The organism is Bradyrhizobium sp. USDA 327, from assembly GCF_041262065.1.
In the GTDB taxonomy this organism is placed as follows: Bacteria; Pseudomonadota; Alphaproteobacteria; order Rhizobiales; family Xanthobacteraceae; genus Bradyrhizobium; species Bradyrhizobium liaoningense.
In genome coordinates this window covers 6,020,001-6,132,095 of the sequence record NZ_JBGCCW010000001.1, presented here as the reverse complement: position 1 = coordinate 6,132,095, position 112,095 = coordinate 6,020,001, and the positions used below count along the sequence as shown (strand labels likewise).

Sequence of the window (112,095 nt, the reverse complement as noted above, 5' to 3'; positions counted from 1 at the left end):
TCCCGCCATTTTCGTCGGTGCGGACGTTTCGGTAGGCGACGCCCTGGCGCGAATGACGAGCGATAGAATATCGGCTGTGTACGTCGGCGCGCCGGATGCGGCCGCAGACGACGTCAAGGCCGTCGAGGCCGGGATCGTTACCGAGCGCGACGTGCTGCGGGCGATCGCCCGGCTCGGTGCCCCGGCGCTGGAGCTGCCGGTGCACCGGATCATGAGCAGGCCGCTGGCGTCGATTCCCGAGGACGCGCTCGTCTATCGCGCGATTGGCCGGATGAATCGCCTCAAGACCCGTCATCTCGGCGTTATCGATGAGGCCGGCCGGGTGGTTGGTGCGTTGTCTGCGCGGGACCTGCTGCGTCTGCGGGCAGGGGAGGCCATATCGCTCGGGGACGAGATCGAGGATGCCGCGGATACGCAGGCATTGGCGCTGGCCTGGGCGAAGCTGCCGCGGGTTGCTGAGGTGCTCCTGGCGGAAGGATTGTCCGGCCGCCAGGTTGCGGACGTGATTTCCAGCGAGCTCTGCGCCCTCACCCGTCAGGCCGCTGTGATTGCCGAGCGGCTCATGCGGGAACGCGGCGAGGGCGACCCCCCAACGCCATACACGCTGATCGTGCTCGGGTCTGCCGGACGCGGCGAAAGCCTGCTGGCGATGGATCAGGACAATGCCGTGATCTTCGAGCAAGGCGAGCCGGGAGGCGACGAGGATCGCTGGTTTGAGGCGTTCGGAGCGCACGTTGCAGATATTCTGCACGAGGCCGGTGTGCCCTATTGCAGGGGAGGCGTCATGGCGAAAAACCCGCCCTGGCGCGGCTCTGTTGCAACGTGGCGGGACCGCATCGAGCACTGGGTCTGGCGCTCCAGTCCAAAGGATCTGCTGTCGGTGGATATCTTCTTCGATCTCCGGGCCGTTCATGGCGACGGCAGCCTCGCCGTCTCCGTCAGGCAGGCGGCCTTCGCGGCAGCCGAGGGGCAGGTCGCATTCGCCAAGCTTCTGGTCGAAGGGATCAGCGTCCCCGCGAGCCTGAAATTCTTCGGCGGCATCCGCACTGAAGGCGGTCGCATTGACCTCAAGGCGGCAGGGCTGTTCGGCCTGGTCGCTGCAGCGCGTGCGATGGCGATTCGCTACCATGTGATGGGCCGGTCGACATCGCAGCGACTCGCGGGTGTGAAGGCCGTGGTTGGCCGTGGCGAGACCGATCTCGATGCGCTCGACGAGGCCCATGGTGTCTTTCTGGAGCTGATCGTGTCGCAACAGATCGCGGATGTGGCGCAGGGAACGCCGCCCTCCAATGCGGTGTTGGTCAAGCGATTGTCGGCCCGTGACCACGAGCGATTGAGGGCAGCGCTTCAAGCGGTCACCGTGATCGATGATTTGACCCGAGACCTGCTGTTCAGGGATTGATGAGACCCGTCAGCGGCTTTTTGCGCTGCAGCATCAACTGGTTCGCGCCTGTGATTAACTGCCTTGCGACTGCGGGCGGAAGGTTGCCTTGCAAGACGGCTCCAGTCAGTGAACAATCGTCAATTGCTGCTTGATCAGCAACGAGTTGATATTCTTTCCCGATCTTTCGTCGGCCTGCGGAACAGATGACTGCAACAGCCAATGCAAACACCCATCTCGTCATCGCCGATGACCATCCCTTGTTCCGCGATGCGCTGCGACAGGCGGTGGCAGGTGTTCTCCCGTCGGCCAGGATCGACGAGGCCGGATCCTTCGAGGACCTGACGGGGCTGCTGGAACAGACCTCCGAGGTCGACCTAATCCTGCTCGACCTCTCGATGCCAGGGATCTCCGGCTTTTCCGGTCTGATCTATCTGCGCGCGCAATATCCGGCGATTCCGGTCGTGATCGTCTCGGCGTCTGACGACAGCGCCACGATCCGCCGCTCGCTCGATTTCGGTGCGTCCGGCTTCATTCCAAAGCGTTTCGGCGTCGACACGTTGCGTGACGCCATCCTCAAGGTGATGGAAGGCGACGTCTGGGTTCCCGCCGACACCGATCTGTCCGCCGCGGCCGACCCCGACATGACGCGCCTGCGCGACCGCCTGGTGACGCTGACGCCGCAGCAGGTCCGGGTCCTCATGATGCTGTCGGAGGGCCTTCTCAACAAGCAGATCGCCTACGAGCTCGGTGTCTCCGAGGCCACGATCAAGGCGCATGTCTCGGCCATCCTGCAAAAGCTCGGCGTCGAGAGCCGCACCCAGGCCGTGATTGCCGCCGCAAAGATCGCCGGCGGCCAGTGGACGCAGGGCACGCCGACGGGGTGAGGCCCCTACAGTGTGGTCAGAAGCACGTTGGCCGCTCTGATATCCGCCGTTTCGGAGCCCTCGGCAAAGTCCTCGAGGGACGATTGGAGCAATCGCCTCGCATCCTCGCGCTGCCCGCGTTCGGCAAATAGTCCGCCGAGATCGATCGCGGCGTGCAGCTCCCAGGCTGTGGCGCCTTGGCGGCGGCTCAAACCCAGGGATTGCATCAGGTAGACCTCTGCTTGCTCAGCCCCGGGCTGCGGCGACGACAGGAGGACCTTGCCCTTCATCCGCAACAGCTCTCCGCGCGATGATCGCGGCATTGGCATCGTCGAGCGCGATCTGCGCGCCGCCGGCCGTGGCGCGTTCGAGGAAGAGTTGAAGTGCGGGGTAGGCCTCGTAACAGGTTCTCCGCCAGCCTCACAACTTCTCACAAGTCTAAACGCGTCTCCCGGGCGCACCGCTGATAGTCAGTTGTGCGACGGCAAGGAGACCTTCATGACGCAAGCGGCAAAACTGCTCTACACGGCCAGGACGCACACCAGCGGCGGGCGGCACGACGGCATGTCGCGCAGTTCCGACGGTCGCCTCGACGTCAAGCTCTCGCCGCCAGGTGGCGCAGGCATCGGCACCAATCCCGAGCAATTGTGCGCAGCCGGCTGGTCGGCCTGCTTCGAAGGCGCGATGGAAACGGCAGCCCGCAAGCGGAAAATCGTGCTTCCTGGGAAAAGTGCGATCGATGCGGAAATCGATCTTCTTCTCGATGAAGGCACTTATGCCCTCCGGGCGCGCCTCAATGTCAGCCTGCCGGGTCTCGATCGCGAGACCGCACAGGGCATCGTCGATGAAGCGCATCAATCCTGCCCCTACTCCAAGGCCGTCCGCGGCAACATCGACGTCAAGGTCGCGCTGGTCTGACGCAGCATCATCAACCACCACGAGGTAGCAACACCATGAAGCAGATCATCGATGAGCACCGCCGCCAGTTTCTCGGCATCGCCACAGGAGCCGTCGCCGTCGGTCTCGGCGTGATCGATCTCGCACGTGCCGAGACGGAACCGCTGCGATCCTCCGCATCGAATGCGTCCTTCGGCGCGATCAAGCAGATCGACGCCGGCGTTCTCAACGTCGGTTATGCGGAGGTGGGGCCCTCGAACGGTCCCGTCGCGATCCTGCTGCACGGCTGGCCCTACGACATTCACGCCTTTGTCGATGTCGCGCCGATCCTGGCGAAGGCTGGCTATCGCGTGATCGTTCCTTATTTGCGCGGCTACGGCACGACGCACTTCCTCTCGAGTGAGACGCCGCGCAACGGCGAGCCTGCGGCGATGGCCGTCGACATCATCGCGCTGATGGACAAGCTCGATATCAAGAAAGCCGTCGTCGCCGGGTTCGACTGGGGCGCGCGCACCGCGGACGTCATCGCCGCGCTGTGGCCCGACCGCTGCCGCGCGCTGGTGTCGGTCAGCGGCTATCTGATTTCCAGCCAGGCTGCCGGCAGTGCGCCGTTACCGCCGCAGGCGGAGCTGCAATGGTGGTACCAGTTCTACTTCGCCACCGAGCGCGGCCGCGCCGGATACGAGAAGTACACGCACGATTTCGCCAAGCTGATCTGGAAGCTCGCCTCGCCGCAGTGGAAGTTCGACGATGCCACCTTCAATCGCAGCGCGGCGGCGCTCGACAACAAGGATCATGTCGCGATCACGATCCACAATTACCGCTGGCGGCTCGGGCTCGCCCAGGGCGAGGCAAAGTACGAGCATCTCGAAAAGAAGCTGGCCTCAGCTCCGCAGATTGAGGTGCCGACGATCACGATGGAAGGCGACGCCAACGGCGCGCCGCATCCCGATCCGAGCGCCTACGCCAAGAGGTTCTCAGGCCGATACGAGTTTCGCCTGATCACGGGCGGCATTGGCCACAATCTGCCGCAGGAAGCACCGCAAGCCTTTGCCAAGGCCGTCGTCGACGCCGACGGCGCCTGAGCATTTGTCAGCACCTCGGTCCAGCCCGGCTGGACCGAGGATCGCCCCATTGATCCCAGCTTGAAGAAACGTCATGTCGCCAACCGCACCTGAAAAGAAGAAGTCCTTTTACGCGACGATGATCGTGCTGACGGTGGTGCTGCTTGTCGTGCTCCTGACCTGCGTGCCGTATCTGGTCACGATCGCCTCCGCAGAGGGGCCGGTGGAACGCAGCGCGGCGGATGCTTCGCCGATCTTCGGCGTCACGATTCCGTCGGGCTACAAGCAGTGGGAGCTGGTCGCGCCGGCCGAAGAGGCGGCGCCGCTCGACGAGCTTCGCGCTGGGGTCGGCAACCAGACCGCAATCGACGCCTATCAGGCCGGGAAACTCCCGTTCCCGGACGGCACCATTCTGGTCAAGCGCGCCTGGAAGCGGAAGCAATCGCCGGAGTTCGCATCCGCAACCATTCCGGGTGCCGCCACCACGGTCCAGGTGATGGTCAAGGATTCCAAGAAATACGCTGCCACCGGCGGCTGGGGTTTCGGCCGCTTCATCAACGGCAGGCCGGTTGACGAGGCCCAGCATCGCACCTGCTTCGCCTGCCACGAGGCTCGAGCCAGGAGCCACGATTACGTCTTCACGCGCCTGGCACCCTGAGCCATCCCGAGACCGTCATGTCGAAGACGTGGTTCATCAGCGGCAGCTCGCGCGGGCTTGGCCGGGCCATCGTGGAAGCCGCGCTCACGGCGGGAGATCGCGTACTTGCGTCGGCCCGGGACCGTCGATGTGGTCGTGAACAACGCCGGTTACGGCGATCTCGGATCGGTCGAGGACACCAGCCTCGAGACGTTCCGTCATCAGATCGAGGTCAACCTGATCGGCACCATCATCGTCACCAAGGCGGCGATTGACCCGCGCGTCTTACTCCGCTGCCACCATCTGCTGTGTGCGCCACTGACCCAGCAGGGCACGGAGCGAAGCCGGCTTCACGGGCTTGTTGAGCACCGCGATCTTCTCGTCCCGCGCGGCGACCTGCACGGCGGGGCTGCGATCAGCGGTGATCAGGATGGCAGGGATGGCGTCGCCGAAGCGGCGGCGGATCTCGCGGATGGCGGCGATGCCGTTGCCGCGATCGAGGTGATAGTCGACGAGCAGGCCGGTCACGCGCCGTCCGGCTGTTTCGATTGCGGCGATCGCGCCTTCAGGGTCGGCGACCGCGATCACCTCGGCGTCCCAGGCCTTCAAGAGCGTGCGCATGCCGTCGAGGATCGCCGCATCGTTCTCGATGCAGACGATCAGCGCGCCCGAGATCGGCGTGCGCGCCAACGGCGTCGCGCTGGTCACGGCTGCGGTATGGGTGATCGCTTTCGCCGTCGGCACCGTCACGGAGAAGACCGAGCCGCCGCCGGCATTGGCGTCGATGGCGATGCCGTGCTTGAGCACGCGCGCCAGCCGCTCGACGATCGATAGTCCCAGCCCCAGGCCGCGCGCGATCCGCGCCCCCTGCTCCAGGCGATGGAATTCCTTGAAGATCTCGCCGCGCTTGACCGGGGGGATGCCGACGCCGGTGTCGTAGACGCAGATCTTGAGCGAGCTGCCGCGGCGGCGGCAGCCGACCAGCACGCGGCCGCGCGGGGTGTACTTGATCGCGTTCGAGATCAGGTTCTGGAGCAGGCGCCGCAGCAAGAGCCGGTCCGACTCGACCGGCAGCGAGCAGGGCACGAAGGCGAGCTCCAGGCCCTTGGCGCGCGCGATCGGCGCGAACTCGATCTCCAGCGAGCGCATCAGATCGGCCATCTTGAAGCTCGATATCGAGGTCGTCATCGCGCCGGCATCGAGCCTGGAGATGTCGAGCAGCGCGCCGAGGATCTCCTCGATGGCCTGCAGCGATTCGTCGATGTTCTCGACCAGCCGCGTCTCTTCGCCTTCGTGCTGGCGCTCGACCAGGCTCGTGACATAGAGCCGCGCCGCGTTCAGCGGCTGGAGGATGTCGTGGCTGGCGGCGGCGAGGAAACGCGTCTTGGAGATGCTGGCGTCTTCCGCCGCGCTCTTGGCCAGTGCCAGCTCGGAGTTCAGCCGCGTCAGCTCCTCGGTGCGGTCGCGCACGCGCTTTTCCAGCGTCGCATTGGCGCGCTCCAGCGCTTCCGCGGCTTCGAAAGTGGGCGTGACGTCAGTGAAAGTGATGACGAAGCCGCCGCCGGGCATGTGGTTGGTGAGCACTTCGATCACCATGTGGCGTTCCGGCAGGCGTTCGAGATAAGGCTCGCTGTCGGTGGTGTAGGCGGCGAGGCGCCGCTCCAGCAGGGCCTCGCTCTCGAGCGGATGGTCCGGATCGCCGACGCCGATGAATTCCAGGATTTCGCGCAGGGGCGTGCCGAACTGGATCAGATGCGGGGGAACGTTGAGGAGATCGCCGAACTGCCGGTTGGAGCAGATCAGTTGCAGATCGGCATCGAACACGGCGATGCCCTGGCGCACGTGGTTGAGCGCGGTCTGGAGGATCTCGCGGTTGAAATGCAGCGCCGCGTGCGAGTCGTCGAGCAGCTTCAGCGCGGCCTTGGCGGAGACCGTCCGCTTGCGCAGCAGCAGCGACATCACGAGGCGGGAGGAGGCCGCGCCGATCGAGGACGCGATCAGGTGCTCGGCGTGCTGCAGCAGCTCGAAATCGGCAGGTGCTCCGGGCTCCAGCCGCACGTTTCGCCGCGCCGAGAATGCCTCGAAGGAATGCCGCGCGCGGTCGGGTCCGAGATATTGCGCCACCGTGGTCTGGATGTCCTGCACGGTGATGCTGGTGCGCCAGCGCCGGAAGCTCGGGGAGATCGGTGCGAGCGTATTGGGCACGAACAGATCGGCCTGCAACAGCTCGATGGACGACGGTTGGCGCGCCAGCGACAGCAGCACATAGGTCAGGATGTTGAGCGACAGCGACCAGATGACGCCGTGCATCAGCGGCGGCAGGTCGGCGCCGAACAGTGCCTGCGGCCGCAGCGCCTCGATGCCGAACGGGCCGTGCTGGAGCAGCATGATGCCTGATGTCGAGGAATCCATGAAGCTCGGCATGAACAGCGTGTAGAGCCACACCACAAAGCCCACCAGCATGCCGCCGATGGCGCCGCGCGCGGTCGCGCGCCGCCAAAGCAACCCGCCGAAGAAGCTCGGCGCAAGCTGGGCGATGGCGGCAAAGGAGAGCAGACCAATGGCCGCGAGCTGGGTATTGCCGAGCGCGCGATAGTAGAAATAGGCCATCACCATGATGGCGAAGATCGCGAGCCGCCGCGAGCGCAGCAGGAAGTCGCTGAAATCGGCACCGCCGGCGCGCCCCTCCGGCCGACGCTGCAGCACCAGCGGCACCACGAGGTCGTTCGAGACCATGATCGAGAGCGCGACGCATTCGACGATCACCATCGCGGTCGCCGCCGACAGGCCGCCGACGAAGATGACGACGCTGAGCAGATCGGCGCCGCCTTCCATCGGCAGCGCCAGCACGTACATGTCGGGGTCGGCGGCGCCGAATGGGAAGGTCACGAGGCCGGCGATCGCGATCGGGATCACGAAGAGATTGATGGCGACGAGGTAGAGCGGGAACAGCCATCGCGCGCGGCCGACCTCGGCATCGGAGGAATTCTCCACCACGCTGACGTGGAACTGGCGCGGCAGCAGCATGATCGCGCACAGCGACAGCAGCGTCATGGTCAGGAAGTTGCCGATCGACGGCGAGTAGTTGATCGCGCGCACCGCCTCCGGCGTCTTCATCGCGCGCTCGATCAGCTCATGTGGCGAGAACATCCAGAAGGTGACGAAGATGCCGGCGGCGAGAAAGGCGATCAGCTTGATGATGGATTCGGTCGCGACCGCCAGCATCAGGCCGTGCTGGTGCTCGGTGGCGTCGGTCTGCCGCGTGCCGAACAGCACCGCGAAGGCCGCCATCGACAGCGTCACCATCAGCGCCACGTCGCCGACGATCGGGATGTGGGAGAAGGCCTGGTCCTCGCTCAGGATCGTTTCGAGCGACGAGGCAACCGCCTTGAGCTGGAGCGCGATGTAGGGCACCGAGCCGATGATCGCCATCAGCGCGACGGTCGCCGCCACCGCCTGGCTCTTGCCGTAGCGCGCCCCGATGAAGTCGGCGATCGAGGTGATGTTGTGGGTTTTGGCGAGCTGGATCACGCGGCGCAACACGCCGGCGCCGAGCCCGATCATCAGGATCGGGCCGAGATAGATCGCGAGGAAGTCGGTCGAGGTGCGGGTGGCGAAGCCGACCGAGCCGAAGAAGGTCCAGGAGGTGCAGTAGATCGCCAGCGACAGCGGATAGATCAGCCCGGAGGCGCGACCGCGCCCGGCCGGCGAGCGGCGGTCGCCATGGCTCGCCACCAGGAACAGAAAGCCGATATAACCGAACGCGGCGGCGATCACGCCCCAGTCGTGCAGCATGGTGAGCGTGCTTCTCCCTGGGCGCTGGCGGCGCCCGAGCTCATTTTCCCTGCAAACCTAGCGCGTTGGGCGGTCGCAAGCGACAGCGAAATGCCGCGCCGGGGGAGGAACCGGGATTGTCGTTAAGGTGCGGCCGGGAGGTGGCCCTTACTTACTGGAGGACAGGGGGACGCTACATGCGGGCTTGTGGAGCACCGACGGTCTCCACAGCGTCATGGCCGGGACAAGCCGGGGCATGACGACCTCTGCAAAATCTCAAATGCGGTCCGCCCCGCCATCCAGAGGAGGGTGGCAGGGGGCCTACTCCGCTGCCAGCGACTTCTCGCGCAGCGGCAGGCCGAGGCGGTCCCACACCTGGAGCAGCGCTTCGGCGAGCTGATCGATCAGGCCGTCGTCGTGATAGGGCGAGGGCGTGATGCGCAGGCGCTCGCTGCCCTTGGCGACGGTCGGATAGTTGATCGGCTGGATGTAGATACCGTGCTCTTCGAGCAGGAGGTCGGAGGCCTGCTTGCACTTCTCGGGATCGCCCACGAACAGCGGTACGATATGGGTGTCGCTCGACATGACAGGCAGGCCGGCGGCATTGAGGATCGCCTTGACGCGGGCGGCGCGGTCCTGGTGGCGCTCGCGCTCCCAGTTCGAGCTCTTCAGGTGCCTGATCGCGGCAGTTGCAGCCGAGCAGACCGCCGGCGGCAGCGCGGTGGTGAAGATGAAGCCCGGCGCGTAGGAGCGCACGGCGTCGATGATCTGGCCGCTAGCGGCGATATAGCCGCCGAGACAGCCGAACGCCTTTGCCAGCGTGCCCTCGAGAACGTCGATGCGATGCATGACGCCGTCACGCTCGGCGATGCCGCCGCCGCGCGGGCCGTACATGCCGACGGCGTGGACTTCGTCGACATAGGTCATCGCGCCATACTTTTCGGCGAGATCGCAGATCCTGGCGAGCGGCGCGACATCGCCGTCCATGGAATAGAGGCTCTCGCAGACGATCAGCTTCGGCCGATTCGGGCCGGCCGCTTTCAACAGCTCTTCGAGATGCGCAACGTCGTTGTGGCGGAACACGACCCGCTCGCAGCCGGACTGCCGGATGCCCTCGATCATCGAATTGTGGTTGAGCTCGTCCGACAGGATCAGGCAATTCGGAATCAGCTTTGCGATGGTCGGGATGCCGGTCTGATTCGAGACATAGCCCGAGGTGAACAGCAGCGCGGCTTCCTTGCCGTGGAGATCGGCGAGCTCGGCTTCGAGCTGGATGAGCGGATGGTGCGTGCCGGCAATGTTGCGGGTACCGCCGGCACCGGTGCCGACGCGCGTCGCGGTCTCGACCATGGCGCCGACCACCTTCGGGTGCTGGCCCATGCCGAGATAGTCGTTGGAGCACCAGATCACGACGTCGCGCTTGCCCTTGGGCGAGTGCCACACCGCGTGCGGGAACCGGCCGGCCGTGCGTTCGAGGTCGGCGAACACGCGATAGCGCCGCTCAGTGTGGAGACGATCGAGAGCGGAATTGAAGAACTGGTTGTAATCCATCGGCAAAACCCGCAACGGAACCCGGCCATGACGGCCGCTCATTTTTTAGAGCTTTTCGAGCTCCAATGTCTATGCGCCAGCACACATTTGAGGCAAGGCGAGCGTGGCAATTGATAACCGCCGGTCCGGCGGCGATTGTTGATTTGGATCAAGCGCCTAACACGGGACTGCCGGCCGCGACCGGAGTGACCGGGGGAGGCAGGGGCTGCCGTGGACATTTTGTCCATGGCGTTCGCTCCATCCATCATGGCCAAACTGGCGGCACCGATGCCGTAGCCTTGCCCGGCCGGGGCGGCGCGCCGGTCAGCCCATGCGAAAGGAAGCCCCGATGAAGCGTGTCATGATCCTCAACGGTCCCAACCTCAACATGCTAGGCATCCGCGAGCCGCACATCTACGGCACGACGACGCTCGCTGAGGTCAACGCGAGCTGCGAGGACGCCGCCGCCAAGCTCGGGCTCAAGCTCGCCTTCCACCAGTCCAACCATGAGGGCGTGCTCGTCGATCTGATCCAGTCGGCGCGGCAGGATGCCGATGCCATCGTCATCAACCCGGCCGGTCTCTCCTTCACCTCGGTTTCGATCATGGACGCGATCAAGACATTCGAGGGCCCGGTGCTGGAGGTCCACATCTCCAACATCCACGCCCGCGACGAATATCACCGGCACTCCAGGATCTCGTTCGTGGCGACCGGCGTGATCTGCGGGCTGGGACCGTTCGGCTACGTCGCGGCGCTGCACGCGATCGCGAACATGAAGTGAGCTGGCGCCCTCACGTCGTCCGAAATTGCAGCACGCCGTCTTGCATCTCGGCCGTCAGCCGGCCCTCGACGATCATGTAGTTGACGTGGGCGACGAGTTCGCCGGCGGCAAAGCCCATCTGGTGCTCGTCCAGCACGTGCTTGTTGAACACGACAGGCACCAAGGCGCGCGAGGTTTGCGGCATCTCGCGGCAGGCTTCCGCGATCAGGCGGCAGCGCTCCTCGTGATGGTCGGCGAGCTGCTTGATGCGGGTCTTCAGTCCATAGAACGGCACGCCATGGCCGGGCAGTACCAGCAGATCATAGGGCAGGGTGGTGGTGAGGCTCGCGAGCGAGGCCAGGTATTCGCCGAGCGAGTTCTGGTCGGGCTCGACCGCCCAGACGCTGACATTCGGCGAGATCTTGCTCAGCACCTGGTCGGCGGAGAGGAACAGCTTGTCGTCGGCGCAATACAGCATGACCTGGTCGAGCGCGTGGCCGCCGCCGGTGATCACCTTGAAGCGGCGCGTGCCGATCACGACCTCGTCGCCATGCGAGATGCGGCGGTAGGACGGCGGCAGCACCGAGACGCGCTTGAGGTAATCCTGGCCGCGCCCGAGCAGCTTCTCGGTCAGCGACTCGTCCATGCCGTGACGGCGGAAGAACAGCCGCTGCGCCTCGCGCCGTTCTTCGGTGCCGCGGTTCTGGTGATAGACCGATTGCAGATATTCGACCTGCGACATCACCAGCGGACAGTTGAAGCGCTCGACGATCCACCCGGCGAGGCCGACATGGTCGGGGTGGGAGTGGGTGACGATCAGGCGCGTGATGTTGACGCCCTTCAGCGGTCCGTCGAACAGCCTGGTCCAGGCCTCGATCGTCTCCTCGTTGCCGAATCCGGTATCGACCATGGCATAACCGTCGCCGTCGGCGAGCAGGTAGATGTTCACGTGGTTGAGGCGGAACGGCAGTTTCAGCCGCGCCCACAACACGCCGGGCCGCACCTCCACGACCTCTTCGGGGCCGGGGTGCTGTTCCCAAGGGTAGCGCAGGGCCTCGGCCGAGGACTGTGCGATGTCGGTTTTTGAGCTCATGCTACCCGCTTAAACCCAGCGCGCGCAGGGCGCCAGCCGAAAAAGGACGCCTGGCGGCCGCCGCATGGCCGTCATACCGGCCGTGATTTTCCGCCTCTCGGTTTGAAGTCGCCAAAAAACGCCGTCATTCCGGGCGCGCGTGAGCGCGAGCTCTGGTGCGCGGTTGCGCACCTGAGAATCCGGAGATCGTGGGGCGGGATTCCGGGGTCGCCTCTTCGAGGGCCCCGGATTGACGATCAGGCCGCCCGCATGTCGTTGAGGAACGCGTCGATTTCCCCGCGCAGCATATCGGCCTCGCGCCGGAGCGCGTCCGAGGCGCTCAGCACGTCGCTCGCCGCAGCGCCCGCTTCGGCGGACGCGGTGGAGACGCCGACGATGTTGCTGGAGACTTCGCTGGTGCCACCGGCCGCATGCTGGATGTTGCGGGCGATTTCGCGGGTGGCGGCGCCCTGTTCCTCGACCGCGGCTGCGATCGTCGTGGTGACGTCGTTGATCTCGCCGATGATCCGGCCGATGCCCTGGATGGCGCCGACCGCGGAGGTCGTGACCTCTTGCATGCTGGCGATCTGGGTGCGGATCTCGTCTGTCGCCTTGGCAGTCTGGCTCGCCAGGCTCTTCACTTCGGAGGCAACCACCGCGAAGCCGCGGCCGGCCTCGCCCGCGCGCGCGGCCTCGATGGTCGCGTTGAGCGCTAGCAGGTTGGTCTGCGAGGCGATGGTCTGGATCAGGTCGACGACGACGCTGATGCGGCTCGCGCTGTCGGCGAGGCTTTGCACGGTGGCGTCGGTCGCCCCCGCTTCGTCGACCGCCTTCTTGGCGATCTCGGCGGAGGTCACGACCTGACGGCTGATCTCCTGGATCGAGGAGGACAGCTGCTCGGTGCCGGCCGACACGGTCTGCACGTTGACCGACGTTTCCTCCGCGGCGGAGGCGACCGCGTTCACCAGCGCGTTGGACTGGTCGGCGGTGTTCGACATGCTCTGCGCGGTCGATTGCATCGAATTGGCCGACTGCGCGAGATTGTCGAGCGCGGAGCGCACCGTGCTTTCGAATTCGGCGATCTTCGCTTCCATGCGCGCGGCACGCTCGGCCTTGGCGATACGGTCCCTGTCCTGCTCGCTCGTCAGCGCGCGGGCCTCGATCATGCTCTCCCGGAACACTTGCAGCGTGTTCGCCATCACCGAGATCTCGTCGTCGTGGTTCTTCGAGCGGTAGATGTCGGTTTCGAGGTCGCCGTTCGCGAGCAGCTGCATCGATTGATGCAAGGCGCCGATCCGGCGCAGGATGCTGCGTCCGACATAGAGCCAGACGAACAGCGCCGAGCCGACCAGCATCAACGCGCCCATCGCCAGCATGACCGACGTAGCGAGCGAAATCTCCTGCCGTGCCTGGAAGGTCGAGGCGTTGGTCTCCTTCTGCACACCGTCGACGAGCTGCTGCACGCTGATGCCGAGACCGACATTGAGCTTGCGGGTCTCGTCCAGGATGGTCTGGCCGTAGTCGATGGAGTCGAGCTCCTTCTCGCGCAGATTGAACACGCCGGTCTTGCCGGTGCCGAGCGCGAGCAGCTTTTCCGCCGTCTCGCGCAGCATCTTGTTGCCCTGGTTGTCCGGCAACAGGTCGAGGTTGGAACGCAGGCGTCCCTGCGCCGTCTTGAATTCCTTCTGGATGTCGTCGAGCTTGTCGCTCGTGCTCGCCGATAGTGCCGCGCTCATGTTGGCGGCGGCGAGGTTGCCGCTGGCGACGACGTTGCCGAGCTGACCGACGGTCTGCGCGGCCTCGGTTGCATCTGCGGCGGACAGGTCGGCTGAGCCGAGAATGGCGTTGACCCGGGTCTGCGCCTCCAGCATCGCCGGGCTCGCCGCGCCGACGAACGCGCCCTGCGCGTTGCGAAGCGCATCATATTGCTTCTCGTGGAGGGCCGCGATGTCGAGCCGTTCGCGGGCGGCCTTCGCCAGGCTCTGAGCCGCCTCGTTGATGCTCTTCATCGTGTCGCTGAGCCCGGAGACGACGCTCTTGTCGCCGCCGAGATCGATGATCTCCGTGAGCTTCTGCTGCGTCTGCTCCTGCAATTCCAAGAGCTTCTTGGTGCGCTCGTTCAGGGCGTCGTCGCTTTGCGCCGCAAGCAGCGCCGGTCCCTGCGCCGCAAGGCTGGCGCTCAGCGCCGACAATTGCAGGCTGGCGGAAAGGCGCGGAATGTCCCGGCCGCTCAGTTCGGTCATGCGTCCGCCGAGATTCTGCAGCGCCAGGCCGGCGCCGGCCGCGATCACGAGGCCCATGCCCGCGATCACCGCGAAGGCCGCGAACAGGCTGCCGCGCACGCCCCATTTCGGCATTCTGAAACGAGGACGGAAGCGGCCAAGGAAACGGCCAAGGCCCAGACGGATCGCCATCGAAAATTCCCCCAATGTTCTTGCTTCTGTTTGTGAGCGCAGTATCGGCAGCACCGGTTAAAAAATCGCACTTCGCACAATTGGTTGCGCATGTTCCGCAGAGCGAAAAAAGAAGGGCCGGCAACGAGGCCGGCCCTTCATCGTGATAAGGTTTTGATAACCGATCAGTAGGGCGCGGCCGCCGGGCCTGCCCAGTTGAAGCGGTAGTTGACGCCTGCCTTGAAGGTATGGTCGTCGGTGGTGAAGTTGCCGGTGCCCACCAGCGGGCCCGCCGTAAAGTGCGCGTCGCCGAAATTGTAGTACTGGTACTCGGCCTTGGCCGACCAGTTCGGGGCGAACATGTATTCCAGGCCGGCGCCGACGGTGTAGCCATTGCGGTGATCGCCATCGATGATGAAGCCGGTCGGCACGCCGCCCACAGTCACCTTCTCGTTGTTGTCCGAATAGGCGTAGCCGCCCTTCACGTAGAGCAGGCCGGGGCCCCAGGTATAGCCGACGCGGCCGGTGATCGAGCCGAGGCCGCGCTGGTCATTGGTATAGGCGATGCTGCCCGGAAACACTGCGCCGACGCTGCCCGTGAGCCAGGAATACTGGCCTTCGACGCCGACCACGAAGTTCGGGTTGAACTGCCAGTCCGCGCCGACCTGCACGCCGCCGAGGAAGCGGCCGTTGCCGTTGTTGCCGGTGGAGAGGCCGTTGAAATTGTTGTCGCTGGAGAACGCGCCGCCGATATGGGCGCCGAGATAGAAGCCCGTCCAATTGTAGATCGGCGCGGCGTAGGCCGGCGCCGGCGACTTGTAGTAGTTGCGGTTGCCGAGATCGGCGCCGACGGCCGGCGCAGCCGCGCCCACCACGAGCAGCGCCACGGTCGCAAACAGAATCTTCTTCATTGTCTTGAACTCCAACACGTAAGGTCCCCGGCAGGCGCGCTTTCCCGCGCCGTCGTTGGCTCTGCAGATAGCTCGCTTTTGATGAAAATGCTGTCACATGCGTGGCACAGCGACAGCCAACCTAACTTGTTGGGCTGTAAATGATTTTCGTGCTTAATGGCGGCTTAAGAAGTGGTGAAGGAAGGCTTAACTTCGCGCATCCCAGGTAACTTGTGCGCGCCTCTTGTTAACCAAGACGCCGCCGCACCTCATCGCGCATCTGTTGGCGAAAAGCCGCGCGCTTTGCCGGCCGGTCTTCCTCGCGCACGTCATGACGATCGAAGATGTCGAACTTCTCCAGGATCGGATAGCGCTCGCTCGCCATCGCGAGCACGCGCAGAACCCTGGTCGCCGCTGGCGTCGGGCCACTGACCTCCCAGCGCCGGATGGTGTCGGCGCCGCCTGTCTCCGGCAATCCGCAAAGCTTGGCCATGTCGGCCGCGGTGAGCTTCCGCTCGAGGGCATCGGAGAGGTCGGCGCGGAGCTGCTTCAGTTCGGGGCCGGTCATGCTGCTTGCGTCCAGGGAAGTCGCCGAACGCAAAGCGCTACCGCATGATCCGAAAAAGTGTGCAGCGGTTTTCCGAGAGAGATCATGCCCAAACAATAACCTGAAGCGCGATGACGATTCATCCTCATCGCATCGCTCTTTAGCGCTGATTCGGGTCCATCCGAAGGCGGTGGGCAGATGCGCTGCCGCCTTCGGCCTCAGATGCCCCTGCCACCCTGGTTGCCAATCACGCAGCGCCATGCGGCCAGTCGCTCGGCCGGATGCTGGTTCATCCATTCGGCGAGTTGCGGGGCACCCATCAGGCAGGACTGCACCGAGACTTGCGCAAAGTCCGAAGTGGTGACGATCTGCTCGTGACAGTTGGCGGGAGAGGCGAGACTGCAAAGCACGGCGATGATCTTGATCACGATACGTTACTCCCCGTCGCGGCGGATGAACGTGCGACCGATCGCCGGTTCGTCCTGCTCCTCGTCGGCCGGGTTCGCCGGAGGGAAGATGCTGTCGTAGATGGCGCGCGCCTCCTGGATGAGACGCGCTCGCTCACGCTCGGATTTCGAGACAAATCGAATAACTTCGCCCATGGTGGCTCCAAATTTCAACTCATGAGTCTGTCATGAGATGACGCAAAACATTCAATCGTCATCTATGGTGCCGCCGTCGACCTTGAAGCGGCGCGGCAGTCACGACCGAATAAAAAGCGCGTGACCGCACATCCCAGCGCCCGGGTTCTTTTCTCACGCGTTGGGTTGCAAGGCCGTCCACCACCTCATGTCAGTTGCGCGGCTTCAGCAGCCGAGCGGGGGAATGCTTGTGTCGGCCTGTCCTTGCGCTCGTCGGCAAGAAAAGTCTCACGAAGAAATGCTGCCGGAGCGAATATGTTTCGCCTCTTGCGGCGTGCAAGTTTTTGGAACGATCTCGAAAATGCGGTGAAACCGCCCGACCAATCCCTCAAGCCGCCGGGGCTTGCTCCTTTCGTCCCGGCACCGCCGCGAGCAGCTCGCGCGTATAGGCATGCTCAGGCGCGGCAAACAGCTGCGCGGTCGGCTTCAGCTCGACGATGGCGCCACGTTGCATCACCGCGATGCGGTCGCAGATCTGGGCTGCGACGCGCAGGTCGTGGGTGATGAACAGCATCGAGAGGCCGAGGCGCGCCTTGAGGTCTTCGAGCAGCTTCAACACCTGCGCCTGCACCGAGACGTCGAGCGCGGAGACGGCCTCGTCGGCGACGATGATCTCCGGCTCGAGCGCAAGCGCGCGCGCAATGCCGATGCGCTGACGCTGGCCGCCGGAGAATTCGTGCGGATAGCGTTCGAGCGCGCCGGCGTCCAGGCCGACCATCTTGAGGAGATCGCGGGCGCGGTCGAACGCGACCTTCGGATCGATGCCGGCCGCGATCGGGCCGTCGGCGATGATGTGACCGATCTTGCGGCGCGGATTGAGCGAGGCGAATGGATCCTGAAAGATCATCTGGATGCGATGACGCTCGGCGCGCAGCGCCTTGCCGGAAAGCGAGGTCAGGTCGGTCTCACCGATCCGCACCGTGCCGCGGTCGGCCTCGATCAGCCGCATCACCAGCCGCGCCACGGACGATTTTCCGGAGCCGGATTCGCCGACGAGGCCGAGCGTCTCGCCCTTGAGGATGTTGAAATTGACCGCGCGCGCCGCATCGACGCGGCGGTCCTCGCGAAACCAGCCGCCCGAGGTGACGTAGGTCTTGTCCAGCCCGATCACCTCGACGGCCCTGGCCCGATCGTCGAGAGGAGCGCGCGCCGGCGGATCCATCGACGGCACGGCGGCGAGCAGCGCCTTGGTGTAGTCGTGCTGCGGTGCGCTGAAGACGGCCGCGGCGGGACCTTCTTCCACGACCTTGCCGTGCCGGAGCACCACGACCTGGTCGGCAATGTCGGCGACGACGCCGAAATCATGGGTGATGAACATCACCGCCATGTTGCGGTTGCGCTGGAGGTTGCGGATCAGCTTCAGGATCTGCGCCTGCGTGGTGACGTCGAGTGCGGTCGTCGGCTCGTCCGCAACCAGAACCGCGGGCTCGAGCGCGAGCGCCATCGCGATCATGGCGCGCTGGCGCTGGCCGCCGGAGAGCTGGTGCGGGTAGGCGCGCACGATTCGTTCAGGATCGGGCAGGCCGACCTCGCGTGCCAATGCGAGCGCCCTCGCTCGCCGTTCCCTCGGCGTCAGCAGGCCGTGCGCCTCGAACATCTCCGCCATCTGGTCGCCGATCCGCATCAACGGATTCAGCGCCGTCATCGGCTCCTGGAAGATCATCGCCAGCCGGCGGCCGCGCAGATCGCGCCAGCCGTCGTCGTCGAGCTTGAGCAGGTCGCGGCCCTCGAACATGATCTCGCCGGCCGTGACGTCGACCGTATCGGGCAAGAGGCCCATCAGCGCGTGCGCGCACATCGATTTGCCGGAACCGGATTCGCCGACCACGCAGACGATCTTGCCGGCCCGCAGGTCCAGCGAGATGCCGTCGACGGCGTACGGCCGCTCGGCGCTCTTGGGCAGCGCGATCCGCAGGTTCTTGATGGAGACGGTGGCGGGGGCGGTCATGTCAGCGTCCCTCGCGCGACAGGCGCGGATTGAGCGCGTCGTTGAGGCCTTCGCCGATCAGATTGAGGCCGAGCACCGAAATCAGGATGGCGATGCCGGGAAACACCGTGATCCACCACGCCTGGCGGATCACGGTACGGCCGGCGCCGACCATGTAGCCCCAGGAAATCAGATTGGGATCGCCGAGGCCGAGGAAGGACAGCGAGGATTCCAGGAGGATCGCGGTCGCCACCATCAGCGAGGCGAGCACGATCACGGGCGACAACGCGTTCGGCAGGATCTCGCGCAGGATGATCCAGCTGTTGCTCTGGCCGGTGACCACGGCGGCCTGGACATATTCGCGCGTGCGCAACGACAGCACCTCGCCGCGGACGAGGCGGGCCACCGGCGGCCAGCTCACCACCGCGATCGAGGCCACGATCGAATAGATCGAGGGCTGCAGGATCGCGACCAGCACGATCGCGAGCGCGAAGCTCGGAATGGTCTGGAAGAACTCGGTGAAGCGCATCAAGGCGTCATCGACCCTGCCGCCGAAATAGCCGGCCATGGCGCCGATCGGCACGCCGACGATCAGTGCGACCAGCGTGGAGACGAGGCCGACCAGTAGCGATACCCGTGCGCCGAAGATCATGCCGGCGAACACGTCGCGACCGAGCGCGTCGGTGCCGAGCGGCACGGTCGAGAGCGTGAAGGGCGGCAGGAACGGCCGCTGCACCATGCGCCACGGCGAGTTCGGGAACAGCATCGGTCCGAACACCGCGACGGAGATCGCAAGCAGGAGGATGATGAGCCCGATGACGCCGCTCGGGCTTTTCAGCATCGATTTCCAGAACTGTTTCATGAGGCGAATTCGATGCGTGGGTCGACCAGTCGGTAGACCAGGTCGGTGATGAGGTTGAAGATCAGGACCATGGCGGAGCAGATCACGAAGACGCCGAGCAGCAGATTGTAGTCCCGCTGCAGCAGCGCGTCGTACATCAGGCGCCCGATGCCCGGCCAGGCGAACACGGTCTCGGTGATGACGGCGCCGCCGATCAGCGTGCCCGAATGGACGCCGGCGAGCGTCACGACGGGAAGCAGCGCATTGCGCAGCACGTGGCGGCGCTGGATCACGGCGTCGGAGAGACCTTTCGCGCGCGCCGTCTTGACGAAGTCGAGGCGTTTCACCTCCAGCATCGAGGCGCGCGTCATGCGGGTATAGGTCGCCATGAAGAACAGGCCGAGGGTCATCGCCGGCATGACCAGGTGCTTGGCGACGTCGATCACATGGGCAAGGCCCGTATAGTTGCCGCCGACCGTGTCGTAGCCGAAGCTCGGCAGCCAGTCGAAGGTGACCGAGAACAACAGGATGCCCATCAGCGCCACCCAGAAGATCGGCATGGCGTAGAAGATCAGCGCGAACACGGTGATGCCGGTATCGAGGAAGGTGCCGGCAAAGCGCGCCGCGAAGGTGCCGAACAGGATGCCGAGCGCGAGCGAGATCGCGAAGGCGGTCAGTGTCAGCAGCAGCGTCGCCGGCAGCCGCTCGCCGATCAGCTTTGTGACCGGGGCCTGCTGGCGGAAGGAGAAGCCGAGGTCGAGCGTCACGACGCCCTTGACGTAGATGAAGAGCTGCTCGGGCAATGGCTTGTCGAGCCCGAACTTCTCCCTGAGCTGCTTGACGAAGACCTGATCGCTGGCCCCGGCCTCGCCCGCCATCACCACCGCGGGGTCGCCGGGCGCAAGGCGAATCAGGAAGAAATTGAGGACGACGATCGCGAGCAGGACGATCACGCCCTTCACGACACGCTGGGCAACAAAGGAGAGCATCTAGACTCGTATGTCAGTTGATCGAGGCGGTCTCGCCGCGAGGAACACCTCTCCCCGACGGGGAGAGGTCGCGCCGAAGGCGCGGGTGAGGGGGATCTGGTCCCACGAGGGAGTGCAACCCCTCACCCGGATCGCATCTGACGATGCGATCCCATCTCTCCCTATGGGAAAGGTGGGCACCGCCGATGCCTCAGCGTCTCGATATGATTTCATCGTGAATCAGTTCGTACCCTAGAGCGCGACGCCGCGACTGAGATTTATCGCGGTGTCGCATGCAACCTCGTCACTTGTCGAGCCATGCGTCCTTGAAGCCGTCATTGACCCCGATCCCCGTGGTGATCAGGTTCTTGACCTTGCAGCGCATGATGGTCGGGAACTGCAGCTCGAGCATCCAGGCCACCGGCACGTCCTCGACCAGGATCTTCTGCGCCTTCTCGTAGATCTCCTTGCGCTTGGAATCCGGCGTCGCGACCGCGCCGTCGGCGAACAGCTTGTCGATCTCCGGGTTGGAATAGCCCTCGACATTGTTGAACATCTGGCCCTTGGCGATGGCACTGGAGACGTAGTTACGCCCCACCCCGAGCGCGGGATCGCCGTACTGGTACAGATAGGTGAAGGCGATGTCGTAGTCCCACTCCGCGATCTTCTGGTTGCCGCCGGCAACGTCGGTGGCGATCGTCTCGATGGTCATGCCGACGTCCTGGAGATTCTGCTTCACCGCTTCGCCCCAGCGCTGCCAGGTCTCGCCATAAGCGAGCGGCAGGAGGCGGATCTTCTCGCCCTTGTAGCCGGCTTCCTTCAGCAGCGCCTTGGCCTTGGCCGGATCGTACGGATATTTCTTCACGTCGTCGGTGTAGTACTTGATGGTCGAGGCTGACGGGCCGGTCGCGACCTTGCCGAGCCCGTTCCAGATCACGTCCTTGGCGAAGTCGCGGTCGATCGCGTACATGATCGCCTGCCGCACCCGCTTGTCCGCGAGCGGCCCCTGGCGGTTGTTCAGCCACAGCCAGGCCAGCGGCGAGAAGAACTCCCAGCCGGCGCCGGTGACGCAGGTGTCCTTGAGCTTGGACAGCCGCGGCACGTCGAAATTCTCGACCGAGCCGCCGGGCAGCACGTCGACCTTGCCGGTCTCGTACGCGACCGACCGGGCGGCGGCGTCCGGAATGATCTGCCAGTAGATCTCGTCGAGATAGGGCTTGCCCTTCTCGTGGTAGTTCGGGTTCTTGACCAGGCGGATGAACGAGCCCTTCTGCCATTCCTTGAACATGAAGGGGCCGGTGCCCACCGGCGCGTTGTTGTAGGGATTGGTCTTCCAGTCGGTGCCTTCGTAGAGATGCTTCGGCACCATCGGCATCGAGCCGACCTCGAAGATGCCGAGGAAAGGGCCGAACGGCTGCTTCAGCGTGAACACCACCGTGTGATCATCGGGCGCCTCGACCTTCTCGACCTGCACGAGATTGTTGCGGGCGCGCGCGTGGGTCTGCTTCAGCATCTCGATCGAAAACAGAACGTCGGCGGCGGTGAAGGGCTTGCCGTCATGCCAGGTCACGCCCTTCTTGAGCTTGAAGGTGTAGATCTTGGCGTCCTCGCTGACGCTCCAGCTCTCGGCAAGCTCCGGCTGCGGCTCGAGCTTGGGGCTGTAGCGCAGCAGGCCTTCGAAGATGTTGCCCGACACCATCTGGGTCGGGCCGTTCTGGATCTGCGCAAGCATCAGGCCGGGTGGCTCGGGCTGGATCACGGCATTGATCGTGCCCCCTGTTTTCGGCTCTTGCGCCAGCGCCGAGGCCGTGAGGCCGCAAGCCAGGAGAAGACCAAGCAACACTCGTTTTGACATGTCGTATCTTTCTCAAGCGAGGCCAGCCACAAACGCTTCGCAACGTCCTGGCGCGCAAAGCGACGGTCGGCCCATCCCAGTCCCCATCCGATATCGAGGCTCACACAGTCTCGTTCGGCGCCGCAAGATGAAAGTCTCGACAGTGTTCGCACAAAAAATGTACAGCGCGTCCTGTTTTTGCCGCGGGTCCTTCTGCGACGTCAGGCTGGCTCGCGCCGGGCGACCAGGCGGCCTCGCGGCCATGCCGGTCGCGATTGCACAAGCCTGCGCCTGCGACCAAAAGCATCAGGCCTTCATTCCACGCCGAGCGCCCGCTGCAGCTCCGCAAGCACCTCTGCCAACTTGTCCGCAGTGCGAAATATCGTCCTTGGAAAGGACCGCGACGTTGCCGGTGAGCTCATGACCGCCCTCGCGATCGGTCAGTGGCGGATCCGCTGTGAATTTGATCCGGATCAAAGCCGAGCCGCCGCTTTTGCGATCGAATGGCAACTGGCGGGATGCGGCACTGCGCGTCCCGTTTCCTTGAGCCGTGAGACGATCCATGGACATTCAGGCCACGACGAACCCTGCGGATGACGATAGCGGACCTGATGTCGCCGGCCTCGATCCCTCGTCGGAGGCGGGCGTGCAGCACTGCCTGCGATTGCTGAGCAATGCCGGCCTGCGTCCGACGCGCCAGCGTCTGGCGCTCGGCCAGTTGCTGTTCCTGGGTGGCCACCGTCACGTCACCGCGGAGAGCCTCTACGAAGAGGCGATGGCGGCGAACGCCTATCTGTCGCTCGCGACCGTCTACAACACGCTGAACCAGTTCACCGAAGCCGGCCTGCTGCGCCGGATCGCGGCCGACGGCATCAAGTCGTTCTTCGACACCGACACATCCTTGCATCCGCACTTCTATCTCGAAGGCGAGGATATGCTGATCGACGTTGCCGACGGCCTGGCCTTCTCAAAAGTCCCCGAGGCGCTTCCCGGCCATGAGATCGCGCGGCTCGACGTCATCGTCCACCTGCGCCGCAAGCGCATGGCGTAACCCGGGCCTGGCGAATCTCCTACCGCAACCCCGCGCGCCGAAATCCCTCCAGATAGTGTTCGCGATCCCCGTCATTGGCCCACGGCAGTTGCGTCGCGATCCAGTGCAGCGAGATGTTGGGTTGGGTGCGACGGAGCTCGCCGAGCGCCATCTCCGCAAGCACTCCGTCGCCTGTCATGCCGGCGGAGACCGCCAGCACGCGGTAGGCACCGGTGAGGTCGCCGCGGTGGCGGATCGCCTCGCGCGCCAGCGCGATGGCCTCGTCATAATGCCGCTCGGTGAAGCGGGCATAGGCTGCGATGCCGTGATAGATCGCCAGTGACGGATCGCGCGGTGACAGCCGGATCGCCCTTTGCGCGGCCCCGAACGAATCCTGGGAGCGTCCGGCATAGGACAGCGCCAGCGCGTAATAGCCCTGCGCCAGCGAAAAGTTCGGATTGAGCGCGAGCGCCTGCTCGAATTCGGACAGCGCGTCCGCAAGCCTGCGTGTCGAGAAGCAGACGCTGCCGAGCGCGGCATGCGCCCAGGCGTCCTCGTGGTCGCAGCGCACCGCGGCGAGCGCGGCGGCTTCCGCGACCGGAGCAACCGCGGCCAGCTCGGCCCAGCCGAGATGCACGCCGAACATGTCGTTCACGGCCAGCACCGACAGCGCCTGGCCGTAGTTCGGATCGATTGCAATCGCGCGCTCGAGCAGCGCTCGTGCGGCGTCGTGATCCTGCCGGGTCACGCGCCAATAATGCGACAGCGCGCGCATCAGCAGATCCCAGGCGTCCAAGCTCGCAGGCGGCTTGCGATGGGCACGAAAATTCTCCGCCGCGTGGATCTGCGGCTCGATCGCCGCGGCGATCGCGTTGGTGATCTCGTCCTGCACGGCGAAGACGTCGACGAGCTCGCGGTCATAGCGCTCGGCCCAGAGATGATTTCCCGACACGGCGTCGTTGAGCTGCGCGGTGATGCGCACCCGGTTGTCCGCCTTGCGCACGCTGCCTTCGACGACGTAGCGGACGCCGAGCTCCTCGGCGATCTGCCTGATGTGGACCGCGCGTCCCTTGTAGGTGAAGGACGAGTTGCGGGCGATCACCATGAACCAGCGCTGCTTCGACAGCGCGGTGAGGATGTCTTCGCTGATCCCGTCGCCGAAATAGTCCTGCGCGGGATCGCCACTCATGTTCTCGAAGGCGAGCACCGCGATCGCGGGGCGGTCCGCCACGCGCGGGGGAGTGAGCCTGGTTCCCGCCCGCGCGGGGGACGCTGCCGCTTCTTCCCGGACCTCGCCGACGAAACGAAAGCCCTTGCGCGGAATGGTCTTGATCAGCCGCTGGGTCGCGCCGTCGTCGCCAATCGCCTTGCGCGCGGCGTTGATCCGGCTGTTCAGGGCGGAATCCGAGATGATGCGGTCGCCCCAGATCTGGCTGATCAGGTCATCCTTGCTGACCATACGCGCGCGTTGCGCGACCAGATAAAGCAACAGATCGAACACTTGCGGCTGCAATGGAACGGCCGCCCCGTCGCAAGTGAGCTCCCGCAGGTCACTGTCGAGCACGTTGTTTTCAAAGCGAAATCGCACGTTTTCGTCGTCTCAAGCAAAAATCAAAGTCGTCTCAGGCGAAAATCAACCGTCCGCGAAAGTCCCGGGACGTCCGATCCGGCATGGTGCGACGACCAAACCGTGTCGATGTCTCGGCACAACGGAGCATTTCATGACCCAACTTGATCAAAACGTTCATTCCATCGGCCCGGAGGTGACGGGCTCTCGCATTTTCAAGTTCATCGCCTTTCTGTACGGAATTGCGGCATATCTCGTGTTTTTCGTCACCATTCTCTACGCCATCGGCTTCGTCATGGGAGTGATGGTGCCCAAGACCATCGACACCGGAAGCGACTCGTCGACGGTCGAGGCCCTCATCGTCAATCTCCTCCTGATGACGCTGTTCGCCCTTCAGCACAGCGTGATGGCACGCAAGCAGTTCAAGTCCTGGTGGACGCAATTCGTGCCCAAGGCGGTTGAGCGCTCGACCTATGTGCTGTTCGCGAGCCTGTCACTGCTCCTCCTGTTCTGGCAGTGGCGCCCGCTGCCGTCGGTCATATGGAACGTCGAGAATCCGGATCTTGCCGTGACACTGGTCACGCTGTCCTTCGCCGGCTGGGTGCTGGTGTTCACCTCGACTTTCATGATCAACCATTTCGAATTGTTCGGACTGCATCAGGTGACCGACCATCTCGCCGGCAAGGAGACGGCGCCGCCGCGCTTCAAGACGCCGCTGCTCTACAAGTTCGTCCGCCATCCGATCTATCTCGGCTTCATCATCGCGTTCTGGGCGGCGCCGACCATGACCGCGGGCCATCTGCTGTTCGCGGCCGTGACCACGCTCTACATCTTCGTCGGCATCGCGCTTGAGGAGAACGATCTCGTCGATCTCTTCGGCGAGGAGTATCGGCAGTACAGGCAACGCGTCTCCATGCTTATCCCCTGGCGCCGGTCGGTATAGTCTCGGCCTCGTCCCGCGCGTCCACCGAAAGGAGGACGCGCGGGGCGCCGACGCGCAATGATGATCCCAAAAAAAGAACGGAGACGCCCAAATGAAACATGTCGGAAACTGCTTCTGTGGCGCGGTCACGGTCGAGGTCACGGGTGCACCGGAGGCGATGGGCTATTGCCATTGCCGCTCCTGCCGCTCCTGGTCGGGCGGTCCGGTCAACGCCTTCAGCCTTTGGAAGCCGGAAGCGGTGCGCATCACCGAAGGTGCCCAGAATGTCGAGACCTTCGTCAAGACGCCGGCCAGCCAGCGCAAATATTGCAGGAAGTGCGGCGGCCATCTCATGACCAACCATCCGCCGCTCGGTCTGGTCGACGTCTTCGCCGCCACCATCCCGACGCTCGCGTTCACGCCCGGCGTCCACGTCAACTATGCCGAAACCGTGCTGCCGATGCGCGACGGCCTGCCCAAGCTGAAGGATTTTCCCGCCGAGTTCGGCGGCAGCGGCGAGATGATGCAGGAGTAGCGGCGCCTTCAGTTGAAGGCTCCTCCCTGCGGCCATCCTTCGAGACGCCCGCTTCAGGCGGGCTCCTCAGGATGAGGACGGAGTGTACGGCAGCAGCTTCAACGGGCGCCCGCGCCGATGAGCCTCATCCTGAGGAGGCGCGTAAGCGCCGTCTCGAAGGACGAGGCGTGCGTTGAGGCCTCTCCCAATGCCGAAGCTGTCTCTCGAGAGGGCGGCAGAGCGCCGCCCTCGCTGTCTTCTCCAATGGGAAGAGGGACGAAAGACTAGCCTCCGCGCGATTCAACGACCTTGCGGCAGGAATCCGAGAGCTTCGACTTGTTCTCGCGCAGACAGGCGTTCATCTGCGGCGGCTTGCCGACATGTTCGGCGCAGAATTTGCTGGCGTCGCCGCGGCAGGCCATTTGCTCCTGAATCGATGGGCCGGACTGTGCAACAGCGGGCAGGGCGGCAGCAGTGAGCAGCAGCGCGGCAAGAACCGAAATCTTCATAAAGCACCTCTTTGGAATCGTCGTTGGTCCCGACCGGGATCACGCGGGCCGGACCATCTCGCGAAGCCCAGGCGTGGGTCCATGCCATGTTCATGGCACCGGCTCGGTGTCCCGAGCGCCGTACCCCCATCTTCATGGCATGTATCCCAGCGCCGACTTTTGCCATTCAGGCTGCACCTCGGCTGCGAAACCCGGTGATTGCACCGGGACGCCGAACGGGGAAGCAGGAGAGCAAGATGTCGAAGAGAGCTGGAGCGCTGAGCGCCGGGCTGACGATCATGGCCCTGGCGGGCGCGGCGATGGTCTCACTGGGCACGAGCCCGGCGCAGGCGGTGGTCTATTGCAAGACCGTCGGGGTGCCCAAGGGCTGCGTGGTGCGGCCGACTGCGGCGGTAGTGGTCGCACCGGGAGCTCCGGTTGCGCGGGCTGCGGTCGCGACCCCCGGTGTCGGCGCGCCCGGCGTCGGCGTGCGCGCGGGTACGCCGATGAATCGCGGCGGCCCGGTCAATCGCGTCGGCGTGCGCTGATATTTCATTCGATTGATTTTGATTGCATTGCTTCGGGCCAACGGAGCCTGCGGACGAACACCCCCCGTCCTCCGCAGGCAATCACCCGGCCCGTCCCCTCTCTCCGTGCGCCCCACACGTCCGGAGAGGGGGCCTTTCAGCCTGCAGCCATGTCGCTGTCGGGAAATCGCTGCGGCAATTGCAGCCGCACGCGCGTGCCGGAGGCATCCGAGCTCAGGTCAAGCACCGCGCCGCAGCGCGCGGCACGGCTTCTCATGTTGCGCAGGCCGCGCGCGGTCTGGCCCGCGCCCGCGGCCTCGCAATTGCCGGCCAGCGCAAACCCCCGGCCGTCGTCCGTGACGCTGATCACGCCGTAAGGCCCCTGGCTTCCGTTATGCGTCTCGATGGTGACCGCGACATGCCGGGCCTGTGCGTGCTTGGCCGCGTTGGTCACGGCCTCGTCGAGGATGCGCACGATCTGGATGACGTGCCATGGCCTGAGCTCGGGATGCAGCGGCAGGCCCTGCGGCGTCGCCACGCGCCAGTCGAGCGCGATGTCGTGCGGCCGCAGCTGCGCCGTGGCGCGCTCGCGCCAGGAGCCGAGCGCGAGCATCAGGTCGCCGCCGATGTCGTCCATGGAATCGATGACGAGGCGCAGATCCTTCAGCGCCGCGCGGGCGGCGTCCGTGATGGTCGTGCCCTCACTGCCGCGCTCGGACAGTGCGACGATGCTTACGAGTTGCCCGCCGAGGCCGTCATGCAGGTCCCGCATCAGGCGCGTGCGCTCGTTGGCGAGCGCAGCGGCGCGGGCGCGCTCCTCCTCGCGGGCGAAGCTCGCTTTCAGCCGTTCCTCGGCCTCGCGCACGCGCGTCACGAGCTGGCCGGCAAAGCTGTCGACCTGATTCAACGCGCGGGCAAAGCGCCAGGTCAGCCCGGCGCCGATCGCGACCAGCATCGCCGAATAGGACAAGCGCGAGACGAAGATGCGATCGTTGGTCTCGATCTCGAGCACTGTGAGCATGTCCTGGATCCAGCAGACCAGCACGATGGTCACCGCGCAGCCGATCATGAAGCTCGCCGCGTCCTGCCGCCGTACCACCGCGGCTGCCGTGACGCAGGCCATCAGGAACAGGCAGAGCCCGACGGTGGGGATGCCGAGCACCAGGAATAGGATGCGTGGCAGCGGCGGGCCTCCGATCAGCCCGACCACGAACACGACGACGCCGGGCGCGAACAGCAGCGTGCCGTAGCGCGGCCAGCGCCAGCCGAAGAACAGCACGCCGAACACGACGACCAGCGCGCTCTCGATCGGCGCGGACGCCAGCAGCACCGCTGCGAGCCGGGATGCGGTGGCCGGCGGCACCGGCGCCTGCGCGAATGCCTGCACCACGCCGAGCACCATCGCCACCGCCAGCACGCCATAGACCGGCTCGCGCCGCCGCATCAGCCACATGATCGCGAGGATGACGGCCAGGATCGCCTGCCAGGCGGAGAACACCACCGGCAGCGTGACGAACAGCAGCGTGCGTGTCTCATAGGCCGGGCGCAAGGCGGCATCCGGTCCGACATAGACGGTGTCGAGGAAGCCCTTGAGCGGTCCCCACACGAACAGCCGCACCGTGATCTCGTTGCCGCCCTCGCGCAGCAGCGAAGCGGGGATGAGCGCGATCTGCGGCGTGTTGCGGTCGGGCCGGTTGGCGTTGGCATCGCGCCGGGAGTCGAGCACGACGACGCCGTTGACGGCGACCTCCACCGCGTTGCTGAAGCGCGGCAGGAACACCGACCAGCCCGAGGCCGCATCACCGCTCCGGAAGGTGAAGGTGCCGGTGTAGAACGGCGGGTCGGCCAGGGAGTAGCGCGACGACGTGAAATGCGGCAGCGTCACGGAGCGCGTCACGCCGTCCTCCCGCAGCGCGAATCCGCTGAGCGCAAAATCCTCGGGGTCGCTCGGCTGGAGCAGCCGCAAGCCGAGAATGGTGGCGATCACGATCAGCGCCTGGAATAGCAGATAGGGCACGAGGCGCGAGGCCAGCAGCCGGCGCCGCGCGGGTGTGGCCGGTGCCTCCGTAGGTGCTTTGGCCGCGATTTCGCTCACAGCTTGATCAGGCCCTGCTGCACCGCCTCGAACACCGCCTCGCTGCGCGTGTGCACTTCGAGCTTGCGGTAGATGTTCTTGATGTGGCCGGGCACGGTCTGCCTGGACAGGCCGAGATGGCTCGCGATCTCGGCATAGCTGAAGCCCTTCGCGATGCCCCACAGGATGTCGATCTCGCGCGGGGTCAGCCTGGCCGTGTTGAGCGCGGGACCGGGCGGTGGCTCCGCCGAATTCTGTGCGGCCCCCTGTGTTCTGCGCACGATGAAGCGGGCGATCGAGGCCGAGATCGGCGAATGGCCGGCGACCAGGTCGCGCACGGTGGTGGCGATGTCGGTGGGGAAGGCGTCCTTCAGAAGATAGCCGGTGGCGCCGACCGTGATCGCGGAGATCACGCTCTCCTCGTCGCCGAGAGCGGAGATCACCATGATCTCGGTGTCGGGAAAGCGCCGCCGGGTCTCGCGGATCAGCTCGACGCCGTGGCCGTCGGGCAGCCGCAGGTCGGTCAGCAGCACGCGGGGCGCGCCGACGCTCAGGGCCTGCCGCGCCTCCGCGAGCGTAGCGGCGCTTCGCACCTCGTAACCAGCCTTGACCAGCGCGTCCTGGAGCCGCCAGCAGGTCGGCGCGTCGTCCTCGACGAGGAGGATGGTGATGGCTTCACCCATCTCGCCCTGTTCGGTCATGATCATCGTCCCGCGACCCGCGTGTCCCCCGCGGCGCGAAGCAAGTTTAACCGCAGCGCTGATGCCGTGACACCCATAATCATGGGGGCGGCGATAAGTTGGTCCCGCGCCAGGCGCGGATGGGCCATCGCAGGATTGCATCTAAGCTAGAGCGCGTGCTCATAATCCGCGCTGTACTCGGGGCGCGTATGCGGTCTGCTCTGCCTCTGGCACCGGCCCATTAAGGCATCTCACCAGATGTCCGTTAGGCCAGAAGCGGTGATGCGCCTACCTTGCCGCGACGAGAACTTCGACCGTCAGCGATAACGCCAGCCAATTAAGCAGGCTAGAATAGAGATGACGGCCAGACCTTCACCACAAGCCGAAAGTGACAACGCGATGGCTGGAAGAAAGGATCATCATGTCACTTCGCGTAGCCCTGTGATCGGAGCCAAGCGATCCGGCGCTCCCCGTTCATCCAATCATCGATTTCGGCTTTGCTCGTGAAGCCCGTGATTTCTCGGGGTTCTGCGCCGGGGTACTCGGCAACAATAGTCCAGTCGCCCTCTGAGTTACGGAGTGGTTTGAAGCTCACTTTTACTTTTGCCATGCCGAACTATGCAGGAAAGCGCGCGAAAAGGGAACCTGAGGGAAGCATTTCGAGCAACTAGTCGCCAGCCCCGGCCGGCGGTTAGTTCTGTCGGGCAGAGGAAGAGCCTTTTATAATTCCGAGCGCACGAGGTCGCTTCCGCATCAGTTACCACGGGCTTCAGCTACGGACAAATACACCAACCATGATGAGAAGAGCTATTGGCTTCTTCTTGTGGTCTCGCAACTACTGATGTATGGTCTCAAGCATCGATACTGGCCGAACAACTGTTCCGCTTTCGCCTCACGTCCTGACGGCGCGCACGTTTCAGACATTCTCCAACATCGACAAACTGGAACACTGGCCGCAAGTCCGCGCGCCAGCTCCCGCGCGTATGCGAAAGGAAGACCCGATGAACACAGGTACAGTGAAATGGTTTAACACCCAAAAGGGCTTCGGCTTTATCCAGCCGGCAAACGGCAGCAACGACGTTTTCGTTCATATCAGCGCGGTCGAACGCGCCGGAATGGGCACCCTGAACGAAGGTCAGACGCTGTCTTACGACGTCGTCGCAGACCGCCGTACGGGCAAGTCCGCTGCCGAAAATCTTCGTGCTGCTTAGTTGAGGCACGACGGACCTGTCGCTCTAGCCACGGATGTACTGGCAGAGCTTGTGGTCCCCCGCGCCTGAGTCATCAGGGGCGGGGTTTTTGCTTCAATCCGTGAAGGCGATCGTCAAGTGAGCTTGCCGTGGCTTGTCTTCGACATTCGGCCCGGCGGTTGCTCAGCTAAAAACTTGAACGGACCGAAAAGGTAAAACGACGGCGTGTCTCGGTCTCGGAGCTAAATAGCCAAATCGAATTTCGAAGTGGCTTATTTTGTCTCTCGTGCGCATAGACCGGCATGCTCGAATCTAATCACCGATCCTGTCGGAGCGGCGCCGTCTTTGGTCGAACCGAGGAAATAGCCCCAGTCGGCAGATCGCCGGCTTCGAGTGCTCGGTTTGCAGCACGACCCTGGTATCGTGGAACTCTGCTTCGGTGCCCACCTACAGGTTGATTGTCGGTCCCGTACGGAATTCCCCGTCCGAAGGATGATGCAACTGGCAGATTGGACCAGTAGCCGGCAATCGGACGTTCATGGCGCATTCGTCCGCCAACTCCCTCGGCTGACCCATGTTTGTCTCGTGCTAGGCGCGTCACTCCTTAAGTGATGTCGCTCACTTCTGCAGCGACTTGTTGCAGCTCTCTATGAAGTCATTCGCGTATGCATTGGGCGGCGGTGCATCCGAAGAACGTGGATCCGCGCAAAGCAGGAGATTCAATGAGCATTGTCAAGCGGCATCTCGCCGAGCAAGAAGAGCGACTGGTTCTGATCGAAGAAATTTGCATCGATAAAGGAGCGCTTGTCTTGGATACCGCCACAGATGAGGTCTACTTCTCTGCAGACGAAGAGGCTTACAAGAACGCCTACGTGACCGTGTTTCAGGCCTGGGCCAAGGGCACGATCAAAGGCACAGCGGAGCAGATATTCGAGGGTACAAAGTCCATTCTCGAGGACTAGAGCATCTCGGATTCGATTTTACGAGCCAGAGCCGAAGGCGACAGTACGCGTTACGTCACTCCAAGCTAGAGCAGCAGCAAACATTGAGGTCACACATGTCGTATGCTTATAAGTTGAATGAAGACGTTCGCCACCAACCCCAAGGTCCACAAGGACGTGCCACCGCTGAACCGCCGATGATCTATACCATCATTCAACATATGCCCATCGAGTCCGATGGACGAGTTCGATACCGCATCAGGGGCAAGTCCGAGAAGATCGAGCGAGTCGTTACGGAAGATCAACTTTCGCATTTTCAATAAACTTCCGACCAAAACAACACCTGACAAGAGATTCTGACGGGGGGCGGATGTGGTCTCGGGGTCATTCGGGCCGACTTTGGACGGCATCTGCGAGATCCGGTTTACCCTTTGGTTCGGACGTGGCGGCACGCTGGCACGTCAATCAGCCGGCCCACCAGATGCTCAATTTTGAATGAACACCGATCGTCTGCAATGGGTCAACGGCAGGGCTCGGCGGCTCTATGACGATGTTCCGCTCAGCTCAGGATTGTGTTGCAAAACTGGTTTCTGACTTGGGGCGAGCTTGGCTTTTGAGTTTCGGCGGTTTTTTTGGGTACGGGGTGTCGGCGGTTTCCGTTTTGCTGGTGGATTTCAGCACGCGACTGCCAGTTGTGGCGGAGGACGGCAGATTAGCTTGGCCAGCCGCCTCAGGTTCTGCGCGGTGGCTGTGAGCAGCACTTCGTCCCTGACGCCATTCAGGCCCCGCAGCCGAAGCCGGTCGAGCCTGAGAATGCGCTTCATATGAGCAAACCGCATCTCGACCTTTTTGCGCTCGCGGCGCGATTGCTCGAAGGCTTCCGTATTGGCCAGCGCACGGACATGATCGCGCACATCTTCGTTGACGTCGCGGGTAATTTTGCGCACGACCGCCGTCGTGCATTTGGGCTTCAAGGCGCAGCCAGAGCAATCGCTCTTGCTGGCCCTGTAGTAAACGATGTGACCTTGATCGATATTGCCGGTGCTGGTCAGTTCCGCGCCACCCGGGCAAACATAGACATTGCGCTTCTGGTCGAAGACGAAGTCCGCTCGGTTAAAGGTGCCATCGGGGCGTGCCGACTTGTCCCACACCGGAACGTGCGGCGTGATCTTGCGATCCACCAGCCATTTGAGCAGTCTGACCGCGCCGTAAGCCGTGTCGCCTGCCAACCTTTTGGGGCGCAGATCGAAGCGACGCTCAACGCGGTCCACCATGATCTGGGTGACAGCAATCTCAACCGCACGGTTCGCGCGCGTGCCTACCGCATCGAGGATGATCCCGGCCTTGTTGTCGATCAGATAGTTCGCATCATAAGCAAAGAATGGATCCACGCCCGGCCTCGTAACCCATGTTGCTTGCGGATCGGTGAGCGAGACTTCCTTGGGAGGCTTGCGGCGACGGCTGCCTTCACTTGAACCGCCGCCGTCTTCATCGCTGTCCTTATCGCTATTGGCGGCATCAAGCGCTGCGATGTACTCCCGAACCGCATGGGATGCTTCCTCCGCCTTTGGCCAGGTAATAGGCTGGTCGCCGGGAAGTCGCCTAGTCTTGTTCACATCTGCCTTGATCAGGCTCGCATCGACTGAGAACGCTTCGCCTCCGACCAGCCCCGCCGAAATACACAGCGTCACTACACGCTCAAAAACCCGGCGTAAGGCATCGCTCTCACGGAAGCGTTCGCGCCGCGCCCGGCAAAACACCGAGTGATCAGGGATATGATCCTCGATGCCGAGCTTGCAAAACCATCTGTAAGCCAGATTGACCTGGACCTCGGCGCAGAGCCGACGCTCGGAACGAAGTGCAAATACGTAGCCCAAGACCAGCATCCGGATCATGAGCACCGGATCAATCGAAGGCCGGCCAGTGTGCGAGTAGAACGGAGCGAGCTCGTTGTGCACCCAACTCAGGTCCAGCAAACCGTCGATTTGTCGTACCAAGTGATCAGCCGGCACCACCCTGTCGAGATCAAAGGAGTAAAAGAACTGGCCCTGACCGCTCTCCTGCCGCCCTAACATCCGCTGCTCCCGCAAATGCCGCCTCAAACCAACGGAATCACGGTTCGCGAGTCGCCTCAACTGGAGTTTTGCAACACAATCCTCAGGGTAGCGGACAGCGCTAGACCAAGAACGGAAGTCAGCCCCGGGCCACGAGCGGAAACCCCAAACCGCTCCATGACGCGCCCGGCCGATGTCGGTCATCGGGGCAATCTCCTGAAGTCGTCATAGCTGAGATGTCTAACCGCTCGTGCATCTGGCGGCGGTTGATGGGTCGGATTGGGAAACAAATACTCAGCAACTTTGCTCGACCTCAGCCAAGGCAATCGATCTTCGATGCCATGGGTGATCGGATCGTCGGTGATCTCAACAGTAGCGCCTTTGAACCTCACACCGGATCCGAAGCTCGTGGCAAGGTCGAGCGGGTCCACCAGCGCGACGCTGGTCGGATCGTTCAGATTTTCGAATCGAACCAATGCGGGAACATCTTTGAGCTGCAACGCGGACTTGGGTTTAGACCGATTGAGCTCATCGAGATAAGCAGCATATTGCTTATTGATTGACGCGTTTGCGGCGTGTTCGCCACGAAAGTCCCCCTGTGGGAACGGTGTCAAGCCCGCGTTGTAAGCGTCACCTCCCATGCGCGAGAGGATCGATTGTCTTTCAAATGTCGAAAACAATATGCCGTGTTGCCCAAGGTCAACGACGACAGCCTCGCCAACCAATTGTTCTGTGAGCCCCCACCCTTGAGCCCTGCTCAGACCGCCGGGGAAGCTTATCGTCTCCTGCGTGACGCTAGAACCTGATCGCTCACCTTCAGGAGTTTCGATCACTATTGTGAGCCGTGAACGAACGACGCGGGGCCGGGTCGTGCTGCCATCAAGGACAAACCAGCCGAGAGCCAAAATCGCCGCTAGGAGGAACAGGAAGACCCAGAACACCTTCAAGAAGACCGAAAATGCTTCCTTCGCTCGCGGGGTCATCGATCCACTCAGACCTAACGTGTCACTGGTCTCCAATCTGGAATTAGGTTGTAGTTGTAGTCGTCGTCAACTAAGAGCAGATAGCGTGCTCAATTTTGAATTAAGCCATCTCGACGTCCGCAGTGGGTCCAAAATCCGCCGATCACGCTCAAGCGAGGTGACTTCCGCTTTGCCTTGCGCAGCCGACGTTTGTGAGCACACACCTTAGCCCCGCTCACGAAAGATCCACCCGCGGCGGCGGATAGCGCCGGGCCAACACCGACAGGGATAGACGCCGCTCGTCTTCCGGCAGCTCCAGATAAGCCAGCACCAGCGGCCGCTTCCAGTCGCCGATGCCGAAATCCATCGCCGTCCATTTCTGCGGCTCGGGCCCTTCGAGCCCTCGAACCCAGACGAAATAGCGGGGAAGGTCTTCAGCGTCCCTGTCCGTCGTGCGTCGCCTGGCCATCAAAGCTGTCCGCTGCATCCATCGTTTGCGAGAGGATATAGGGAGCGGCCGTGAGAAGTCGAATGCCTCGCGGCGGTACGGCATCTAATCCCTATCGATAGTTCGACGCTCGAGCAGCAGGTGCTCACTTCGCTCCTGGGGGGTCTCCGCGCCGACACGGCAGTCGGACGCGTAATCTCTCCTCCTCGTCATTGCGAGGAGCTCTGCGACGAAGCAATCCAGACTATCTCCGCGGATGCATTCCTGGATTGCGTGGCTGCGCTCGCAATGACGGTGCGGAGACACGCGGGGGCAAGAATGAAGCTATCGGGCTGCAGAAGATGATTCTCAGCCGGAACAAGGTCTGTCCGAACGCTCGCCGCTTCGTGACTCGAAAATTCCGATTGACCGAAATTCGGAAATATCATATGTGTCGCGTACCCCGGCCCAAGGATGGGGCGTTTCGCGATCGTCACGATACGCGGGCCGGGTGGCGGTGGGTGTGGAGCGCATCGGCGCGCATGCAATCGCAGGGCGGGTTTGGCCCGTGAGCGGTTGAGCGGCGCGCACGCGACCGGTGCGATTCCAGCGTACGGCAAAAGCGTGTGGTCCTGACGCCCGGGGTCTGTGCGTCAAGGCTTGCGGTGATGTGGCGGCCCGACCGGGCCCGCGCATCAGTCATCCGCAAGGCGACGGGGGCAATAGTGCATCGCTCCCCGGGGAGAGCGCGCCATAAGCCGTCAAACCACTGCGCAGGGAAGGCCGGGATGTCCAGGCTGCCCTGTATGCCGCTGTGCATCTGTCTTCGCGCAATTTGCGCACAGCGGACCGCGGGTGCCAGCCGGCGCCCGGTCTTCCCTGCGCCCTTTCCAACGAAGGGGCGTCGAGAGAAGCACAAGGCTCGGGCGTCATGCGTCGCGAGGCTGTACTGGCGTGTCTTGTTGCTTGAAAATAGAGCTGTGCCAGCTCGTCCTGCCGATCACCGCCACAACTCGCAGGTCGCCACGCGGTTGATGTCGGCGAGGCGGCGGTCGGCGTTTCCGTGCGGATCGAGGCTGTCGAGCAGCGTCAGCAGGCGTCGGTAAGCGCGATCGGCGACGTCGACCGGCAGCGGGGCCTCGTCAAAGGCCTCGACATAGGTGCCGACAAGGCCGCTCAACAGACGGCATAGTCCGCGCTGGGCGGGATCGTCCCGGCCGAGCGTCTCGAGCTTTTGCTGAAAGGTCTGGAAGGTCCGCAAGCCGTGGTGTTGCTGCGAAAGCCACGCGTGCAGGTCGTTCATGTGAGCTCCTTCGAGTGACGGAAGAAGCTGACGGTTTATACAGGGGGGATGGGGAGATGGCTAGGGAGGGATTGTCGCCAGTCCGTCTTCGCCAAGTGGCTTCGCCGGACGGACACGCTTCGCCCTTCGGTCTAGCATGGCCGCGCCACGCGAAGCCCGAAGGGCGAAGCGTGGTGCCCCTGGCCGGAATCGAACCAGCACTCCTTGCGGAACTCGATTTTGAGTCGAGCGCGTCTACCAGTTCCGCCACAGGGGCCCCCGGTCGGCCCTGAAGGGGGCGTCGCGAAGCCGGCGGACTATAGCCATGGACAAGACGGGGTCAACCCGCGCCAAAGTGATCCCGGCCGTTCTCGACAGCCGCATGGGCCGGGGCTAGAGGCTTGAGGGCGCGACCACCGGAAAGAGGCTGCCGTGACGACCCAGAGTGCCGCCATACCAGCGTTCAAGCAGGCCAGTGCGGGCCCCGCGCTGACCGCCTCGCTGCTGGTCACGCTGATCGCCGCAGTCACGATCGCCGGCGCCTGGTTCTTCCAGCTCGTGCTGGAGATCCTGCCCTGTCCGCTCTGCCTGGAGCAGCGCTACGCCTATTACCTCGCGATCCCGCTCGGTGCGCTGACGGCGCTAGCGGCGAGGAACGGCGCGCCGCGACCGCTGCTGCTGGCGGGGCTCGCGATCCTCGCGCTGGCGACGCTCGCCAATGCCGGCCTAGGCACCTATCACGCCGGCGTCGAATGGGGTTTCTGGAAAGGGCCGACCGATTGCTCCGGGCCCGTCGTCAATCTCGGCAGCGCCGCTGATCTGCTGTCGAAGCTCGACACCGTCAAGGTGGTGCGCTGCGACGAGGTGCAGTGGCGCTTCCTCGGCCTTTCGCTCGCCGGCTACAACGTGCTGATCTCGCTGCTGATGGCCGCGATCGCCGCGTGGGGATTTGTGCGGACGACGAAGCGCTAAGGCCTAGTCATCCACATCGTCCTGCGTGCGCCCGAACAGGTGCACGATGCCCGGCGTTGCGATCGTCACGAACACGAAGCGCGAGAGGTGGTGGGCGCCGACGAAGATCGGGTCGATGTGCAATGTCAGCGCCAGCGCCAGCATCGCATCCATCGCGCCCGGCGCGAAGGCGACGACGACGTCGGAGAATTTCACCTGCGTGGTCAGCGCCACGATGCCGACGAAGATGGCGGAGACGGCGATGGCCACGGCAAACGAGCCCAGTGCCGCGCTGAGGTGGCCGGCGAGCGTCTTGATTCGCATCCGCGCGAAACGGCTGCCGATCAGTGCGCCGATACCGACCAGCGCCACGCCGCGGACCCAGTCCGGCAGGCCGCCCTCGACCCATCCTGCGCCGTGCAGCACGCTTGAGGCGATCATCGCGCCGAACATCCAGCTCGCCGGAAATCTGATCAGCCGCAAGACGAGCGCTGCGGCCAGCGAGGCAGCGGCCAGCTCGAGGAGGTCGAGCGGCGAGGCGATCGTCGTCGTCAGCGACGGCGCAGCAGAGGACGCCACGCCCGCAATCGCCAGCACCATCGGCAGCGCGGCGGTCAGGATGATGACGCGCATGGTCTGCACCACCGCGATGCCCGGCAGGTCGGCGCCGCGCTCGACCGCCAGAATGGTGATCTGCGACAGCGCGCCGGGGCTGCCGGCCAGGAAAGCCGAGGTGCGGTCCCAGCCATGGATGCGCTGGAGATAGTAGCTCGAGCCGAACGTCGAGCAGAAGGTGGCGAGCGCAAGCAGCCCGATGGTGAGGGGATAGGCGCCGACCTGCTGAAGCAAATGGCGCGAGACCACCGAGCCCAGCGAGATGCCGAGCAGCACCAGCACGGTCTGGGTCAGGATCGGCGGCAGCGTCAGCTGGCGGCCGGCGATCGCGGCGCTCCCGACCGCGATCATCGAACCCGAGATCAGCCCGCCGGGAAGGTTCGCGACGAGAAACACCAGGCCGCCGGCGGTGCCGATGACGAGCGTCTCCACCGTGCTCAATATGCTGGCACGGCTCGGCCATTCGAACGTCAGGGAGGCGGTGATCTGCTTCACACCACCTTATCGCAAATCGGCGGGAGGCGCACAATTGCAGGCTCGTCATGCCGCAATGCGCGCGCCTCTCGCGGATGCTCGCGGAGGATCGTGACGGACTTACTTCTTGTCTGAGGCAGGAGCGGCGGGGGCGGCGGGAGCGACGCTGCCGGCCTTCGCCTCCTTCTTGCACTCACGGCGAAACTTCCTGCGCTCCTTGCCCTTCAATCCCTTGGCGTCCGCCTGCCTGGAGCATTCGAGCGACTCGGCCGAACGCTCCTTCGGCGCCTTCTTGTCGGCGGTGGCAGCGGCATCGGTCTTTGTTTCGGTCTTGGCTGCCGGCGCTGCGGTCTGTGCGAAGGCGGTGCCGGTGACGAGCAGGGAGGCGAGGGCGACGGCGGCGAGGCGAGACGTGAAGGTCATGTGTTGCACTCTGCTTGGGAGAATGGCGAAGGGCTGGAACGTCGGCCTGCATTGCTGAACGCGACATGAATGAGCTGAGCGATGGGATCACTATATTTTGCCGGCGATCGCCATCGCATCCTTGTCGCAAGCGGCCGACACGCTAGGATAGCAATCCTCGTTTCACTTCCGTCGGGGAAGACCAAGCAGGAGACCCAGGGATGATCATTCAGACAAGATTGTTGTGCGCGATTGCAGCGTCCGGTGTTGCGGCATTGCTGGCGAGCGCGCCGGCGCAGGCACTGACCGCGCAGGAGTGCAGCGCGAAATATCAGGCCGCCAAGAAGGACGGCTCGCTCGGGACCATGAAGTGGAATGACTTCCGCAAGGCCCAGTGCGGTGCCGATGCGAAGCCCGCCGCTGCACCGGCGGCAGCTGCTCCGGCTGCGCCCGCGGCTCCTGCCGAGCCGAAGCAGGCGGCGAAGGAGGCGGCACCCCCCGCCGCGCCGGCCCTGCCGGCCGGACCGGCGGTCTATCCGAACGCTGTCGATCCGAAATATGCCAAGGAGACCCCCGGCAAGGCGCGGCTGCACACCTGCGTCGACCAGTACAATGCCAACAAGGCCACCAACGGCAATGGCGGCTTGAAGTGGATCCAGAAGGGCGGCGGCTATTACAGCGAATGCACCAAGAAGCTGAAGGGCGCCGCCTGAGCTTCGAATCGAGACGATGGCCGGAGCAGCGCTCCGGCCATTTGCTTGAATTGTTCGAGCACAATCTTCCGGAAAACCGCTGCACACTTTTCCGGATTATGCTCAGTCGAGCAGCTTCTCGGCCGACCTCGCCACGAGCTGCGACCGCTTCCGCGGACCGCTCTCGACGAACAACAAGCTCTGGCCGAAGATGAAGCAGTAGAACAGGAAAGCCTGCGCCTCGGCCTCCTCGGCCGCAAGGCCGGTCGCGCGATAGAGTTCGCTGACGTGCTTGAGCCGCGCCGCGTCGACGCTCGCCACCGCCGCCGCGGCGTTCGCGTCCGAGCGGGCCCATTGCCGGATCGCGAGCTCGATCGCCATGCCCTCCGGATTGAGGCGCTCGGAATAGAGCTGGATCACCGCTCTCAATCGTTCGCGGGGCTCTTGCCCGTCGAGACTCGTCTGCTGCGCGATTGCGGCGACGCGTCCCTCGCGCCAGCCTTCCAGCATGGCATCGAGCAGCGCGGCGCGGTCGGCAAAGCGGCGGTAGAAGCCGCCCTTGGTGACGCCAAGATTCTTGGCGAGCACCTCGACCCGCACGCCCTCGACCCCCGCGCGGGCGAGCTCGGCAAACCCTGCCTCGACCCAGACATCGCCCTTGCCGTCAGTCATGAAGAAAACCCCACCGGCTCTTGATACGGTACCGTATTGCTAACGCGACACGGGTTTGATACGCTACCGTATCAACGATCAAAGACCAAATTGCGGGAGGAAACCGATGGAGCAGGAGGCGACCTATCGCGGCACGGTCTATCCGTGGCAATGCGATCACGTCGGCCACATGAACATCATGTGGTATGTCGGCAAGTTCGACGAGGCCAACTGGAATCTGTTCGCCCGCCTGGGCCTGACGCCGAGCTATCTGCGCAGCTCCGGCCGCGGAATGGCCGCCGTGCAGCAGAATATCGCCTACCGGCGCGAGCTGCTGGCCGGCGACATCGTCGAGATCCGTAGCCATCTGCTCGAGCTTCGCGACAAGTCGATCCGCTTCCGGCACGACATGACGAATGCCGAGACCGGCGAACTCGCAGCGACGTGCGAGATCACCGGCGTGCACATGGACCGTCAACTGCGCACGTCCGCACCATTCGCCGATGCGATCCGGGAGATCGCCGTGAAGCACCTTTCCGAGCCGGCTGAGGCATGAGCGATGGCCACCTTCGAGCCGAGAAACCCCGAGTACCGCACGGCCGCGACCGCGATGTTCGCCGCCCAGCCGGCGATGCGCACGCTGGGCATATCGATCGTCTCCTTGGCGCCGGGCCGGGTCGAACTGGCGATGCCGTATGCGTCCGCCTTTACGCAGCAGAACGGCTTTGTCCACGCCGGTATCATCACCGCAGGCCTGGACCATGCCTGCGGCGTCGCCGCCTTCACCCTGATGCCGCGTGAGGCCGACATCCTCACCGTCGAGTTCAAGACCACGCTGCTTGCGCCGGCCCGGGGTGAGCGCTTCGTCTTCAGGGCCGAAGTCGTCAAGCCCGGCCGCACGCTGACCTTCTGCGAGGCCAAGGCGTTTGCCGAGCATGACGGCAAGACCACGCTGATCGCGACCATGACCGGGACCTTGATGGCGATGCTGCCGCGCATTGCGGCCTCGGACGGGCCGCGCACGTCTGCGCATGGCGGCGATTGACAAGCGTGCCAGCGCATCCCTTGATGCGATGGCCATGCTTGCAAGTCTCGGCCTCATCCTGCTCTGCCAATTGATCGGCGAAGCCGTCGTGCGCGGTCTCGGCCTGCCGTTGCCGGGACCCGTGCTCGGTCTGCTGCTGCTTCTGGTCCTGCTGCTCGCCCGCGACCGCTTTGCCCTGCTAGTGCACGGGCCGCTGCGCAATGAGGGTGTCGAGACGGCGAGCAAGGGCCTGCTGGCCCATCTCTCATTGTTATTCGTGCCGGCCGGCGTTGGCGTCGTGCAGAAGCTCGATCTGCTCGCGTCTCACGGCATCGCCATCATCCTCGTGCTCGCGCTGTCCGTGGTCGTCACGCTGCTCGCGACCGTGCTGACCTTTCGCCTCGTCAGCCGCCTGTTGAAGCAGCAGGACGCGCGATGAAGGACAATCCGTTCTCGCTGTGGGTCTATCTCTCGCAATCGCCGCTGCTCTGGCTGACCGTGACGCTGCTGGTCTATGCAACGACGGACGCGGTCTCGTTGGCGACCCGGCGTCATCCGCTGGCCAATCCCGTGCTGCACGCGATGTGGATCATCGCCGCGTTCCTGCTGTTGACCGGCACCTCCTACACGACTTATTTCGCCGGCGCGCAGTTCGTGCACTTCCTGCTGGGGCCGGCGACCGTCGCGCTCGCGGTGCCGCTCTACGAGAACCGCAAGCGCGTCGTCTCATCGATCGTTCCGATGCTGGTGGCGCTGGTCGCGGGCTCGGTCACCGCGGTGGTGTCGGTCGTGCTGCTGGCCGAACTTTCCGGCCTGCCGCGTGACGTGGTGTTGTCGCTGGCGCCGAAATCAGTCACCGCCGGCGTCGCCATGGGTATCGCCGAATCCCTGCATGCCGATCCTTCGCTGGCGGCCGTCGCGGTCATCCTCACCGGCATCATGGGCGCCATCATCGTGACGCCGCTGATGAACCGCACCGGCGTCACCGATTACCGGGCTCGCGGGTTTGCCGCCGGCCTTGCCGCGCACGGCATCGGCACCGCGCGCGCGTTCCAGGTCGACGAGATTGCCGGCGTCTTTTCCGGCATCGCCATGAGCCTGAACGCCCTGGTGACCTCGTTCCTGGTCCCTCTCGCGATCACACTACTGGTGCGATGACATGACCGTCGCAACACTCTATATGATCCGTAACAACCGCCGATCCCCCGGCGTATGTACGTAGATGGGGCCGGAACGGGACGAGATATGACTGGATTTGTGAACAATGGCCTTGCGACGCGGCGCGCGGCGTTGGCGCTGATCGGGGCAGGTGCGCTCGCGATGGGTGGGGTCGCTTCGGCGCGCGCGGCGACCGGCGGGGACGAAGTGCTGACCGAAGCCAAGGTGCTGCGCGATCCCGACACGCCCGTCGCAGGCAATCCCGACGGCAACATCACGATCGTCGAATGGTCCGACTACAATTGTCCCTATTGCCGCAAGCTCGAGCCCGAGCTGCGCCAGGTCGTCCAGGACGATGGGAAGGTGCGGCTGGTGATGAAGGACTGGCCGATCCTCGGGCCGGTTTCGGTCACGGCGGCGCGGACCGCCCTAGCGGCGAAATTCCAGGACAAGTACCATCAGGCCCACGACGCCATGATGGGCGTCAACTCGCGGCTGACCGAGCCGCGCATCAACGAGCTGCTTGCGGCCGCCGGCGTCGACATGGACCGGTTGAAGCGCGATCTCACCGGCCACGCCAAGGACATCGACGCCATCCTCAAGCGCAACAACGAGCAGGCTGAAGCTTTCGGGTTCAGTGGTACGCCGTCATTCATCGTCGGCAAGTACCGCGTGCCCGGCGTGCTCAGCATGGCCGAGTTCGAGCAGGTCATCGCCGACGCCCGCAAGGCCAAGATGAACTGACGCGTTTCGTCGATCGCAGTCAACACAAAGGCGCCGCCGCGGAGTTCGCGACGGCGCCTCATTCATATGGTCGGGGCGATATTACTTCGACGAGATCCGGACCCAGTCCTTGTGCGCGCGGTCGCGCAGTGCGTCCCAATCGGCCTTGGCGACATCCCAGTTCACGATGGTGCGATTGGTGGTCGCGACCTCGCCATTGGCGACCGACGACGTCTGCATGGAATCATAGACGTAAACGCCGCCCGCAAGCAGCAGTGCGCCCAGGATCATTCCGAAAAAAGTCTGCATGGCGAACCTCCGGTGACGGGCGATAACGTACGCCCGGAGCGATGGTTCCCCGGCCATGCGGCGCATCTAAGGAGAGGTCGTTCATTCTCCATTCAGCCACTGCAGCAATTCCGCATTGATCTCGCGCGGATAGGTGTGGCTGAGGTCGTCGATCTCGCGATAGGTGACATTGGCGCCGGCGGCGGAGAGCGCCGCCTGCGTCTGCCGTGCGGTCTGCACCGGAAACATCCAGTCGAGCTTGCCGTGAGTGATGAAGACCGGCAGACCTTGCAGGCGCCTTGCATCCGCCATTTCCGCCATCAGCGGATGAAAGGTCGCCGCAACAGGCGCAAGGTGGGTGAAGGGCGAGGCGCCGTCGAGCCCGGTGACGTAGCAGAAGGTGCCGCCGTCGCTCATGCCGGTCAGAAGCATGCGCGAGGGGTCGATGCTCCAGCGTCCGCGCACCGTCTCGAGGATGCGCATGAGGTTCGGCGTGTCGGTGTCGTCGCCCATCAGCGCCCAGGTCGGGCCGGTCGCGGTCGGTGCCACAAGGACCGCGCCAAGACTGCGCGCGTCGCGCAGCCAGCTCCACAGAAAACCGCGCCCGTTGCCGCTGCCGCCATGCAGCGCCATCACCAGCGGCATGGTGCGATCGGGCGTGTAGTATTCCGGGACATAGACCGAGAAGCCGCCGCGGCTACCGGGTTCGTTGTGATCGTGGAAGACGCCGGTGTGTTCGCCTGCGCCGGCTTCCAGTCGCGACAGCAGATCGTGATTCTCGCGATTGGCGGCGTTGAGAAAGAAGCCGCTCACGGGCGGGAACTGCACCGCCAGCGGATAGAGCGCTTCCTGCACGCGCGGGACATGGCGCAGGGCCCGGAACACCGCGACGAGGTCGCCATTGCCACGCTCGACCTCGCGGATGCCGGCAAAGGCGGCGAGGGCCTCGTCGCAGGCGCGATCGAGCCGCTCGCGCAAGCCGGCGAACTGTTCAGGCCAGTCGCCGATCGCCGCTCGTGCTGCTTGCAGCGCCTCGTCCGGTGTGCCGATTGCGTTCATCACCGAGGCGAAGGCCGGCGGGTGCAAATGCCGCTGGAAGAAGCCGAGCGCTTCCAGCGCATTGAGCAGTGTTGGCAGCACGGCAACGATGTCGTCCACCACGGCCTCGGTCATCGCCCGCTTCTTCCTCAAGCCTTGGGTCAGTGCAGCTTCGGCGCCTTCAGGAGCTTGAAGCGATCGGTCGACGTCACCGTAACGTCGAAGGTGACGCCTTCATGATGCACGGTGAGCGGCACGTCGACGCCGGCGGCGCCGAGCGTCCACATCTTTCTGTAGAGCGCGGTCTGGCTCGTGACCTTCTCGCCGTCCACGGCGAGGATGACATCGCCGGTCTTGAGCTCGGCGCGGGCGGCCGGGCCGTTGGTGGAGATCCCGATCACCACCACGCGGTTGTCGATCTCGGTCGAGAAGAGCCCGAGCCAAGGCCGCGCCGGCCTGTTGACGCGGCCGAATTTGCGCAAGTCCTCGAGGATCGGCTTCAAGAGGTCGATCGGCACGATCATATTGACGTGCTCGGCCTTGCCGTCACGTTCCCGCTCGAGCTGGAGCGAGCCGATGCCGATCAACTCGCCACGTTCGTTGAGAAGGGCCGTGCCGCCCCAGTTCGGATGTGCGGGACAGGTGAAGATGGCCTCATCCAGCAGATATTCCCAGTAGCCGGCGAATTCCTGCTTGGCCACGATTTGGCTTGCGACCGAGCGCGTGCGCCCGCCGGCGCCGCCGACCACGACGCGATCGCCGATCCGGGTTGCCGCCGACGAGCCGAGCGATAGCGGCGCGACGTCGAGCTGGCCGAGCGCCTGCACCAGCCCGAACCCGGTCTCGGAATCGAAGCCGAGCGCATGACCCTCCACCACGCGTCCATCGGCGCGGTGCAGCCAGACCGTCTCTGCCTCAGTGATGAGATAACCTATCGTGAGCACCAGCCCGTCGTCGATCACGACGCCGTTGCCGGCGCGCTCGGTGCCCAGCGTCTCCGCGCTGAAAGCGTCCGGCGGGACGATGGCGTGCAGGCCGACGATGGATGCGAGGGCGCGATCGAGATCGAAGCTGTAGTCGCTCGCCCGCGGCTGGTTCGCCGGCGGCACTCTCCATTCGGTCAGAGCGGGCATGGAGTTCTCCTGGCTGAGAGCATCGCTCCGGCATTGGCTAGCGGAACGACGAGCAAGCATAATTTAGGCCGGAGCAGGCCGTCTTGAAAGCCTCGTTGCCAACTATTCCGGAGAACGCCGCGTGAAATCTTCGAAAGGCGCGAGAGATACCTCGCGGGTTGGGCGTCCGTGCGATCCGGCATGGCCGCATGGCTGCTGTCCGGCGGAATGCTAGGCGCCGCATAGCGAAGCTGCTAACCATTGCCGCTTCGTTTGACCTTGGGATCACGGACGACAAGCATGGACAACCGCAGCGACATCTGGCGTGGCATCGATACGATCAAGGCACGTTTCATCGACCTCAGCGACAGGGTCTGGGGCATGCCTGAGGTCTGCTACACCGAGGCGCGGTCCGCCGCCGAGCACCTCGCCGAACTGCGCCATCAGGGATTCCGGATCACCGAGAACGTCGCCGGCATCCCGACTGCGGTGATGGGCGAGTGGGGCGAGGGCGGTCCTGTCATCGCCTTCATGGGTGAATACGACGCGCTGCCGGGCCTCAGCCAGGAGGCGGGTGTCGCCGAGCATCGTCCGATCGAGACCGGCGGCCATGGCCATGGTTGCGGTCACAATCTGCTCGGTTCCGCCGCACTGCTCGCCGCGACCGCGGTGAAGGACTGGCTGGCCGAGAACAAGGTGCCGGGCCGCGTGCGCTATTACGGCTGCCCCGCCGAAGAAGGTGGCGCGGCAAAGGCCTTCATGGTGCGCTCCGGCGCGTTCGAGGACGCCGACATCGCCATCACCTGGCATCCGCACAGCTTCTGGGAAGTCGCGGTGACGCCGTCGCTCGCCAACACGCGCGCGGATTTCATTTTCACCGGCCGTACCTCGCATGCGGCCGCCTCGCCGCATCTCGGCCGCTCGGCGCTCGACGCGGTGGAATTGATGAATGTCGGCGTGAACTACATGCGCGAGCACATGCCGAGCGATGCCCGCGTGCACTACGCTTTGCTCGATACCGGCGGCATCGCGCCGAACGTGGTGCAGGCGCATGCGCGCGTGCGTTATTCGATTCGCGCCCGTGACCTTCCCGGCATGAACGAGCTGGTCGAGCGCGTGTCCAAGATCGCGCAGGGCGCCGCGTTGATGACCGAGACCAAAGTCGAGATGAAGATCATCTCCGCGGTCTCCAACATCCTGCCGAATGCGCCGCTGGAACAGGCGCTGCACCAGGTGATGGAAGAACTCGGACCGCCGCACTTCGACGACGCGGACAAGAGCTTTGCCAGCCAGATCCGTGCGACGCTCACCGACAAGGACGTCGCGTCCGTCTATTACGCGATCGGCATGGAGCCGACCGATCGGCCGCTGGCCGACTTCCTGGTGCCGCTCGATGCCAAGCGCAACCCGCTGGTCGGCTCGACCGATGTCGGCGACGTGAGCTGGGTGGTGCCGACCGCGCAGGTGCACGCACCCACGGTTGCGATCGGCACGCCCTTCCACACCTGGCAGGTGGTAGCGCAGGGCAAGAGCCCGCATGCCCACAAGGCCATGGTGCAGGCGGCCAAGGCGATGGCCGGCCTCGGCATCAAGGCGCTGATGGAACCGGAGCTGATCAAGGCTGCCAAGGCGGACCTTCAAAAGCGGACGGCCAAGACACCTTACGTCTGTCCGCTGCCGGATCACGTCGCGCCGCCGCTCGACATGTCCGTCGGGTAATTTCACCTCGATACTTCGTCGGATGCAGCGAACAAATTTTCCGCAGTGCAGCGCGCAATCCAGCACGTTTTGACGCTGGATTGCCGAACGGATGGGCTGCGGAACGCAATTTTGCCCAACGGACAGCCAGAAGACCGTTTGCATACACACGGTCCCAGTTGACGTGCACCCCATTCGGTGTGCCATCTACCGCCAGCCAAACCCGGCGGTCGCCTCCTGCGGCCGCCTGCATCCATGTCGGAACCAGACGGGGGGACAACCATGCTGGATAAAGAACTGCGTTCGATGATCGGTCAGGTGAAGGACGGGCGGATGAACCGCCGCGCCTTCATCCAGCGCATGGCCGCCGTTGGCCTGACCGCACCGCTGGCCAACCAGATCCTCGCGCTCGGCGGTGTCGCCATGGCCCAGGGCGCGTCCACCTACAAGCCGACCAAACGCGGCGGCGGCGGTGCGCTGAAGCTGTTGTGGTGGCAGGGCCCGACCTTGCTCAATCCGCATTTCGCCACCGGCACCAAGGACCAGGACGGCTCGCGCCTGTTCTATGAACCGCTCGCCTGCTGGGATCCGGACGGCAACATGAAGCTGGTGCTGGCGTCCGAAATTCCCTCGACCCAGAACGGCCTGCTAGCCGCCGACGGCAAGTCGGTGACGTGGAAGCTGAAGCCCGGCGTGAAGTGGCATGACGGCAAGCCGTTCTCGGCCGACGACGTCGTCTTCACCTGGCAGTACATCAGCGATCCGGCGACGGCCGCGATCACCGTAGCGACCTACCGCGACATCACGGTCGAGAAGGTAGATGACCTGACGGTCCGCATCACCTTCAAGAAGCCGACGCCGTTCTGGGCGGACGCCTTCGTCGGTGCAACCGGACAAATTCTGCCCAAGCACCTGTTCGCCGAGTACAAGGGATCCAAGTCCCGCGAAGCACCGAACAACCTCGCGCCGGTCGGCACCGGCCCTTACAAGTTCCTCGAGTTCAAGCCCGGCGATCTGATCCGTGGCGAGATCAACAAAGACTATCACATGCCGAACCGGCCCTATTTCGACACGCTCGAGATGAAGGGCGGCGGCGACGCGGTCTCGGCCGCACGTGCGGTGATCCAGACCGGCGAATACGATTTCGGCTGGAACATCCAGGTCGAGGACGACGTGCTGTTGCGCCTGGAGAAGGGCGGCAAGGGCAAGACCATCTACGCCGTCGGCGGCGACACCGAGTTCATCGCGCTCAACTTCACCGATCCCAACACCGAGGTCGATGGCGAGCGCTCCTCGATGAAGACCAAGCATCCGCTGTTCTCCGACCCCGCCGTGCGCAAGGCGCTGTCGCTGCTGGTCGATCGTGATTCGATCAAGAAGGCGATCTACGGCCGCGCCGGCCGCACCACCGCGAACTTCCTCAACGGACCCGAAAAGTTCGTCTCCAAGAACACCTCGTGGGAGTTCAGCGTCGAGAAGGCCTCGAAGATTCTGGACGATGCCGGCTGGAAGCCGGGTGCGGACGGCATCCGCGAGAAGGACGGCAAGAAGCTGAAGCTGCTCTATCAGACCTCGATCAACGGTCCGCGCCAGAAGACGCAGGCGATCGTCAAGCAGGCCTGCCAGAAGGCCGGCATCGATGTCGAACTGAAGTCGGTCGTGGCCTCGGTGTTCTTCTCGTCCGACGTCGCCAATCCCGACACTTATGCGAAGTTCTACGCCGACATCGAGATGTTCCAGATCCCGATGAGCCAGCCGGATCCGGCCCAGCACATGCGCCGTTACCATTCGAGCAACGTCGCGACGAAGGAAAACAAGTGGCAGGGCACGAACTTCCCGCGCTTTGTCAACAAGGACTATGACGCGGCGATCGATGCCGCGGACGGCGAGATGGATCCGGTGAAGCGTGTGGCGCTCTACATCAAGGCCAACGACATCCTGTTCCAGGAGACCGTGTTCATTCCGGCGCAGCACCGGCTCAAGGTGGAAGCGGCGTCGAACTCGCTGCGTCCGGTGATCTCGGGGTGGGCCAACGAGACCGACAACCTGTTCGACTGGTACCGCGAGGAATGATCCCCCAGCTCTAGACGGGGCCTTCCCTCATGAGTCAATACGTCCTGCGTCGCCTCCTGATCGCGATTCCGAGCCTGCTCGGAATCTCGGTCGTGCTGTTCGTCGTGCTTGCACTCGCCCCCGGCGATCCGTTCTCTGAACTGGCGACAAACCCGAACGTGCCGCCCGAGGTGCAGGCCGCGCTTCGGGCCAAGTTCGGTCTCGATGATCCGATCTATCTCCGCTACCTGCACTGGCTCAACGCCATGCTGCACGGCGACTGGGGCTTCTCCTTCGTGAGCCGGATGGACGTCGACCAGTTGATCCTCCAGCGCCTGCCGGCCACGCTCTACGTGATCGGCTCGGCGCAGATCCTGGCGCTCTTGATCGCGATCCCCGTCGGGGTCTATGCCGCGACCAAGCCGTATTCGCTGTTCGACCAGATCGCGAATACGCTCGCCTTCGTCGGCTTCTCGCTGCCGACCTTCTTCACCGGCATTCTGTTCATCCTGATCTTTTCGGTCACGCTGGACTGGCTGCCTTTCGTCTATACGACCGACATCAAGGCAACCGGCATCCGCTGGGTGCTGGAGATGATCAGGCAGGCGATCATGCCGGTGGCGGTGCTCGGTCTGTTCCAGGCGGCGTCAATGACGCGCTTCGTCCGTTCGGCGATGCTCGACGTGATCCGGCTCGACTACGTGACCACGGCGCGTGCCAAGGGGCTTGGCCAGGCCACGGTCATCGTCAAGCACGTGATGCGCAACGCCATGATCCCGGTCGTGACGCTGATTGCGTTGCAGATGCCCGCGGTGTTCGGCGGCGCCATCGTCACCGAGCAGATATTCCGCATTCCCGGCATCGGCTCGCTGCTGATCTCCTCCATCCTTTCCAACGACACGCCGGTGGTGATGGCCGTCACCTTCGTCTTCGCGTGCCTGGTCGTGCTGTTCAATCTCATCGCGGACGTCCTCTATGGCTGGCTTGACCCTCGCATCTCCCTCCGCTGAGCGGCGGGTCTACTCGCCCTGGCGCGAGACGTGGCGGCGCTACAGCCGCCACAAGCTTGCCGTTGTCAGCGCGTTCCTGCTCCTGGTTCTTGTCCTGGCGGTGGTGCTCGGTCCGTTCGTCTGGCGGGTCAAGATCGACGAGATCGACATTGTGGCGGGTATGCAGGGGCCGTCGCTGGCCCATCCGTTCGGCACCGACGATCTCGGGCAGGACATCCTCGCCCGCATGATCTATGGCGGGCGCATCTCGCTCGCCGTCGGCCTTGCCGCGATGCTGGTCTCGGTCTTTATCGGCGTGCTGATCGGCGCGCTGGCCGGCATGTCGCGCGGCGCGCTCGGCCATGGCCTGATGTGGCTCACGGATCTGTTCCTGTCGCTGCCGCAACTGCCGCTGCTCTTGCTGCTGATCTATCTCTTCCGCGATGGGCTGAAGCAGGTGTTCGGCCCCGAGGGCGGCATCTTCATCCTGATCGTGCTGGTGATCGGGGGGCTCCGCTGGATGCCGGTCGCGCGCCTGGTGCGCGCGCAATTCCTGTCGATCCGCGAAAAGGAATTCGTGGAGGCTGCACGTGCGCTCGGTGCAAGTCCGCTGCGGCAGGTGGTCAAGCACATCCTGCCAAATGCGCTCGGTCCGGTGATCATCGCCGGCACCATCGACGTTGCGGCCGCCATCATCGCGGAATCGACGCTGTCCTTCCTCGGCCTGGGCTTCCCGCCTGACACCCCGACCTGGGGCCGACTGCTGTACGATGCCAAGGATTTCCTCGATATCGGCCCGCACTGGGCGCTGTTTCCGGGCGGCGCGATCTTCATCGCGGTGGTCGCCATCAACTTCATCGGCGACGGCCTGCGTGACGCGCTCGATGCGCGACGGGTGATCTGATGGCACCGCTGCTCGAGATCAAGGGCCTGAAAACCCACTTTTCAACCGACGACGGCATCCTCCAGGCCGTCGACGGCGTCGACATCTCCATCAACAGGGGGGAGACGCTCTGCGTCGTCGGCGAGTCCGGCTGCGGCAAGACCGTCACCGCAATGTCGATCCTGAAGCTGATCGCGATGCCGCCGGGCCGGATCGCGGCGGGCCAGATCATTTTCGAGGGTCGCGATCTCGTGCCGCTGACCAGCAATCAGCTCGACGAGATCCGCGCCAAGGAGATCGGCTTCATCTTCCAGGAGCCGATGACCTCGCTCAATCCGGTGCTCACCATCGGCGAGCAGATCGCCGAGAGCCTGCGCCGCCACGAGGCGGTGACGAGAAAACAGGCCCTGGAACGCACCATCGAGATGCTGAAGCTGGTGCAGATTCCCAACGCCGAAGGCCGCGTGCACAATTATCCGCACCAGTTCTCCGGCGGCATGCGGCAGCGCGTGATGATCGCGATGGCGCTCGCCTGCAAGCCGAAGCTGATCATCGCCGACGAGCCGACCACCGCGCTCGACGTCACCATCCAGGCGCAGATCCTCGACCTCTTGCAGGACATGAAGGAACGCTTCGGCATGGCGGTGATGTTGATCACCCATGCCATGGGCGTCGTCGCCGAGACGGCGCAGCGCGTCGTCGTGATGTATGCCGGCAAGGTGGTGGAGGAGGCGGCCGTCGACGAGCTCTTCGGCGATCCCCGCCATCCCTATACGCAAGGGTTGATCCGCTCGATCCCGCGCATCGACCTCGACAGCGAGCACAAGACGCGGCTGGAGGCGATCGGCGGCTCGGTACCGATCCTGATCAATCCGCCGGTCGGCTGCCGTTTTGCCCCGCGCTGCAAGTTCGCAATGAATGTCTGCAGCGAGAAGGAACCGCTGCTGCGCGAGGTCGCGCCCGGCCATCGCATGGCCTGTCACTTGGGAGATACCAGCCTGGGGGGCGCGGCATGAGCGAACCGTTGCTGCGCGTCAGCGGCCTGAAGAAACACTTCCCGGTGCTCGGAGGCCTGCTGTCGCGCCAGGTCGGCACCGTCTATGCTGTCGACGGCGTGTCGTTCTCGGTCAATCGCGGCGAGACGCTCGGTCTCGTCGGCGAATCCGGTTGCGGCAAGTCGACGACGGGGCGTTGCGTGCTGCGCCTGATCGAGCCGACCGACGGCGAGGTCACCTTCGACGGCCAGGACGTGCGCAAGCTCGGCGGCAACGATCTGCGCGCGATGCGGCGGAACATGCAGCTGGTGTTCCAGGACCCCTTCGCTTCGCTCAATCCGCGCATGACGGTTGGCGCCATCCTCGGCGAGGCCTTCACCATCCACAATCTCGCGACCTCCGCCAAGGAGCGCGAGGAGCGCGTCGCGAGCCTGCTGGTCAAGGTCGGGCTCAAGGCCGAGCACATGCGGCGCTATCCGCACGAATTCTCCGGCGGTCAGCGCCAGCGCATCGTGATCGCGCGCGCGCTGGCGGTCGAGCCGAAGTTGATCGTCTGCGACGAGCCGGTCTCCGCGCTCGACGTGTCGATCCAGGCCCAGGTGATCAACCTCCTGGAAGACCTCCAGGCCGAGTTGAACCTGACCTATCTGTTCGTCGCGCACGATCTCTCGGTGGTCGAGCACATCTCAGATCGCGTCGCGGTGATGTATCTCGGCCGCATCGTCGAACTGGCGAAGGCGAGCGACCTCTACCGCAACCCGCAGCATCCCTACACCAGGGCGCTGTTGTCGGCGGTGCCGGTGCCCGACCCCAAGCTCAAGCGCGAGCGCATCCGCCTCAAGGGCGACGTGCCAAGCCCGATGAAGCCGCCGTCGGGCTGTCACTTCCACACCCGCTGCCCGATCGCCCAGCCGCGCTGCGCAGAAAGCGCTCCGGCGCTGAAGGAGGGGGCGAACGGCCACTTCGTGGCGTGCCACCTGGTGTGATGGTGCGGCGCGACATGCCATGCGAGGACGATTTTGCGCTGGCGCTCAGCGATGCGTGCCGTTTGGCGTCCGCAGTGAATGGACGAAATCGACCACCGCCAGGATCACCACGCCAACCACAATGACGATGAGCGGGATGGCCTTGATCCAGACCACCAGGATTCCAAGGAATGTCATCATCAGCGCGAGGCCGATGAGCCCGGTGATCAGATTGGTCATCGCACTTTCCTTTTCTCCGCGCCGGGAGCCGAGTTCGACCCAGCGCTCGGGACGTTGCGCCGAGCGCTGCCACGAGTGCGCCCGATATTCCTGACGAGCCAATGCGCCGTGCGCAAGAGGCGGGCATCGTTGCCGCGGCGGCCGACGAGCTGGACGCCCAGCGGAAGGCCGGCTTCGGAACGCATCAATGGCAGGCTGATGGCGGGCACGCCGAGATAGGTCCAGAGCGTGCAGAAAACCGGGTTGCCGGTCGTTTCAATGCCGGGCGCGGCACCCGGCGCCGCAGGCGTCAGGACGGCGTCGTATTCGTCGAAAATATGGTCCAGAGCCTGGTTGAGCGGCGCAATCCCGGCCAGAGCGCCGCAGTAATCCACCGCAAGATGCGCGCGGCCGCGCTCGATCGCCTGGCGTAGACGCGTGCTCAGCTTGTCGCCGCCTCGCTGGTAGTCGCGCCGCAGATTGTGCGCCATATCAACTTCCATGATGATACGGTGCATATCGACGGCTCGATCGAAGCTCGGCCCAAGCTCGACTTCGCTGCACGCCTCGCCCAAAGCCTCGACAAGCTCAGCAAAGGCCTCACGCGTCACTGGCTCGGCCTGATCCCAGACCGGAGAGCGCACGAAGGCAAATCGCGGCGGCAACGGCGGCTCGCTCGCCGCTACCGCAGAGAATGGCGGGCGCGCAACAGGCCGCGTGTCCAGATCCTCCCGGTCGAAGTCGACCATGACCTCGGCCAGCAGGGCCGCGTCCTCCACGCTGCGCCCGAACACGCCGACATGATCGAGTGTGCGCGACAGTTCGAGCGCGCCGCTGCGCGGAATGAGGCCGTGCGAAGGCTTGAAACCGACTACGCCGCAGAAGGCGGCAGGACGGATCACCGAGCCGTTGGTCTGCGAGCCGACGGCACCAGGCACCATCAGCGCCGCGACGGCCGCGGCGGAGCCCGAGGACGATCCGCCGGGCGTGTGATCTGGGTTGTGCGGATTTCGGGTCTTGCCCGGATTGTAGTACGCGTACTCGGTGGTCACCGTCTTGCCGAGGATCACGGCGCCGGACGCCCGCAGACGCGCCACGGCCGCCGCATCGCGCCGCGGCGTGCGTCCGGCCCACAGGTCTGATCCGAATTCCGTCGGCATGTCGCCGGTGTCGAATATATCCTTGATGCCGACGGGCACGCCATGCAGCGGGCCGACAGCCTTGCCCTGCTTACGACGATCGTCAGCAGCCTCGGCCTGCCGCATCGCGTGGTCGCGATCGAGAAACGCCCACGCATGGATATCGCGATCGACCTCATCGACGCGCTTGAGGCAGTCGCCGACGAGCTCCGCCGAACTGAGCCGGCCGTCGCGGATGCCGGCCGCAGCTTCCATGAGGCCGAGCGCGTTGAGACTCATGCGCAGCCTTTCGGCGGTTTGCCGGGCGCGCTCATCGCGATCCATAGAGATAGGTGGGCAACCACAATGCGATCCCCGGGAAGATGTAGACCAGTGCCATGGTGAGGAAGACCAGACCGACAAAGGGAAGCGCGCCGGAGAAGATGTCGGTCAGCTTCACTTGAGGCGGCGCCACGCCCTTCAGATAGAAGGCCGCCATCGCGACCGGCGGCGTGTTGAACGCCGTCTGCGTGTTCAGTGCCACCAGGATGCCGAAGAAGATCGGATCGATGCCGTATTGGGGCAGCAGCGGCAGGAAGATCGGCACGAAGATGATGATGATCTCGGTCCATTCCAGCGGCCAGCCGAGCAGGAAGATGATCACCTGGGTCAACAGCAGGAACCCGATCGGCGACAGGTTCATCGCGGCGAAGAACTGCTCGACCACCGTCTGTCCGCCGAGGACGGCAAACACCGCGGAGAACGTCCACGACCCGATGAACAGGTAACAGACCATCGCGGTGGCACGCACGGTCAGATAGACCGATTCGCGCATCATCGTGAAGTTGAGCGAACGATAGGCGGCGGCCAGAACGATGCTCATGAGGGCACCCACCGCGGCCGCCTCGGATGGCGTCGCCAGGCCGAACAGGATCGCGCCGAGCACCGAAACGATCAGCAACGCCAGCGGCAGGAACGATGTGGCGAGCGCCCAGATTACCGTGCTGAGCGGCACGTTGGTCTGCTCGGGCGGCAGCTTCGGCGCCAGCGCGGGATTGATGATCGCGCGCGCCATCGCATAGAGGACGTAGAGGCCGGCCAACAGGAACCCCGGAAAGAAAGCGGCCGCATAAAGCTTGACCGCCGAAACGCCGGCGGTTGCCGCATAGACGATCAGCAGAATGCTCGGCGGAATCAGGATGCCGAGGCAGCCGCCGGCGCAGACGACGCCTGCCGACAGCTTGACGTCGTAACCGGCGCGCAGCATCGCCGGCAAGGCCAGCAGGCCCATCAGCGTGACAACCGCGCCGACGATGCCGGTCGCGGTCGCGAACATCGCGCAGGTGATCAGCGTTGCCACCGCCAGCGCGCCCGGCACGTTCTTCATCGACAATTGCAGCGAGTAGAACAGGCGGTCGAGAATGTTTGCGCGCTCGATCAGATAGCCCATGAACAGGAACAGCGGAACCGCAACCAGCACATCGCTGGATGTGACCTCGAACGTCTTCTGCACCAGCAGCGTGAAGACGCGGTTCTGGAAGAAGTCCTGACCGGGGGTGTAGTAGGCATAGTAGCCGAACGAGACGCCCATCGCCATCAGCGTGAACGCGATCGGGAAGCCGAGCATGATGATGAAGATGAAGAGGCCCAGCATCAGCATGCCGAGTTGAGGATCGGTCATGCGCCTGGTCCCTTCTCGCTCTGCGGCTCAGCCGCGTGCTGCTGATGTTCGCGGATGATGAGGCTCTCGGTCTCTTCCACGTCGTGCAGTCGTTGCGGCCATCGGCCGGTGCGGATGCACAGCACACAGCGAATGATTTCAGCGAACCCTTGCAGAAACAGAAGGAAACCGGTGAGCGGGATCAGCGCCTTCAGCGGAAACACCGGCACGCCGGCCGGACTGAAGATACTGACTTCGCGGAAGCGCACCGACATCTGGGCGTAGTTCCAGCCCGAATACATCAGCGCGGCGATCGCCGGCAGGAAGAACAGGATATACAGGACGAGGTCCATCGTCGCCTGGGTGCGCGGCGACCAGAGGCGGTAGACCACGTCGGCGCGCACATGGCCGTTGCGCGAGAGCGTATACGCGCCGGCCATCAGGAACATCGCGCCATAGGTGATGTAGCTGATGTCGAAAGCCCAGGTGGTCGGCGCACGCAGCACGTAGCGCACGAACACCTCGTAGCTGACACCCAGGGTCAGGACGAGAATCAGCCAGGCGAACGCCTTGCCGACCCACGTGCTGAGCTCATCGATGAAGAACAGGAATTTCGTCATGCGAGCTGAACTCGCTGCGAGCAGTACATCCGGATGTCCCCCTCCCAACTCGCGGGCGGCGCTTCAATTGCGCCGCCCCCTCACGATTCGGCTTCACGCGATGCGCCGCGAAAGCCGTCACACCTTGAGCACGCCTGGGAAGTGATGCTCGAAGGCGCCGCGGTAATCCGTCGCGTTGTTCATGTTGTAGTAAACCACGCGGCGCACCCAGGCCTTCTGCGAGTCCATCACCTTCTTCATGAACGGATCCGTGCCGAGCTGGGCGATCAGACCGTCCCACGCCTTGATCTGCGCGTCGAACACCGACTTCGGCGTCCGCAGGACGTTGACCTTGTCCTTGTTGATCAGCTCCTGCAGGTCCTTGGAATAGTAGTCCATGCCTTTCCATTCGTTGGCGGAGGAAGCAGCTTCGGCGGCGTATTGCAGGATCGCCTGCTGTTCCTTCGGCAGCGCGTTGAATTTGGTCCGGTTGAACATGATCTCGAAATATTCCGTCGCCTGATGGTGGCTGCCCATCATGTAGTTCTTGGCGACATCCTGTGCGCCGAAGCGCCGGTCCGAGGTCGGATTGTTGAACTCGAACCCGTCGATCACGCCGCGCTCCATCGCGGGCACGATCTCGCCGCCGGGTAGCTGCGCGACGGATGCACCCATCGCCTGGAAGAGATCGGCGGCAAGGCCGACCGTGCGATACTTCAAGCCCTTGAGATCAGCGTCGCTGGTGATGGGCTTCTTGAACCAGCCGAGCGGCTGGGTCGGCATCGGCATGGCGAAGAAGCTCTTGATGTTGACGTTCATGATCTGGGTCTGGAGCTCCTCAAACAGCTCCTTGCCGCCGCCGTTGTGGATCCAGCCGAGGCCTTCGTTGGCGTTGAAGCCGAACACGGGACCTGTCCCGAACAGCGATGCTGCCTTGTGTTTGCCGTACCAGTAGACCGTCACCGTATGTGCCGCGTCGATCTGGCCGCCATGAACGCCGTCGAACACCTGGAACGGATGCACGACCGAGCCGCCGACCAGATAATCTATGCGGAGCCGGCCCCCGGCCATTTCATTGACGCGCTTCACATAGTCTTCGGCCATCTCGTTGAAGACATCGGCTTTGCCCCACGAGCCCTGCATCTTCATGGTCACCGTCTGCGCCCGGCTGACTTGCGGCATGGCGATGGCAGCAGCGCCGGTCGCCCCGGCGGCCAGCAGGAATTTGCGACGAGTTGTTCTGGTCTTTTCAGACTTAGCAGTCATGGACGTCCTCCCTGGCGGCCTGGTTGTTCGAACGCGTTTCGGTGCGCTTCGTTTTTAACCGCTGGGGGTATGCCGCAATCCAGCGACTTTGATCACAGTTTGGACGCATTGTCGGCATCCGACAAGCTGCGCGATGTCGCATTTTGGATGTCGGCGAGCTTTTGGTTTGCAGGAGCCGCACAGTCGTCGCGTGTCGCAGCGCAGCAAATATGCAGACGTTCTCTCAACCTTCGGACTCTCAGCTTCGGAAAGCTGCGTGCACCGCCGGAGAGAAGCTGGCAGCGGGGCAGGCGGGACGGAAGGGTTGACTGACTAATTCTCCCCGCCGGCTCGTGCAGCTTCATGGAATAGCCGCACGCGCGCCAGATCCTTGGCGTGCGTGCCTTCCTTGTCTGTCCTTGTCTTCGAATCCACGCCGGCCGGCCCGACCACGCGGATGGCCTGTGCGACGTTGTCAGGACCCAGGCCTCCGGCCAGGATGATGGGGATGCCGATCAGCTCGACGATCCGGCGGCTGATGCTCCAGTCGTGCGGCACGCCGATCGCACCGATCTGCCTGTCGGAGGGGCGATGACTGTCCAGCAGAAGATAGTCCGCAATGTGCTCATAGCTCCGGGCTATCTCGACGCTCTCCTCGCCATAAACCGGCACGCTCCGCATGATCTGATGATCGGGCAGCGCGGCCTTGACCATGGCGACCTCTGCGGGCCCGAGCAGTTCAGGTGCCGCTCCGAGATGAACGATCGCAGGCTTCAACATCCTTGCCCATTCGATGATCGACGCCGCTCGCGCCGTGAGAAACAGCGCCGAAAATCTTGCCGGCGTCACGATCGCAGCGGCGATCTCCGCCGCCAGAGCGAGCGGCTGCTCGCGCGGAAATTCGCCGTCGCCGACCAGGATACCGACGTGATCAATTCCGATCTCCGAGACGGCGCGTGCTTCGTCCGGGCTGGAAATTTCGTAGATCTGGGTCAGCATGGTGAAGTTCGGCCGCAACAGCGAAGATGAAATCACTCTTCCAGCGTGAATCCGACACGCAAGGTCACCTGATAGTGCCGAACCGCGCCATTCTCGATGTGGCCGCGCGTCTGCACCACCTCGAACCATTTCATCTCGCGAATGGTCTTCGACGCGCGGCTGATCGCGTTCTTGATCGCGTCCTCGATCGAGGTCTCGGACGATCCGACCAGGTCCAGGATCTTGTAGACATGGTCTTTCTCGGCTGCAGGCATGATGGCCTCCCTGGTTGCGCTGCGGCACACGTCGTCGCGTGGGCTCCCATTTGAACGAGCGCCAGGCGGTCCGGTTCCGTCCCGCGCGATGGCCCGCATGCACCAGCCGAGGTGGAGCGGCCGGCGTCCGCCTGCTAAGCGCTATCCATGGATTCGGCGCGGCGCGACAGGACGATCGGCTCTCTCTGCCTCTGCGTGACGGCGTTCGGCTGGGCGTTGAACTGGCCGCTCATGAAGCTGTTGCTCCAGCAATGGCCGCCCCTGTTCGCACGTGGCCTTGCCGGGATCTGCGCCTCCCTCATTCTCGGCGCCCTGGTGCTGAGCCGGAAGGAATCGTTCGCCGTGCCGCGTGAGGCGGTCCCGCGGCTGCTGTTCGCGACCTTCACCAACGTCTTTGCCTGGATGGGTCTCGGCACGGTCGCCATGAAGTATGTGACCGTGAGCGAGGGCGCTTTGCTCGCCTATACAATGCCGATCTGGGCGATGCTGTTTGCCTGGCCGGTGCTGCATACGCGGCCGGCCGCACGGGATATTTTCGGGCTGATCCTTGGCGTCGCCGGCGTCACGCTGCTCCTGAGCGGCAACGGCTTTGCGTTCGGCGCCGACAAGCTGCTGGGCATCGTGCTGGCGCTGCTCTGCGCCATCCTGTTCGCGCTCGGCAACGTGCTCAACCGCAAGCCGCTGCCGATGCCGCCGCTGGTCGTCGTCGCCTGGCAGGTCGGTCTCGGCTGCGCCGCGATGCTGATCCTCGGCGTCCTGTTCGAGCGTCCTGATATCACCGCGATTACCCCGCTGGGGCTCGGTTGCTTCGTCTATATGACGCTGGTGCCGATGGGCATCTGCTACGTCACCTGGTTCGAGACGCTGCGCCGTCTGCCACCGACCTCGGCCTCGACCGGCATGCTGATTGTTCCCGTGATCGGCGTGGTCTCCGCCGCCATCATCCTGGGCGAGCCGCTGGGCCTGCGCGAATGGACGGCGATGGCGCTCACGCTCGGCGGCGTGACGCTGGCGTTGCAGCGGGGATAACGCGCGGAGGTTCGCGCCTACGGATCCAGTTCCGTATCCCAGTACAGATAGTCGAGCCAGCTATCGTGCAGGTAATTCGGCGGGAAGAGACGGCCGTTGCGGTGCAACTGGTGCACGGTGGGTGCGAACGCGTTCTGGCGCGGAAACATTTTTGCCTGCGCCGGGGTGAGATTGCCCTTGCGCAGGTTACACGGCGAGCACGCCGCCACCACGTTCTCCCAGGTAGTCTGGCCGCCTTTGCTGCGCGGGATGATGTGATCGAAGGTGAGGTCTTCGGGCGAGCCGCAATATTGGCAGGCGAATCGATCGCGCAGGAAGACGTTGAACCGGGTGAAGGCGGGGTGGGTGGTCGGCTTGACGAAGGATTTGAGCGAGACGACGCTCGGCAACTGCATCTGCAGGGTGGGACTGTGGACCGCCTGATCGTAGTGAGCGACGATATTGACGCGGTCGAGGAACACCGCCTTGATCGCGTCCTGCCACGACCACAACGACAGTGGGTAGTAACTCAGCGGCCGGAAGTCCGCATTCAGCACCAACACCGGCCAACTGCCTTGCGAGACATGTGCGTTCAAGTAACGCTCCCGGCCTCCAATATACGCTGCGAAGCAGCATGTACTGACATACTACATGCAGCGTGACGGGATTGTGAAGCCCGTTGAGCGACTTATTCAGGCGCAAGCAATGCGGCGGCGGGGTGGCAAAAGCGCTCAAAATGCCGCGATCCCGGGGGCGCGCGGAACCGCCAGCCCCGCGTCGTGACCGCCTCCCGGGGCAGCTACTCCCGTACCCGCTCCAGCTTCTGCAGGCACCGCGTCCTGCGCACCTCGGCCGGCATCTCCTCGTCTGGAAAGCTGGTCTCCCAGTTGGTGACGCCGACCTCGCCGACATAGATATCGCCCTTCGAGTCCAGCGCGATGCCATGCGGGGCGAGGAATTTGCCGCTGGCAACGCCCGGGCCCTCCTCGCCGCCAAGTCGCGCGATGCGATTTCCCTTGGCGTCGACGATCGACAGTCGCGGGCCGAGATTGGGCACCTTGCGGTTGATGGCGAGGCCGGGGCCGAGCTCGCCGATGACGAAGGTCGGGCTCTTTGCGCTGCCGCAGCAGCACAGCGCGCAGGGCCGGTGCAGATTGTTCCACTGCGCCTCATACTTGCCCTCGCCGTCGAACACCTGCACGCGGTGGTTCTCGCGGTCGGCGACATAGACCCAGCCGTCGGCATCGGTGGCGATATTGTGCACGATGTTGAACTGGCCGGGGTCGGTGCCGGGCTCGCCCCAGCTTTTGATCAGCTTGCCGTCAGGGCTGAACTTGTGCACGCGCGCATTGCCGTAGCCGTCGGAGACGTAGATTTCGCCCTTCGGCGACAGCGCGGTGTGGGTGCAGCGGTGGAACGGCTCGCCGCTCATGAACGGCGCCGGCTTTGCGGGGATGCCGATCGTGAGCAGCACCTTGCCGTCGGTGGTGCATTTGCGCACCGTGTGGTCGCCGTCGTCGGTGCAATAGAGGTTGTCGTCGGCATCCATGTGCAGGCCATGCGCGCGGGAGAACAGTCCTTCGCCCCAGCTGCGCAGGAAATTGCCGTCGCGGTCCAGCACCACCATCGGATGGGCGCCGCGGTTGAAGACGTAGACGCGATCCTTGCTGTCGACCGCGACCGAGGCGACGTCGGTGAGCTGCCAGCCGCCGGGAAGTTTCGCGAAGTTTTCGACGACGCGGTAGCGGTGTTCGCCGCTGCCGAGAATGGCTGGCATTGATCTCTCCTCTTGTCATTCCGGGGCACGCGAAGCGTGAACCCGGAATCCATCTTACGGCATTTCGCGGATGAATGGATTCCGGGCTCGCGCTGACGCGCGCCCCGGAATGACGGCTGTGGCTAGGTCCGGCCCAAAATCCCTTCCTCGACCGCCTTGATCTGGAGCGCAAGATATTTCGAGTTGATCCGGCATTGTGCGAGGCTGCCGGCGATGAACCAGAGGCCGGGCTGCTTCGTACGTGCATACATGTTGCGGAGCTCAAAGCCGTCCCCGAAGCCCCAGATCGGACCGACCCGGTCGGCGATGGCATCGCCGAACAGCTGACGCACCAGATATTCCTGCGGCTTGTAGCCGGTCGAGAGCACGATGAGGTCGGCTGCAATGGTCGAGCCGTCCTTCATCCGCGCGCCGTTCGTGACGAAGCTTTCGATGTCGGAAAACTGTCTGAGCTTGATCTTGCCCTCGACGATCAGGTTGGAGCAACCGACATTGAAATAATAACCGCCGCCGCGGGTGAGGTACTTGAACTGCCAGCCGGTGCCGGCCTCGCCGAAGTCGAGCTTGAAGCCGACGCGACGGAGGCCGTCGAGCAGCTCCTTGTCGAGCTGCCTGGATTGCTCGGTCAGCATCACATGCGTCTTCTTCGCCAGCGGCGTCGGCATCGAGGCCGCGATCAGATCATTGTCCTCGAGCGTGCCTTCATTGTAGGTCGCGTAGGCGAGCTGCGCCGACGGCTCGATATTGGTGACCAGTGTCGACGAGCGCTGCACCAGCGTCACTTCGGCGCCGCTGGAATAGAGATCCTGCGCGATGTCGTGGCCGCTGTTGCCGGTGCCGATGACGATGGCGCGCTTGCCTGTCCAGTTCTCGCCGTCCTCGTAGCGGCTGGAATGCACCAGCGCGCCCTTGAAATTGTCGAGGGTCGGAATGTCGGGCACATTGGCGATACCGCTGACGCCGGTCGCCATCACCACGTGGCGCGGATGCATGGTGCGCCGGCTGCCGTCGGCCCGCCGCAGCGTCACTGTCCAGTGGCCGCTGGCCTCGTCATAGGCGCCGCCTTCGAGCTCGGTGCCGGTCCAGAAGTTCAGCTCCATGGCATCGACATAGGCTTCGAACCAGTTGGCGAGCTTGTCCTTTGGAATATAGGTCGGCCAGCTCGGCGGGAACGGCATGTAGGGCAGGTGATTGACCTGCACCTGATTGTGCAGCGTCAGCGCGTGGTAACGCCTGCGCCAGTTGTCGCCGATCCGCGCCTCGCGATCGACGATCAGCGTGTCGACCTTCAACTGCTTCAGCCGCGCCGCAATCGCGAGCCCGGCCTGGCCGCCGCCGACCACCAGCACGGCTGGATTACGGTCGGCATAGTCGCGCGAGGCGTTGCGCAGGTCGAGCCAGTTCGGCCCGCGAAAGTCGCGCGAATAGGCCTGGCCGCGGGGCCGCGAGGTGCCGAGCTGCTCCTCGAAGCCCTTGAGCTCATCGAGCGCTGTCAGCAGCGTCCATGCTTTCAACCGGTCGCCGTCGGTGCTGTCAGGTACGAGCCGCAGGATACCGCTGCCGCGGCCGAGCGCGGTTTCGAAATCGAAGATGGCTTCGATGGTGTTGGTACCGGCGCGCGTCACCCAGCGCGGCGGCGCGCGGTTGGGCGCGATCGTGAAATGAGACGGCGCAGCTCTGGGCGCGAGCGCCGTCAGCTGCTGCACGACCGTGTCGCTGCCAGCGATTGTTTGCAGGTTCCAGCTCAGCGCCAGCACATCGCGCCAAAATCCGTCGACGAGGAAAAGGCGGTTCAGGGGGGCGCTATCCGGCTTGCCCAGGGCGCGCTCGAATTCATCGAGCCAGGCCTGTGCGGAGACGGAAATATCCTTGGTCTTGTCCAGCATGCGCGACCTCATGGCCGTCTTCGCGGCGTTTCCTCTGGGGCCGACGCTATACGGTTTCGCGGACCGCCAAAAGCGGGCGACCCGAGCGAGGCAGGCATGCGGCCCTGCTCGGACGGAATATGCCGGGCGATGCTTCAAGCGCGGATTCGGTGGCGGCCGGCTAAGGCCCGCCCGGCCTCCGGTCCGCCCAATAGGGATCGCGCAGCTTGCGCTTGAAGATCTTTCCGGTTGCCTCGCGGGGCAGCGCATCCAGGAACTGGATCTCCTTCGGCACCTTGAAATTGGCCAATCGCTCGCGCAGAAAAGCCTGCACTGCAGCGGCGGAGAGCTCTTCGGCCGAATCGGGCTCGATGCAGGCGCACAGCCGCTCGCCATATTCCGCGTCCGGGATCCCGAACACGGCGCAATCGCGCACGCCGGGCATGGTGATCAGCACGTTCTCGATCTCGGCAGGATAGATGTTGACGCCGCCCGAGATCACCATGTCGCGCTTGCGGTCGCACAGGAACAGATAGCCGTCCTCGTCGAGATAGCCGACGTCGCCGACGCTGACGAGACCGTCGCGCCCCGCCTCGGCGCGCGCCTGCGCCTTGCCGTGATAGTCGAAATCCGGCACGGCGCTCTGGCGCATGTAGATCTCGCCGATCTCATTGGCGCCGCAGAGGCTGCCGTCCTCGCGGAAGATCTTGACGATGCCGCCTTCGATGGCGCGGCCGACCGTGCCGGGCTTCTTCAGGGCCTCCTCGGCCGAGTGCCACACCGGGATGCCGGTCTCGGTCGAGCCGAAATATTCGTTGATGACCGGTCCCCACCACTCGATCATGGCCCGCTTCACCTCGGGCGGGCAGGGCGCCGCGCCGTGCACGACGAAGCGCAGCGACGACAGGTCGTAACGCTGCCTGACGGCCTCGGGCAAACGCAACAGGCGCACGAACATGGTCGGCACCATGTGGATATGCGTCACACGGTGGCGTTCGATCAGCGCCAAGAGCTCCTCGGCGTCGAACCGGGCCTGGAGAACGATGGTGCAGCCGTTGCGAAAGGCCATCATGCCGTAGGAATGCGGCGCCGAATGATACATCGGCCCGTTGATCAGCACGACCTGGTCCTCGCGCGGCTTGATGCCATAGGCGATTGCGCCGACGCGCTCGGAAGCGGCCGCCTGCTCGGGCTGCATCGGCATGCGCCGCACGCCTTTCGGCATGCCGGTGGTCCCCGAAGTGTAGATCATCGCCGCGGCCCGGCGCGGCGGCTCCTGCGATTCCGGATGGCCGTTGCGCCAGCGGTCCCAATCCATCGATCCCGCCGCGACCTCGGTCACATCAGGGGGAATTGCGAAGGTCGCGGCGAGCTCGGGCGGCGTCGCGACGACGAGCAGGCGGACATCGTCCGGAATGCCGCCGCGAATCTGCGGCAGCAGATCGGCGTGGCAGACCAGAATCGTCGCGCCGCTGTCGGTCAGGATGTAACGGACCTCCTCGGCCTTTAGGTGCCAGTTGATCGGCACCACCGGGCTGCCCAGTGCGGCCGAGGCCGCAACCACCTCGAACAGGGCGAAGTCGTTGCGCAGCATCATCGCGACCGGCGCGCCTTCGGCAACGCCGAGGGCGCGCAGCCCGCTCGCGGCGCGTTTTATGCGCGCCTGGATCTCGTCATAGCCGATCCGGCGTTCGCCGCTGATGATCATGGTCTGTCCTTATTCTGCTGGAGTCAGCGATCGTCCAGTACGTCGCCGAATCCTACCCAGCTCTTGCCGTTGAAGCGCCGGAGCTGAAGCTGCTGGAACGGCAGATAGTCGTCTGGCCCGGTCGAAACGGTGATGCCCGGCAGCAGCAGCGGCAGCTTCACGTCCTTCAACGAGGCCGCCTGGCGCATGATGTTCTCGCGGCTGAAATCATCCTTGCACGCCTTCAGCACGGTCATCAGCAGCGTCGCGTAGTGGTAGCCGGCCCCGTAGTTGGAGTTGGAGAGGTCCGCATTCGGCATGTATTGCTTCATGAAGGCGAAGTACTCCTTCACGTCGGGATCGCTGGCCCATTGCGGGTCCATAGTGTCCTTCTGATTGCTCGACGAGATCAGGCCGACCGCGTTGTCGAGCCCTGCCGGCTCCAGGAACGAGATCGACGAGGCCGAGGTCGGCACGAAGAACAGCTCGGGCTTCCAGCCGATCTCGGCGACGCCCTTGATCATCTGCGAGGTGAACTTTCCGAGCACGACGCCGAACAGCACGTCGGCACCCGATGCCTTCAGGGTCGAGAGCTGCGAGCTGATCGTCGGTGCGCTGGTCTCGTAGGTCTGCTCGGCGATGATCATGCTCGCGGCCTTGTCGCCGAGCGCGCGCTTGAAGCCGGCGACATAGTCGCGGCCGAAATCGTCGTTCTGGGACAGGATGGCGATCTTGGCGCCGGGCTTGGTCCGCAGCACGTGCTTGGCATAGACCACGCCCTCGGACTCGTAGGCGGCCATGCCGGGCATGGTCCATGGATATTTCTGCGGATCCGCCCATTTCGTCGCGCCGGAGAGCACGAAGAGCTGGGGCACCTTCTTGCCGTTGAGGTAGCGCTGCACGGCGCTGTTGGTGGCGGTGCCGAGCGAGCCGAACATCATCAGCACCTCGTCCTGCTCCACCAGCTTGCGGGTCTGCTCGACCGTCTTCGGCGGCGAATAGGCGTCGTCCAGCGTGATGAACTTGACCTTGCGGCCGTTGATGCCGCCGTCGGCATTGATCTTCTCGAAGAAGGCTTCCTGCGTCCGCCCGATCGCGCCGAAGCCGGAAGCCGGCCCGCTATAGGGCAGGGTCTGCCCGATGCGGATCTCGTCGCGGCCTTCGGCGTGGGCGCTCCCGCCGGCGAGCGCCAGCAGGGACAGGCCGATCAGTGCGGCTGCCAGCTTCATTGCATCCTCCCTTTCTTGCCAGTCCGAGACGTCAGGCGCTCACGCGCATCAGGAAATCCTGCCGGGCCTGATCGAATTCACTCTTCATCCGGTCGACGAGCTCCGCGACGGGAGGGACATCGGTGATCTGGCCGATGCCCTGGCCCGATCCCCAGATGTCGCGCCACGCTTTCGATTTCATGTTGCCGCCGGAGCCGAAGTTCATCTTCGATTTGTCGGCGGCCGGGAGATTGTCCGGGTCCAATCCGGCGGCGGCGATGGAGGGGCCGAGATAGTTGCCGTGCACGCCGGTGAACAGGTTGGTGTAGACGATGTCGTGCGCGGCGTGCTGCGTCAGCGCCGACTTGTAGGCTGCGTCGGCATTGGCTTCCTGCGTCGCGATGAAGCGCGTGCCCATATAGGCGAGGTCGGCGCCCAGCGTCAGCGCGGAGGCGATGCCGAAGCCGTCGCTGATCGCGCCCGACAGCAGGATCGCGCCGCCGAACCATTGCTTGACCTCGCGCACCAGCGCGAAGGGCGACAGCGTGCCGGCATGCCCGCCCGCACCGGCGCAGACCAGGATCAGGCCGTCGACCCCCTGCTCGGCGGCTTTGCGCGCATGCTTGACGTTGATGACGTCGTGGAACACCAGCCCGCCATAGGAGTGCGCGGCCTCGACGATCTCCGCCGGCGGCCGCAGCGAGGTGATGATGATGGGCGCCTTGTGCTTTACGCAGGTCTCCATGTCCTTCATCAGCCGGTCATTGGAGGCATGGCAGATCTGGTTGACGGCGTAGGGGGCAACCTTCTTGCCGGGATTGCGCGATTTGTATTCGCCGAGCTCGTCCTCGATGCGGCTCAGCCACTCGTCCAGCTTCTCGACCGGACGGGCATTGAGCGCGGGAAACGAGCCGACAACGCCCGCCTTGCACTGGGCGATCACCAGCTCCGGCCCGGAAACGATGAAGAGGGGCGAGCCGACCACGGGCAGCTCGAGCGAATCCTTCAAGCGAGTGGGCAGCGCCATCATGTCCTCCTGAAACGCGGCCCCGCCGGCGGGCGGATGACGAGGCGTTTCCCTGTTGATTGTCGCGCGGGCGGATTGCCGGCCGCGTTGGCGGATTTGATCCCACTATAAGGTTGGACGGCGCGCTCCGGCCGTTCAATAATGAACTGATCGTCATTCAGATATGAACGGGGCTGCCGGTGGACTGGGACCTTTGCAAGACCTTCGTCGCGGTCGCCGATACCGGCAGCTTCACGGCCGCCGCCCGCCGCCTGCACACCAGCCATCCCACCGTCAGCCGCAAGATCGCGGCGCTGGAAGCCCAGCTCGGCACCCGATTGGTGGCGCGCGCCGCCGACGGCCTGGCGCTGACTGCGGATGGACGGACGTTGCGCGAACACGCCGAGGCAATGGCGGCCGCGGCGCTACGGGCTGAGACCGCGGTCGCGGCGGGAGGACACAAGGCGCGCGGCATCGTCAAGCTGTCGATCGGCGCGACGCTGGCCTCGCATTGGCTGATGCCGCGCCTGCCTGCCTTCCTGCGTGCACACGATCATATCCAGCTGGAGATCATCACCCATCCGTTTCCGGCGAGCGTGCGCCGTCGCGAGGCGGACGTGGTCCTGCGGCCCTTCGACAGCGGCGAGGAGAACCTGGTCGGCCGCAAGATCGGCCGTCTCGGCACGGGATTCTATGCCTCGCGCGATTATGCCGCCGGGCGGTCCCTGCCCGAACGGCGTGGCGAGTGGAGGGAGCATAGCGTCATCGGCTTCGCCGACCAGTCATCCAATGCGCAGCTTGCGCGCTGGAGCGACGTCGTCACGCGGCAGGCGAGGGTGGTGATGCGCTGCTCGTCCCAGGGGGACATGCTGGCGGCGGTCCGCACCGGGATCGGAATCTCCGCGCTCTCGTGCTTCGTCGCCGAAGCCTATTCCGATCTCGTGCGCGTCGCCCCGCAGAAGCTCGCCAGCGTCGCGGATCTATGGCTGCTCGCCCATCCCGATCTCGTCGAACTTCCGGCGGTGCGCGCCGTGGTAGACTTCGTCGCCGAATGCGCCCGGGCCGACCGCGCGAGGCTGCGGGGTTAGTCCGATCCCGCGAGCACGCCCTCGCGCTTCTTCACTGCGCGATAGTAGCTCCACCACAGATGCGCCGCCGCACCGCGCAGCGGGCGCCAGGGTTCGGCGAGCGGTGCCATCTGCTTCTCCGTCGGTCGCGCGTTGAGGCCTAGCCCGATACGGATGCCCTCCTGCACGGCGAGGTCGCCGGCCGGCCAGGCATCGCCGTGGCCGAGGCAGAACAGCAGGTAGACGTCGGCGGTCCAGGGGCCGACACCGGGCAGCGCGATCAGCGTGTGATGGGCGGCATCGGCATCTTCCTCCGCGAGCACGTCGAGGTTCAGCCGCTCGGCGGCGATTTCGCGCGCCAGATGCTTCAGCGTCTTGATCTTCGCGGCAGAGAGGCCGAGCCGCCCCAGCCGGTCGGTGCGGGCGCGGCGCACGGCGTCATGGTCGAACGGATCGAACGCGGCCGACAGCCGCCCCCAGATCGCCGCCGCGCTCGCGGTCGAGAGCTGCTGCCCGCAGACGATGTGCGCAAGGCCGGTAAAGCCCGGCTCGCGCCGCCGCAGCGCCGGCATGCCCGCGATCTCGAGCACGGGCCTGAGACGCGGATCGCGCCTGATGAGCGCGTGGACAGCCTCTTCGAGATCGGACTGGGTTTCGAGGTGGATGGTCATGATGGTCCGACAAGCTCTCCGACGTCATGGCCGGGCTTGTCCCGGCCATCCACGTCTTTCTAACCGCGACGTATTGTCTAGCACGAGCGGTGGTCGTGGTGTTTGTCCGGCACCTTGACATGATCGGCAGGCGGCACCGAAGAACGTGGATGACCGGGGCAAGCCCGGCCATGACGAGATATGTCGCATGATGCCACCCGTTTTCCGATTTGCCCCCAGCCCTAACGGCCTCCTGCATCTCGGCCACGCCTATTCCGCGCTGCTCAACTTCGATCGCGCGCGGCAGACTGGCGGGCGGCTGTTGCTGCGGATCGAGGACATCGACGCGACGCGCTGCCGGCCGGAATATGAGACGGCAATCTACGAGGATCTCGCCTGGCTCGGAATTGCCTGGGAAACGCCGGTGCGCCGGCAGTCCGAGCATCTCGGTGATTATCGTGCCGCGCTGGAAAGGCTCTCCGCGCTCGGTCTCGTCTATCCCACTTTCGAAAGCCGCGCCGAGATCGCAAGGCTCATCGCCGCGCGCGAGGTGGACGGGCCGTGGCCGCGCGATCCCGACGGTGCGCCGCTTTATCCCGGCGACGCGAAATCATTGTCGGCTGACGAACGGTCGCAGCTGATCGCATCAGGCGCGCCTTATGCGCTGCGGCTCGACATGCAGGCCGCCTGCCGCCGTGCCGCCCGCCTGAGCTGGAATGAGCACGGCGAGGGACCGGACGGCGAGCGCGGCATCGTCCCAGTGCGGCCGGAGGCGTGGGGCGACGTGATCCTGGCCCGCAAGGAGACGCCGACCAGCTACCATCTGTCGGTGGTCGTCGACGACGCGCTCCAGGGCGTCAGCGAGATCGTGCGGGGCCAGGACCTGTTTTACGCCACCTCGGTGCACCGCCTGCTCCAGGTCCTGCTCGGCCTGCCCGAGCCCGCCTATCGCCATCACCCGCTGATTTGCGACGAGGCGGGCCGGAAGCTGTCGAAATCGAGCCAGTCGACCGGTCTGCGCGCCTTGCGCGCGGCCGGCATCACGCCCTCCCGCATCCGCCAGCTGGTGGGATTAGGTTAAGTTTCTCTGGGGGTTAGCAAAACGTCGCCGTGACTCCGGGTGTTCCTCCGTGCCATGCTCGGTCCGCGCGGGGTTCGAAGAGAGTACTTCGAAGGGGATTCATGGCGGCGAAAACGCGTCCAGTGCGCACCACGCGGACGTCCAGGCGGCTGCCTCGGAAGCGGTCCGGCACGGCCGGAAAGGTGCGCAAGCGCAGCACCAGGGCGGTCGCGCCGGACGTGGTCCAGGCGGCGCTGGCCGCCTTTGCCCATGAGGTCCGCACCCCTCTGACCGGCATTCTGGCGATCAGCGATTTGCTCGCGACGTCCGATCTCGGCGAGCGGGAGCGGCGGTGGGCCGATACCATCAAGGCCGGTGCCGAGCATCTGGCGAGCCTTGCCACGCTGTTCGTGGATGCCGCCAGAACCGGCAAGGGGACGGGGAAGGGCGGCAACGCGCTGCGGCAGGACCTGTTCGATCTACGGACGCTCGCCCGCAGCGCCGGCGATTCGCTGGCCGGCCGCGCCGCGGCCAAAGGTCTCCAGGCCGAGGTCGATATCTCCGAAAAGCTCCCCGGACTCGTGGTCGGTGATCCCGTCCGCCTGCGCGCCGCGCTCGAGAACCTGATCGACAATGCCGTGAAGTTCACAGACCAGGGCGGCGTGGCGCTCGCAGTCGAGCCGTGGCGTCCCGCCAAAGCAAAAGGCAAGGGCAGGGTCGGTGTCTCCTTTGCGGTGTCCGACAGCGGCATCGGCCTGACCATGGCCGAGATCAAGCGGCTGTTCCGCCCGTTCACCCAGGCCAATGTCACTATCGCCTCACGCTTCGGCGGCGCCGGCTTGGGGCTCTCGTCAGTCAAGCAATTGGCGCGTGCGATGGGCGGCGATATCACGGTCGCTCCGCGCCACGGTGGTGGCGCCACCTTCACGTTGACGGTGTCGCTGGACGCCACGGGATCGGACAAGAGCAGCGAGGCGAAGGGTAGCGGGCCCGAGGCGGTCGCGGGCCTTCGCGTGCTCAGCGTCGAGGACAATCCGTTCGGCCGCGTCGTGCTCAACACGATCCTGACCGAGCTCGGCCATCAAGCCGAGTTCATCGGACGCGGCGAGGACGCGGTCGGACGGCTGGAGCAGGGCGCGTTCGACGCGGTGCTGATGGACATGGTGCTGCCGGGCATCGACGGTATCGAGGCCATCAGGCGGATCCGCGCGCTGTCGACGCCGCTGGCTCGGATCCCGATCATCGGCGTGTCCGGCCGCGGCGAGGACGAGGCAGCTTCGCGCGCGGCCGGCGCCGACGCCTTCCTGGTCAAGCCTGTGTCTCCGCGGGCTTTAGCGACTGCGCTGCTTGAAGCGACACGCCATGAGGAAGCCGCGACTTGATGATCGCGGCGTTGAGCTCACCGCCATAAACGAAGATCGCGGCGATGAAATACAGGAACACCAGCGCGATGATCACCGAGGCGAGCCCCGCATACATGGTCACGTAGTTGTTGGCGAAGCGCGCCAGATACTGTCCGAAGACGACGCCGGAGACCAGGGACGCCACCACCGTGAAGATGATGCCCGGCATGATCTGGAGGAAGCTGCGCCGTCCCGCCGGCAGCCAGGCGTGCAGGATGAACAGCGCAACCACGAGCGCGCCGATGGTGATGCCGTAGCGCAGCCAAGTGAGGATGCTTTCGTTCGATTCGACGAACAGCGGAATGTGGCGCCGCGCGGCCTCGATGATCAGCGGACCGAGCACGATCAGGAACGCCATGGCAAGCGCAGTGAAAGCTGCGATCAGCGTGTAGGCAATCGATTCCAGCCGCAGCCAATACCAGCTTCGCATCTCCACCACCGCATAGGCGCGGTTGAGCGCGACCCGCAGCGCCTCGACGCCGTTGGAGGCGAAATAGACCGACAGCGCCGCGCCGATGGTGAGAATGCCGGTGCGGGTCGTGGTCAGCACGTCATGCACCTCGCCCGAGATCGAATCGGCGACCTGCTTGGGCCAGATCTGGAGCATCAGGCTGGCGGCCTGGTCGGCGAGTTCCTTGGAGCCGAAGACGCCGGCGAGCGAGGTCAGCACGATCAGGAACGGGAACAGCGCCATCAGCGTCGACAGCGCGATGTGGCTTGCGATCGCCCAGCCGTCATCGGCGAGGAAGGTGTAGAACGCATCCATCACGACGTCGTAGATGTAGCGGATCGCTTTCACGGCTTGCCCTGTACTGCTCCCTCCTCCCGCTTGCGGGGGGAGGGGAAGGCGGTCGGCGAGGGACACAAATCGGAAATCATTTAGGCAGCTTCTGACATTATTGGCTCAAAAGCCAGATCGCGAAGCGCCCCGCCGTCATTCCGGGGCGCGCGAAGCGCGAGCCCGGAATCCATCTAGCCGTAGCGCAAGTGGCGCGATGGATTCCGGGCTCGATGTGCCGGCCTCGCTCGCTCGGTCCCGCCGCATCGCCCCGGAATGGCAAAACTGGGGAGATGGCGGACCGTCGCACACGGTGTTATCTACGCCCAATGGCATCTCTCTTGAGTACTTTCATCCTGCCGGCGGCCGCTGGCGCCGTGGCGTTGGTGCTGCTGCTCGGGCTCATCAACATGATGCGCGGCGGCTCGCCCAATACCTCGCAGAAGCTGATGCGCTGGCGCGTGCTGCTTCAGTTCGTGGCGATCATCATCGCGATGCTCGCGGTCTGGGCGATGGGGCGCTAAATGGTCACGTTGAACCGTATCTACACCAAGACCGGTGACGACGGCACGACGGCGCTCGGAACCGGCGAGCGGCGTCCGAAATACGATCTGCGCATCGAAGCCTACGGCACCGTCGACGAGACCAACGCCGCGATCGGCGTCGTCCGGCTCTACACGCAAGACCTGCCCGAACTCGATGCGATGCTCGGCCGCATCCAGAATGATCTGTTCGATCTCGGCGCCGATCTCGCCGTGCCCGAACGGGAGGGCAAGGCTGAGCGGCTGCGGGTGGTGACCAGCCAGGTCGAGCGGCTCGAGCGCGATATCGACACGCTGAACGACAAGCTCGCGCCGTTGACCTCCTTCGTGCTTCCCGGCGGCACGCCGGCCGCAGCCCATCTGCATGTGGCACGCACGATATGCCGCAGGGCGGAACGCGTGATCGTGGAACTGGCGGCCGGGCCCGGCGAGCCGGTCAGCGCGGCTGGCATCCAATATATGAATCGCCTGTCCGACTTCCTGTTCGTGGCCAGCCGGACGGCCAACGGCAATGGCGCCGGCGACGTGCTTTGGGTTCCCGGCCAGAACCGCTGACCCATCGAGCGCCCGCATTTCAGAAGGGCAAAATTAGACCCGTTCGCGCGTTGACCGGGGCAGATCAGGCCTTTAGGTTCCGCGCCAGTTGATAACCCCCCTCCCAGATTGAGTGAAAGAGGATCGATGAAGGTCTTAGTGCCGGTAAAGCGGGTGGTCGATTACAACGTCAAGGTCCGCGTCAAGGGCGATGGATCGGGCGTTGAACTCGCCAACGTCAAGATGTCCATGAACCCGTTCGACGAAATCGCCGTCGAGGAAGCGCTGCGCCTGAAGGAAGGCGGCAAGGCCACCGAGGTCGTGGTGGTCTCCATTGGACCTGCGCAGGCATCGGAGACGATCCGCACTGGCCTCGCCATGGGCGCCGACCGCGGCATTCTGGTGAAGGCTGAAGGCGCTGTCGAGCCGCTCGCCGTCGCCAAGATCCTGAAGAAGGTTGCCGACGAAGAGCAGCCGGGCCTGATCATCCTCGGCAAGCAGGCGATCGACGACGACTCGAACCAGACCGGCCAGATGCTGGCCGCGCTGCTCGGCTGGTCGCAGGCGACCTTCGCTTCGAAGCTCGAGGTCGAAGGGTCCGACTTCAAGGTCACCCGCGAAGTCGATGGCGGCCTCCAGACCGTCAAGCTGAAGGGACCGGCGATCGTCACCACCGATCTCCGCCTCAACGAGCCGCGCTATGCCTCGCTGCCCAACATCATGAAGGCCAAGAAGAAGCCGATCGCGGAGAAGACCGTCGCCGATTACGGCGTCGACGTCGCCGCGCGTCTCGAGGTTCTCAAGACGACGGAGCCGGCGGGCCGCAAGGCAGGCGTCAAGGTCAAGGACGTCGCCGAGCTGGTGTCGAAACTCAAGAACGAAGCCGGGGTGCTCTGATGACGACGCTTCTGATTGCCGAACACGACAATGCGTCGCTCAAGGATGCGACCAACAAGGCCCTGACCGCGGCTGCCGCGCTCGGCGCGGATGTCGAGGTGCTGGTCGCCGGAAAGAATGCCAAGGCCGCGGCGGATGCCGCTGCCAAGCTCGCCGGCGTCAAGAAGGTGCTGCTCGCCGATGGCGACCTCTACGCGCACGATCTCGCCGAGCCGCTGGCTGCGCTGATCGTCTCGCTGGCTTCCGGCTATGACGCGATCGTCGCGCCGGCGACCTCGCGCTTCAAGAACGTGATGCCCCGCGTCGCCGCTCTGCTCGACGTGATGCAGGTCTCCGAGATCATCAAGGTGGTCGCGCCCGATACCTTCGAGCGCCCGATCTATGCCGGCAACGCCATCCAGACGGTGAAGTCGAAGGATGCCAAGAAGGTCATCACGGTGCGGACCTCGACCTTCGCCGCAGCGGGCGAGGGTGGCAGCGCCGCGGTCGAGAACGTGGCGGCGGCTGCCGATCCGGGCTTGTCGTCGTTCGTCGGCGAGGAGGTTGCCAAGAGCGATCGTCCCGAGCTGACCTCGGCCAAGATCATCGTCTCCGGTGGCCGGGCCATGCAGAGCCGCGAGAACTTCGCCAAATACATCGAGCCGCTCGCCGACAAGCTGGGCGCCGGTGTCGGTGCCTCGCGCGCGGCGGTCGATGCGGGCTATGCACCGAACGACTGGCAGGTCGGGCAGACCGGCAAGGTCGTGGCGCCCGAGCTCTATGTCGCGGTCGGCATTTCCGGCGCCATCCAGCATCTGGCCGGCATGAAGGACTCCAAGGTGATCGTCGCGATCAACAAGGACGAGGACGCGCCGATCTTCCAGGTCGCCGATTACGGCCTGGTCGCCGATCTCTACCAGGCGGTTCCGGAGCTGACGGCCGAACTCGGCAAGCTCGGCAAGTAAAAGGGCATCGAAAACACCGGCCGGAGGTATACACTCCGGCCGGTGTTGCATTTCTGAGGCGTTTTCTTCGGCGTGGGGCGCGCCTTCGAAGCGATCCAATCTAGGTTTCGAGCCAAGGTTCTGATTAAATCGGACCTCCCGGCTCAAGGGGATAGGCAGGGTGCGCTCGTCGCGCGCCGTTCCGGTGGATGACATGATGGCGGCAGTGATCAAGAAGGTCGGCGTGATCGGCGCGGGTCAGATGGGCAATGGCATCGCGCATGTCGCGGCGCTGGCCGGCTTCGACGTGGTGCTCAACGACGTTTCGCCCGACCGCCTCAAGTCGGGGATGGCCACCATCAACGGCAATCTGGCGCGCCAGGTCTCCAAGAAGGCCGTCACCGAGGACGACAAGGTCAAGGCGATGGCGCGCATCACGCTCGCCGAAAAACTCGACGATCTCGCCGATTGCGACCTCGTCATCGAGACCGCGGTCGAGAAGGAAGAGGTCAAGCGCAAGATCTTCCACGAGCTCTGCGCGGTGTTGAAGCCGGAGGCGATCGTCGCCTCCGATACGTCCTCGATCTCGATCACGCGGCTCGCCGCCGCCACCGACCGCCCGGAGCGTTTCATCGGCATTCACTTCATGAACCCGGTGCCGCTGATGGAGCTGGTCGAGCTGATCCGCGGCATCGCCACCGACGACTCCACCTTCGAGACCGCCAAGGAATTCGTCGGCAAGCTCGGCAAGCAGGTCGCGGTCTCCGAGGATTTCCCGGCCTTCATCGTCAACCGCATCCTGCTGCCGATGATCAACGAGGCGATCTACACGCTGTATGAAGGCGTCGGCAACGTCGAGGCGATCGACGCCGCGATGAAGCTCGGGGCCCATCATCCCATGGGCCCGCTCGAGCTCGCCGATTTCATCGGCCTCGATACCTGCCTCTCCATCATGCAAGTGCTGCACGAGGGGCTGGCGGACTCCAAGTACCGCCCGTGCCCACTGCTGGTGAAATACGTCGAGGCCGGCTGGCTCGGCCGCAAGACCCAGCGCGGCTTCTACGACTACCGCGGCGCCAAGCCGGTTCCGACGCGCTGATCCGCTTCGTGTCAATTCATGTCGCGTTAACCTCTCGCGCCTAGGTTACGGCCGGTAAGAGGGTTCGCGTAATGGACATGATGGCGATGGTCAGCACCATGCTGGCCGCTCAGCAAGGCGCGCTGCAATCGAATATCGCGGCGACGCTGACCAAGCAGAACATGGACATGGAAAAGTCGACCGTCCTGACGCTGATGGGCGCGGGCCAACCCTCGCTGGCCAATGTCGGCGCCGGCGTCGGCGGCAATCTCAACGTCACCGCCTGAATTCCTAAAGCGATGCGATTAGGATGAATCGTCATCGCGCTTTAGGTTGTTGTTTAAGCATGATCTTTTCGGAAAACCGCTGCGCACTTTTCCGGATCATGCTTTAAAGCGATGCGGCGGCCTTGCCGGTCGCGGCCCGGATCAGCTTGAGCGCGTCCTCGCTCGCCCATTCCGCCGGACCCGCGATCGTCGCGATCTCGCAGCCCTGCGGGTCGACCAGCACCGAGGTCGGCATGCCCAGTGCCCGGCCTATGGCCTTAAGGTCCTGGAACACCTTGGCTTTCGGATCGCTGAAATAGCCGAGCCGGGTCAGGTTGGCCTCTTTCAGGAAGTTCTTGGGCTTGTCCGGGTCGCGGGTGTCGATATTGATCGCCACCACCTCGAAATTCGGGCCCGCCAGCTTGCCCTGGAGCTCGTCCAGCGCCGGCATTTCCTTGCGGCAGGGCACGCACCAGGTCGCCCAGAGGTTCACCAGCAATGTCTTGCCGCGGAAGTCGGACAGCTTTTTCGGCTTGCCGTCGGCGTCCTCGAAGGCGAGGTCGGGCAGCTTCAACGGGGCGCTCGCCATGGTCAGCGCCGCCACCTCGCCATGGGCGAGCGGGGCGATCCTCGAGGCCGTTGCCACCGCCGTCCGGCAGACCGGATCGCCGCTAGGCGACCGGCTCAGGCCGAGCCCGTACAGCGCGGCGAAGCCTGCCAGTCCTCCGATCGCCACGGTGGCGATGACGAGGGGAATGCGGCGCGTGGCGGAGGGCTTCTGGTCGAGCATAACGTTTGTCATCCGGTCGCAGATATGGCTATCAGGGGCCTCTTAATACGGCTGGCCGAGGCCAGCAAACGTGGCTAGCGACAGGCAAGGCGTGAGCAGGGGATCATGAGCAACAAGATGTGGGGCGGCCGGTTCTCGGAACGTCCCGACGAGATCATGGAAGAGATCAACGTCTCCATCGACGTCGATCGTCACCTCTTCGCCCAGGACATTGCCGCGTCCAAGGCCCACGCTGCCATGCTGGCCACGCAGGGCATCATTACGGCTTCTGATGCGAAAAATATCGGCAAGGGTCTAGACACGATTTTGTCAGAGATCGGCAAGGGCGGCTTCGCATTCAAGCGCGCGCTCGAGGACATCCATATGAATGTCGAGAGCCGCCTGTCGGAGCTGATCGGCCCCGCCGCCGGCCGCCTGCATACCGCGCGTTCGCGCAACGACCAGGTCGCGACAGATTTCCGTCTGTTCGTCCGCGACGTCATCGACGAGACCGATGCCGCGCTCGCCGCGTTCCAGCAGGCGCTGGTCGAGCGTGCCCTGGAGCATGCCGGCACCGTGATGCCCGGCTTCACGCATCTGCAGACCGCGCAGCCCGTCACCTTCGGCCACCATTTGCTCGCCTATGTCGAGATGGCCGCGCGCGACCGCGGCCGTTTCCAGGATGCGCGCAAGCGGCTGAACGAATCCCCGCTCGGCGCGGCCGCGCTCGCCGGGACCTCGTTCCCGATCGACCGCCACGCCACCGCCAAGGCGCTTGCCTTCGACCGCCCCATGGCGAACTCGCTCGACGCGGTCTCCGATCGCGACTTCGTGCTGGAGACGCTGTCGGCGGCCTCGATCTGCGCCGTGCACATGTCGCGCTTTGCCGAGGAGATCGTGATCTGGACCTCGCCGCTGGTCGGCCTGATCCGCCTCAGCGACAAGTTCACCACCGGCTCCTCGATCATGCCGCAGAAGCGCAATCCGGACGCCGCCGAGCTCGTGCGCGCCAAGACCGGCCGCGTCATCGGCGCCCTCAACGGCCTCCTGATCGTCATGAAGGGCCTGCCGCTCGCCTATCAAAAGGACATGCAGGAGGACAAGCAGGGTGCCATGGAAGGCTTCGCCGCGCTGTCGCTGGCGATCCGCGCCATGACCGGCATGGTCCGCGACCTCGTCCCGGATGAAGCCAAGATGAAAGCGGCGGCGGGCGAGGGGTACGCCACCGCGACCGACCTCGCCGACTGGCTGGTGCGAACGCTGAAAATGCCGTTCCGCGAGGCCCACCACGTCACCGGCCGCATCGTCGCCAAGGCCGCCGAGGGGGGCGTCGCGCTGCACGAGCTGCCGCTGAGCGAGATGCAGGCGATCGAGCCCAAGATCACCAAGGACGTGTTCGGCGTGCTCTCGGTCGAATCGTCGGTGAAGAGCCGCACCAGCTTCGGCGGCACCGCGCCGAAGAACGTCGCGTCCCAGGCGAAGGCCTGGGCGAAGCGGCTGGAAAAAGAGCGAAAATCGGGCTGAGGGCAAAATTTCGCTTATGTTTCATGGTCATCCGGCTCTCGCCAGAGCGCGCCAATCTCTGTATGGTGCGCGCCGCGTAGTGGGGATTTCGTCGTGACGTCAAAGTTTCGCCCGGCCGGCTCGGGGTGGGCCATCATTGTCTTGAGCCTGACGGCGCTCGCGCTTGCCGGCTGCGGCCGAAAGGGCCCGCTCGACTTGCCGCCGACCGCCTCCACGGCCGGCGGAGCCGCACCTCTTGATACCGAGGCCGAAGCTCAGAGGACGCCGAGCGTGTTCAATCCCACCTACGGTGCGGATGCCGCGCCCGCGGCGGCCAAGGGCAGGAAGAAACCGTTTATTCTCGACCCGCTCCTGGACGAACCCCCCGGCAGGAAATAAGCCGGGACAACCGAGCCTGCGCCATGAACCATTTCGACTATCGCAACGGCGTTCTGCACGCCGAGGCGGTGAACCTGTCCGAGCTGGCCGCCACCGTCGGCACGCCGTTCTATTGCTATTCGACCGCGACGCTGGAGCGGCACTACCGCGTCTTCGCCGATGCCTTCGCCGGCGAGAAGGCGCTGGTCTGCTACGCCATGAAGGCGAACTCCAATCAGTCGGTGCTTCGCACGCTGGCCAAGCTCGGCGCCGGCGCCGACGTCGTCTCCGGCGGTGAATTGAAGCGCGCGCTGGCTGCCGGTTTCCCGGCCAGCAAGATCGTGTTCTCCGGCGTCGGCAAGACGGAAGAGGAGCTGCGCGCCGCGCTTGCCGCCGACATCCTCTGCCTCAACGTAGAATCCGAGCCCGAGCTCGAATCGTTATCGCGCCTTGCGACCGCGATGGGCAAGACCGCGCGGATCTCGCTCCGCGTCAATCCGGACGTCGATGCCGGCACGCATGCCAAGATTTCGACCGGCAAGTCGGAGAACAAGTTCGGCATCCCGATCACGCATGCGCGCGAGGTCTATGCGCGCGCCGCCAGGCTCCCCGGCATCGAAGTGACCGGCACCGACGTGCATATCGGCAGCCAGATCACCGACCTCTCCAACATGGAGACCGCGTTCCGCATCCTCGCCGAATTCGTGCAGACGCTGCGGGCAGACGGCCACAACATTAGCCACGTCGATTTCGGCGGCGGTCTCGGCATCCCCTATGACATGGACCGCGAGGCGCCGCCGGCACCCGACGCCTATGCCGCCATGGTCAAGCGCGTCAGCCACAATCTCGGCTGCACGCTGATGTTCGAGCCGGGCCGCATGATCGTCGGCAATGCCGGCATCCTGGTTGCCAAGGTCATCTATGTGAAGCACGGCGACGGCAAGAACTTCGTCATCATCGACGCCGCCATGAACGACCTGATCCGCCCGACGCTGTATGAGGCCTATCACGACATCCTGCCGGTGAGGCAGCCGGCCAAGGGCGCCGCCACGATCATGGCCGACGTCGTCGGCCCGGTCTGCGAGACCGGCGACTATCTCGCCCTCGACCGCACGCTGCCGGCGCCGAAGGCGGGCGATCTCCTCGCCATCATGACCGCAGGCGCCTATGGCGCCGTCCAGGCCGGCACCTACAACACCCGGCCGCTGGTGCCCGAGGTGCTGGTGAAGGGCGATCAGTACGCCGTGGTGCGCCCGCGCATCGAGGTCGAGCAGCTCATCGCGATGGATAAGCCCGCGCCCTGGTTGTGAGGCGCTACTTCCCCGCCGATCCGCCCTTTGCGCCGCCAACCACGATCCCCGCCTTCCTCTCGATCGGCTTGATCGCGGCGGTGAAATCGGACTCGGCGCCTTCCGAGCTGATCACGGTCTCCCATAGCCGCCCGACCGCATCGGCAACCTCCATCGACAGGCCGAGCTGCTTCATCTCCTCCAGCGCCAGCCGCACGTCCTTCACCATCAGCCCCGTCGCGAAGCCGAAGTCGAACGTGCGCGGCAGCACCGAGCGCGGAAACTTGTCGCGGCTCGCCGTGTTCATGCCGGAGCCCGCATTGATGACGTCGATCATCACGGCGGGATCGAGCCCTGCCTTCACGCCCATCACCACCGCTTCCGAGGTCGCCACGATCGCTGTAGCCGACAGGAAATTGTTGGCGAGCTTCATGGTCTGCGCCGCGCCGGGCTTCTCGCCGATGAAGAACACTTTTCCGATCACGTCGAGCGCGGGCTTCAACAGCTCGAACTCGGCCCTGGGTCCTGACACCATCACCGCCAGCGTGCCCTTCTCGGCGCCGCCGACGCCGCCGGAGACGGGGCAGTCGATCTGCACGATGTTGCGTTCGGCCAGAAGGGAGTGGATCTTCTTTGCCATCGTCGAGCCGACGGTCGACAGATCGATGAAGCGTTTTGCGCGGCTTCCCTCGATCACGCCGTTCGCTCCCGTTGCGACGTCGAGTGAAGCCTGCAGCGAAGGCAAACTCGCCATCACGGTCTCGACCTGATCGGCGACGTCCTTCGGCGACGCCGCCGCAGTCGCGCCGCGCGCCACCAGCTTGTCTGCGACCTCCTTGCGCGTATCGAAGACGACGAGCTTGTGTCCCGCCTCGATCAGCCGCCGCGCCATCGGGAAGCCCATGTTTCCGAGCCCGATGAATCCGATGTCCATGGTGTTTCCTTTTTTTGCTTCTTTGTCGTTGTGGAAGATGCGCGTTCCATCACCGATGTCGATCCCGGATCGGCGCTCCGCTTGTCCGGGACGACAGTGGGAATTGGCTACGCCTTCCCGTCGATCTCCGCGAACACCTCGCGCGCGATGCGGAAGCTGTCGACCGCGGCCGGCATGCCGCCGTAGATCGCGACCTGCATCAGGATCTCGCGGATCTCCTCGCGCGTCACGCCATTGGTCAGCGCGCCCTTGAGATGCGCGCGAAACTCGTGCTGGCGGTTGAGGATCGCGATCATGGCGATGTTGAGCATGCTGCGGGTCTTGCGCGGCAGCTCCTCGCGGCCCCACACCGTGCCCCAGCAATATTCGTTGAGCATCTCCTGGAACGGGCGGTTGAAATCGTCGACGTTCTTCAGGGCGTTGTTGACATAGGCTTCGCCCAGCACCGCTTTGCGGACTTCCAGGCCCTTGTCGTGCATCTTCTTGTCCATGGCGTTTCCTTCGTGTCCCTCAGGGATGGCGCGCGGAAATTACGGGGTTGCACCGGGCCAGTCACGTCCTCGTGTTATGCGGGAAAAGGGGGTTCTCCCGTACAGGAACGGATGCCTCAGTGCTGCCGTTGTGATAGGCTCTTCTCTACCGGGCAACCTGGAGAGCTGATTGAACGGCGTCACCCCCGACCCGTCAGACCCGATCCGCAGCAGTGATGCGCTGTCGCGGCTAAAGCTGGCGCAGGCCCTCGATCGGGCCACTTATGCCATCGCGTGGGAGCGTGCCTGGCCCAATGTGGCGCGCCTTCTGACCGTTGCCGGCCTGTTCCTGGTGGTGTCCTGGGCCGGTCTCTGGCTGGCACTGCCGTTCATTGCCAGGGCTATCGGTCTCGCCCTCTTCGCCGCGGTCGCGGTCGCCGCCCTGTTCCCGTTGATTGGCTTCCGCTGGCCGAGCCGCGCGGAAGCGCTCGCCCGGCTCGACCGTGGCTCCGGCATCCGTCACCGCCCGGCCACGACGCTCACGGACACGCTGACCTCGCAAGACCCGGTCGCGCAGGCGCTGTGGCAGGCGCAGCGCGAGCGTACGCTGGCGTCCCTCAAGCGCATCCAGGCCGGTCTGCCGCACCCGCGGCTCGCGCTCCACGACCCCTGGGCGCTGCGCGCGCTGGTCATGGTGATGCTGGTTGCGACCTTCTTCGCCGCCGGCGACGAGCGTGCGATGCGGCTTGGCGCCGCCTTCGATTGGAACGGGGTGCTGGCGCCGAGCAATGTTCGCGTCGATGCCTGGGTCACGCCGCCGCTGTACACCGGCAGGCCTCCGGTCATTCTGTCGGCCGCCAACAAGGAAGCTGCGGCCCTGCCCGCCAGCGGTCCGCTCGCCATTCCCGCTGGTTCGACCCTGATCGTGCGCTCCTCGGGCGGCAGCCTGGATGTCGCCGTCTCCGGCGGCCTCAAGGAGGTTGCCCCCACCGAAGCCAGCCCCAAGGGGACCAACGAAAGGCATTTTACAATTTCCGGCGACGGCACGGCGCATGTCCGCGCGCCTTCCGGCCAGCCGCAATGGGCGTTTGCGGCAACGCCGGATCGGGCGCCGACGATTGCACTCGCAAAGGACCCGGAGCGCCAGGCGCGCGGCGCGCTCCAGCTCGCCTACAAGATCGAGGACGATTACGGCGTCACCGGCGCCGAGGCGAGATTTGCCCTGCGTTCGATCGATGCCCGGGATGGCGCCAAGGACGACGCCAAGGACGGGGCGAAGGCTGCTCCCGGCGATAAGGCTGCTGCCGGCAATAAGGCTGCTGCCGGCGATGGCGACACCAGGACGGCTTCGCGTCCGCTGTTCCAGCCGCCGCACTTCCCGCTCGCGCTGCCGAATGCGCGGACCCGCAACGGCGTCGGACAGTCGGTGAAGGATCTCAGCGAGGATCCCTATGCCGGCGCCGAGGTCACGCTGACCCTCACGGCCAAGGACGAGGCCGGCAATGAGGCCACAAGCGAACCGTTCAACATGCGCCTGCCCGAACGGCTCTTCACCAAGCCGCTTGCACGTGCACTGATCGAGCAGCGCCGCATTCTCGCGCTCGACGCCAACAAGAATTCGGACGTGTATGCCGCGCTCGACGCGCTGATGATCGCGCCCGAGATGTTCACGCCGGAGCCCGGACAATATCTCGGCCTGCACAGCGTGGCGCGACAGCTCGAGGCCGCCCGCACCGATGATGCCCTGCGCGAGGTCGTGGCGAGCCTGTGGGCGCTTGCGGTGACGATCGAGGACGGCAAGATCTCCGACGTCGAGAAGGCGCTGCGCGCGGCTCAGGACGCGCTGAAGCAGGCGCTGGAGCGCGGCGCGAGCGACGAAGAGATCAAGAAGCTGACGCAGGACCTGCGTCAGGCGCTGAACGACTTCATGCGCCAGCTCGCCGAGCAGTTCCGCAACAACAATGACCCGCAGCAGCTGGCGCGGCCGCTCGATCCGAACACCAAGGTCCTGCGCCAGCAGGACCTGCAGAACATGATCGACCGGATGGAGCGCCTGTCGCGCTCCGGCGACAAGGATGCCGCCAAGCAGTTGCTCGAGCAGCTCCAGCAGATGCTGGAGGGCCTCCAGATGGCGCAGCCGGGGCAGTCCGGCGAGAGCGACATGGAGCAGGCGCTCAACGAGCTCGGCGACATGATCCGCAAGCAGCAGCAATTGCGCGACAAGACCTTCAAGCAGGGTCAGGATTCCCGGCGCGATCGCTCGCGCGGCAAGCAGCAGGGCGATCAGTCCATGTCGGAGTTGCAGCAGGACCAGCAGGGGCTGCGCGACCGCCTGAAGAAGCTGCAGGACGAGCTTGCCAAGCGCGGCCTCACGCAGAAGGGTGAAAAAGGGCAGAAAGGCCAACAGGGACAGAAGGGTCAGCAGGGGGACCAGGGCCAGCCCGGCCAGAACGGCGATCAGGACGGCGACCAGGGCGATGATGATGGCAGCCTGGACGCGGCCGACGGCGCCATGGGCGATGCGGGATCAAAGCTCGGCGAGGGCAATGCCGACGGCGCCGTGGACTCGCAGGGCAAGGCGCTCGACGCGATGCGGAAGGGCGCGCAGAAGATGGCCGAGGCGATGCAGCAGGGCGATGGCGACGGCCAGGGCGACGGCCCCGGCCAGCGCGCCGGCCGTCAGCAGAGCGGCGGCAACCAGACCGACCCGCTGGGCCGTCCGCTGCATGGGCGCGAATATGGCGACGATTATACGGTCAAGATTCCCGGCGAGATCGACACCCAGCGTGTCCGCCGCATTCTCGAAGAGCTCCGCCGTCGTCTCGGCGATCCCTCGCGCCCGCAGATCGAGCTCGACTATATCGAGCGGCTGCTGAAGGAGTTTTAACTCCACACTCGGTGTCATCGCCCGGCTTGACCGGGCGATCCAGTACTCCGAGACGGTAGCGATTGAATCGAGAAGCCGCGGCGTACTGGATGCCCCGCTTTCGCGGAGCATGACAGCGCATGTGTGGCTATTGCTGGCCTACCCTTTCCTTGCCGCCAGCGCATCCGCCACGGCCGTGCGGATGTCGGCGACCGAGAACGGCTTGGTCACGACATCATGCACCAGCGCATTCAGGTTCGAGGCGCGCTCGCGCTGGTCGGCGAAGCCGGTCATCAGCAGAATGGTCAGATCAGGGAAATCGCGGGCGGCGGAGAGTGCCAGCGCGATGCCGTCCATGACCGGCATCTGGATGTCGGTGAGCAACAGATCGAAAGCGCCGTCCTCGCGGGTCAGGATCTCCAGCGCCTCGGCGCCGTCCTGGGCGGTGACGGTCTCGTGGCCGTCCATGGCGATGGCGCGCGCCACCAGCTGGCGCATCGAATCCTCGTCGTCGGCGATCAAGATTTTCGGCATGAGACCAACCTTGGGATCAATCTTCCCTACGGGACCTCGAGCATGATCCGGTAAAGTGCGTAGCGCTTCCGAAAAGATCATGCTCCAATAACAACCTGATCGTCATACGCTGCCGCCGGCAATGTCGCGCCGGTTGAAGAAGCGAACGTCGATATTGCGGCCCTCCGGCGGCGGCGAGGCCAGACGCGAGCGGAAGAAGGCGCGCTCGCCGGGCCGCAGCACGGTCTGTTCCAGCACCGTATTCCAGGCGTAGATCTCGGCTCCCTGGGCGTCGCGTACGGCAAAGCGCAGCCGCGGGATGTCGTGCGGCTTCTTGCCCTCCCCGACGATCACGCCCTCGATCACCAGTACCTGCTTACCGTCGACGGTCTCGCTGGAGAGCTTGACGTCCTTGAAGGCCAGTCCCCGCAGATTCACCTCGAGCCCGACCATCTTGTAGAATGCCGCCGTCTGGGGCAGCAGCCGCACCACGTCGCCGCGCCAGACCATAAGGGCCAGCACCAGCGCGCCCATCGCGGTGCAGGCGGTCGGCAGGCCAAAATAGGATCTCCGCGGAGCCGTGGTGGGGGCCGGGCGGCTCACCCGCGCGCCGCGGCGGCGGAACAGGCCGCGGAACCAGGACTGGTGCTGCGCGCCGGCGGTCTCCTCTTCGGCCTGACGGGCAGCCGCTGACCACTCGTCCTCGGTTTCGCGGGCCTGCTCATCCGGCCAGTCGCTGGCGATTGAGGGGCTGTCGACAACAGGCGCATCCGCGGCGCCGTCGTCCTTGGCATAGGAGTTCCATTGCTCGGTGAGCTCGGATTGGTCATCGGCTCGGCTGGCAGCGGCCATGGCCGGAACGGACGCCTCCTCGATGGCATCCTCGGCATGGGCGATCCAGGTCTCCTTGCAACGGGAGCAGCGGACCGCCCGTCCGTTGGCCCCAAGGCTCGCGAGCTTGATGGCGTAGGATGTCATACAATGGGGGCAGACGATATGCATGGACGAGCCTTGATGCATGAACGAGGTCTTGGACGAATCTTGACGATCAGCCGGTCGCGGCGAACCGGGCGGCAGGGATGCTGCCAACTATGCTACAGGCCGACCGTTAACGAACCGGAAACCATAACGGCGGCAAAACCCGTTGATCGCGCGTGGCGGAGCGCCGCGGTGCGACCCGCGCCCCCTCTCGAACGGAGCTGAGCTTGGTTCGGTTCGAAAATGTCGGATTGCGTTACGGTCTGGGGCCGGAGCGGACCGCCCGTGGGGGCTTGATGGCAGACGATACGGAGCAGCGGACCGCCCGTCCGTTGGCCCCAAGGCTCGCGAGCTTGATGGCGTAGGATGTCATACAATGGGGGCAGACGATATGCATGGACGAGCCTTGATGCATGAACGAGGTCTTGGACGAATCTTGACGATCAGCCGGTCGCGGCGAACCGGGCGGCAGGGATGCTGCCAACTATGCTACAGGCCGACCGTTAACGAACCGGAAACCATAACGGCGGCAAAACCCGTTGATCGCGCGTGGCGGAGCGCCGCGGTGCGACCCGCGCCCCCTCTCGAACGGAGCTGAGCTTGGTTCGGTTCGAAAATGTCGGATTGCGTTACGGTCTGGGGCCGGAGATCCTGCGCGATCTCAGCTTCCAGATCCCGGCGCATTCGTTCCAGTTTCTCACCGGACCGTCCGGCGCCGGCAAGACTTCCCTGCTGCGCCTGTTGTTTCTGTCGCATCGGCCGACGCGGGGCCTCGTCACTCTGTTCGGCCACGACATCTCGCAGCTCGGCAAGGACGAGATCGCGGACCTGCGCAAGCGCATCGGTATCGTGCTCCAGGATTTCCGTCTGCTCGACCACATGACGACCTATGAGAATGTCGCGCTGCCGTTCCGCGTCATGGGCCGCAGCGAGTCGAGCTACCGCAAGGAGGTGATCGATCTCCTGCGCTGGGTCGGCCTCGGCGACCGCATGGACGCGTTGCCGCCGATCCTGTCGGGCGGCGAGAAGCAGCGCGCGGCGATCGCACGCGCCGTGATCTCGCGGCCGCAGCTGCTGCTCGCAGACGAGCCAACCGGCAGCGTCGACCCGACGCTCGGCCGCCGCCTGCTGCGGCTCTTCATCGAGCTCAACAAATCAGGCACCGCCGTCATCATCGCCACTCACGACATCGGCCTGATGGACCAGTACGAAGCACGGCGGCTGGTGCTGCACCAGGGACGGCTGCACGTCTATGAGTAGGACCGACGATCGCGGCGTGCTGGTCGATCTCGGGCAGGAGCGTCCGCAGCTTCCGGCCAAGGCACGCAACATGTCGCCGATCGTGCCGCGCGCCTCGATCCATGGCAGAGCGCTGGTCGCCGTCGTCGCCATCATGAGCTTCCTCGCCTCGATGGCCACGGGTACGGTGCTGCTGGTGAGTGCCTCCGCCGCCGAATGGCAGTCGGACGTCGCGAGCGAAATCACCATCCAGGTTCGTCCGCAGGCCGGCCGTGATCTCGATCGTGACACCGCGGCCGTGACGGAGGCGATGCGCGCGCAAGCCGGCATCGTCGAGGTCAGGCCGTTCACCAGGGAGGAGAGCGGCAAGCTGCTCGAGCCTTGGCTCGGCACCGGCCTGTCCATGGACGATCTGCCGGTACCGCGCATGATCATCGCGCGCGTGCAGCCGGGTACGCCGCTCGATCTCGGCGCCCTGCGCGCGCGTGTGACGCAGGTCGCGCCGGGCGCCAGCGTCGACGATCACCGCGCCTGGATCGAGCGCATGCGCTCGATGACCAACGCCATCGTGCTGGCCGGCCTCGGCATTCTCGCGCTCGTCATCATCGCCACCATCATCTCGGTTTCGTTCGCGACCCGCGGCGCCATGGCGGCGAACCGTCCAATCGTCGAGGTCCTGCATTTCGTCGGCGCCGGCGACCGTTACATCGCCAATCACTTCCTGCGCCATTTCCTCAGGCTGGGCCTGGAGGGCGGCGTGATCGGCGGCGGCGCCGCCATGCTGATGTTCGGCTTCTCCGAGTCCATCGCAGGCTGGTTTTCCGGTACCCCCGTCGGCGACCAGTTTGCCGCGCTGCTCGGCACCTTCTCGCTGCGGCCATCCGGCTACATCGTGCTCGCGGTCCAGGCCGTGCTGATCGGCGGCATCACCGCGGTGGCCTCACGCCAGACGTTGTTTGCGACATTGAATGATGTTGATTGAGTTCTTTTCTTCCCTTCTCCCATTACAGGGGGGAGAGGGTGACCGGGCAGCCATTCGCAGGACTCCACTTCGCCTCAAAACGTCTTAAAATCGCTTCAGGGAAGGGATCACTGACATCGCATGAGCTCGCCGACCGACGATCGATCGCCGAAACTGCCGCGCGGCTGGCTGCGCGCGACAATCGTGTCGACGATCGCGCTTGCCTTCGTTGCCGCGGCCGCAGGCTTCGTTGCATTCCTGTCGCATTTGCGCGGTGCCGAGACGGTGCCCGACCGCAAAGCCGACGGCATCGTGGTGCTGACCGGCGGCTCCTCGCGGGTATCGGACGCGATGGAGCTGCTCGCTGCGGGCTACGGAAGGCGGCTCCTGATCTCCGGCGTGCATCCGACCTCGAGGGCGAGCGACATCTCACGGACCTTGCCGGAGAACCAGTCCTTCATGACCTGTTGCGTCGACCTCGACCGCACCGCGCTCTCGACCCGCGGCAACGCAGCGGAGGCGCGGCGCTGGGCCGAGGGGCGCCGGTTCAAATCGCTGATCGTGGTAACCTCCAACTATCACATGCCGCGCGCGCTGGTGGAATTCTCGCATGCGATGCCGCAGACGACGCTGATCCCGTTCGCGGTGGTCGGCGACAAATGGCGCGAGGAGCCGTGGTGGACCTCGGGATCGACGCTGCGGCTGCTCCTGTCGGAATATGTCAAGTACATCGCGGCCGAGCTCAGGGTGCGGCTGGAGCATTTCGGGATTGACCTCTGGCCCGAGATATCGGAGCAGCCTGCAGGCCAGATGCCGAAGCGGCCCGCCACCGCCCAGGCCAATTGACCGGCAATTGATCGATCGGATCGTCGATGTTCCTGATTTTCCTGCGCTCGCTCGTGTTTAACGTGCTGTTCTACGCCGTGCTGGTGTGCTTGGCGATCGTGGCGCTGCCGACCTTCGCACTGCCGCCGCGCGCGATGCTGACGGTCGCCGAATGGTGGGCGAAGGCAACGCTGTTCCTGATGCGCGTGGTCTGCAACATCAAGGTGGAATTCCGCGGCCTCGAGAAGATCCCGAAAGGCCCGCTGCTGATCGTGGCCAAGCATCAGTCGTTCTGGGAGACGTTCGTGCTGCCGGGATTCTTCCACCGGCCGATCTTCATCCTGAAGCGCCAGCTCATGCAGATTCCGGTGTTCGGCCAGTTCCTGGTCAAGACCGGGATGATCGCGATCGACCGCAATGCCGGCGTGAAGGCGTTGCTCGACATGACGCGGCGGGCGCGGGAGGCGGTGCGCAGCGGAAAGCAACTCGTCATCTTTCCGGAAGGCACGCGCCGCGCGCCGGGCGCGCCGCCCGATTACAAGACCGGCTTTGCCCAGATCTATTCCTCCTGCGGCGTGCCGTGCCTGCCGGTCGCGCTCAACTCCGGCCTGTTCTGGCCCCGCCGCACCTTCATGCGCTATCCCGGCACGCTGGTCGTGGAATTCCTCAATCCGCTGCCGCCGGGCCTGCCGAAGGAAGAGTTTCTCGCGCGCGTGCAAGCCGCCATCGAGGACGCGACCGGCCGTCTCGTCGAAGCCGGCCGGAAAGAGCAGGAGCAGTTGATCGGCTCGTCGCCGAGCTACGCGCCGACGGGCGGCTAAAGCGTGATCCGGAAAAGTGCGCAGCGGTTTTCCGAAAAGATCACGCTTAAACAACAACCTAAAGCGCGATGACGATTCATCCTAATCGCATCGCGCTTTAGCGGTTTTCGCGATCTTCGTTCGGAGCCGCGGCGTGCAGCGAATGCGCATCACCATGCAGCATCAATACGAGCTGATGCAGCTGCGCGTCGCGAAAGCCTTCGGCCTCGATCGCCTTCACCGTCGCGGTCACGTAATCGCGATTGGCGCCGGACTGGCCGTGGCCCTGGACGACATGACGGTGCTGCTCGGCGAGCGACAGCCGGCCGGCATATTGCGCATGGCCGCGGTCGACGACGTAGGCGAGCGCGGAGACGCGCTGGCGCGCATCGTTCTCCAGCCACACCGAACGCATCACCTCGCGATAGACCGACGTGACCTGCTCGCGTGCGCGCAAGTACGCGACGACCTCGGCACGGTTCTTCTCGGCGACGCGGAAGGCGATGCCGCGGCAGGCGCCGCCGCGGTCGAGCCCGAGCACCAGGCCAGGCTTTTCCGGCGTGCCGCGATGCACGAAGGAGTAGACGCAGAGCGCGCGATGCTCGCCGACCAGCCGGGCCGGCACGCGTTCCTCGAATTCGAAGCCTGGCCGCCACATCAGCGAGCCGTAGCCGAACACCCAGAGGTCGCCCTTGGCGGCGGTGACGGAGGGGACGGTGATTTCCGACATTTCGGGCACGGCTACCAGAACCATGCCCCGAAGCGAAGCGAATTCTCCGCCTTTCGTCGCAGGCCGTCCCCGCTTACATTTGCCAAAATCCGGGATCAAAGGGTCGCCGCATGTCCAATATGACCGTTGCCGCAGGCCGTCGCTCCCGTTGGGGCCTTTTCATCGCACCCGTTCTCGTCCTGATCCTCGCGGTCGCGTGGAGCGGTTTCTGGTTCTACGCGGCGTCGCAGGCCGAAATCGCCGCAGACGCCTGGCGGGCGCAGGAGGCCAAGTCCGGCCGCATCTATGATTGCGCCAAGCGCTCGATCGCGGGCTTCCCGTTCCGCTTCGAGGTCCAGTGTTCCGGCGCCAGCGTCGCCCTGGTGTCGCAGAACGCGAGCAAGACGCCGTTCACGGCGAAGCTCGACAATATCCTGGTCGTCGCCCAGGTCTATGATCCCAAGCGCGTCATCGCCGAATTCTCCGCGCCTGCGACGCTGACCGACGGCCTCACGCAAAACACCTTCACGGTCAATTGGAGCAAGGGCCGCGCCAGCGTGGCTGGCCTGCCGGCCGTACCCGACCGGGCGTCGATCGTGTTCGACGACCCCACCCTCAACCGTCTCGACGGCAGCGTGCAGGTGCCGCTCGCGCAGGCCAAGCAGATCGAGCTGCACGGGCGCCTCGCCGAGGGATCTTCGTCGGATCGTCCCGTGATCGAGACCGTGCTGCACGTCGCGCAGGGCAGCATTCAGGGCGTGCATCCGCTGCTCGCCGAGCCGTTCGCGGCAGACACCCGCGCCAAGATCACCGGCCTTTCCGATCTCACGCCAAAACCCTGGCCGGAGCGCTTCCGCGAGATCCAGGCAGCCGGCGGCCACATCGAGATCGTCCAGTCGCGCATCCAGCAGGGCGAGATGATCGCGGTTGCCGCCGGCAAGCTCGGCCTTTCCGCGAACGGCCGGCTCGACGGCGAATTGCAGATGACGGTGACCGGCCTCGAGCGCGTGATCCCGGCGCTCGGCATCGAGAAGATGCTGGAGGAGGGCGTGCCACAGGCAACGCTCGACCGCGTCGCCCCCGGCGTGAAGTCGCAGGACCTCAACAATCTGTTCGGCGCGCTCGACCGCGCCGTGCCCGGGCTCGGCAAGGTCATCAAACAGAACGCCAATGCCGGCGTCGCCGCCGGCATCAATTCGATCGGCACCGAGAGCACGCTCGAAGGCAGGAAGGCGAGAAGCTTCCCGCTGAAATTCGTCGACGGCGCCGTCCTGCTCGGCCCGGTCAAGGTCGGCCAGATCCCGCCGCTGTATTAGTCTAGTTGACTGTCCGCTACGGCTTCTTCAGCGCCGCGTGCGGCCGGCCGAAATCGGGTGCGGCCGAATCCTGGCCGATCTCGACGATGCCGCGGCGGATGGCGCGGGTGCGGGTGAAATGATCGAACAGCGCCTCGCCGTCGCCGCGCCGGATCGCGCGGGTGAGCTTGGCGAGATCCTCGGTGAAGGTGCCGAGCATCTCCAGCACGGCTTCCTTGTTGGCGAGAAAGACGTCGCGCCACATCGTCGGGTCGGACGCGGCGATACGGGTGAAATCGCGAAAACCGCCGGCGGAGAACTTGATCACCTCGGATTCCGTTACCTGCGCCAGCTCGTCCGCGGTGCCGACGATGGTGTAGGCGATCAGATGCGGCAGGTGGCTGGTGATCGCGAGCACGAGATCATGATGATCCGGCGTCATGATCTCGACCTTGGCGCCCATCGCCGCCCAGAATGCGCGCAGATGCTCCGTGGCCGCCGTCTCGGTGCCTTCCGGCGGCGTCAGGATGCACCAGCGGTTGATGAAGAGCTCGGCAAATCCCGAATCCGGGCCCGAATGCTCGGTGCCCGCGACTGGATGCGCCGGCACGAAATGAATGCCTTTCGGCAGATGCGGGGCCATGTCCCTGACCACCGCGCCCTTGACCGAGCCGACGTCGGAGATGATCGCGCCCGGCTTCAGATGCGCGGCGATCTCCTGCGCCACAGCTCCGCAGGCGCCGACGGGAATGCAGAGGATGACGAGATCGGCATCCTTCACGGCCTCCGCATTGCTCGCCACGACCCGATCGACGATGCCGAGCTCGGCGACCCGCGCGCGTGTCTTCTCCGAGCGCGCGGTGGTGACGATCTCGCCAGCCAGGCCCTGGAGCTTCGCAGCGCGCGCGATCGAGCCGCCGATCAGGCCGAAGCCGATCAGCGCGACGCGCTGGAAGTGCGGATCAGCATTCATTTGCCGCCCATGAAGTCGTGCAAGGCCTCGATCACGAGACGGTTGGCCTCCTCGGTGCCGATGGTCATGCGCAGCGCATGCGGAAGGCCGTAATTCTTCAGCGCGCGCAGCACGAGGCCCCGCTTGGTCAGGAAGGCGTCGGCGTCGTCAGCGGTCTTGCCCTTGTCGGTCGGGAAGTGGATCAGCACGAAATTGGCGACGCTCGGCGTCACCTTCAGTCCGAGCTTGCCGATCTCCTCTGTGAGCCGGTTGCGCCAGGTCTCGGTGAACTGCTTCGACATCGCCTGGTGCGCGGTATCCTCGATCGCGGCGACCGCGGCGTACATCGCCGGCGTCGACACGTTGAAGGGGCCACGGATGCGGTTGACGGCGTCAATGACGTGCTCGGGGCCGAACATCCAGCCGATGCGCAGCGCAGCCAAGCCGTGGATCTTGGAGAACGTGTGCGTCACCACCGTGTTCTCGGTGGTGGCGACGAGCTCGATTCCCATCTCGTAATCGTTGCGCGAGACGTAGTCGGAATAGGCGGCGTCGAGCACCAGCAGCACGTGCGAAGGCAGGCCGGCGCGCAGCCGCTTGACCTCGTCGAACGGCAGATAGGTGCCGGTCGGATTGTTGGGGTTGGCGAGCCAGACCAGTTTTGTCCGTGGCGTCACGGCCTTCAGGATGGCATCGACGTCGGCGGTGAGGTTGGTCTCCTGCGCAACGACGTTCTTGGCGCCGACCGCCATCGTCGCGATCGGGTAGACCAGGAAGCCGTGCGTGGTGGAGATCGCCTCGTCGCCGTGGCTGAGATAGGTGTGGGCGAGCAGGTTGAGGATCTCGTCCGAGCCGGCGCCGCAGATGATGCGGTTGGGATCGAGCCCGAAAGAACGGCCGATCGCCTCGCGCAGCACGCGCGAGGTGCCTTCCGGATAGTCCTCCAGATGATCCGCCACGCGCTTGAACGCCTCGATCGCCTTGGGCGAGGGCCCGAACGGCGTCTCGTTGGCCGAGAGCTTGAACACCTTGCGGCCCGGCTCCGGCACCGGGCTCTTGCCGGGGGTGTAGGGCGCAATATCGAGAATGCCGGGATTCGGCACGGGGCGGGACATCTTCAACTCCGAAATGGCGAGGCGCGCGATTTACGATTTCGCCCCGGTCGGGGGCACCGTATAGCGCGTTGCGTGGCTGCCGACGAGAGCTGTGGAGCGAACCGAGGCCCCCGCCTCGATCAGGGCAGCCCTGATCTTGTCGATGCTGGTCGAGCTGGTGACCGAGACCAGCAGCGCCGCGCCATCGAAGGCGGTATCGGGCACCGCCACGATCTCGGCCAGCGGCGACAGGGCGCGCGCGACCTCGGCGTTCCACCCGGAGACGCGCACGCTGAAGGTCTCGACCTCCGTCACCAGGGCGCTGTCGGGGACGCGCGAGACCGCGAACACCGGCATCGCCGCCGGATGATCGGCACGTTCGACGAAGGGCATCCGCGCGATGATCTTCGGCGCGCCAGCTGCCTCCAGCGAGAGCCACCACGGCGTGCGGCTGGAGGTCGCCGAGACGAGCGCCAGATCGCCCTTGGATTTCGCCACCGCTTCGACCGCGGCCTGCGCGCTGAAATGCGCGACGTAGGGCACTGTAAAGCCGAAATGGAAACGCGCGGAGTCACGCATCGCCGGCTCGCTCACCGAGATGTCGGCATGCACGGAGAACGGCGCCTGCACATAGGTGAAGGTCGAGATGATGACGCGCCAGATGCTCTCGACCGTGTCGAGCGGCAGGATGCCGCGATGACGCTGCACGATCTCGCGCATCATGGAAGCCTCGCGCGCGGGGCGGAACGCCGAGCCGACCTCCTGGGTCTGCTTCACCTGGATCAGGCGGTCGATGATGTCGCCGCGCTGCATCAGCAGGCGATGCATGCTCTCGTCGATCGCGTCGATCTCCTTGCGCAATTCCTGGAGCGATGGTGGCGCGGGCGGACGTTGGGACATGTCTGGTGGTCGATCGTTGCGATGGGGAATGTCCTGATTAGGCAGTCGGGGCGGCGAAAGCAAAGAGAAATGACGGCCTTTTTGGCCGATGAGACGGAGACGAATTCGATCGATCCGGACCGCGACTTGACGAAAACCGCCCAAGACGGTAGCTTTTGCCTGTTCCGTGGTCATTTGAGCCGGCCGGCTTGCAGCCACGTTAAAAAACTCGCTAAACAGGCCGGGGACGCTTCCGATCCCGGCCGAACCTATCGTTCAGGCCGGGTTTTTCATGGCCTGATTCCAGCGGCGGTCTGACGGCAGTCGCAAACGAGGTCGATGATGGTTGGCGTCAAGTCCGTACCCAGTCCTGCGATCAGCGCCGACGAACGGTCGCACGAGGTGGATCACCCGAGCTCGCAGGTCGCCCATTTCGGCGCCGAACAGCCGCTGCGGCTCGATTGTGGCGTCGATCTCTCCCCGTTCCAAATCGCCTACCAGACCTATGGCGAGCTCAACGCCGATCGCTCCAACGCCGTTCTGATCTGCCATGCGCTGACCGGCGACCAGCATGTCGCCAATGTGCATCCCGTCACCGGCAAGCCTGGCTGGTGGGAGACGCTGGTCGGCCCCGGCCGGCCTATCGATCCCAAGCACTACTTCATCATCTGCTCCAACGTGATCGGCGGCTGCATGGGCTCGACCGGGCCGGCGTCGATCAATCCCGCCACCGGCAAGGTCTGGGGCCTGGATTTCCCCGTCATCACCATCCCCGACATGGTGCGTGCGCAGGCGATGCTGATCGACCGGCTCGGCATCGACACGCTGTTTGCCGTCGTTGGCGGCTCGATGGGCGGCATGCAGGTGCTGCAATGGACCTCGGCCTATCCCGCCCGCGTGTTCTCCGCGCTGGCGATTGCCTGCGCAACGCGGCACTCGGCGCAGAACATCGCCTTCCACGAACTCGGGCGCCAGGCCGTGATGGCCGACCCCGATTGGCACGGCGGCGGCTATGCCGATCACGGCATCCATCCGCATCGCGGGCTCGCGGTGGCGCGGATGGCGGCGCACATCACCTATCTCTCGGACGCGGCACTGCATCGCAAGTTCGGCCGGCGCATGCAGGACCGGGAGCTGCCGACCTTCTCGTTCGACGCGGATTTCCAGGTCGAAAGCTATCTGCGTTACCAGGGCTCGTCCTTCGTCGAGCGCTTCGACGCCAACTCCTATCTCTATCTGACGCGCGCGATGGACTATTTCGACATCGCGGCCGATCATGGCGGCGTGCTGGCGAAGGCGTTTGCGGGAATCCAGACCCGCTTCTGCGTGGTCTCCTTCACCAGCGACTGGCTGTTCCCGACCTCGGAATCGCGCGCGCTGGTGCACGCGCTGAACGCGTCGAGCGCGCGGGTGTCGTTCGCCGAAATCGAGACCGATCGCGGCCACGACGCCTTCCTGCTCGACGTGCCCGAATTCTTCGACATCTCCCGCGCCTTCCTGCAATCGGCAGGCAAGGCCCGCGGGCTCACCCTCAAGGACCGCTAGCCATGTCTGTCCAGGAAGTGCTGCCGCTGGGCGGGCTTTCGTCCGCACAGTCCGGTCAGTTTCGCGCCGATCATCTGCTGGTCGCCGAGATGGTCAAGCCGGGCTCGAAGGTGCTCGACGTCGGCTGCGGCGAGGGCGATCTGCTTCAGCTGCTCGAGACCCGCGGCATCGACGGGCGCGGCATCGAGCTGTCGCGCGAGGGCGTCAACCGCTGTGTCGCCAAGGGGCTCGCGGTCGTGCAGGGCGACGCCGACACCGACCTCGTCAACTATCCCGACGACGCCTTTGACTACGTGATCCTGTCGCAGACGCTGCAGGCGACGCGGCAGCCGCGCGTGGTGCTGGAGAACCTGTTGCGCATCGGCCGCCGGGCCATCGTCTCGTTCCCGAATTTCGGCTTCTGGAAGATGCGGCTGCAGCTCCTGATCGGCGGCCACATGCCGCGCACGGAGAACCTGCCGGCGACCTGGTACGACACCGCCAACATCCATTTCTGCACCATCAAGGATTTCGTCGAGCTCTGCGACGAGATCAACGTCAAGATGGAGCGCTCTGTCGCGCTCGATCTCTACGGCCGCCCGGTGCCGCTGAACCTGCCCTGGTGGGTGTGGAACATGTTCGGCGAACAGGCGGTGTTCCTGCTGAGCAGGGGCGGGGGGAAATAGCATCTCTCTGTCATTCCGGGGCGCGCAAAGCGCGAGCCCGGAATCCATCGTGCCACAGCGTTTGCGGCCCGATGGATTCCGGGCCTGCGCCTCTGGCGCATCCCGGAATGACGGCTAGTGTGGAGCCAGCGACCTTGGATCGCGCACCGGCCAGCGTCCGGCTTCCACCAGCGTGACGAACCGCTCCACCGCCTCGTTGAACAGCGCGGGCTCCTCGAGATTGAGCACGTGGCCCGACTTCGGAAACATCGCGAGGCCCGCCGCGGGCAGATGCTTCTTCAGGAACAGGCTGGGCCCGACGCAGGGATCGTCCTCGTCGCCACAGATGATTAGCGCGGGCGTTGCCACCTTCGCGATCGCGTCCGTCATCGTGTAGATCGAGGGACGTCCGCCCTGGAAGCCGCGCATCGTGCGCGCCGAACCCCTGGCGTCGTGCCGTGCCAGCGCGGCATAGAAATCGGCGTGGCCGCGCGGGTCTTTCACCAGGAAGGGAATCCGACTCGGCGCCTCGCGCGTGACCTTTGCGACCTCGGCGGAGCCTGATGTCTCGAACTGCTCGGCATTGGCGCGGCATTGCTGGCGCCAGGAGTCTAGATTTTCGATCTCCGAGCCGGAACCGACGCCGGCGAGCGTCATCGACAACGCGCGCTGCGGGGCGTTGAGCCCGATCTGGAGCGATGAGTAGGCGCCCATCGACAGCCCCACGAGATGCGCGCGCTCGATCCCGAGATGGTCGAGCACCGCGAGCGCATCGGTGTAGAAATGCGTGTAGGTGTAGACTTCCCCATCAGGTACGTCCGAAGGCGTGTAGCCGCGCGCCGAATAGGCGATGCAGCGATGGCCGCGCGAGAAGTAGCGCATCTGCGGCTCCCAATTGGTGTAGTCGGCCGCGAACTCGTGCAGAAAAAGTATCGGCGTTCCCTGACCCGCCTCTTCGAAATAGATGCGGACGTCGTCGCTGGTCGTGGCGTGGGGCATTAACTGTTTCCCTCTGTCAAGCCGCCTTTGCAGGATCGCAGTTAACGCTGTTGTCCGCAATGCGGCAGCATCGGAGCAGCACCGACACAAAATCATCGCAGCTATTCGCCGACGCGGTGTCTTTTTCTCGCCACATCGGGCGGCTTAACGGCCTGACCTATGTCGGCCACTTCACCGGCCGATCGGAAAGTAGGGGTGTAACGAAGGATGAAGAATGGTTGAGTTGTTTGCGTTCCGCCTGTCGCGTTGTGTTGTCGCGCTGGCGTTCTTCTTTGCGGCGGTCGCCGCGTTCGTTTCTCCGGCCTCGGCACGGCCGCATCATCGTCATAGCGCAGAGCGGCACGCTTACGTGCACCACGCCAGACATCATCATCACCGCCATCATGCACGCAGCTCGCGCTTCGAGCGCAGCGCGGCGCAGTTGCAGGCGGGCGGCTTCGCCAACACCCAGGCGAGCTATGATCCGAATGCCAATGCCGGCGGCATGGCCAACTACGGAATGGCGAACAACGCCATGAGCGGTGGCGGATCGGGCCTCGTGTCCGAGGCGCGCCGCTATCTCGGCGGCAATCCGACCGGACGCGGCAGCCTGTGGTGCGCGCGCTTCATGAACATGGTGCTCGAGCAGACCGGCCATCGTGGCACCGGCTCGGACATGGCGAACTCGTTCGCGCATTACGGCACGCGCGTCTCCGGTCCGCAGGTCGGCGCCATCGCGGTGATGTCGCGCGGCCGCCGGGGCGGCCATGTCGGAATCATCACCGGCATCGACGCGCAGGGCAATCCGATCATGATCTCCGGCAACAGCGGCAACCGCGTCCGCGAAGCGCCGGTCTCGCGCGGCCGGATCTATGCGTATGTGATGCCGAATTGAGGAGTGACGGCGCCGTAGGGTGGGCAAAGGCGCGAAGCGCCGTGCCCACCGGCGGTCCGTCGCGGTTCGCTAGCGGGAATGGTGGGCACGCTTACGCTTTGCCCACCCTACGGCAGCGTGCCTCGTCACACCAATCTCGGCTGTTCCACCGCGACCGCATCGCCAATGCCGATCTCGCCACTTTGGATCACCTCGGCATAGATGCCGCAATCCATGTGGCCGAGATGGCGCGAGAGCGTGGGCGGGATTTCGAGATCGCGCTTGGCGGTTTCAGGATCGACATTGGTGGCGGGGCAGCGGACGATGCGCTTGATCACCTTCAGCCGGGCTGGCCCGACCGCAAGTGTCTGGCCGACCAGCTCGAGCTCCGACCAGGCCGGCCAGCCCTTGACGTAGAGATTGGCGCGGAAGCGCAGGGGGTGCACGGCGGCGCCGCCGAGCATGGTCTCGATCGCGCGGACGCTGCCGAGATTGATGATGGAGACGACCTTGCGGGCGACATCGGAGAAGCTGTGGTCGCGGCCGGACAGAACCTTGGGCGGGCCCTTCAACTCCGGCTGAAAGTTCTCGCTGAAATAGGCCTCAATGGCGGCGCGCCCGGCGGCGGTCTCGAGATCGCCGCTGGCGACGATTTGGCCGTCCTTGCGGATGGTCAACAGATTGGTGGCGTCGTCGAACCGGCTGTCGAGCTCGGCCAGCCGCTCATTGCGCGCGAGCATCAGAAACTGGATCTTCGGCTTCCACTCGGGCGCATCAGGGTCGAACCCGCTCGGGCCGTTCTCGATGGCGTAGCGGCGGTCGGCTGGCAGGGTCTGGCCGACCCGCAAAGCGACGCGCGACAGGTGTTCCGGCGTCAGGCCCTTGATCGGGTAGCGATAGAGGCCGGTGATCTCGGCAGTGTGGCTGGCTGTCATGCCGCTACTTAAGGGATTCGGCCCGCCAGCGCCAAGCCCGCCCAGGAGCGCACGAATTTGTGAACTCGCCTCTTCCGCATCCGCAATCTGCTTCCCACATCTGCCGCAGGCCGGCGGCAACGTCGGCAAAAAGACGGCCGTTCCCGCTTGAGAAACCTCAATGCGGTGAGCGGAAACCCAATGAAGATGCCGTATTGGGGTGCCTGAGAGGGCCCCAAGGGCAGGCCGAGGGACAGAAAAGATGAACATCGAGAAGTATACCGAACGCTCCAGGGGCTTCATCCAGTCTGCGCAGTCGCTCGCGATGCGCGAGGGCCACCAGCAGTTTTCCACCCTGCATCTCCTGAAAGTCCTCTTGGACGACAATGAGGGGCTCGCTGCCGGCCTGATCGACCGCGCTGGCGGCAATTCCCGCGCAATTCTGAAGGCGACCGAGGACGCCCTCGGCAAGGTGCCGAAGGTTTCCGGCGGTGGTGCCGGCCAGATCTACCTGGCGCCCGAACTCGCCCGCACCTTCGATGCCGCCGAAAAGGCCGGTGAGAAGGCCGGCGACAGTTTCGTCACCGTGGAGCGGCTGCTGCTCGGCCTCACGCTGGAGAAGACCAGCGAGGCCGGCACGATCCTGAACAAGGGCGGCGTCACCCCGCAAAACCTCAATGCGGCGATCGAGGCGCTGCGCAAGGGGCGGACCGCGGATTCGGCGACCGCCGAGAACGCGTATGACGCGCTGAAGAAATATGCCCGCGACCTGACCCAGGCCGCGCGTGACGGCAAGCTCGATCCGGTGATCGGCCGCGACGAGGAGATCCGTCGTACCATCCAGGTGCTCTCGCGCCGGACCAAGAACAACCCCGTCCTGATCGGCGAGCCCGGCGTCGGCAAGACCGCGATCGCGGAAGGGTTGGCGCTGCGCATCGTCAACGGCGACGTGCCGGAGAGCCTCAAGGACAAGAAGCTGCTCTCGCTCGACCTGGGCGCACTGATCGCCGGCGCAAAATATCGCGGCGAGTTCGAGGAGCGGCTGAAGGCCGTGCTCCAGGAAGTGACCGGGAGCGAGGGTAGCTTCATCCTGTTCATCGACGAGATGCACACGCTGATCGGCGCCGGCAAGGGTGACGGCGCGATGGACGCCTCCAACCTGCTCAAGCCTGCGCTCGCCCGCGGCGAGCTGCACTGCATCGGCGCGACCACGCTCGACGAGTATCAGAAGCACGTCGAGAAGGACGCCGCGCTGGCGCGGCGCTTCCAGCCGATCTTCGTCAGCGAGCCCTCGGTCGAGGATACCATCTCGATCCTGCGCGGCTTGAAGGACAAATACGAGCAGCACCATGGCGTGCGGATCACCGATTCCGCGCTCGTCGCCGCCACGACCCTGTCCAACCGCTACATCACCGACCGCTTCCTGCCTGACAAGGCGATCGACCTCATGGACGAGGCCGCGGCGCGGCTGAAGATGCAGGTCGATTCCAAGCCGGAAGAGCTGGATTCGCTCGACCGCGAGATCATCCGGCTCAAGATCGAGCAGGAAGCGTTGAAGAAGGAAAGCGATCCCGGCTCCAAGACCCGGCTGCAGACCCTGGAGAAGGATCTTGCCGACCTCGAGGAGAAGTCTGCTGGGCTGACGGCGCGCTGGAGCGCGGAGAAGAACAAGCTCTCCGATGCGCAGAAGCTGAAGGCCGAGCTCGACGGCTTGCGTGTCGAGCTCGCCAACGCGCAGCGGCGCGGCGAATTCCAGAAGGCCGGCGAGTTGGCCTACGGCCGGATCCCGGAGCTCGAGAAGAAGCTCGCGGACATCGAGGCCAAGGAGAACTCCGGCGAGATGATGGAGGAGGCGGTCACCGCCAACCACATCGCGCAGGTGGTCTCGCGCTGGACCGGCGTGCCCGTCGACAAGATGCTGGAAGGCGAGAAGGAGAAGCTCCTCAAGATGGAGGAGCAGCTCGGCAAGCGTGTCGTCGGGCAGGCCGAGGCCGTGCGTGCGGTCGCGACCGCCGTGCGCCGCTCGCGCGCAGGGTTGCAGGACCCGAACCGGCCGACCGGCTCGTTCATGTTCCTAGGGCCCACCGGCGTCGGCAAGACCGAGCTGACCAAGGCGCTGGCGGAATACCTGTTCAACGACGAGACCGCGATGGTCCGCCTCGACATGTCTGAATACATGGAGAAGCACTCGGTCTCGCGGCTGATCGGCGCGCCTCCGGGTTATGTCGGCTATGACGAGGGCGGTGCGCTCACCGAAGCGGTGCGGCGCCGGCCATATCAAGTCGTGCTGTTCGACGAGATCGAGAAGGCGCATCCCGACGTCTTCAACGTCCTGTTGCAGGTGCTCGACGACGGCCGCCTGACCGACGGTCAGGGCCGCACCGTCGACTTCCGCAACACGCTGATCATCATGACCTCGAATCTCGGTTCGGAGTTTTTGGTGAACCAGCCGGAGGGCGAGGACACCTCGGCCGTGCGCGAGCAGGTGATGGGAATGGTGAGGGCGCACTTCCGCCCCGAATTCCTCAACCGCGTCGACGAGATCATCCTGTTCCACCGCTTGCAGAAGAGCGAGATGGGCCGGATCGTCGAGATCCAGTTCACGCGGCTCCAGAAGCTGCTGACCGATCGCAAGATCGTGCTGACGCTCGATGCTGCGGGCCGCGATTGGCTCGCCGCCAAGGGCTGGGATCCCGCCTATGGCGCAAGGCCGCTGAAGCGGGTGATCCAGCGCCACCTCCAGGACCCGCTCGCCGAGATGATCCTCGCCGGCGACGTCAAGGACGGCGACACGGTTGCGATCTCGTCCGAAGGCAACGTGCTGACCTTCAACGGCAAGGCGCCGCGAACCGCCGAGATCACCCAGTTCGAGGCGCCGGTGACGAAGCGGAAATTGAACTGAGCGCTGGCGCTCGTCGCCTGAAAGGATAAGCCGCCCTGGAGAGAGCAATCTCTCCGGGGCGTTTTGCTCTGTCGATTTGCGCGTTGGGCGCGCTCCCTCTCCCGCTTGCTTGCGGGAGAGGTCGATGGCGCCGAGCGATTCAACGTGAAGCCATCCTGTTCTAACCGACAGCAGACCCGGAGCCCGGTTCGGCCGGTCCAACCTCCTCGTCGTCCTCTTCCAGCTCGGACAGGATGTCCACCAGCTCGCGCACCCGGCCCTGCGCCAGCGGGCGCAAGTCGTTGATCATGGGCTCGTCATTGGCGAGCCAGGCCTGGGCTTCGGCGAGTTCCTCGACTGTCGCGCCGGTTCCGATGATCTGGGCAATGGTGACGTCGTCGGCCCGGTCCACGGCCTTGACGACATCGTCGCGTGAGAGGCGCGTCATGGGCGATCCTCCTGCTGGTCGGCTTCCGTCAGCTAACCGGAAATCCGCCTGCGGGTTCCGCGGCCAGCGAACGCTACTTCTTCACCACCTTGTAGATAGCGTTCTCGACGTCCGAGCTGAAGTAGACGACACCCGTTGCGCCGACCGCGACGCCTGTCGGAATGTGCGTCGGCAGGCCGCCGGGCGCGCCTGTCAGGCCGATCGGGAGGTTGGCGGCGATCTCGGTGACCCTGCCGCTGTCCGGCGCGATCTCGATCAGCCGTTTGGCGCCGACCTCCGCCACGATCAGCTGGCCGGAGGGGCCCCGTGCGATGCCTTCGGGCATTTTCAGGTCCTTGGCGATCACGGTCTTTTCGCCGTTCTTGTCGATCCGGGAGACGGCGCCGGCGAAGGCTTCGGTGACATAGACCTCGCCGCCTGGTCCACCGACGAGCCCGACCGGGCCCTCGAGGTCGCCGATCAGCGTGGTGCGATCCTTGCCGTGCTCACCGCTCACCTTGACCAGCGATTTGGAGCCGAGCTCGGCCACGAGAATGCTGCCGTCCGCGAGCACGACCGCGTCATGCGGCGCCTTGAAGCCATGCAGCATGTCGCGCGTTGCGCCGGTCTTGCCGTCGATCACCTGCACGGTGCCGGTGAACCAGCTCGACAGGACCACGTCGTTGCCCTTCGCCGTCGCGCTCATCGGATATTCGAGCGAGACGCCGGCGGCGTGCATGCGCGTCTTTTCGGTGACCTCGCCGGTCGCACCGTCCACCGTGCGATAGGCGAACACGTCGGCGACGTGGATCGTGTCCTTGCCGTTCTCCGAGGTGACGCCGATGCCGCCGGGCAAAGCGAGCTTGCCGATGATGATCTGCTTGGCCTGGCCGGTCGCCGGGTCGACCTCCTGGATGCCGTTGTCGGCCATGTTGGAGACGTAGATGCGGTCCTTGTCGTCGATGGCGAGATTGTCCAGCGATGGCTTCAGCTGGGCGACCATGGTCTTGGCACCCGATTTGGGATCGACCCGGACGAGCTGGCCGAGCGCGGTGTCGACCACGAAGAGATTCCCCTTGGAATCGAGGTTCACGGCGGCCGGGACCTTGAAGCCGTCGGCAACGACGGTCAGCTCGGCCTTGTCGACGTCGACTTTCGCGACCTGGCCCTTGAACCAGAGCGGACCGTAGAGCTTGTCGTCGGGACCGAACTCGAAGCCGTTGAGGCCGCCCATTTTCTCCATGATCTGGCGCGGCGGTTTGACGCCCTCGACGTCGATCTCGTAGAGCGCGTCGCCGAGGAAGACGGTGGTGGCGTACAGCCTGCCGTCCTTGCGGAAGGCGAGCGAGTTGATGCCGGGAAGGCCGGAAGCAAGCTTCCTGATCGGGCCGTCGCCCTTGCGCGCATAGAGATCGCCGGCGAGGAATCCGGTCCAGGCCATGGTGCCGTCGGGCGCGAACGCGATGTCATCGGCCATTCCGACCGGTGCCGGGATTGCAACCTTGGCGCTACTGCCCGCCATGTCGACCTCGTAGAGCGTCGCGCCCGCGACGCTGCCGGCAAACAGATGGCCGGCCTTGTCGACAGCGAGCCCGTGCACGCCGTGGAATGCCGAGCCCGGCACGAGCTTGGTGACCTCCCAAGTTGCCGGCAAGGTCTCAGCCGATAGGCTCGTGGCGGATAACAGCGCAGCGATCAAGGCTGCGCAGGCGAGCCTGTTGTTCATGGCGAGACCTCCCGTTTTTTGGGAAGTATTCGCTCCTCATGCCGCTTTGGCAAACGAAACTTGACGTTGTAACGCCGCAAAGCGGCCTCGGACGACGACGTCGAATTCGGATCGTGCTTGCAGATATCCCGACGGGCCGGCCATATTCCCGACTTAGCGGTTGGTGACCTGCAGCGGTCCGCCGGTGGCGTCCGACATGCGGGCGATGGCGCCGCCGCGGCCGCTCATCATGCCGTCGAGCCGGTCGCGCTCCTTCTCGAAGCTGGCCAGCATCGGGCCTTCCAGCGAACGGCCGCGCGGCAGCTTCACGCGCATCGGGTCGACGAAGCGGCCGTTGACCAGGATCTCGTAATGGACGTGCGGGCCGGTCGACAGGCCCGACGAGCCGACGAAGCCGATCACCTGGCCCTGCCGTACCTTCTTGCCGGGCTCCATGCCCTTGGCGAAGGCCGACATATGGCCGTAGGCGGTCTCGTAGCCGTTGGCGTGCTTGATGCGGATGTACTTGCCATAGCCGCCCTCGGGGCCGGCCTTCTCGATCATGCCGTTGCCGGAGGCGAAGATCGGCGTGCCGTAGGCGGTGGACCAGTCGACGCCGGTATGCATCTTCACGTAGCCCAGGATCGGGTGGCGGCGGCCGCCGAAGCCCGAGCGCATGATGGCGTTGTTGACGGGCTTCCTGACCAGGAACTTCTTCGCGCTCTTGCCGGTCTCGTCGTAGTAGTCGACGACGCCGTCGTCGGGGCTCTGGTAGCGGTAGTATTTCTTGGTCTCGCCGCCGACGGTGAGGGAGGCGAACAGCACCTCGTTCTTTTCGCTCGACGTCACGCCTTCGTCCTCGCCGGCGTAGAACACGTCGAAGGAATCCCCGGGCTGCACCTTGCGCTGGAAATCGACGTCGTAAGAGTAGATCTTGATCATGTCCTCGATGACGGGCATCGGGACCTTGTTGCGCATCGCCGTCTCGTAGATGCTCTGGTACAGCCGCACGCCGCTGCCGTCATCCTCGTCGTCGTCTTCGCTGTTGGCGTTGGCCGCGGCGTCGGCGACGGTGTTCATGCTGGAGACGTCGACCGCAACGTACTTGCCGAGATCGGACAGCGCCGCGATCGCCTCCACCACGGTATCGTTTGCAACCACGACGCGATAGGGCTGGAGCCGGGCGCCGGGGCTTGAGGGCGCCATCAGGATGCGGAGTTTCTCGCCTTCTTTGAGGCCGCCGTCGCGGCCGCGCGGGCCGAGCGTTGCGGTGATCGCCTTGATCTCGTCAGCCGTCGCGCCGAGATCGCGCAGCACGGAGCCGACGCTGTCGCCCTTCTTGACCAGATGGACGCGCTCCCCGTTGGGATTGCCGCCGGTGATCTGCTCCTTGGTCTTGGGCAGCAGCGTGACGTTCTCCGGCACCACGCGCGTCTCGAAACCGGCATAGGGATCGGACGACGACGCCTCGGCGGCGTAGGCCATCTTGATGTCGGACGGGCCGGTCGTGCCGGAGACGTCGGCTGTGGCATTGGCGAGCGAGGCGTAGCGCACCCCGCCATTGCCGCGCCAGTTGGCGGCATCGCGGACCCGCATCAGGATGTCGTCGAGCGCCACCACCGCGGAAATCTTGGCCTTCGGCAGCACCGACGACAGGTCCTTGGTGACGAAGGACACCTCCGCGTCGGGCTCGACGGCTTCCGGATTGTTGGGATCGTCGGACGCCGTCTTCGGATCGGAGCCGACATCGGTGAGCAGGCGCTGGGCGTTGAACGGCGGGATCTTCGCCGACAGGTCGCTCGTCGTCATCGAGAGGTTGCCGGCGATCCGGACGAAGGGGCGAACCCGCATCACGTCACGGTTGCCGACGCGGGCGACCGTCGAGACGCGCATGATGTTGCGCGAGGCGGTGGATTCGCTCGGCGGCGGCAGCCGGTCGCTCTTGTGCAGCGTGGCGGCGCGATCGGCGGCGCCGAACGCTCCGCGCAAGGCGCCTTCGACCCGCTCCGGTACCTTGGCGAAGGTCATCTCGCCGTCGAGCGATGCGAAAACGGCGCCGCCGATCAGGGCCGCGCCGCAGAGTCCGGTCAGAATTGTCCCGCTGAACCATTGCACCGAGACGCGGCGGCGGTCGATCACGGCGGCTTCAGACCCATCGACGGACAGCGGCGGCTCGTGGCCGAGATCGATGATCCCGGTCTCACGCCCGTAGGTGCCGCGTGACGTCCTGTGGCTCAACCCAAGTCCCCCAATCAACGACCCAAGAAAGCCCGCTTCGAACCTTGTCCCTGGCCGCCCTCTTGAACGGGGATCGCCGGAAAAGGCAAGCCGCACAGGCGCCCGCGCTCAGAAAGCCCCGGAACAGGGCCGGCCGAAATTACGAACAACTGGACGGATGAAGCTCTCTCGATGTCTTTCGAACGTCGAAGGAAGGCCGCGTCATCTGCAAGATGCCTTCCCCTGACCCCATGAAAATCGCCGGCAGCCCCCACGGCATCCCCGCGATTCAAGCTCGTCTCTTACCAGAACGCCGCGGGATTGTGGCTCAAGTACGGCGCCAAATATGGAAAAAACTTCCTCAAGAAGCCGGCGCGAGGGGCTTCCCCGGAGCGGCGCTGCAAGCCGCCTCTGGAGCCCCTCCGGAGCCCCCAGGGCCGCAAACTTTTTTTCAGTTTTTTCTTCGCGCGGGGTCGGCGCGCCCGCTCTGCGTCCCGCTAACGGTCTGTAATCGTGTGGTTTTTTCCGACGATCCACTGTGCGACGATTTGTTGACGATGGGCGTTGACAATCCCGATCGGTGGGGACTATAACCCCAACCACTGAGCGCGGCGCCGCCGGGTCACTGACCAAGGCGAGCGAACGCGCCACTGATGCTCCTCACCTTGTTGAGTGACACAACAATCGACACCAGTCGGTTGGAGTCATTTTTCGTCGGTAAGGGTATCGGAACCCTTCCACTCTGGAAGGTTGGGGCCTCCGCGGTCCCGGGCTGTTTGACAAGTGAAGATGAAGAAAGAGAAACGTGGACGGCGGAGTCCTTGCGGGTCTCGCTTCTGAGAAGCCTCGGCTTTTCTGATCGAGACCGGACGAAAGACTTCGGCGGTACACGTTTAAAGGTTACACCATCGTTGCCAGCGATGTGAATCGCGGGCAGCTCGTCGACTTCGGTCGGCGAAAAATGGTGGGACCTCGTCAAACGTTGTGATCAGCCGGTTCAAAGTTCAAGTCCAACTTGAGAGTTTGATCCTGGCTCAGAGCGAACGCTGGCGGCAGGCTTAACACATGCAAGTCGAGCGGGCGTAGCAATACGTCAGCGGCAGACGGGTGAGTAACGCGTGGGAACGTACCTTTTGGTTCGGAACAACACAGGGAAACTTGTGCTAATACCGGATAAGCCCTTACGGGGAAAGATTTATCGCCGAAAGATCGGCCCGCGTCTGATTAGCTAGTTGGTGAGGTAATGGCTCACCAAGGCGACGATCAGTAGCTGGTCTGAGAGGATGATCAGCCACATTGGGACTGAGACACGGCCCAAACTCCTACGGGAGGCAGCAGTGGGGAATATTGGACAATGGGGGCAACCCTGATCCAGCCATGCCGCGTGAGTGATGAAGGCCCTAGGGTTGTAAAGCTCTTTTGTGCGGGAAGATAATGACGGTACCGCAAGAATAAGCCCCGGCTAACTTCGTGCCAGCAGCCGCGGTAATACGAAGGGGGCTAGCGTTGCTCGGAATCACTGGGCGTAAAGGGTGCGTAGGCGGGTCTTTAAGTCAGGGGTGAAATCCTGGAGCTCAACTCCAGAACTGCCTTTGATACTGAAGATCTTGAGTTCGGGAGAGGTGAGTGGAACTGCGAGTGTAGAGGTGAAATTCGTAGATATTCGCAAGAACACCAGTGGCGAAGGCGGCTCACTGGCCCGATACTGACGCTGAGGCACGAAAGCGTGGGGAGCAAACAGGATTAGATACCCTGGTAGTCCACGCCGTAAACGATGAATGCCAGCCGTTAGTGGGTTTACTCACTAGTGGCGCAGCTAACGCTTTAAGCATTCCGCCTGGGGAGTACGGTCGCAAGATTAAAACTCAAAGGAATTGACGGGGGCCCGCACAAGCGGTGGAGCATGTGGTTTAATTCGACGCAACGCGCAGAACCTTACCAGCCCTTGACATGTCCAGGACCGGTCGCAGAGATGTGACCCTCTCTTCGGAGCCTGGAACACAGGTGCTGCATGGCTGTCGTCAGCTCGTGTCGTGAGATGTTGGGTTAAGTCCCGCAACGAGCGCAACCCCCGTCCTTAGTTGCTACCATTTAGTTGAGCACTCTAAGGAGACTGCCGGTGATAAGCCGCGAGGAAGGTGGGGATGACGTCAAGTCCTCATGGCCCTTACGGGCTGGGCTACACACGTGCTACAATGGCGGTGACAATGGGATGCTAAGGGGCGACCCTTCGCAAATCTCAAAAAGCCGTCTCAGTTCGGATTGGGCTCTGCAACTCGAGCCCATGAAGTTGGAATCGCTAGTAATCGTGGATCAGCACGCCACGGTGAATACGTTCCCGGGCCTTGTACACACCGCCCGTCACACCATGGGAGTTGGTTTTACCTGAAGACGGTGCGCTAACCCGCAAGGGAGGCAGCCGGCCACGGTAGGGTCAGCGACTGGGGTGAAGTCGTAACAAGGTAGCCGTAGGGGAACCTGCGGCTGGATCACCTCCTTTCTAAGGATGATCCTTCAGCGAGCTCACGCTCACTATCGGATCGTTTTAGAAACATCAGTGGCCAACAGATCGCCAGATCGTTGAGCTGCATTGGCGGGATTTCGCCGTCTTCGTTTCTCTTTCTTCGCGGACGAACACGCGCTGGGGCTGCAGGCTTGCAGATCCCTGGTCCTTGACTGGATATGCGTTAGGGGCTTGTAGCTCAGTTGGTTAGAGCGCGCGCTTGATAAGCGTGAGGTCGGAAGTTCAAGTCTTCCCAGGCCCACCACTTTCATCGAGTGTGCATTCGTCTTCTGGTTACGGGGCCATAGCTCAGCTGGGAGAGCGCGTGCTTTGCAAGCATGAGGTCGTCGGTTCGATCCCGTCTGGCTCCACCAGATGGTTTGATCACCGAGATCCTGTGCCGTCGTCCGCGAAACATCACTTCGCACTTGCTAGTCCGGATGGACAGTAAGCTGCGTGATTTCTGACATCGTAAAGAGGAGATCGATCCGAGTTGGATCGTGCGGAGAATATCTGCGCGAGACTTCATTATCTCCGGATCATTTCGGCGCTCGCGCGCCTTTCAGTGTAGCTCACAAGGCTGCGTCTGAGAGATGAGCGAGTTGTAAATGATCCTTTTAGCGAAGCTTGACCGCCTCGCTATCGGAACGATCTTACGAAGCAAGCTGGTCTTTCTAGTCAATGTCCGGCTGCAGATAGCGTTCATCGAGGGCGCGTGCCGCAAGGTAATTCTGCAGACAACATTCTGCCGAGTGTGTGGACATTGATAATGAGAGCAATCAAGTGCCTTAAGGGTGTTCGGTGGATGCCTTGGCGCTGAGAGGCGATGAAGGACGTGCTACGCTGCGATAAGCCGTGGGGAGCTGCGAAGAAGCTTTGATCCGCGGATTTCCGAATGGGGAAACCCACCTTCGATAGCCGGAACTCCAAGACCTCAGGTTTTGGGGTTTGACCAGAAATGATCGGGACCATGACCGCGAGGTTTTGGATTTCCGGTTATCAAGAGAAGGTATGAGACTTCTGAATACATAGGAGGTTTCAAGCAAACCCAGGGAACTGAAACATCTAAGTACCTGGAGGAAAGGACATCAACAGAGACTCCGTTAGTAGTGGCGAGCGAACGCGGACCAGGCCAGTGATACATCAAAGACAATCGGAACCAGTCAGGAAAGCTGGGCCTCAGAGGGTGATAGCCCCGTACGAGTAATGCGATGATGTATCCACGAGTAAGGCGGGACACGTGCAATCCTGTCTGAACACGGGGGGACCACCCTCCAAGCCTAAGTACTCCTCAGCGACCGATAGCGAACTAGTACCGTGAGGGAAAGGTGAAAAGCACCCCGACGAGGGGAGTGAAATAGACCTGAAACCGGACACCTACAAACAGATGGAGCTCAAGATTCGTTCTGGGTGACATCGTACCTTTTGTATTATGGGCCAGCGACTTAATTTAACGAGCAAGCTTAAGCCGATAGGCGAAGGCGTAGCGAAAGCGAGTCTGAATAGGGCGCCAAGTTCGTTGTATTAGACCCGAAACCTAGTGATCTAGCCATGAGCAGGTTGAAGGTGAGGTAACACTCACTGGAGGACCGAACGGGTGCCTGTTGAAAAAGGCTCCGATGACTTGTGGTTAGGGGTGAAAGGCCAATCAAACTGGGAAATAGCTGGTTCTCCGCGAAAGATATTTAGGTATCGCCTCGGATGAATACCTCAGGGGGTA

104 protein-coding genes, 3 tRNA genes, 2 rRNA genes, 2 pseudogenes and 1 riboswitch (2 of these 112 running past the window's edge) are annotated in these 112,095 nt (G+C 64.5%); of the genes and pseudogenes, 53 read left to right on the top strand and 58 right to left on the bottom strand.

Translation table 11 applies throughout. The annotated features are described in order from the left end of the window. A protein-coding gene (locus ABIA42_RS29010; RefSeq protein WP_271531431.1) for a DUF294 nucleotidyltransferase-like domain-containing protein crosses the window boundary here: on the top strand, positions 1 to 1,402 show its 3' portion. 704 nt of this gene lie to the left of the window's left edge; only the last 1,402 of its 2,106 coding nucleotides appear in the window; its start codon lies off the left edge, out of view; it ends in the stop codon at positions 1,400 to 1,402. 185 nt (positions 1,403 to 1,587) lie between these two features. Then, the gene (locus tag ABIA42_RS29005) at positions 1,588 to 2,268 is read left to right on the top strand and encodes a response regulator transcription factor (RefSeq protein ID WP_271531433.1); all 681 of its coding nucleotides are present in this window, start codon (positions 1,588 to 1,590) and stop codon (positions 2,266 to 2,268) included. Positions 2,269 to 2,273: 5 nt separating this feature from the next. On the opposite strand, the gene ABIA42_RS29000 is transcribed toward ABIA42_RS29005, so the two are convergent. Continuing rightward, entirely contained in the window at positions 2,274 to 2,537 is a 264-nt protein-coding gene (locus ABIA42_RS29000; protein WP_271531435.1) for a hypothetical protein, read from the bottom strand. A gap of 208 nt (positions 2,538 to 2,745) precedes the next feature. Here ABIA42_RS29000 and ABIA42_RS28995 point away from each other — a divergent pair, with 208 nt between their 5' ends. The 4 genes and pseudogenes from ABIA42_RS28995 to ABIA42_RS28980 all read left to right on the top strand — a co-directional run. Next, positions 2,746 to 3,165, top strand: a complete 420-nt coding sequence (locus ABIA42_RS28995; protein ID WP_370118739.1) for an organic hydroperoxide resistance protein — start codon at positions 2,746 to 2,748, stop codon at positions 3,163 to 3,165. 35 nt (positions 3,166 to 3,200) lie between these two features. Continuing rightward, positions 3,201 to 4,229, top strand: coding sequence for an alpha/beta fold hydrolase (locus ABIA42_RS28990; RefSeq protein ID WP_370118742.1), 1,029 nt, complete (start codon positions 3,201 to 3,203; stop codon positions 4,227 to 4,229). Positions 4,230 to 4,302: 73 nt separating this feature from the next. Further along, complete coding sequence (locus ABIA42_RS28985; protein WP_370118745.1) at positions 4,303 to 4,866, top strand: cytochrome P460 family protein; 564 nt, start codon at positions 4,303 to 4,305, stop codon at positions 4,864 to 4,866. Positions 4,867 to 4,883: 17 nt separating this feature from the next. Beyond that, positions 4,884 to 5,118 (top strand): annotated as a pseudogene (locus ABIA42_RS28980) (SDR family NAD(P)-dependent oxidoreductase); the annotation flags it as partial. Between the two features lie 12 nt (positions 5,119 to 5,130). On the opposite strand, the gene ABIA42_RS28975 reads toward ABIA42_RS28980, so the two are convergent. Next, positions 5,131 to 8,640 (bottom strand): NahK/ErcS family hybrid sensor histidine kinase/response regulator, encoded by a 3,510-nt coding sequence (locus tag ABIA42_RS28975; protein WP_370118748.1) that lies wholly within the window; start codon positions 8,638 to 8,640, stop codon positions 5,131 to 5,133. A 300-nt stretch (positions 8,641 to 8,940) separates the two neighbouring features. Further along, a complete protein-coding gene (gene hemA / locus ABIA42_RS28970; RefSeq protein WP_271531443.1) occupies positions 8,941 to 10,170 on the bottom strand; it encodes a 5-aminolevulinate synthase in 1,230 nt (409 codons plus the stop codon). Positions 10,171 to 10,498: 328 nt separating this feature from the next. Here hemA and aroQ point away from each other — a divergent pair, with 328 nt between their 5' ends. Further along, positions 10,499 to 10,930 (top strand): type II 3-dehydroquinate dehydratase, encoded by a 432-nt coding sequence (gene aroQ / locus ABIA42_RS28965; protein ID WP_271531445.1) that lies wholly within the window; start codon positions 10,499 to 10,501, stop codon positions 10,928 to 10,930. A gap of 10 nt (positions 10,931 to 10,940) precedes the next feature. Here the strand turns inward: aroQ and ABIA42_RS28960 are convergent, their stop codons facing one another. From ABIA42_RS28960 to ABIA42_RS28915, 10 genes are all read right to left on the bottom strand, one after another. Continuing rightward, complete coding sequence (locus ABIA42_RS28960; RefSeq protein WP_271531446.1) at positions 10,941 to 12,002, bottom strand: MBL fold metallo-hydrolase; 1,062 nt, start codon at positions 12,000 to 12,002, stop codon at positions 10,941 to 10,943. A gap of 236 nt (positions 12,003 to 12,238) precedes the next feature. Next, complete coding sequence (locus tag ABIA42_RS28955; protein ID WP_271531448.1) at positions 12,239 to 14,395, bottom strand: methyl-accepting chemotaxis protein; 2,157 nt, start codon at positions 14,393 to 14,395, stop codon at positions 12,239 to 12,241. A gap of 164 nt (positions 14,396 to 14,559) precedes the next feature. After that, a complete protein-coding gene (locus tag ABIA42_RS28950) occupies positions 14,560 to 15,285 on the bottom strand; it encodes an outer membrane protein (RefSeq protein ID WP_271531450.1) in 726 nt (241 codons plus the stop codon). A 226-nt stretch (positions 15,286 to 15,511) separates the two neighbouring features. Continuing rightward, positions 15,512 to 15,832 carry a hypothetical protein gene (locus ABIA42_RS28945; RefSeq protein ID WP_271531452.1) on the bottom strand — a complete coding sequence of 107 codons (321 nt, stop codon included), beginning with the start codon at positions 15,830 to 15,832 and terminating at the stop codon, positions 15,512 to 15,514. 197 nt (positions 15,833 to 16,029) lie between these two features. Further along, on the bottom strand, positions 16,030 to 16,239 hold the full coding sequence (locus ABIA42_RS28940; RefSeq protein ID WP_370118755.1) for a hypothetical protein: 210 nt from the start codon (positions 16,237 to 16,239) through the stop codon (positions 16,030 to 16,032). Between the two features lie 6 nt (positions 16,240 to 16,245). Next, on the bottom strand, positions 16,246 to 16,413 hold the full coding sequence (locus ABIA42_RS28935; RefSeq protein WP_271531455.1) for a hypothetical protein: 168 nt from the start codon (positions 16,411 to 16,413) through the stop codon (positions 16,246 to 16,248). A gap of 367 nt (positions 16,414 to 16,780) precedes the next feature. Then, entirely contained in the window at positions 16,781 to 18,400 is a 1,620-nt protein-coding gene (locus ABIA42_RS28930) for an ABC transporter ATP-binding protein (RefSeq protein ID WP_370118758.1), read from the bottom strand. Position 18,401: 1 nt separating this feature from the next. Further along, positions 18,402 to 19,241 carry an ABC transporter permease gene (locus tag ABIA42_RS28925; RefSeq protein ID WP_035669824.1) on the bottom strand — a complete coding sequence of 280 codons (840 nt, stop codon included), beginning with the start codon at positions 19,239 to 19,241 and terminating at the stop codon, positions 18,402 to 18,404. Then, positions 19,238 to 20,209: an ABC transporter permease gene (locus ABIA42_RS28920; protein ID WP_271531459.1), complete on the bottom strand. Its 972-nt coding sequence runs from the start codon at positions 20,207 to 20,209 to the stop codon at positions 19,238 to 19,240. The genes ABIA42_RS28925 and ABIA42_RS28920 overlap by 4 nt, the downstream gene beginning before the upstream one ends. Before the next feature lie 283 nt (positions 20,210 to 20,492). Continuing rightward, a complete protein-coding gene (locus ABIA42_RS28915) occupies positions 20,493 to 22,043 on the bottom strand; it encodes an ABC transporter substrate-binding protein (protein ID WP_271531461.1) in 1,551 nt (516 codons plus the stop codon). 541 nt (positions 22,044 to 22,584) lie between these two features. Between ABIA42_RS28915 and irr the strand changes: the two genes are divergently transcribed. Then, positions 22,585 to 23,073, top strand: a complete 489-nt coding sequence (gene irr, locus ABIA42_RS28910; RefSeq protein ID WP_271531465.1) for a Fur family transcriptional regulator Irr — start codon at positions 22,585 to 22,587, stop codon at positions 23,071 to 23,073. A 19-nt stretch (positions 23,074 to 23,092) separates the two neighbouring features. Here the strand turns inward: irr and ABIA42_RS28905 are convergent, their stop codons facing one another. Further along, entirely contained in the window at positions 23,093 to 24,640 is a 1,548-nt protein-coding gene (locus ABIA42_RS28905) for a winged helix-turn-helix domain-containing protein (RefSeq protein WP_370118765.1), read from the bottom strand. A 133-nt stretch (positions 24,641 to 24,773) separates the two neighbouring features. Here ABIA42_RS28905 and mddA point away from each other — a divergent pair, with 133 nt between their 5' ends. Both mddA and ABIA42_RS28895 read left to right on the top strand, forming a co-directional pair. Then, on the top strand, positions 24,774 to 25,562 hold the full coding sequence (gene mddA, locus ABIA42_RS28900) for a methanethiol S-methyltransferase (RefSeq protein ID WP_370118768.1): 789 nt from the start codon (positions 24,774 to 24,776) through the stop codon (positions 25,560 to 25,562). A 91-nt stretch (positions 25,563 to 25,653) separates the two neighbouring features. Further along, positions 25,654 to 26,076: a GFA family protein gene (locus ABIA42_RS28895; protein ID WP_035669816.1), complete on the top strand. Its 423-nt coding sequence runs from the start codon at positions 25,654 to 25,656 to the stop codon at positions 26,074 to 26,076. A 263-nt stretch (positions 26,077 to 26,339) separates the two neighbouring features. Here the strand turns inward: ABIA42_RS28895 and ABIA42_RS28890 are convergent, their stop codons facing one another. After that, a complete protein-coding gene (locus ABIA42_RS28890; RefSeq protein ID WP_271531473.1) occupies positions 26,340 to 26,564 on the bottom strand; it encodes a cysteine rich repeat-containing protein in 225 nt (74 codons plus the stop codon). A gap of 236 nt (positions 26,565 to 26,800) precedes the next feature. Here ABIA42_RS28890 and ABIA42_RS28885 point away from each other — a divergent pair, with 236 nt between their 5' ends. Continuing rightward, entirely contained in the window at positions 26,801 to 27,091 is a 291-nt protein-coding gene (locus ABIA42_RS28885; RefSeq protein ID WP_060737488.1) for a hypothetical protein, read from the top strand. Positions 27,092 to 27,227: 136 nt separating this feature from the next. On the opposite strand, the gene ABIA42_RS28880 is transcribed toward ABIA42_RS28885, so the two are convergent. Continuing rightward, a complete protein-coding gene (locus ABIA42_RS28880; RefSeq protein WP_370118773.1) occupies positions 27,228 to 29,165 on the bottom strand; it encodes a sensor histidine kinase in 1,938 nt (645 codons plus the stop codon). After that, positions 29,162 to 29,845: a response regulator gene (locus ABIA42_RS28875; RefSeq protein ID WP_370118776.1), complete on the bottom strand. Its 684-nt coding sequence runs from the start codon at positions 29,843 to 29,845 to the stop codon at positions 29,162 to 29,164. Before ABIA42_RS28875 ends, ABIA42_RS28880 begins: the two co-directional genes overlap by 4 nt. A gap of 980 nt (positions 29,846 to 30,825) precedes the next feature. On the opposite strand from ABIA42_RS28875, the gene ABIA42_RS28870 reads away from it, so the two are divergent. Both ABIA42_RS28870 and ABIA42_RS28865 read left to right on the top strand, forming a co-directional pair. Then, positions 30,826 to 31,035: a cold-shock protein gene (locus ABIA42_RS28870; RefSeq protein WP_028180113.1), complete on the top strand. Its 210-nt coding sequence runs from the start codon at positions 30,826 to 30,828 to the stop codon at positions 31,033 to 31,035. A 701-nt stretch (positions 31,036 to 31,736) separates the two neighbouring features. Then, positions 31,737 to 31,976 (top strand): hypothetical protein, encoded by a 240-nt coding sequence (locus ABIA42_RS28865; protein WP_028180112.1) that lies wholly within the window; start codon positions 31,737 to 31,739, stop codon positions 31,974 to 31,976. Positions 31,977 to 32,629: 653 nt separating this feature from the next. Here ABIA42_RS28865 and ABIA42_RS28860 read toward each other — a convergent pair. The 5 genes from ABIA42_RS28860 to ABIA42_RS28840 all read right to left on the bottom strand — a co-directional run bounded on the left by ABIA42_RS28860 (position 32,630) and on the right by ABIA42_RS28840 (position 36,957). Beyond that, positions 32,630 to 34,030 carry an IS1182 family transposase gene (locus ABIA42_RS28860; RefSeq protein WP_370114641.1) on the bottom strand — a complete coding sequence of 467 codons (1,401 nt, stop codon included), beginning with the start codon at positions 34,028 to 34,030 and terminating at the stop codon, positions 32,630 to 32,632. A 179-nt stretch (positions 34,031 to 34,209) separates the two neighbouring features. Then, positions 34,210 to 34,992 carry a hypothetical protein gene (locus ABIA42_RS28855; RefSeq protein WP_370118781.1) on the bottom strand — a complete coding sequence of 261 codons (783 nt, stop codon included), beginning with the start codon at positions 34,990 to 34,992 and terminating at the stop codon, positions 34,210 to 34,212. A gap of 214 nt (positions 34,993 to 35,206) precedes the next feature. Further along, entirely contained in the window at positions 35,207 to 35,440 is a 234-nt protein-coding gene (locus tag ABIA42_RS28850) for a hypothetical protein (protein ID WP_370118784.1), read from the bottom strand. A 958-nt stretch (positions 35,441 to 36,398) separates the two neighbouring features. Beyond that, positions 36,399 to 36,701, bottom strand: a complete 303-nt coding sequence (locus ABIA42_RS28845; RefSeq protein WP_271531488.1) for a hypothetical protein — start codon at positions 36,699 to 36,701, stop codon at positions 36,399 to 36,401. 171 nt (positions 36,702 to 36,872) lie between these two features. Further along, positions 36,873 to 36,957: transfer RNA gene (locus ABIA42_RS28840), tRNA-Leu, on the bottom strand. Between the two features lie 155 nt (positions 36,958 to 37,112). Here ABIA42_RS28840 and ABIA42_RS28835 point away from each other — a divergent pair. Then, positions 37,113 to 37,652 carry a disulfide bond formation protein B gene (locus ABIA42_RS28835; protein ID WP_370118787.1) on the top strand — a complete coding sequence of 180 codons (540 nt, stop codon included), beginning with the start codon at positions 37,113 to 37,115 and terminating at the stop codon, positions 37,650 to 37,652. 3 nt (positions 37,653 to 37,655) lie between these two features. On the opposite strand, the gene ABIA42_RS28830 is transcribed toward ABIA42_RS28835, so the two are convergent. Next, entirely contained in the window at positions 37,656 to 38,741 is a 1,086-nt protein-coding gene (locus ABIA42_RS28830; protein ID WP_370118790.1) for an AbrB family transcriptional regulator, read from the bottom strand. 99 nt (positions 38,742 to 38,840) lie between these two features. Next, the gene (locus tag ABIA42_RS28825) at positions 38,841 to 39,143 is read right to left on the bottom strand and encodes a PsiF family protein (RefSeq protein ID WP_370118793.1); all 303 of its coding nucleotides are present in this window, start codon (positions 39,141 to 39,143) and stop codon (positions 38,841 to 38,843) included. 200 nt (positions 39,144 to 39,343) lie between these two features. Here ABIA42_RS28825 and ABIA42_RS28820 point away from each other — a divergent pair, with 200 nt between their 5' ends. After that, positions 39,344 to 39,835, top strand: coding sequence for a hypothetical protein (locus ABIA42_RS28820; protein WP_370118795.1), 492 nt, complete (start codon positions 39,344 to 39,346; stop codon positions 39,833 to 39,835). 102 nt (positions 39,836 to 39,937) lie between these two features. Here the strand turns inward: ABIA42_RS28820 and ABIA42_RS28815 are convergent, their stop codons facing one another. Further along, on the bottom strand, positions 39,938 to 40,486 hold the full coding sequence (locus ABIA42_RS28815) for a TetR/AcrR family transcriptional regulator (RefSeq protein ID WP_370118798.1): 549 nt from the start codon (positions 40,484 to 40,486) through the stop codon (positions 39,938 to 39,940). Between the two features lie 106 nt (positions 40,487 to 40,592). Between ABIA42_RS28815 and ABIA42_RS28810 the strand changes: the two genes are divergently transcribed. The 5 genes from ABIA42_RS28810 to ABIA42_RS28790 all read left to right on the top strand — a co-directional run bounded on the left by ABIA42_RS28810 (position 40,593) and on the right by ABIA42_RS28790 (position 43,391). Then, positions 40,593 to 41,021 carry an acyl-CoA thioesterase gene (locus ABIA42_RS28810; protein ID WP_370118801.1) on the top strand — a complete coding sequence of 143 codons (429 nt, stop codon included), beginning with the start codon at positions 40,593 to 40,595 and terminating at the stop codon, positions 41,019 to 41,021. A 3-nt stretch (positions 41,022 to 41,024) separates the two neighbouring features. Then, on the top strand, positions 41,025 to 41,510 hold the full coding sequence (locus ABIA42_RS28805) for a PaaI family thioesterase (RefSeq protein WP_370118804.1): 486 nt from the start codon (positions 41,025 to 41,027) through the stop codon (positions 41,508 to 41,510). A 34-nt stretch (positions 41,511 to 41,544) separates the two neighbouring features. Next, positions 41,545 to 41,928 carry a CidA/LrgA family protein gene (locus ABIA42_RS28800; RefSeq protein ID WP_370118807.1) on the top strand — a complete coding sequence of 128 codons (384 nt, stop codon included), beginning with the start codon at positions 41,545 to 41,547 and terminating at the stop codon, positions 41,926 to 41,928. Further along, a complete protein-coding gene (locus tag ABIA42_RS28795) occupies positions 41,925 to 42,647 on the top strand; it encodes an LrgB family protein (RefSeq protein WP_370118810.1) in 723 nt (240 codons plus the stop codon). Before ABIA42_RS28800 ends, ABIA42_RS28795 begins: the two co-directional genes overlap by 4 nt. 87 nt (positions 42,648 to 42,734) lie before the next feature. After that, positions 42,735 to 43,391, top strand: coding sequence for a DsbA family protein (locus ABIA42_RS28790; protein ID WP_370118813.1), 657 nt, complete (start codon positions 42,735 to 42,737; stop codon positions 43,389 to 43,391). An 81-nt stretch (positions 43,392 to 43,472) separates the two neighbouring features. On the opposite strand, the gene ABIA42_RS28785 is transcribed toward ABIA42_RS28790, so the two are convergent. The 3 genes from ABIA42_RS28785 to ABIA42_RS28775 all read right to left on the bottom strand — a co-directional run bounded on the left by ABIA42_RS28785 (position 43,473) and on the right by ABIA42_RS28775 (position 45,829). Further along, positions 43,473 to 43,679 carry a hypothetical protein gene (locus ABIA42_RS28785; protein ID WP_018316294.1) on the bottom strand — a complete coding sequence of 69 codons (207 nt, stop codon included), beginning with the start codon at positions 43,677 to 43,679 and terminating at the stop codon, positions 43,473 to 43,475. Positions 43,680 to 43,760: 81 nt separating this feature from the next. Beyond that, the gene (locus ABIA42_RS28780) at positions 43,761 to 44,831 is read right to left on the bottom strand and encodes a phospholipase (RefSeq protein ID WP_370143682.1); all 1,071 of its coding nucleotides are present in this window, start codon (positions 44,829 to 44,831) and stop codon (positions 43,761 to 43,763) included. 26 nt (positions 44,832 to 44,857) lie between these two features. Further along, complete coding sequence (locus tag ABIA42_RS28775; protein ID WP_370118816.1) at positions 44,858 to 45,829, bottom strand: S1C family serine protease; 972 nt, start codon at positions 45,827 to 45,829, stop codon at positions 44,858 to 44,860. 279 nt (positions 45,830 to 46,108) lie between these two features. Between ABIA42_RS28775 and ABIA42_RS28770 the strand changes: the two genes are divergently transcribed. From ABIA42_RS28770 to ABIA42_RS28745, 6 genes are all read left to right on the top strand, one after another. Then, positions 46,109 to 47,527: a M20 family metallopeptidase gene (locus ABIA42_RS28770; protein ID WP_271531511.1), complete on the top strand. Its 1,419-nt coding sequence runs from the start codon at positions 46,109 to 46,111 to the stop codon at positions 47,525 to 47,527. Between the two features lie 261 nt (positions 47,528 to 47,788). Continuing rightward, entirely contained in the window at positions 47,789 to 49,579 is a 1,791-nt protein-coding gene (locus tag ABIA42_RS28765; protein ID WP_370143681.1) for a peptide ABC transporter substrate-binding protein, read from the top strand. A gap of 29 nt (positions 49,580 to 49,608) precedes the next feature. Further along, positions 49,609 to 50,568 carry an ABC transporter permease gene (locus tag ABIA42_RS28760; RefSeq protein WP_271531515.1) on the top strand — a complete coding sequence of 320 codons (960 nt, stop codon included), beginning with the start codon at positions 49,609 to 49,611 and terminating at the stop codon, positions 50,566 to 50,568. After that, positions 50,534 to 51,451 carry an ABC transporter permease gene (locus ABIA42_RS28755; RefSeq protein WP_028178492.1) on the top strand — a complete coding sequence of 306 codons (918 nt, stop codon included), beginning with the start codon at positions 50,534 to 50,536 and terminating at the stop codon, positions 51,449 to 51,451. Before ABIA42_RS28760 ends, ABIA42_RS28755 begins: the two co-directional genes overlap by 35 nt. Continuing rightward, positions 51,451 to 52,446, top strand: coding sequence for an ABC transporter ATP-binding protein (locus tag ABIA42_RS28750; protein ID WP_271531517.1), 996 nt, complete (start codon positions 51,451 to 51,453; stop codon positions 52,444 to 52,446). The genes ABIA42_RS28755 and ABIA42_RS28750 overlap by 1 nt, the downstream gene beginning before the upstream one ends. Next, a complete protein-coding gene (locus ABIA42_RS28745) occupies positions 52,443 to 53,411 on the top strand; it encodes an ABC transporter ATP-binding protein (RefSeq protein WP_271531519.1) in 969 nt (322 codons plus the stop codon). Before ABIA42_RS28750 ends, ABIA42_RS28745 begins: the two co-directional genes overlap by 4 nt. A gap of 45 nt (positions 53,412 to 53,456) precedes the next feature. On the opposite strand, the gene ABIA42_RS28740 is transcribed toward ABIA42_RS28745, so the two are convergent. The 7 genes from ABIA42_RS28740 to ABIA42_RS28710 all read right to left on the bottom strand — a co-directional run bounded on the left by ABIA42_RS28740 (position 53,457) and on the right by ABIA42_RS28710 (position 59,484). After that, positions 53,457 to 53,630, bottom strand: a complete 174-nt coding sequence (locus ABIA42_RS28740; protein WP_370118823.1) for a hypothetical protein — start codon at positions 53,628 to 53,630, stop codon at positions 53,457 to 53,459. Further along, on the bottom strand, positions 53,627 to 55,027 hold the full coding sequence (locus ABIA42_RS28735; protein ID WP_370157181.1) for an amidase: 1,401 nt from the start codon (positions 55,025 to 55,027) through the stop codon (positions 53,627 to 53,629). Before ABIA42_RS28735 ends, ABIA42_RS28740 begins: the two co-directional genes overlap by 4 nt. Positions 55,028 to 55,058: 31 nt before the next feature. Further along, positions 55,059 to 56,408: a TRAP transporter large permease subunit gene (locus tag ABIA42_RS28730; RefSeq protein ID WP_271531523.1), complete on the bottom strand. Its 1,350-nt coding sequence runs from the start codon at positions 56,406 to 56,408 to the stop codon at positions 55,059 to 55,061. Continuing rightward, positions 56,405 to 57,007, bottom strand: coding sequence for a TRAP transporter small permease subunit (locus ABIA42_RS28725; protein ID WP_271531525.1), 603 nt, complete (start codon positions 57,005 to 57,007; stop codon positions 56,405 to 56,407). Before ABIA42_RS28725 ends, ABIA42_RS28730 begins: the two co-directional genes overlap by 4 nt. 117 nt (positions 57,008 to 57,124) lie before the next feature. Beyond that, positions 57,125 to 58,252: a TRAP transporter substrate-binding protein gene (locus ABIA42_RS28720; RefSeq protein WP_370118829.1), complete on the bottom strand. Its 1,128-nt coding sequence runs from the start codon at positions 58,250 to 58,252 to the stop codon at positions 57,125 to 57,127. 312 nt (positions 58,253 to 58,564) lie between these two features. Next, positions 58,565 to 59,266 carry a phosphoribosylanthranilate isomerase gene (locus ABIA42_RS28715; RefSeq protein ID WP_370118832.1) on the bottom strand — a complete coding sequence of 234 codons (702 nt, stop codon included), beginning with the start codon at positions 59,264 to 59,266 and terminating at the stop codon, positions 58,565 to 58,567. Then, positions 59,263 to 59,484 (bottom strand): dodecin, encoded by a 222-nt coding sequence (locus ABIA42_RS28710; RefSeq protein ID WP_124161345.1) that lies wholly within the window; start codon positions 59,482 to 59,484, stop codon positions 59,263 to 59,265. Before ABIA42_RS28710 ends, ABIA42_RS28715 begins: the two co-directional genes overlap by 4 nt. 147 nt (positions 59,485 to 59,631) lie before the next feature. Here ABIA42_RS28710 and ABIA42_RS28705 point away from each other — a divergent pair, with 147 nt between their 5' ends. Further along, positions 59,632 to 60,513, top strand: coding sequence for a DMT family transporter (locus ABIA42_RS28705; protein WP_370118835.1), 882 nt, complete (start codon positions 59,632 to 59,634; stop codon positions 60,511 to 60,513). A 17-nt stretch (positions 60,514 to 60,530) separates the two neighbouring features. On the opposite strand, the gene ABIA42_RS28700 is transcribed toward ABIA42_RS28705, so the two are convergent. From ABIA42_RS28700 to ABIA42_RS28675, 6 genes are all read right to left on the bottom strand, one after another. Further along, positions 60,531 to 61,088: an HNH endonuclease gene (locus ABIA42_RS28700; protein ID WP_028134115.1), complete on the bottom strand. Its 558-nt coding sequence runs from the start codon at positions 61,086 to 61,088 to the stop codon at positions 60,531 to 60,533. 203 nt (positions 61,089 to 61,291) lie between these two features. Then, on the bottom strand, positions 61,292 to 62,269 hold the full coding sequence (locus ABIA42_RS28695) for a peptidyl-alpha-hydroxyglycine alpha-amidating lyase family protein (protein WP_370118839.1): 978 nt from the start codon (positions 62,267 to 62,269) through the stop codon (positions 61,292 to 61,294). Between the two features lie 122 nt (positions 62,270 to 62,391). Continuing rightward, a complete protein-coding gene (locus ABIA42_RS28690) occupies positions 62,392 to 64,155 on the bottom strand; it encodes a flavin-containing monooxygenase (RefSeq protein WP_370118842.1) in 1,764 nt (587 codons plus the stop codon). 160 nt (positions 64,156 to 64,315) lie between these two features. Continuing rightward, a complete protein-coding gene (locus tag ABIA42_RS28685) occupies positions 64,316 to 65,842 on the bottom strand; it encodes an acyl-CoA synthetase (RefSeq protein ID WP_370118845.1) in 1,527 nt (508 codons plus the stop codon). A 23-nt stretch (positions 65,843 to 65,865) separates the two neighbouring features. Further along, a complete protein-coding gene (locus ABIA42_RS28680) occupies positions 65,866 to 67,050 on the bottom strand; it encodes an ABC transporter substrate-binding protein (protein ID WP_370118848.1) in 1,185 nt (394 codons plus the stop codon). A 31-nt stretch (positions 67,051 to 67,081) separates the two neighbouring features. After that, entirely contained in the window at positions 67,082 to 68,056 is a 975-nt protein-coding gene (locus ABIA42_RS28675) for an NAD(P)H-dependent flavin oxidoreductase (RefSeq protein WP_370118851.1), read from the bottom strand. Between the two features lie 179 nt (positions 68,057 to 68,235). Here ABIA42_RS28675 and ABIA42_RS28670 point away from each other — a divergent pair, with 179 nt between their 5' ends. After that, positions 68,236 to 69,123, top strand: coding sequence for a LysR family transcriptional regulator (locus ABIA42_RS28670; RefSeq protein WP_370118854.1), 888 nt, complete (start codon positions 68,236 to 68,238; stop codon positions 69,121 to 69,123). On the opposite strand, the gene ABIA42_RS28665 is transcribed toward ABIA42_RS28670, so the two are convergent. Continuing rightward, the gene (locus tag ABIA42_RS28665; protein WP_271531548.1) at positions 69,120 to 69,773 is read right to left on the bottom strand and encodes a DNA-3-methyladenine glycosylase; all 654 of its coding nucleotides are present in this window, start codon (positions 69,771 to 69,773) and stop codon (positions 69,120 to 69,122) included. The two genes, ABIA42_RS28670 and ABIA42_RS28665, sit on opposite strands and share 4 nt — an antisense overlap. A gap of 190 nt (positions 69,774 to 69,963) precedes the next feature. Here ABIA42_RS28665 and gluQRS point away from each other — a divergent pair, with 190 nt between their 5' ends. Further along, the gene (gene gluQRS / locus ABIA42_RS28660; protein WP_271532254.1) at positions 69,964 to 70,833 is read left to right on the top strand and encodes a tRNA glutamyl-Q(34) synthetase GluQRS; all 870 of its coding nucleotides are present in this window, start codon (positions 69,964 to 69,966) and stop codon (positions 70,831 to 70,833) included. 101 nt (positions 70,834 to 70,934) lie between these two features. Continuing rightward, the gene (locus tag ABIA42_RS28655) at positions 70,935 to 72,194 is read left to right on the top strand and encodes an ATP-binding protein (protein ID WP_370143680.1); all 1,260 of its coding nucleotides are present in this window, start codon (positions 70,935 to 70,937) and stop codon (positions 72,192 to 72,194) included. On the opposite strand, the gene ABIA42_RS28650 is transcribed toward ABIA42_RS28655, so the two are convergent. After that, a complete protein-coding gene (locus ABIA42_RS28650; RefSeq protein ID WP_271531552.1) occupies positions 72,121 to 73,014 on the bottom strand; it encodes a YihY/virulence factor BrkB family protein in 894 nt (297 codons plus the stop codon). The genes ABIA42_RS28655 and ABIA42_RS28650 overlap by 74 nt on opposite strands. Positions 73,015 to 73,322: 308 nt before the next feature. Between ABIA42_RS28650 and ABIA42_RS28645 the strand changes: the two genes are divergently transcribed. From ABIA42_RS28645 to ABIA42_RS28620, 6 genes are all read left to right on the top strand, one after another. Further along, positions 73,323 to 73,517 (top strand): twin transmembrane helix small protein, encoded by a 195-nt coding sequence (locus ABIA42_RS28645; protein WP_028178512.1) that lies wholly within the window; start codon positions 73,323 to 73,325, stop codon positions 73,515 to 73,517. Continuing rightward, a complete protein-coding gene (locus tag ABIA42_RS28640; protein WP_370118860.1) occupies positions 73,518 to 74,090 on the top strand; it encodes a cob(I)yrinic acid a,c-diamide adenosyltransferase in 573 nt (190 codons plus the stop codon). A 126-nt stretch (positions 74,091 to 74,216) separates the two neighbouring features. Beyond that, positions 74,217 to 74,966, top strand: a complete 750-nt coding sequence (locus ABIA42_RS28635) for an electron transfer flavoprotein subunit beta/FixA family protein (RefSeq protein ID WP_028178514.1) — start codon at positions 74,217 to 74,219, stop codon at positions 74,964 to 74,966. Further along, positions 74,966 to 75,910, top strand: a complete 945-nt coding sequence (locus ABIA42_RS28630) for an electron transfer flavoprotein subunit alpha/FixB family protein (RefSeq protein ID WP_271531559.1) — start codon at positions 74,966 to 74,968, stop codon at positions 75,908 to 75,910. The genes ABIA42_RS28635 and ABIA42_RS28630 overlap by 1 nt, the downstream gene beginning before the upstream one ends. A gap of 196 nt (positions 75,911 to 76,106) precedes the next feature. After that, positions 76,107 to 76,988, top strand: a complete 882-nt coding sequence (locus tag ABIA42_RS28625) for a 3-hydroxybutyryl-CoA dehydrogenase (RefSeq protein ID WP_271532256.1) — start codon at positions 76,107 to 76,109, stop codon at positions 76,986 to 76,988. Positions 76,989 to 77,059: 71 nt separating this feature from the next. Next, positions 77,060 to 77,254 carry a hypothetical protein gene (locus ABIA42_RS28620; protein WP_271531561.1) on the top strand — a complete coding sequence of 65 codons (195 nt, stop codon included), beginning with the start codon at positions 77,060 to 77,062 and terminating at the stop codon, positions 77,252 to 77,254. A gap of 103 nt (positions 77,255 to 77,357) precedes the next feature. On the opposite strand, the gene ABIA42_RS28615 is transcribed toward ABIA42_RS28620, so the two are convergent. Continuing rightward, positions 77,358 to 78,023 (bottom strand): TlpA family protein disulfide reductase, encoded by a 666-nt coding sequence (locus ABIA42_RS28615; RefSeq protein WP_370123874.1) that lies wholly within the window; start codon positions 78,021 to 78,023, stop codon positions 77,358 to 77,360. A gap of 105 nt (positions 78,024 to 78,128) precedes the next feature. Here ABIA42_RS28615 and argH point away from each other — a divergent pair, with 105 nt between their 5' ends. The 3 genes from argH to lysA all read left to right on the top strand — a co-directional run bounded on the left by argH (position 78,129) and on the right by lysA (position 81,193). Further along, a complete protein-coding gene (argH, locus tag ABIA42_RS28610; protein ID WP_271531563.1) occupies positions 78,129 to 79,526 on the top strand; it encodes an argininosuccinate lyase in 1,398 nt (465 codons plus the stop codon). A 93-nt stretch (positions 79,527 to 79,619) separates the two neighbouring features. Beyond that, positions 79,620 to 79,904 (top strand): lipoprotein, encoded by a 285-nt coding sequence (locus ABIA42_RS28605; RefSeq protein WP_271531565.1) that lies wholly within the window; start codon positions 79,620 to 79,622, stop codon positions 79,902 to 79,904. Between the two features lie 23 nt (positions 79,905 to 79,927). Then, on the top strand, positions 79,928 to 81,193 hold the full coding sequence (gene lysA, locus ABIA42_RS28600) for a diaminopimelate decarboxylase (protein ID WP_370118866.1): 1,266 nt from the start codon (positions 79,928 to 79,930) through the stop codon (positions 81,191 to 81,193). A 4-nt stretch (positions 81,194 to 81,197) separates the two neighbouring features. Here the strand turns inward: lysA and ABIA42_RS28595 are convergent, their stop codons facing one another. Both ABIA42_RS28595 and ABIA42_RS28590 read right to left on the bottom strand, forming a co-directional pair. Then, complete coding sequence (locus ABIA42_RS28595; RefSeq protein WP_370118869.1) at positions 81,198 to 82,106, bottom strand: NAD(P)-dependent oxidoreductase; 909 nt, start codon at positions 82,104 to 82,106, stop codon at positions 81,198 to 81,200. A gap of 107 nt (positions 82,107 to 82,213) precedes the next feature. Beyond that, on the bottom strand, positions 82,214 to 82,597 hold the full coding sequence (locus tag ABIA42_RS28590) for a carboxymuconolactone decarboxylase family protein (protein ID WP_028134137.1): 384 nt from the start codon (positions 82,595 to 82,597) through the stop codon (positions 82,214 to 82,216). Between the two features lie 169 nt (positions 82,598 to 82,766). On the opposite strand from ABIA42_RS28590, the gene ABIA42_RS28585 reads away from it, so the two are divergent. After that, positions 82,767 to 85,463 (top strand): TIGR02302 family protein, encoded by a 2,697-nt coding sequence (locus tag ABIA42_RS28585; protein ID WP_370118872.1) that lies wholly within the window; start codon positions 82,767 to 82,769, stop codon positions 85,461 to 85,463. A gap of 138 nt (positions 85,464 to 85,601) precedes the next feature. On the opposite strand, the gene ABIA42_RS28580 is transcribed toward ABIA42_RS28585, so the two are convergent. From ABIA42_RS28580 to ABIA42_RS28570, 3 genes and pseudogenes are all read right to left on the bottom strand, one after another. Further along, positions 85,602 to 85,976, bottom strand: a complete 375-nt coding sequence (locus ABIA42_RS28580) for a response regulator (RefSeq protein ID WP_061024552.1) — start codon at positions 85,974 to 85,976, stop codon at positions 85,602 to 85,604. Positions 85,977 to 86,078: 102 nt separating this feature from the next. After that, positions 86,079 to 86,957: an MJ0042-type zinc finger domain-containing protein gene (locus ABIA42_RS28575; RefSeq protein WP_271531575.1), complete on the bottom strand. Its 879-nt coding sequence runs from the start codon at positions 86,955 to 86,957 to the stop codon at positions 86,079 to 86,081. 286 nt (positions 86,958 to 87,243) lie between these two features. Beyond that, a pseudogene (locus ABIA42_RS28570) lies at positions 87,244 to 87,330 on the bottom strand (MJ0042-type zinc finger domain-containing protein); the annotation flags it as partial. 203 nt (positions 87,331 to 87,533) lie between these two features. On the opposite strand from ABIA42_RS28570, the gene ftsE reads away from it, so the two are divergent. The 4 genes from ftsE (at position 87,534) to ABIA42_RS28550 (ending at position 90,779) form a co-directional block, all read left to right on the top strand. Then, the gene (gene ftsE / locus ABIA42_RS28565; RefSeq protein ID WP_028178893.1) at positions 87,534 to 88,193 is read left to right on the top strand and encodes a cell division ATP-binding protein FtsE; all 660 of its coding nucleotides are present in this window, start codon (positions 87,534 to 87,536) and stop codon (positions 88,191 to 88,193) included. Then, positions 88,186 to 89,154 carry a cell division protein FtsX gene (locus ABIA42_RS28560; protein ID WP_370118877.1) on the top strand — a complete coding sequence of 323 codons (969 nt, stop codon included), beginning with the start codon at positions 88,186 to 88,188 and terminating at the stop codon, positions 89,152 to 89,154. The genes ftsE and ABIA42_RS28560 overlap by 8 nt, the downstream gene beginning before the upstream one ends. A gap of 120 nt (positions 89,155 to 89,274) precedes the next feature. Beyond that, a complete protein-coding gene (locus tag ABIA42_RS28555; protein WP_271531578.1) occupies positions 89,275 to 89,979 on the top strand; it encodes a YdcF family protein in 705 nt (234 codons plus the stop codon). Positions 89,980 to 90,005: 26 nt separating this feature from the next. Beyond that, positions 90,006 to 90,779 (top strand): 1-acyl-sn-glycerol-3-phosphate acyltransferase, encoded by a 774-nt coding sequence (locus ABIA42_RS28550; protein ID WP_271531580.1) that lies wholly within the window; start codon positions 90,006 to 90,008, stop codon positions 90,777 to 90,779. Positions 90,780 to 90,876: 97 nt separating this feature from the next. On the opposite strand, the gene ABIA42_RS28545 is transcribed toward ABIA42_RS28550, so the two are convergent. Further along, complete coding sequence (locus tag ABIA42_RS28545; RefSeq protein WP_370118881.1) at positions 90,877 to 91,488, bottom strand: gamma-glutamylcyclotransferase; 612 nt, start codon at positions 91,486 to 91,488, stop codon at positions 90,877 to 90,879. A gap of 110 nt (positions 91,489 to 91,598) precedes the next feature. Here ABIA42_RS28545 and ABIA42_RS28540 point away from each other — a divergent pair, with 110 nt between their 5' ends. Continuing rightward, a complete protein-coding gene (locus ABIA42_RS28540) occupies positions 91,599 to 92,783 on the top strand; it encodes a DUF2125 domain-containing protein (RefSeq protein ID WP_370118884.1) in 1,185 nt (394 codons plus the stop codon). Between the two features lie 16 nt (positions 92,784 to 92,799). Here the strand turns inward: ABIA42_RS28540 and ABIA42_RS28535 are convergent, their stop codons facing one another. Genes ABIA42_RS28535 through ABIA42_RS28525 form a run of 3 tightly spaced genes read right to left on the bottom strand, consistent with a single transcriptional unit; the run spans position 92,800 to position 95,708 of the window. Next, positions 92,800 to 93,735 carry a prephenate/arogenate dehydrogenase family protein gene (locus ABIA42_RS28535; protein WP_271531586.1) on the bottom strand — a complete coding sequence of 312 codons (936 nt, stop codon included), beginning with the start codon at positions 93,733 to 93,735 and terminating at the stop codon, positions 92,800 to 92,802. Beyond that, on the bottom strand, positions 93,732 to 94,829 hold the full coding sequence (gene hisC / locus ABIA42_RS28530; RefSeq protein WP_271531588.1) for a histidinol-phosphate transaminase: 1,098 nt from the start codon (positions 94,827 to 94,829) through the stop codon (positions 93,732 to 93,734). The genes ABIA42_RS28535 and hisC overlap by 4 nt, the downstream gene beginning before the upstream one ends. 30 nt (positions 94,830 to 94,859) lie before the next feature. Then, positions 94,860 to 95,708 (bottom strand): chorismate mutase, encoded by an 849-nt coding sequence (locus ABIA42_RS28525; protein WP_370118887.1) that lies wholly within the window; start codon positions 95,706 to 95,708, stop codon positions 94,860 to 94,862. Between the two features lie 156 nt (positions 95,709 to 95,864). Then, positions 95,865 to 95,944: riboswitch (SAM riboswitch) on the top strand. An 85-nt stretch (positions 95,945 to 96,029) separates the two neighbouring features. On the opposite strand from ABIA42_RS28525, the gene ABIA42_RS28520 reads away from it, so the two are divergent. Beyond that, positions 96,030 to 97,232 carry a homoserine O-acetyltransferase gene (locus ABIA42_RS28520; protein WP_271532260.1) on the top strand — a complete coding sequence of 401 codons (1,203 nt, stop codon included), beginning with the start codon at positions 96,030 to 96,032 and terminating at the stop codon, positions 97,230 to 97,232. A gap of 2 nt (positions 97,233 to 97,234) precedes the next feature. Next, positions 97,235 to 97,897 (top strand): methionine biosynthesis protein MetW, encoded by a 663-nt coding sequence (gene metW / locus ABIA42_RS28515; protein ID WP_271531592.1) that lies wholly within the window; start codon positions 97,235 to 97,237, stop codon positions 97,895 to 97,897. Between the two features lie 114 nt (positions 97,898 to 98,011). Here metW and ABIA42_RS28510 read toward each other — a convergent pair whose 3' ends face one another. Then, a complete protein-coding gene (locus ABIA42_RS28510) occupies positions 98,012 to 98,875 on the bottom strand; it encodes an alpha/beta fold hydrolase (protein ID WP_370118892.1) in 864 nt (287 codons plus the stop codon). Between the two features lie 214 nt (positions 98,876 to 99,089). Here ABIA42_RS28510 and ABIA42_RS28505 point away from each other — a divergent pair, with 214 nt between their 5' ends. Then, entirely contained in the window at positions 99,090 to 99,749 is a 660-nt protein-coding gene (locus tag ABIA42_RS28505; protein ID WP_370118895.1) for a TIGR02594 family protein, read from the top strand. Between the two features lie 125 nt (positions 99,750 to 99,874). Here the strand turns inward: ABIA42_RS28505 and ABIA42_RS28500 are convergent, their stop codons facing one another. Further along, positions 99,875 to 100,663, bottom strand: coding sequence for an MOSC domain-containing protein (locus ABIA42_RS28500; protein ID WP_370118898.1), 789 nt, complete (start codon positions 100,661 to 100,663; stop codon positions 99,875 to 99,877). A 241-nt stretch (positions 100,664 to 100,904) separates the two neighbouring features. Between ABIA42_RS28500 and clpB the strand changes: the two genes are divergently transcribed. Beyond that, positions 100,905 to 103,544 carry an ATP-dependent chaperone ClpB gene (gene clpB, locus ABIA42_RS28495; protein ID WP_271531601.1) on the top strand — a complete coding sequence of 880 codons (2,640 nt, stop codon included), beginning with the start codon at positions 100,905 to 100,907 and terminating at the stop codon, positions 103,542 to 103,544. Positions 103,545 to 103,704: 160 nt separating this feature from the next. Here the strand turns inward: clpB and ABIA42_RS28490 are convergent, their stop codons facing one another. The 3 genes from ABIA42_RS28490 to ABIA42_RS28480 all read right to left on the bottom strand — a co-directional run bounded on the left by ABIA42_RS28490 (position 103,705) and on the right by ABIA42_RS28480 (position 107,893). After that, positions 103,705 to 103,971: a hypothetical protein gene (locus ABIA42_RS28490; protein WP_028178879.1), complete on the bottom strand. Its 267-nt coding sequence runs from the start codon at positions 103,969 to 103,971 to the stop codon at positions 103,705 to 103,707. Between the two features lie 73 nt (positions 103,972 to 104,044). Then, complete coding sequence (locus ABIA42_RS28485; protein ID WP_370118900.1) at positions 104,045 to 105,676, bottom strand: hypothetical protein; 1,632 nt, start codon at positions 105,674 to 105,676, stop codon at positions 104,045 to 104,047. 153 nt (positions 105,677 to 105,829) lie between these two features. After that, positions 105,830 to 107,893: a M23 family metallopeptidase gene (locus ABIA42_RS28480; protein ID WP_370143679.1), complete on the bottom strand. Its 2,064-nt coding sequence runs from the start codon at positions 107,891 to 107,893 to the stop codon at positions 105,830 to 105,832. A gap of 990 nt (positions 107,894 to 108,883) precedes the next feature. Between ABIA42_RS28480 and ABIA42_RS28475 the strand changes: the two genes are divergently transcribed. From ABIA42_RS28475 to ABIA42_RS28460, 4 genes are all read left to right on the top strand, one after another. After that, positions 108,884 to 110,372, top strand: a 16S ribosomal RNA gene (locus ABIA42_RS28475). A 191-nt stretch (positions 110,373 to 110,563) separates the two neighbouring features. Next, positions 110,564 to 110,640, top strand: a tRNA-Ile gene (locus ABIA42_RS28470). 33 nt (positions 110,641 to 110,673) lie between these two features. Beyond that, positions 110,674 to 110,749, top strand: a tRNA-Ala gene (locus ABIA42_RS28465). 403 nt (positions 110,750 to 111,152) lie between these two features. Continuing rightward, a 23S ribosomal RNA gene (locus ABIA42_RS28460) occupies positions 111,153 to 112,095 on the top strand; it runs 1,903 nt beyond the window's last position. The 16S and 23S rRNA genes sit together here with 2 tRNA genes alongside, the layout of an rRNA operon.

Coding starts and splice junctions, on each gene's coding strand:
- ABIA42_RS28775 (WP_370118816.1), bottom strand. CDS start 45,829: ATGCCCGCTCTGACCGAATGGAGAGTGCCGCCGGCGAACCAGCCGCGG.
- ABIA42_RS28710 (WP_124161345.1), bottom strand. CDS start 59,484: ATGCCTGCAGCCGAGAAAGACCATGTCTACAAGATCCTGGACCTGGTC.
- ABIA42_RS28490 (WP_028178879.1), bottom strand. CDS start 103,971: ATGACGCGCCTCTCACGCGACGATGTCGTCAAGGCCGTGGACCGGGCC.
- ABIA42_RS29000 (WP_271531435.1), bottom strand. CDS start 2,537: ATGAAGGGCAAGGTCCTCCTGTCGTCGCCGCAGCCCGGGGCTGAGCAA.
- ABIA42_RS28750 (WP_271531517.1), top strand. CDS start 51,451: ATGGCACCGCTGCTCGAGATCAAGGGCCTGAAAACCCACTTTTCAACC.
- ABIA42_RS28850 (WP_370118784.1), bottom strand. CDS start 35,440: ATGGCCAGGCGACGCACGACGGACAGGGACGCTGAAGACCTTCCCCGC.
- ABIA42_RS28915 (WP_271531461.1), bottom strand. CDS start 22,043: ATGTCAAAACGAGTGTTGCTTGGTCTTCTCCTGGCTTGCGGCCTCACG.
- metW (WP_271531592.1), top strand. CDS start 97,235: ATGTCTGTCCAGGAAGTGCTGCCGCTGGGCGGGCTTTCGTCCGCACAG.
- ABIA42_RS28855 (WP_370118781.1), bottom strand. CDS start 34,992: ATGACCCCGCGAGCGAAGGAAGCATTTTCGGTCTTCTTGAAGGTGTTC.
- irr (WP_271531465.1), top strand. CDS start 22,585: ATGGACATTCAGGCCACGACGAACCCTGCGGATGACGATAGCGGACCT.
- ABIA42_RS28635 (WP_028178514.1), top strand. CDS start 74,217: ATGAAGGTCTTAGTGCCGGTAAAGCGGGTGGTCGATTACAACGTCAAG.
- ABIA42_RS28505 (WP_370118895.1), top strand. CDS start 99,090: ATGGTTGAGTTGTTTGCGTTCCGCCTGTCGCGTTGTGTTGTCGCGCTG.
- ABIA42_RS28770 (WP_271531511.1), top strand. CDS start 46,109: ATGGACAACCGCAGCGACATCTGGCGTGGCATCGATACGATCAAGGCA.
- ABIA42_RS28890 (WP_271531473.1), bottom strand. CDS start 26,564: ATGAAGATTTCGGTTCTTGCCGCGCTGCTGCTCACTGCTGCCGCCCTG.
- ABIA42_RS28590 (WP_028134137.1), bottom strand. CDS start 82,597: ATGGACAAGAAGATGCACGACAAGGGCCTGGAAGTCCGCAAAGCGGTG.
- ABIA42_RS28945 (WP_271531452.1), bottom strand. CDS start 15,832: ATGACCGGCCCCGAACTGAAGCAGCTCCGCGCCGACCTCTCCGATGCC.
- argH (WP_271531563.1), top strand. CDS start 78,129: ATGAGCAACAAGATGTGGGGCGGCCGGTTCTCGGAACGTCCCGACGAG.
- ABIA42_RS28690 (WP_370118842.1), bottom strand. CDS start 64,155: ATGCTGGACAAGACCAAGGATATTTCCGTCTCCGCACAGGCCTGGCTC.
- ABIA42_RS28985 (WP_370118745.1), top strand. CDS start 4,303: ATGTCGCCAACCGCACCTGAAAAGAAGAAGTCCTTTTACGCGACGATG.
- ABIA42_RS28765 (WP_370143681.1), top strand. CDS start 47,789: ATGCTGGATAAAGAACTGCGTTCGATGATCGGTCAGGTGAAGGACGGG.
- ABIA42_RS28795 (WP_370118810.1), top strand. CDS start 41,925: ATGAAGGACAATCCGTTCTCGCTGTGGGTCTATCTCTCGCAATCGCCG.
- ABIA42_RS28990 (WP_370118742.1), top strand. CDS start 3,201: ATGAAGCAGATCATCGATGAGCACCGCCGCCAGTTTCTCGGCATCGCC.
- ABIA42_RS28820 (WP_370118795.1), top strand. CDS start 39,344: ATGATCATTCAGACAAGATTGTTGTGCGCGATTGCAGCGTCCGGTGTT.
- ABIA42_RS28995 (WP_370118739.1), top strand. CDS start 2,746: ATGACGCAAGCGGCAAAACTGCTCTACACGGCCAGGACGCACACCAGC.
- ABIA42_RS28725 (WP_271531525.1), bottom strand. CDS start 57,007: ATGACGAAATTCCTGTTCTTCATCGATGAGCTCAGCACGTGGGTCGGC.
- ABIA42_RS28685 (WP_370118845.1), bottom strand. CDS start 65,842: ATGATCATCAGCGGCGAACGCCGGATCGGCTATGACGAGATCCAGGCG.
- ABIA42_RS28950 (WP_271531450.1), bottom strand. CDS start 15,285: ATGAAGAAGATTCTGTTTGCGACCGTGGCGCTGCTCGTGGTGGGCGCG.
- ABIA42_RS28925 (WP_035669824.1), bottom strand. CDS start 19,241: ATGAAACAGTTCTGGAAATCGATGCTGAAAAGCCCGAGCGGCGTCATC.
- clpB (WP_271531601.1), top strand. CDS start 100,905: ATGAACATCGAGAAGTATACCGAACGCTCCAGGGGCTTCATCCAGTCT.
- ABIA42_RS28550 (WP_271531580.1), top strand. CDS start 90,006: ATGTTCCTGATTTTCCTGCGCTCGCTCGTGTTTAACGTGCTGTTCTAC.
- ABIA42_RS28525 (WP_370118887.1), bottom strand. CDS start 95,708: ATGTCCCAACGTCCGCCCGCGCCACCATCGCTCCAGGAATTGCGCAAG.
- ABIA42_RS28620 (WP_271531561.1), top strand. CDS start 77,060: ATGGACATGATGGCGATGGTCAGCACCATGCTGGCCGCTCAGCAAGGC.
- ABIA42_RS28885 (WP_060737488.1), top strand. CDS start 26,801: ATGTCGAAGAGAGCTGGAGCGCTGAGCGCCGGGCTGACGATCATGGCC.
- ABIA42_RS28520 (WP_271532260.1), top strand. CDS start 96,030: ATGGTTGGCGTCAAGTCCGTACCCAGTCCTGCGATCAGCGCCGACGAA.
- ABIA42_RS28790 (WP_370118813.1), top strand. CDS start 42,735: ATGACTGGATTTGTGAACAATGGCCTTGCGACGCGGCGCGCGGCGTTG.
- ABIA42_RS28540 (WP_370118884.1), top strand. CDS start 91,599: ATGTCCAATATGACCGTTGCCGCAGGCCGTCGCTCCCGTTGGGGCCTT.
- ABIA42_RS28805 (WP_370118804.1), top strand. CDS start 41,025: ATGGCCACCTTCGAGCCGAGAAACCCCGAGTACCGCACGGCCGCGACC.
- ABIA42_RS28695 (WP_370118839.1), bottom strand. CDS start 62,269: ATGCCAGCCATTCTCGGCAGCGGCGAACACCGCTACCGCGTCGTCGAA.
- ABIA42_RS28955 (WP_271531448.1), bottom strand. CDS start 14,395: ATGGCGATCCGTCTGGGCCTTGGCCGTTTCCTTGGCCGCTTCCGTCCT.
- aroQ (WP_271531445.1), top strand. CDS start 10,499: ATGAAGCGTGTCATGATCCTCAACGGTCCCAACCTCAACATGCTAGGC.
- ABIA42_RS28785 (WP_018316294.1), bottom strand. CDS start 43,679: ATGCAGACTTTTTTCGGAATGATCCTGGGCGCACTGCTGCTTGCGGGC.
- ABIA42_RS28645 (WP_028178512.1), top strand. CDS start 73,323: ATGGCATCTCTCTTGAGTACTTTCATCCTGCCGGCGGCCGCTGGCGCC.
- ABIA42_RS28720 (WP_370118829.1), bottom strand. CDS start 58,252: ATGACTGCTAAGTCTGAAAAGACCAGAACAACTCGTCGCAAATTCCTG.
- ABIA42_RS28615 (WP_370123874.1), bottom strand. CDS start 78,023: ATGCTCGACCAGAAGCCCTCCGCCACGCGCCGCATTCCCCTCGTCATC.
- ABIA42_RS28825 (WP_370118793.1), bottom strand. CDS start 39,143: ATGACCTTCACGTCTCGCCTCGCCGCCGTCGCCCTCGCCTCCCTGCTC.
- ABIA42_RS28545 (WP_370118881.1), bottom strand. CDS start 91,488: ATGTCGGAAATCACCGTCCCCTCCGTCACCGCCGCCAAGGGCGACCTC.
- ABIA42_RS29005 (WP_271531433.1), top strand. CDS start 1,588: ATGACTGCAACAGCCAATGCAAACACCCATCTCGTCATCGCCGATGAC.
- ABIA42_RS28595 (WP_370118869.1), bottom strand. CDS start 82,106: ATGGACATCGGATTCATCGGGCTCGGAAACATGGGCTTCCCGATGGCG.
- hemA (WP_271531443.1), bottom strand. CDS start 10,170: ATGGATTACAACCAGTTCTTCAATTCCGCTCTCGATCGTCTCCACACT.
- ABIA42_RS28895 (WP_035669816.1), top strand. CDS start 25,654: ATGAAACATGTCGGAAACTGCTTCTGTGGCGCGGTCACGGTCGAGGTC.
- ABIA42_RS28745 (WP_271531519.1), top strand. CDS start 52,443: ATGAGCGAACCGTTGCTGCGCGTCAGCGGCCTGAAGAAACACTTCCCG.
- ABIA42_RS28740 (WP_370118823.1), bottom strand. CDS start 53,630: ATGACCAATCTGATCACCGGGCTCATCGGCCTCGCGCTGATGATGACA.
- ABIA42_RS28935 (WP_271531455.1), bottom strand. CDS start 16,413: ATGGGCGAAGTTATTCGATTTGTCTCGAAATCCGAGCGTGAGCGAGCG.
- ABIA42_RS28560 (WP_370118877.1), top strand. CDS start 88,186: ATGAGTAGGACCGACGATCGCGGCGTGCTGGTCGATCTCGGGCAGGAG.
- ABIA42_RS28755 (WP_028178492.1), top strand. CDS start 50,534: ATGGCTGGCTTGACCCTCGCATCTCCCTCCGCTGAGCGGCGGGTCTAC.
- ABIA42_RS28510 (WP_370118892.1), bottom strand. CDS start 98,875: ATGCCCCACGCCACGACCAGCGACGACGTCCGCATCTATTTCGAAGAG.
- ABIA42_RS28680 (WP_370118848.1), bottom strand. CDS start 67,050: ATGAAGCTGGCAGCCGCACTGATCGGCCTGTCCCTGCTGGCGCTCGCC.
- ABIA42_RS28975 (WP_370118748.1), bottom strand. CDS start 8,640: ATGCTGCACGACTGGGGCGTGATCGCCGCCGCGTTCGGTTATATCGGC.
- ABIA42_RS28630 (WP_271531559.1), top strand. CDS start 74,966: ATGACGACGCTTCTGATTGCCGAACACGACAATGCGTCGCTCAAGGAT.
- ABIA42_RS28640 (WP_370118860.1), top strand. CDS start 73,518: ATGGTCACGTTGAACCGTATCTACACCAAGACCGGTGACGACGGCACG.
- ABIA42_RS28760 (WP_271531515.1), top strand. CDS start 49,609: ATGAGTCAATACGTCCTGCGTCGCCTCCTGATCGCGATTCCGAGCCTG.
- ABIA42_RS28815 (WP_370118798.1), bottom strand. CDS start 40,486: ATGACTGACGGCAAGGGCGATGTCTGGGTCGAGGCAGGGTTTGCCGAG.
- ABIA42_RS28780 (WP_370143682.1), bottom strand. CDS start 44,831: ATGACCGAGGCCGTGGTGGACGACATCGTTGCCGTGCTGCCAACACTG.
- ABIA42_RS28575 (WP_271531575.1), bottom strand. CDS start 86,957: ATGCATATCGTCTGCCCCCATTGTATGACATCCTACGCCATCAAGCTC.
- ABIA42_RS28735 (WP_370157181.1), bottom strand. CDS start 55,027: ATGAGTCTCAACGCGCTCGGCCTCATGGAAGCTGCGGCCGGCATCCGC.
- ABIA42_RS28860 (WP_370114641.1), bottom strand. CDS start 34,030: ATGTTAGGGCGGCAGGAGAGCGGTCAGGGCCAGTTCTTTTACTCCTTT.
- ABIA42_RS28535 (WP_271531586.1), bottom strand. CDS start 93,735: ATGAATGCTGATCCGCACTTCCAGCGCGTCGCGCTGATCGGCTTCGGC.
- ABIA42_RS28625 (WP_271532256.1), top strand. CDS start 76,107: ATGGCGGCAGTGATCAAGAAGGTCGGCGTGATCGGCGCGGGTCAGATG.
- ABIA42_RS28870 (WP_028180113.1), top strand. CDS start 30,826: ATGAACACAGGTACAGTGAAATGGTTTAACACCCAAAAGGGCTTCGGC.
- ABIA42_RS28485 (WP_370118900.1), bottom strand. CDS start 105,676: ATGAACAACAGGCTCGCCTGCGCAGCCTTGATCGCTGCGCTGTTATCC.
- ABIA42_RS28730 (WP_271531523.1), bottom strand. CDS start 56,408: ATGACCGATCCTCAACTCGGCATGCTGATGCTGGGCCTCTTCATCTTC.
- ABIA42_RS28705 (WP_370118835.1), top strand. CDS start 59,632: ATGGATTCGGCGCGGCGCGACAGGACGATCGGCTCTCTCTGCCTCTGC.
- ABIA42_RS28865 (WP_028180112.1), top strand. CDS start 31,737: ATGAGCATTGTCAAGCGGCATCTCGCCGAGCAAGAAGAGCGACTGGTT.
- ABIA42_RS28800 (WP_370118807.1), top strand. CDS start 41,545: ATGCTTGCAAGTCTCGGCCTCATCCTGCTCTGCCAATTGATCGGCGAA.
- ABIA42_RS28960 (WP_271531446.1), bottom strand. CDS start 12,002: ATGAGCTCAAAAACCGACATCGCACAGTCCTCGGCCGAGGCCCTGCGC.
- mddA (WP_370118768.1), top strand. CDS start 24,774: ATGACCCAACTTGATCAAAACGTTCATTCCATCGGCCCGGAGGTGACG.
- hisC (WP_271531588.1), bottom strand. CDS start 94,829: ATGTCCCGCCCCGTGCCGAATCCCGGCATTCTCGATATTGCGCCCTAC.
- ABIA42_RS28845 (WP_271531488.1), bottom strand. CDS start 36,701: ATGAACGACCTGCACGCGTGGCTTTCGCAGCAACACCACGGCTTGCGG.
- ABIA42_RS28500 (WP_370118898.1), bottom strand. CDS start 100,663: ATGACAGCCAGCCACACTGCCGAGATCACCGGCCTCTATCGCTACCCG.
- ABIA42_RS28555 (WP_271531578.1), top strand. CDS start 89,275: ATGAGCTCGCCGACCGACGATCGATCGCCGAAACTGCCGCGCGGCTGG.
- ABIA42_RS28655 (WP_370143680.1), top strand. CDS start 70,935: ATGGCGGCGAAAACGCGTCCAGTGCGCACCACGCGGACGTCCAGGCGG.
- ABIA42_RS28930 (WP_370118758.1), bottom strand. CDS start 18,400: ATGACCGCCCCCGCCACCGTCTCCATCAAGAACCTGCGGATCGCGCTG.
- lysA (WP_370118866.1), top strand. CDS start 79,928: ATGAACCATTTCGACTATCGCAACGGCGTTCTGCACGCCGAGGCGGTG.
- ABIA42_RS28580 (WP_061024552.1), bottom strand. CDS start 85,976: ATGCCGAAAATCTTGATCGCCGACGACGAGGATTCGATGCGCCAGCTG.
- ABIA42_RS28810 (WP_370118801.1), top strand. CDS start 40,593: ATGGAGCAGGAGGCGACCTATCGCGGCACGGTCTATCCGTGGCAATGC.
- ABIA42_RS28875 (WP_370118776.1), bottom strand. CDS start 29,845: ATGACCGAACAGGGCGAGATGGGTGAAGCCATCACCATCCTCCTCGTC.
- ABIA42_RS28675 (WP_370118851.1), bottom strand. CDS start 68,056: ATGGCGCTGCCCACTCGCTTGAAGGATTCGCTCGAGCTGCCCGTGGTC.
- gluQRS (WP_271532254.1), top strand. CDS start 69,964: ATGCCACCCGTTTTCCGATTTGCCCCCAGCCCTAACGGCCTCCTGCAT.
- ABIA42_RS28920 (WP_271531459.1), bottom strand. CDS start 20,209: ATGCTCTCCTTTGTTGCCCAGCGTGTCGTGAAGGGCGTGATCGTCCTG.
- ABIA42_RS28665 (WP_271531548.1), bottom strand. CDS start 69,773: ATGACCATCCACCTCGAAACCCAGTCCGATCTCGAAGAGGCTGTCCAC.